The sequence below is a fragment of the Enterococcus sp. AZ048 genome (assembly GCF_051715125.1).
Lineage (GTDB): Bacteria > Bacillota > Bacilli > Lactobacillales > Enterococcaceae > Enterococcus_A > Enterococcus_A gilvus.
The window spans coordinates 517,167-632,509 of record NZ_JBIOTD010000002.1; the positions used below are offsets into that span (position 1 = coordinate 517,167).

At 44.0% G+C, this 115,343-nt stretch carries 114 protein-coding genes and 2 riboswitches (2 of these 116 cut by a window edge); of the genes, 49 read left to right on the forward strand and 65 right to left on the reverse strand.

Going from position 1 to position 115,343, the window contains the following annotated elements; translation table 11 throughout:
• Nucleotides 1-118, reverse strand: partial view of a pentapeptide repeat-containing protein gene (locus tag IGI66_RS16310; RefSeq protein WP_438849606.1) — the start only. The gene continues 518 nt to the left of window position 1, outside the view; only the first 118 of its 636 coding nucleotides appear in the window; it begins with the start codon at nucleotides 116-118; its stop codon lies beyond the left edge, outside the window.
• Between the two features lie 147 nt (nucleotides 119-265).
• Here IGI66_RS16310 and lepB point away from each other — a divergent pair, with 147 nt between their 5' ends.
• On the forward strand, nucleotides 266-835 hold the full coding sequence (lepB, locus tag IGI66_RS16315; protein WP_086304648.1) for a signal peptidase I: 570 nt from the start codon (nucleotides 266-268) through the stop codon (nucleotides 833-835).
• 67 nt (nucleotides 836-902) lie between these two features.
• On the opposite strand, the gene IGI66_RS16320 is transcribed toward lepB, so the two are convergent.
• From IGI66_RS16320 to IGI66_RS16370, 11 genes are all read right to left on the reverse strand, one after another.
• Nucleotides 903-2,357 carry a helix-turn-helix domain-containing protein gene (locus tag IGI66_RS16320; protein WP_438849607.1) on the reverse strand — a complete coding sequence of 485 codons (1,455 nt, stop codon included), beginning with the start codon at nucleotides 2,355-2,357 and terminating at the stop codon, nucleotides 903-905.
• A 195-nt stretch (nucleotides 2,358-2,552) separates the two neighbouring features.
• Entirely contained in the window at nucleotides 2,553-3,260 is a 708-nt protein-coding gene (locus IGI66_RS16325; protein WP_438849608.1) for a putative ABC transporter permease, read from the reverse strand.
• A 215-nt stretch (nucleotides 3,261-3,475) separates the two neighbouring features.
• Entirely contained in the window at nucleotides 3,476-4,915 is a 1,440-nt protein-coding gene (locus IGI66_RS16330) for a helix-turn-helix domain-containing protein (RefSeq protein ID WP_438849609.1), read from the reverse strand.
• Entirely contained in the window at nucleotides 4,909-5,472 is a 564-nt protein-coding gene (locus IGI66_RS16335; protein ID WP_438849610.1) for a bacterial Ig-like domain-containing protein, read from the reverse strand. Before IGI66_RS16335 ends, IGI66_RS16330 begins: the two co-directional genes overlap by 7 nt.
• Nucleotides 5,473-5,550: 78 nt before the next feature.
• Nucleotides 5,551-12,087, reverse strand: coding sequence for a bacterial Ig-like domain-containing protein (locus IGI66_RS16340; protein WP_438849611.1), 6,537 nt, complete (start codon nucleotides 12,085-12,087; stop codon nucleotides 5,551-5,553).
• A gap of 45 nt (nucleotides 12,088-12,132) precedes the next feature.
• Nucleotides 12,133-12,483 (reverse strand): hypothetical protein, encoded by a 351-nt coding sequence (locus IGI66_RS16345; RefSeq protein ID WP_438849612.1) that lies wholly within the window; start codon nucleotides 12,481-12,483, stop codon nucleotides 12,133-12,135.
• 28 nt (nucleotides 12,484-12,511) lie between these two features.
• Complete coding sequence (locus tag IGI66_RS16350; RefSeq protein ID WP_114525410.1) at nucleotides 12,512-13,135, reverse strand: winged helix-turn-helix domain-containing protein; 624 nt, start codon at nucleotides 13,133-13,135, stop codon at nucleotides 12,512-12,514.
• A gap of 239 nt (nucleotides 13,136-13,374) precedes the next feature.
• The gene (locus IGI66_RS16355) at nucleotides 13,375-13,788 is read right to left on the reverse strand and encodes a hypothetical protein (RefSeq protein WP_314574669.1); all 414 of its coding nucleotides are present in this window, start codon (nucleotides 13,786-13,788) and stop codon (nucleotides 13,375-13,377) included.
• 2 nt (nucleotides 13,789-13,790) lie between these two features.
• Nucleotides 13,791-15,101: a Y-family DNA polymerase gene (locus IGI66_RS16360; protein ID WP_438849613.1), complete on the reverse strand. Its 1,311-nt coding sequence runs from the start codon at nucleotides 15,099-15,101 to the stop codon at nucleotides 13,791-13,793.
• A 163-nt stretch (nucleotides 15,102-15,264) separates the two neighbouring features.
• Entirely contained in the window at nucleotides 15,265-16,209 is a 945-nt protein-coding gene (locus IGI66_RS16365) for a permease prefix domain 1-containing protein (RefSeq protein WP_438849614.1), read from the reverse strand.
• A 3-nt stretch (nucleotides 16,210-16,212) separates the two neighbouring features.
• The gene (locus IGI66_RS16370) at nucleotides 16,213-16,539 is read right to left on the reverse strand and encodes a PadR family transcriptional regulator (RefSeq protein ID WP_010778556.1); all 327 of its coding nucleotides are present in this window, start codon (nucleotides 16,537-16,539) and stop codon (nucleotides 16,213-16,215) included.
• Nucleotides 16,540-16,679: 140 nt separating this feature from the next.
• On the opposite strand from IGI66_RS16370, the gene IGI66_RS16375 reads away from it, so the two are divergent.
• Nucleotides 16,680-17,777, forward strand: a complete 1,098-nt coding sequence (locus IGI66_RS16375) for an NAD(P)/FAD-dependent oxidoreductase (protein WP_438849615.1) — start codon at nucleotides 16,680-16,682, stop codon at nucleotides 17,775-17,777.
• A 27-nt stretch (nucleotides 17,778-17,804) separates the two neighbouring features.
• Here the strand turns inward: IGI66_RS16375 and IGI66_RS16380 are convergent, their stop codons facing one another.
• The 3 genes from IGI66_RS16380 to IGI66_RS16390 form a co-directional block, all read right to left on the reverse strand.
• Nucleotides 17,805-18,374 (reverse strand): YdeI/OmpD-associated family protein, encoded by a 570-nt coding sequence (locus tag IGI66_RS16380; RefSeq protein ID WP_288225845.1) that lies wholly within the window; start codon nucleotides 18,372-18,374, stop codon nucleotides 17,805-17,807.
• A 1-nt stretch (nucleotide 18,375) separates the two neighbouring features.
• A complete protein-coding gene (gene deoC / locus IGI66_RS16385; protein WP_438849893.1) occupies nucleotides 18,376-19,077 on the reverse strand; it encodes a deoxyribose-phosphate aldolase in 702 nt (233 codons plus the stop codon).
• A 127-nt stretch (nucleotides 19,078-19,204) separates the two neighbouring features.
• Nucleotides 19,205-20,110, reverse strand: a complete 906-nt coding sequence (locus IGI66_RS16390; protein ID WP_438849616.1) for an AraC family ligand binding domain-containing protein — start codon at nucleotides 20,108-20,110, stop codon at nucleotides 19,205-19,207.
• A gap of 157 nt (nucleotides 20,111-20,267) precedes the next feature.
• Between IGI66_RS16390 and IGI66_RS16395 the strand changes: the two genes are divergently transcribed.
• Entirely contained in the window at nucleotides 20,268-20,471 is a 204-nt protein-coding gene (locus IGI66_RS16395) for a hypothetical protein (RefSeq protein ID WP_288225847.1), read from the forward strand.
• Nucleotides 20,472-20,556: 85 nt separating this feature from the next.
• Here IGI66_RS16395 and IGI66_RS16400 read toward each other — a convergent pair whose 3' ends face one another.
• Both IGI66_RS16400 and IGI66_RS16405 read right to left on the reverse strand, forming a co-directional pair.
• Nucleotides 20,557-22,134, reverse strand: a complete 1,578-nt coding sequence (locus IGI66_RS16400) for a glucosyltransferase domain-containing protein (protein WP_438849617.1) — start codon at nucleotides 22,132-22,134, stop codon at nucleotides 20,557-20,559.
• Nucleotides 22,131-24,176: a glycosyltransferase family 2 protein gene (locus IGI66_RS16405; protein ID WP_438849618.1), complete on the reverse strand. Its 2,046-nt coding sequence runs from the start codon at nucleotides 24,174-24,176 to the stop codon at nucleotides 22,131-22,133. The genes IGI66_RS16400 and IGI66_RS16405 overlap by 4 nt, the downstream gene beginning before the upstream one ends.
• 579 nt (nucleotides 24,177-24,755) lie before the next feature.
• Between IGI66_RS16405 and IGI66_RS16410 the strand changes: the two genes are divergently transcribed.
• From IGI66_RS16410 to rarD, 8 genes are all read left to right on the forward strand, one after another.
• Nucleotides 24,756-25,787, forward strand: coding sequence for a galactose-1-epimerase (locus IGI66_RS16410; protein ID WP_438849619.1), 1,032 nt, complete (start codon nucleotides 24,756-24,758; stop codon nucleotides 25,785-25,787).
• Between the two features lies 1 nt (nucleotide 25,788).
• Entirely contained in the window at nucleotides 25,789-26,958 is a 1,170-nt protein-coding gene (locus tag IGI66_RS16415) for a galactokinase (RefSeq protein ID WP_438849620.1), read from the forward strand.
• 379 nt (nucleotides 26,959-27,337) lie between these two features.
• Complete coding sequence (locus IGI66_RS16420) at nucleotides 27,338-27,796, forward strand: GNAT family N-acetyltransferase (RefSeq protein ID WP_438849621.1); 459 nt, start codon at nucleotides 27,338-27,340, stop codon at nucleotides 27,794-27,796.
• Nucleotides 27,797-27,968: 172 nt separating this feature from the next.
• Nucleotides 27,969-28,142, forward strand: coding sequence for a hypothetical protein (locus IGI66_RS16425; protein WP_155857523.1), 174 nt, complete (start codon nucleotides 27,969-27,971; stop codon nucleotides 28,140-28,142).
• 105 nt (nucleotides 28,143-28,247) lie between these two features.
• Nucleotides 28,248-28,766, forward strand: coding sequence for an HdeD family acid-resistance protein (locus IGI66_RS16430; RefSeq protein ID WP_010778568.1), 519 nt, complete (start codon nucleotides 28,248-28,250; stop codon nucleotides 28,764-28,766).
• A gap of 128 nt (nucleotides 28,767-28,894) precedes the next feature.
• Complete coding sequence (locus IGI66_RS16435; RefSeq protein ID WP_438849622.1) at nucleotides 28,895-29,152, forward strand: hypothetical protein; 258 nt, start codon at nucleotides 28,895-28,897, stop codon at nucleotides 29,150-29,152.
• 57 nt (nucleotides 29,153-29,209) lie between these two features.
• Entirely contained in the window at nucleotides 29,210-29,857 is a 648-nt protein-coding gene (locus IGI66_RS16440; protein ID WP_438849623.1) for a hypothetical protein, read from the forward strand.
• Nucleotides 29,858-29,957: 100 nt separating this feature from the next.
• The gene (rarD, locus tag IGI66_RS16445) at nucleotides 29,958-30,848 is read left to right on the forward strand and encodes an EamA family transporter RarD (RefSeq protein WP_438849624.1); all 891 of its coding nucleotides are present in this window, start codon (nucleotides 29,958-29,960) and stop codon (nucleotides 30,846-30,848) included.
• Nucleotides 30,849-30,882: 34 nt separating this feature from the next.
• On the opposite strand, the gene IGI66_RS16450 is transcribed toward rarD, so the two are convergent.
• The 11 genes from IGI66_RS16450 to IGI66_RS16500 form a co-directional block, all read right to left on the reverse strand.
• Nucleotides 30,883-31,047 carry a hypothetical protein gene (locus IGI66_RS16450; protein WP_288225857.1) on the reverse strand — a complete coding sequence of 55 codons (165 nt, stop codon included), beginning with the start codon at nucleotides 31,045-31,047 and terminating at the stop codon, nucleotides 30,883-30,885.
• A gap of 230 nt (nucleotides 31,048-31,277) precedes the next feature.
• Nucleotides 31,278-32,177, reverse strand: coding sequence for an NAD(P)-dependent oxidoreductase (locus IGI66_RS16455; protein WP_438849625.1), 900 nt, complete (start codon nucleotides 32,175-32,177; stop codon nucleotides 31,278-31,280).
• Nucleotides 32,178-32,421: 244 nt separating this feature from the next.
• The gene (locus IGI66_RS16460) at nucleotides 32,422-33,447 is read right to left on the reverse strand and encodes a hypothetical protein (protein ID WP_438849626.1); all 1,026 of its coding nucleotides are present in this window, start codon (nucleotides 33,445-33,447) and stop codon (nucleotides 32,422-32,424) included.
• A 213-nt stretch (nucleotides 33,448-33,660) separates the two neighbouring features.
• Nucleotides 33,661-34,488 carry a diaminopimelate epimerase gene (gene dapF, locus IGI66_RS16465; protein WP_438849627.1) on the reverse strand — a complete coding sequence of 276 codons (828 nt, stop codon included), beginning with the start codon at nucleotides 34,486-34,488 and terminating at the stop codon, nucleotides 33,661-33,663.
• Nucleotides 34,489-34,497: 9 nt separating this feature from the next.
• The gene (gene lysA / locus IGI66_RS16470; RefSeq protein ID WP_438849628.1) at nucleotides 34,498-35,796 is read right to left on the reverse strand and encodes a diaminopimelate decarboxylase; all 1,299 of its coding nucleotides are present in this window, start codon (nucleotides 35,794-35,796) and stop codon (nucleotides 34,498-34,500) included.
• Nucleotides 35,797-35,811: 15 nt separating this feature from the next.
• Nucleotides 35,812-36,966: a M20 metallopeptidase family protein gene (locus IGI66_RS16475; protein WP_205242224.1), complete on the reverse strand. Its 1,155-nt coding sequence runs from the start codon at nucleotides 36,964-36,966 to the stop codon at nucleotides 35,812-35,814.
• Nucleotides 36,967-37,173: 207 nt separating this feature from the next.
• The gene (locus IGI66_RS16480) at nucleotides 37,174-38,541 is read right to left on the reverse strand and encodes a sensor histidine kinase (protein ID WP_010778578.1); all 1,368 of its coding nucleotides are present in this window, start codon (nucleotides 38,539-38,541) and stop codon (nucleotides 37,174-37,176) included.
• Nucleotides 38,529-39,194 (reverse strand): response regulator transcription factor, encoded by a 666-nt coding sequence (locus IGI66_RS16485; RefSeq protein WP_044926688.1) that lies wholly within the window; start codon nucleotides 39,192-39,194, stop codon nucleotides 38,529-38,531. The genes IGI66_RS16480 and IGI66_RS16485 overlap by 13 nt, the downstream gene beginning before the upstream one ends.
• A gap of 54 nt (nucleotides 39,195-39,248) precedes the next feature.
• Nucleotides 39,249-39,998, reverse strand: coding sequence for a lantibiotic immunity ABC transporter MutG family permease subunit (locus tag IGI66_RS16490; RefSeq protein WP_114525389.1), 750 nt, complete (start codon nucleotides 39,996-39,998; stop codon nucleotides 39,249-39,251).
• On the reverse strand, nucleotides 39,985-40,725 hold the full coding sequence (locus IGI66_RS16495; RefSeq protein ID WP_438849629.1) for a lantibiotic immunity ABC transporter MutE/EpiE family permease subunit: 741 nt from the start codon (nucleotides 40,723-40,725) through the stop codon (nucleotides 39,985-39,987). Before IGI66_RS16495 ends, IGI66_RS16490 begins: the two co-directional genes overlap by 14 nt.
• Entirely contained in the window at nucleotides 40,718-41,440 is a 723-nt protein-coding gene (locus tag IGI66_RS16500; protein ID WP_438849630.1) for a lantibiotic protection ABC transporter ATP-binding protein, read from the reverse strand. Before IGI66_RS16500 ends, IGI66_RS16495 begins: the two co-directional genes overlap by 8 nt.
• Nucleotides 41,441-41,692: 252 nt before the next feature.
• Here IGI66_RS16500 and dapA point away from each other — a divergent pair, with 252 nt between their 5' ends.
• The 4 genes from dapA to IGI66_RS16520 all read left to right on the forward strand — a co-directional run bounded on the left by dapA (nucleotide 41,693) and on the right by IGI66_RS16520 (nucleotide 44,837).
• Nucleotides 41,693-42,583, forward strand: a complete 891-nt coding sequence (gene dapA / locus IGI66_RS16505; protein ID WP_438849631.1) for a 4-hydroxy-tetrahydrodipicolinate synthase — start codon at nucleotides 41,693-41,695, stop codon at nucleotides 42,581-42,583.
• Complete coding sequence (gene dapB / locus IGI66_RS16510) at nucleotides 42,580-43,335, forward strand: 4-hydroxy-tetrahydrodipicolinate reductase (RefSeq protein ID WP_438849632.1); 756 nt, start codon at nucleotides 42,580-42,582, stop codon at nucleotides 43,333-43,335. The genes dapA and dapB overlap by 4 nt, the downstream gene beginning before the upstream one ends.
• A 39-nt stretch (nucleotides 43,336-43,374) precedes the next feature.
• A complete protein-coding gene (dapD, locus tag IGI66_RS16515; protein WP_010778585.1) occupies nucleotides 43,375-44,076 on the forward strand; it encodes a 2,3,4,5-tetrahydropyridine-2,6-dicarboxylate N-acetyltransferase in 702 nt (233 codons plus the stop codon).
• 122 nt (nucleotides 44,077-44,198) lie between these two features.
• Nucleotides 44,199-44,837: a hypothetical protein gene (locus IGI66_RS16520; protein WP_431378635.1), complete on the forward strand. Its 639-nt coding sequence runs from the start codon at nucleotides 44,199-44,201 to the stop codon at nucleotides 44,835-44,837.
• Between the two features lie 40 nt (nucleotides 44,838-44,877).
• On the opposite strand, the gene IGI66_RS16525 is transcribed toward IGI66_RS16520, so the two are convergent.
• The 4 genes from IGI66_RS16525 to IGI66_RS16540 all read right to left on the reverse strand — a co-directional run bounded on the left by IGI66_RS16525 (nucleotide 44,878) and on the right by IGI66_RS16540 (nucleotide 48,268).
• Entirely contained in the window at nucleotides 44,878-45,417 is a 540-nt protein-coding gene (locus IGI66_RS16525) for a TetR/AcrR family transcriptional regulator (protein WP_010778587.1), read from the reverse strand.
• A 31-nt stretch (nucleotides 45,418-45,448) separates the two neighbouring features.
• Complete coding sequence (locus IGI66_RS16530) at nucleotides 45,449-46,150, reverse strand: ABC transporter ATP-binding protein (protein WP_010778588.1); 702 nt, start codon at nucleotides 46,148-46,150, stop codon at nucleotides 45,449-45,451.
• 12 nt (nucleotides 46,151-46,162) lie between these two features.
• Nucleotides 46,163-47,224 (reverse strand): ABC transporter permease, encoded by a 1,062-nt coding sequence (locus IGI66_RS16535; protein WP_438849634.1) that lies wholly within the window; start codon nucleotides 47,222-47,224, stop codon nucleotides 46,163-46,165.
• Between the two features lie 240 nt (nucleotides 47,225-47,464).
• Nucleotides 47,465-48,268, reverse strand: a complete 804-nt coding sequence (locus IGI66_RS16540; protein ID WP_438849635.1) for a helix-turn-helix domain-containing protein — start codon at nucleotides 48,266-48,268, stop codon at nucleotides 47,465-47,467.
• A 90-nt stretch (nucleotides 48,269-48,358) separates the two neighbouring features.
• Here IGI66_RS16540 and IGI66_RS16545 point away from each other — a divergent pair, with 90 nt between their 5' ends.
• Nucleotides 48,359-50,530: an alpha-galactosidase gene (locus IGI66_RS16545; protein ID WP_438849636.1), complete on the forward strand. Its 2,172-nt coding sequence runs from the start codon at nucleotides 48,359-48,361 to the stop codon at nucleotides 50,528-50,530.
• A gap of 41 nt (nucleotides 50,531-50,571) precedes the next feature.
• Here the strand turns inward: IGI66_RS16545 and IGI66_RS16550 are convergent, their stop codons facing one another.
• Both IGI66_RS16550 and IGI66_RS16555 read right to left on the reverse strand, forming a co-directional pair.
• Nucleotides 50,572-52,200, reverse strand: a complete 1,629-nt coding sequence (locus IGI66_RS16550) for a glycoside hydrolase family 13 protein (RefSeq protein WP_438849637.1) — start codon at nucleotides 52,198-52,200, stop codon at nucleotides 50,572-50,574.
• Nucleotides 52,193-54,145, reverse strand: a complete 1,953-nt coding sequence (locus IGI66_RS16555; protein ID WP_438849638.1) for a sucrose-specific PTS transporter subunit IIBC — start codon at nucleotides 54,143-54,145, stop codon at nucleotides 52,193-52,195. Before IGI66_RS16555 ends, IGI66_RS16550 begins: the two co-directional genes overlap by 8 nt.
• 301 nt (nucleotides 54,146-54,446) lie before the next feature.
• Here IGI66_RS16555 and IGI66_RS16560 point away from each other — a divergent pair, with 301 nt between their 5' ends.
• Together IGI66_RS16560 and IGI66_RS16565 are read left to right on the forward strand one after the other, a co-directional pair.
• A complete protein-coding gene (locus IGI66_RS16560) occupies nucleotides 54,447-55,946 on the forward strand; it encodes a sucrose-6-phosphate hydrolase (protein ID WP_438849640.1) in 1,500 nt (499 codons plus the stop codon).
• A gap of 16 nt (nucleotides 55,947-55,962) precedes the next feature.
• Entirely contained in the window at nucleotides 55,963-56,946 is a 984-nt protein-coding gene (locus tag IGI66_RS16565; RefSeq protein WP_438849641.1) for a LacI family DNA-binding transcriptional regulator, read from the forward strand.
• 56 nt (nucleotides 56,947-57,002) lie between these two features.
• On the opposite strand, the gene IGI66_RS16570 is transcribed toward IGI66_RS16565, so the two are convergent.
• A complete protein-coding gene (locus tag IGI66_RS16570; protein ID WP_438849642.1) occupies nucleotides 57,003-58,178 on the reverse strand; it encodes an NAD(P)-dependent malic enzyme in 1,176 nt (391 codons plus the stop codon).
• 206 nt (nucleotides 58,179-58,384) lie between these two features.
• A complete protein-coding gene (locus IGI66_RS16575; RefSeq protein WP_086305400.1) occupies nucleotides 58,385-59,653 on the reverse strand; it encodes a 2-hydroxycarboxylate transporter family protein in 1,269 nt (422 codons plus the stop codon).
• A 233-nt stretch (nucleotides 59,654-59,886) separates the two neighbouring features.
• Between IGI66_RS16575 and IGI66_RS16580 the strand changes: the two genes are divergently transcribed.
• Both IGI66_RS16580 and IGI66_RS16585 read left to right on the forward strand, forming a co-directional pair.
• Nucleotides 59,887-61,407, forward strand: coding sequence for a Spo0B domain-containing protein (locus tag IGI66_RS16580; protein ID WP_438849644.1), 1,521 nt, complete (start codon nucleotides 59,887-59,889; stop codon nucleotides 61,405-61,407).
• An 11-nt stretch (nucleotides 61,408-61,418) separates the two neighbouring features.
• The gene (locus IGI66_RS16585) at nucleotides 61,419-62,081 is read left to right on the forward strand and encodes a response regulator (protein ID WP_010778593.1); all 663 of its coding nucleotides are present in this window, start codon (nucleotides 61,419-61,421) and stop codon (nucleotides 62,079-62,081) included.
• A gap of 369 nt (nucleotides 62,082-62,450) precedes the next feature.
• On the opposite strand, the gene IGI66_RS16590 is transcribed toward IGI66_RS16585, so the two are convergent.
• Nucleotides 62,451-63,248, reverse strand: coding sequence for a Cof-type HAD-IIB family hydrolase (locus IGI66_RS16590; RefSeq protein WP_438849645.1), 798 nt, complete (start codon nucleotides 63,246-63,248; stop codon nucleotides 62,451-62,453).
• A gap of 334 nt (nucleotides 63,249-63,582) precedes the next feature.
• On the reverse strand, nucleotides 63,583-65,301 hold the full coding sequence (locus tag IGI66_RS16595) for a metallophosphoesterase family protein (protein ID WP_438849646.1): 1,719 nt from the start codon (nucleotides 65,299-65,301) through the stop codon (nucleotides 63,583-63,585).
• Between the two features lie 225 nt (nucleotides 65,302-65,526).
• On the opposite strand from IGI66_RS16595, the gene IGI66_RS16600 reads away from it, so the two are divergent.
• Nucleotides 65,527-65,664 (forward strand): hypothetical protein, encoded by a 138-nt coding sequence (locus IGI66_RS16600; RefSeq protein ID WP_010778596.1) that lies wholly within the window; start codon nucleotides 65,527-65,529, stop codon nucleotides 65,662-65,664.
• Nucleotides 65,665-65,813: 149 nt separating this feature from the next.
• A complete protein-coding gene (locus IGI66_RS16605) occupies nucleotides 65,814-66,101 on the forward strand; it encodes a porin (RefSeq protein WP_086304565.1) in 288 nt (95 codons plus the stop codon).
• A 37-nt stretch (nucleotides 66,102-66,138) separates the two neighbouring features.
• On the opposite strand, the gene IGI66_RS16610 is transcribed toward IGI66_RS16605, so the two are convergent.
• The 3 genes from IGI66_RS16610 to IGI66_RS16620 form a co-directional block, all read right to left on the reverse strand.
• Nucleotides 66,139-66,432, reverse strand: coding sequence for a hypothetical protein (locus tag IGI66_RS16610; protein WP_086304563.1), 294 nt, complete (start codon nucleotides 66,430-66,432; stop codon nucleotides 66,139-66,141).
• A gap of 173 nt (nucleotides 66,433-66,605) precedes the next feature.
• Entirely contained in the window at nucleotides 66,606-67,121 is a 516-nt protein-coding gene (locus IGI66_RS16615) for a GNAT family N-acetyltransferase (RefSeq protein WP_086304561.1), read from the reverse strand.
• Nucleotides 67,122-67,248: 127 nt separating this feature from the next.
• Nucleotides 67,249-68,976, reverse strand: a complete 1,728-nt coding sequence (locus IGI66_RS16620; RefSeq protein ID WP_438849647.1) for an NlpC/P60 family protein — start codon at nucleotides 68,974-68,976, stop codon at nucleotides 67,249-67,251.
• Between the two features lie 296 nt (nucleotides 68,977-69,272).
• Here IGI66_RS16620 and IGI66_RS16625 point away from each other — a divergent pair, with 296 nt between their 5' ends.
• Both IGI66_RS16625 and IGI66_RS16630 read left to right on the forward strand, forming a co-directional pair.
• The gene (locus tag IGI66_RS16625; RefSeq protein WP_438849648.1) at nucleotides 69,273-70,181 is read left to right on the forward strand and encodes a GIY-YIG nuclease family protein; all 909 of its coding nucleotides are present in this window, start codon (nucleotides 69,273-69,275) and stop codon (nucleotides 70,179-70,181) included.
• Nucleotides 70,182-70,255: 74 nt separating this feature from the next.
• Nucleotides 70,256-70,750 (forward strand): GyrI-like domain-containing protein, encoded by a 495-nt coding sequence (locus IGI66_RS16630; protein ID WP_438849649.1) that lies wholly within the window; start codon nucleotides 70,256-70,258, stop codon nucleotides 70,748-70,750.
• 518 nt (nucleotides 70,751-71,268) lie between these two features.
• Here the strand turns inward: IGI66_RS16630 and IGI66_RS16635 are convergent.
• A complete protein-coding gene (locus IGI66_RS16635) occupies nucleotides 71,269-71,883 on the reverse strand; it encodes a histidine phosphatase family protein (RefSeq protein ID WP_438849650.1) in 615 nt (204 codons plus the stop codon).
• A 303-nt stretch (nucleotides 71,884-72,186) separates the two neighbouring features.
• On the opposite strand from IGI66_RS16635, the gene IGI66_RS16640 reads away from it, so the two are divergent.
• The gene (locus IGI66_RS16640; protein WP_438849651.1) at nucleotides 72,187-72,447 is read left to right on the forward strand and encodes a DUF6442 family protein; all 261 of its coding nucleotides are present in this window, start codon (nucleotides 72,187-72,189) and stop codon (nucleotides 72,445-72,447) included.
• Nucleotides 72,448-72,545: 98 nt separating this feature from the next.
• Nucleotides 72,546-73,280, forward strand: a complete 735-nt coding sequence (locus IGI66_RS16645; protein WP_438849652.1) for a YdcF family protein — start codon at nucleotides 72,546-72,548, stop codon at nucleotides 73,278-73,280.
• Nucleotides 73,281-73,445: 165 nt separating this feature from the next.
• Here IGI66_RS16645 and IGI66_RS16650 read toward each other — a convergent pair whose 3' ends face one another.
• On the reverse strand, nucleotides 73,446-73,700 hold the full coding sequence (locus IGI66_RS16650; protein ID WP_010778606.1) for a hypothetical protein: 255 nt from the start codon (nucleotides 73,698-73,700) through the stop codon (nucleotides 73,446-73,448).
• A 341-nt stretch (nucleotides 73,701-74,041) separates the two neighbouring features.
• On the opposite strand from IGI66_RS16650, the gene aspD reads away from it, so the two are divergent.
• From aspD to IGI66_RS16665, 3 genes are all read left to right on the forward strand, one after another.
• Nucleotides 74,042-75,637: an aspartate 4-decarboxylase gene (gene aspD, locus IGI66_RS16655; RefSeq protein WP_438849654.1), complete on the forward strand. Its 1,596-nt coding sequence runs from the start codon at nucleotides 74,042-74,044 to the stop codon at nucleotides 75,635-75,637.
• A gap of 188 nt (nucleotides 75,638-75,825) precedes the next feature.
• A complete protein-coding gene (thiD, locus tag IGI66_RS16660) occupies nucleotides 75,826-76,644 on the forward strand; it encodes a bifunctional hydroxymethylpyrimidine kinase/phosphomethylpyrimidine kinase (protein WP_438849655.1) in 819 nt (272 codons plus the stop codon).
• Nucleotides 76,634-77,182, forward strand: a complete 549-nt coding sequence (locus tag IGI66_RS16665; RefSeq protein ID WP_438849656.1) for an ECF transporter S component — start codon at nucleotides 76,634-76,636, stop codon at nucleotides 77,180-77,182. The genes thiD and IGI66_RS16665 overlap by 11 nt, the downstream gene beginning before the upstream one ends.
• Before the next feature lie 75 nt (nucleotides 77,183-77,257).
• Here the strand turns inward: IGI66_RS16665 and IGI66_RS16670 are convergent, their stop codons facing one another.
• Nucleotides 77,258-77,728, reverse strand: a complete 471-nt coding sequence (locus IGI66_RS16670) for a helix-turn-helix domain-containing protein (RefSeq protein WP_438849657.1) — start codon at nucleotides 77,726-77,728, stop codon at nucleotides 77,258-77,260.
• A 62-nt stretch (nucleotides 77,729-77,790) separates the two neighbouring features.
• Nucleotides 77,791-77,925: a hypothetical protein gene (locus tag IGI66_RS16675; RefSeq protein ID WP_438849658.1), complete on the reverse strand. Its 135-nt coding sequence runs from the start codon at nucleotides 77,923-77,925 to the stop codon at nucleotides 77,791-77,793.
• 164 nt (nucleotides 77,926-78,089) lie between these two features.
• Between IGI66_RS16675 and IGI66_RS16680 the strand changes: the two genes are divergently transcribed.
• Nucleotides 78,090-78,236 (forward strand): hypothetical protein, encoded by a 147-nt coding sequence (locus IGI66_RS16680; RefSeq protein WP_438849659.1) that lies wholly within the window; start codon nucleotides 78,090-78,092, stop codon nucleotides 78,234-78,236.
• A gap of 516 nt (nucleotides 78,237-78,752) precedes the next feature.
• Complete coding sequence (locus tag IGI66_RS16685) at nucleotides 78,753-80,282, forward strand: ABC-F family ATP-binding cassette domain-containing protein (protein WP_010778614.1); 1,530 nt, start codon at nucleotides 78,753-78,755, stop codon at nucleotides 80,280-80,282.
• A gap of 104 nt (nucleotides 80,283-80,386) precedes the next feature.
• On the opposite strand, the gene IGI66_RS16690 is transcribed toward IGI66_RS16685, so the two are convergent.
• Nucleotides 80,387-80,830, reverse strand: coding sequence for a hypothetical protein (locus IGI66_RS16690; RefSeq protein WP_288227268.1), 444 nt, complete (start codon nucleotides 80,828-80,830; stop codon nucleotides 80,387-80,389).
• A 160-nt stretch (nucleotides 80,831-80,990) separates the two neighbouring features.
• On the opposite strand from IGI66_RS16690, the gene IGI66_RS16695 reads away from it, so the two are divergent.
• The gene (locus tag IGI66_RS16695; protein WP_438849660.1) at nucleotides 80,991-82,562 is read left to right on the forward strand and encodes an Nramp family divalent metal transporter; all 1,572 of its coding nucleotides are present in this window, start codon (nucleotides 80,991-80,993) and stop codon (nucleotides 82,560-82,562) included.
• Nucleotides 82,563-82,723: 161 nt separating this feature from the next.
• Nucleotides 82,724-82,924 (forward strand): DUF4177 domain-containing protein, encoded by a 201-nt coding sequence (locus IGI66_RS16700; protein ID WP_438849661.1) that lies wholly within the window; start codon nucleotides 82,724-82,726, stop codon nucleotides 82,922-82,924.
• A 52-nt stretch (nucleotides 82,925-82,976) separates the two neighbouring features.
• Here IGI66_RS16700 and IGI66_RS16705 read toward each other — a convergent pair whose 3' ends face one another.
• The 5 genes from IGI66_RS16705 to IGI66_RS16725 all read right to left on the reverse strand — a co-directional run bounded on the left by IGI66_RS16705 (nucleotide 82,977) and on the right by IGI66_RS16725 (nucleotide 88,133).
• Nucleotides 82,977-83,711 carry a DUF5131 family protein gene (locus tag IGI66_RS16705; protein WP_438849662.1) on the reverse strand — a complete coding sequence of 245 codons (735 nt, stop codon included), beginning with the start codon at nucleotides 83,709-83,711 and terminating at the stop codon, nucleotides 82,977-82,979.
• A 132-nt stretch (nucleotides 83,712-83,843) separates the two neighbouring features.
• Nucleotides 83,844-84,536 (reverse strand): tryptophan synthase subunit alpha, encoded by a 693-nt coding sequence (trpA, locus tag IGI66_RS16710; protein ID WP_438849663.1) that lies wholly within the window; start codon nucleotides 84,534-84,536, stop codon nucleotides 83,844-83,846.
• On the reverse strand, nucleotides 84,536-85,816 hold the full coding sequence (locus tag IGI66_RS16715; RefSeq protein WP_086304535.1) for a PTS ascorbate transporter subunit IIC: 1,281 nt from the start codon (nucleotides 85,814-85,816) through the stop codon (nucleotides 84,536-84,538). Before IGI66_RS16715 ends, trpA begins: the two co-directional genes overlap by 1 nt.
• Before the next feature lie 11 nt (nucleotides 85,817-85,827).
• Nucleotides 85,828-86,100 carry a PTS sugar transporter subunit IIB gene (locus IGI66_RS16720; protein ID WP_086304534.1) on the reverse strand — a complete coding sequence of 91 codons (273 nt, stop codon included), beginning with the start codon at nucleotides 86,098-86,100 and terminating at the stop codon, nucleotides 85,828-85,830.
• Nucleotides 86,097-88,133, reverse strand: coding sequence for a BglG family transcription antiterminator (locus IGI66_RS16725; protein WP_438849664.1), 2,037 nt, complete (start codon nucleotides 88,131-88,133; stop codon nucleotides 86,097-86,099). The genes IGI66_RS16720 and IGI66_RS16725 overlap by 4 nt, the downstream gene beginning before the upstream one ends.
• A 202-nt stretch (nucleotides 88,134-88,335) precedes the next feature.
• Between IGI66_RS16725 and IGI66_RS16730 the strand changes: the two genes are divergently transcribed.
• The 4 genes from IGI66_RS16730 to IGI66_RS16745 all read left to right on the forward strand — a co-directional run bounded on the left by IGI66_RS16730 (nucleotide 88,336) and on the right by IGI66_RS16745 (nucleotide 91,263).
• Nucleotides 88,336-88,605, forward strand: coding sequence for a hypothetical protein (locus IGI66_RS16730; protein WP_010778619.1), 270 nt, complete (start codon nucleotides 88,336-88,338; stop codon nucleotides 88,603-88,605).
• A gap of 38 nt (nucleotides 88,606-88,643) precedes the next feature.
• Nucleotides 88,644-89,573 carry a DNA/RNA non-specific endonuclease gene (locus IGI66_RS16735; RefSeq protein WP_438849665.1) on the forward strand — a complete coding sequence of 310 codons (930 nt, stop codon included), beginning with the start codon at nucleotides 88,644-88,646 and terminating at the stop codon, nucleotides 89,571-89,573.
• A 121-nt stretch (nucleotides 89,574-89,694) separates the two neighbouring features.
• On the forward strand, nucleotides 89,695-90,717 hold the full coding sequence (locus IGI66_RS16740) for an LPXTG cell wall anchor domain-containing protein (RefSeq protein WP_438849666.1): 1,023 nt from the start codon (nucleotides 89,695-89,697) through the stop codon (nucleotides 90,715-90,717).
• A 174-nt stretch (nucleotides 90,718-90,891) separates the two neighbouring features.
• Complete coding sequence (locus IGI66_RS16745) at nucleotides 90,892-91,263, forward strand: YxeA family protein (protein WP_314575619.1); 372 nt, start codon at nucleotides 90,892-90,894, stop codon at nucleotides 91,261-91,263.
• A gap of 60 nt (nucleotides 91,264-91,323) precedes the next feature.
• Here IGI66_RS16745 and IGI66_RS16750 read toward each other — a convergent pair whose 3' ends face one another.
• Together IGI66_RS16750 and IGI66_RS16755 are read right to left on the reverse strand one after the other, a co-directional pair.
• Nucleotides 91,324-91,749: a universal stress protein gene (locus IGI66_RS16750; protein ID WP_367378944.1), complete on the reverse strand. Its 426-nt coding sequence runs from the start codon at nucleotides 91,747-91,749 to the stop codon at nucleotides 91,324-91,326.
• Nucleotides 91,742-93,352 (reverse strand): Nramp family divalent metal transporter, encoded by a 1,611-nt coding sequence (locus IGI66_RS16755; protein ID WP_367378945.1) that lies wholly within the window; start codon nucleotides 93,350-93,352, stop codon nucleotides 91,742-91,744. Before IGI66_RS16755 ends, IGI66_RS16750 begins: the two co-directional genes overlap by 8 nt.
• Nucleotides 93,353-93,776: 424 nt before the next feature.
• Nucleotides 93,777-93,945, forward strand: a riboswitch (M-box (ykoK) riboswitch).
• An 81-nt stretch (nucleotides 93,946-94,026) separates the two neighbouring features.
• Here IGI66_RS16755 and IGI66_RS16760 point away from each other — a divergent pair.
• Nucleotides 94,027-95,151 carry an LCP family protein gene (locus IGI66_RS16760; RefSeq protein WP_367378946.1) on the forward strand — a complete coding sequence of 375 codons (1,125 nt, stop codon included), beginning with the start codon at nucleotides 94,027-94,029 and terminating at the stop codon, nucleotides 95,149-95,151.
• A gap of 47 nt (nucleotides 95,152-95,198) precedes the next feature.
• On the opposite strand, the gene IGI66_RS16765 is transcribed toward IGI66_RS16760, so the two are convergent.
• The 5 genes from IGI66_RS16765 to IGI66_RS16785 all read right to left on the reverse strand — a co-directional run bounded on the left by IGI66_RS16765 (nucleotide 95,199) and on the right by IGI66_RS16785 (nucleotide 101,285).
• Nucleotides 95,199-96,104: a LysR family transcriptional regulator gene (locus IGI66_RS16765; protein WP_367378947.1), complete on the reverse strand. Its 906-nt coding sequence runs from the start codon at nucleotides 96,102-96,104 to the stop codon at nucleotides 95,199-95,201.
• A 182-nt stretch (nucleotides 96,105-96,286) separates the two neighbouring features.
• Complete coding sequence (locus IGI66_RS16770) at nucleotides 96,287-98,857, reverse strand: ABC transporter permease (protein WP_367379015.1); 2,571 nt, start codon at nucleotides 98,855-98,857, stop codon at nucleotides 96,287-96,289.
• Nucleotides 98,858-98,859: 2 nt separating this feature from the next.
• On the reverse strand, nucleotides 98,860-99,540 hold the full coding sequence (locus IGI66_RS16775) for an ABC transporter ATP-binding protein (protein ID WP_010778628.1): 681 nt from the start codon (nucleotides 99,538-99,540) through the stop codon (nucleotides 98,860-98,862).
• Nucleotides 99,541-99,622: 82 nt separating this feature from the next.
• Nucleotides 99,623-100,612 carry a sensor histidine kinase gene (locus IGI66_RS16780; protein ID WP_438849667.1) on the reverse strand — a complete coding sequence of 330 codons (990 nt, stop codon included), beginning with the start codon at nucleotides 100,610-100,612 and terminating at the stop codon, nucleotides 99,623-99,625.
• Complete coding sequence (locus tag IGI66_RS16785) at nucleotides 100,605-101,285, reverse strand: response regulator transcription factor (protein ID WP_438849668.1); 681 nt, start codon at nucleotides 101,283-101,285, stop codon at nucleotides 100,605-100,607. The genes IGI66_RS16780 and IGI66_RS16785 overlap by 8 nt, the downstream gene beginning before the upstream one ends.
• 348 nt (nucleotides 101,286-101,633) lie before the next feature.
• Nucleotides 101,634-101,802, forward strand: a riboswitch (M-box (ykoK) riboswitch).
• Nucleotides 101,803-101,858: 56 nt separating this feature from the next.
• On the opposite strand from IGI66_RS16785, the gene IGI66_RS16790 reads away from it, so the two are divergent.
• From IGI66_RS16790 to IGI66_RS16815, 6 genes are all read left to right on the forward strand, one after another.
• A complete protein-coding gene (locus IGI66_RS16790) occupies nucleotides 101,859-103,616 on the forward strand; it encodes an ABC transporter permease subunit (RefSeq protein WP_438849669.1) in 1,758 nt (585 codons plus the stop codon).
• A gap of 63 nt (nucleotides 103,617-103,679) precedes the next feature.
• Nucleotides 103,680-104,459 carry an ABC transporter ATP-binding protein gene (locus IGI66_RS16795; protein WP_010778632.1) on the forward strand — a complete coding sequence of 260 codons (780 nt, stop codon included), beginning with the start codon at nucleotides 103,680-103,682 and terminating at the stop codon, nucleotides 104,457-104,459.
• Nucleotides 104,460-104,593: 134 nt separating this feature from the next.
• Nucleotides 104,594-104,908, forward strand: coding sequence for a PadR family transcriptional regulator (locus IGI66_RS16800; RefSeq protein WP_010778633.1), 315 nt, complete (start codon nucleotides 104,594-104,596; stop codon nucleotides 104,906-104,908).
• Nucleotides 104,905-105,489: a DUF1700 domain-containing protein gene (locus IGI66_RS16805; RefSeq protein WP_086304523.1), complete on the forward strand. Its 585-nt coding sequence runs from the start codon at nucleotides 104,905-104,907 to the stop codon at nucleotides 105,487-105,489. Before IGI66_RS16800 ends, IGI66_RS16805 begins: the two co-directional genes overlap by 4 nt.
• Nucleotides 105,486-105,650, forward strand: coding sequence for a hypothetical protein (locus IGI66_RS16810; RefSeq protein WP_288226806.1), 165 nt, complete (start codon nucleotides 105,486-105,488; stop codon nucleotides 105,648-105,650). The genes IGI66_RS16805 and IGI66_RS16810 overlap by 4 nt, the downstream gene beginning before the upstream one ends.
• 265 nt (nucleotides 105,651-105,915) lie before the next feature.
• Nucleotides 105,916-106,455: a GNAT family N-acetyltransferase gene (locus IGI66_RS16815; protein WP_438849670.1), complete on the forward strand. Its 540-nt coding sequence runs from the start codon at nucleotides 105,916-105,918 to the stop codon at nucleotides 106,453-106,455.
• A 34-nt stretch (nucleotides 106,456-106,489) separates the two neighbouring features.
• Here the strand turns inward: IGI66_RS16815 and IGI66_RS16820 are convergent, their stop codons facing one another.
• The 7 genes from IGI66_RS16820 to IGI66_RS16850 all read right to left on the reverse strand — a co-directional run bounded on the left by IGI66_RS16820 (nucleotide 106,490) and on the right by IGI66_RS16850 (nucleotide 110,486).
• On the reverse strand, nucleotides 106,490-107,122 hold the full coding sequence (locus IGI66_RS16820) for an alpha/beta hydrolase (RefSeq protein WP_438849671.1): 633 nt from the start codon (nucleotides 107,120-107,122) through the stop codon (nucleotides 106,490-106,492).
• A gap of 211 nt (nucleotides 107,123-107,333) precedes the next feature.
• Nucleotides 107,334-107,882 carry a GNAT family N-acetyltransferase gene (locus IGI66_RS16825; RefSeq protein WP_438849672.1) on the reverse strand — a complete coding sequence of 183 codons (549 nt, stop codon included), beginning with the start codon at nucleotides 107,880-107,882 and terminating at the stop codon, nucleotides 107,334-107,336.
• Between the two features lie 136 nt (nucleotides 107,883-108,018).
• Nucleotides 108,019-108,228 carry a helix-turn-helix transcriptional regulator gene (locus IGI66_RS16830; RefSeq protein ID WP_010778640.1) on the reverse strand — a complete coding sequence of 70 codons (210 nt, stop codon included), beginning with the start codon at nucleotides 108,226-108,228 and terminating at the stop codon, nucleotides 108,019-108,021.
• Between the two features lie 10 nt (nucleotides 108,229-108,238).
• Nucleotides 108,239-108,574 (reverse strand): DUF6442 family protein, encoded by a 336-nt coding sequence (locus IGI66_RS16835; RefSeq protein WP_010778641.1) that lies wholly within the window; start codon nucleotides 108,572-108,574, stop codon nucleotides 108,239-108,241.
• A 67-nt stretch (nucleotides 108,575-108,641) separates the two neighbouring features.
• Nucleotides 108,642-109,385, reverse strand: coding sequence for an ABC transporter permease (locus tag IGI66_RS16840; RefSeq protein WP_438849673.1), 744 nt, complete (start codon nucleotides 109,383-109,385; stop codon nucleotides 108,642-108,644).
• Entirely contained in the window at nucleotides 109,382-110,239 is an 858-nt protein-coding gene (locus tag IGI66_RS16845) for an ABC transporter ATP-binding protein (protein WP_438849674.1), read from the reverse strand. The genes IGI66_RS16840 and IGI66_RS16845 overlap by 4 nt, the downstream gene beginning before the upstream one ends.
• Before the next feature lie 61 nt (nucleotides 110,240-110,300).
• Nucleotides 110,301-110,486, reverse strand: coding sequence for a DUF6440 family protein (locus IGI66_RS16850; protein WP_010778644.1), 186 nt, complete (start codon nucleotides 110,484-110,486; stop codon nucleotides 110,301-110,303).
• A gap of 342 nt (nucleotides 110,487-110,828) precedes the next feature.
• On the opposite strand from IGI66_RS16850, the gene IGI66_RS16855 reads away from it, so the two are divergent.
• The 5 genes from IGI66_RS16855 to adhE all read left to right on the forward strand — a co-directional run.
• Entirely contained in the window at nucleotides 110,829-111,773 is a 945-nt protein-coding gene (locus IGI66_RS16855; protein ID WP_086304516.1) for an ABC transporter permease, read from the forward strand.
• Nucleotides 111,770-112,738 (forward strand): iron chelate uptake ABC transporter family permease subunit, encoded by a 969-nt coding sequence (locus IGI66_RS16860; RefSeq protein WP_438849675.1) that lies wholly within the window; start codon nucleotides 111,770-111,772, stop codon nucleotides 112,736-112,738. The genes IGI66_RS16855 and IGI66_RS16860 overlap by 4 nt, the downstream gene beginning before the upstream one ends.
• Nucleotides 112,735-113,493, forward strand: a complete 759-nt coding sequence (locus IGI66_RS16865; RefSeq protein WP_438849676.1) for an iron ABC transporter ATP-binding protein — start codon at nucleotides 112,735-112,737, stop codon at nucleotides 113,491-113,493. The genes IGI66_RS16860 and IGI66_RS16865 overlap by 4 nt, the downstream gene beginning before the upstream one ends.
• 71 nt (nucleotides 113,494-113,564) lie before the next feature.
• Nucleotides 113,565-114,530 (forward strand): siderophore ABC transporter substrate-binding protein, encoded by a 966-nt coding sequence (locus IGI66_RS16870; protein WP_438849677.1) that lies wholly within the window; start codon nucleotides 113,565-113,567, stop codon nucleotides 114,528-114,530.
• A 488-nt stretch (nucleotides 114,531-115,018) separates the two neighbouring features.
• Nucleotides 115,019-115,343 carry the start of a bifunctional acetaldehyde-CoA/alcohol dehydrogenase gene (gene adhE / locus IGI66_RS16875; protein ID WP_438849678.1) on the forward strand. The gene runs 2,369 nt beyond the window's last position, so the window shows 325 of its 2,694 coding nt (coding positions 1-325); it begins with the start codon at nucleotides 115,019-115,021; its stop codon lies beyond the right edge, outside the window.

Below are 115,343 nucleotides of genomic sequence, written 5' to 3' on the forward strand. Positions count from 1 at the left end.
AATAACTATAATCCACCTCGCTGCCATGGACCGCTTCGATGATGGCCTCATCTTCTAAATAAAAATCCGTTGAAAATGTCGCAGGTAAAATCGGGGCTGCCGGATCATGTTTACGCATACGCTCCACCCTCCGTTCCTTCATAATGCTTTTAGTTTCCCACATTCCTCCGCTTTTCTCTAGTCCCATTTGTATATTCTTTAAGAATGAGTGTTAAAAGAGCTTTTTATTTAGAAGAATGATAAAATTTAGCAATGAGGTGACCGTATGAACAATAAAATAAAAGAATGGCTCCCTGTAGTCATTATCATTGTGCTGATTTTTCTAGCCAGAATGTTTGTCTTTTCTCCAGTAAAAGTGGAAGGACATTCGATGGACCCAACGCTTCACGACAGTCAGCGCTTGATCACATCTAAAATATCCACGCTGAAACGCCAAGATATTATTACCACAAAAGAACCGGACAATCAGAATATCTATGTGGTCAAACGAATCATCGGTGTGCCTGGTGACCGTGTTGCGATGAAAAATAACGTCCTGACGATCAACGGCGAAGAAGTGCCTGAGCCTTATCTGGATGACTTTAAAGAAAAATTCAAAAAGGACAAGCTCGCTGAAGAATACTCCTACAGCACAGCCTTCCAAGAACAAGCCGCAAATGCCACCAGCTTTACCAACGATTTTGATGTGACGGTCCCCAACAATCAATATTTTGTTTTAGGGGATAATCGCTTGATTTCTAAAGACAGCCGGATCTTCGGCTTCGTGGACAAATCCTTGATTCAAGGAAAAGTCGTCTTACGCTTTTGGCCGTTAGACGAATTCAAACTATTTTAATCACATAAAAAAACAAGATCGTCGTACGCTCATACGATGATCTTGTTTTTTTATGTGCGCACGCCTGCTAACGGTACAAAATCAACTCGTTGAACAGATGACTCAGTTTTTTTAAATCCTTTTCAGACAGTTGAGAGTGGATGATGAGATGCTTTTGCTTTTCCGATAACACCTGCTTACTTAACGGTGTCGTCGTAAGGATCATATCAGCGGCTTGAAGTTCTTCGATAAATTGAATTTGATACGTCTGATTGAATCGGGAACGAATCAACTGCTTCAGCATCCCTTCATAAAGCACATCAAAATCAGAGGAAAGATGAACCTTGATGAGTGGTCTGCAGCTATCGATCGGGAATGCTTCGAGACAAATCATCAAACAGCTATACCTCAAATACGAAGACTGTTCAGAAATAGGCAGCGTTTCTTTAAGCTCTTTCCAAAAGGCGACAAAGTTTTTCCAATATAACGGATTAACCTTTTTGATCATCGTAAAACTCAAAATATGTTTGGTGATCGACCGCAATTCGCTTTTCGTATTCGGTTCGATAAATACCTTTAGCAACTGATAACGATGGACCAACCGTGTAATGGTCGCAACAGATGACGCTCCCGCAGGACCAAAATAGGTTTCTGAACATTCAAGGAATGTCTCTGGACTCAAATCTTCCGCTTTAATAAAATAACCTAATTTCTCTTCATCAAATATCAAATCAAAGGGATAGATCCCTGTTACGTTCATGATCCCCACTAACGCATACCAATCGTTCTCATTCCAAAAAGGTAAAAAATCAGGCTTCTCTGGAATAGAAAAACTTTGCATCAACGCTTCTTTTTCAGGAGACATACGGAGCTGCTGCTTCTTCGCTATCCCAATAGAAAATAATTTCATCCATAAGGCAATCGAGCGAACATTGAGAGGATCATAGGGCTTTTCTAAATAAGCGACGACCTTTTCAGCTTCTTTTATGTAATGATCATAGTCTAAAAAGAACAAATTATTGCTTATTTCTCGATGCAGGCTCCAGAAAAAAAGATGAGAAAAAGAACGAATCAACAGCTCATCAGAATTAAATTTTATTCTATAGGAACATGTAATATGTACTTGGAAAGTATTGATTTCTTTATTGATAGCTTTTACTTTTCTCTGCACTGTAGAAAAGCTGACATGATGCTTCCCACAAAAATCGTGGGTGGAAAACTCCCGATTCTGAATAACAGTCATTAAAATCAGATACGACAGATCCGTCTCAAAAATCGCCTTGTACAAGCTCTGTAAATTCGTGCTTTGTCGTTCCAATCGGTACGAGCCTCTTTCAGGCGTCTCGATTCTAACAAAATAATCGTCATTTCCATATTCATTGCTGGCAATGTACATTAAATGCTTACACACATCGTTGATCGTAATCACATTACTTCTGCCAAGCTTTTTTTGGATTTTTTCCGCAGAGAGTGCTTCATCTGAATTATCCAAAATATTGATGATATCTCTCGCCAGCATGGTTCTATTGTCTAAACCGAACAACTAAAGGACCTTCTTTCATTCACTCGGATCACTGATTGCTTCTATTCGATCAGTATCCACCCACTTTAATTAATTTTTTCCAATTCGTCTATATTATTTAATTTATTTTATAAAAAAAAGACAAGAAAAACGCTTCCTGTCTTTATTTTTTATACCTCTTTTGTTTTGTTCAGAAATGGCCGGGTCAACGATCGACTATTTTTTAAAGTGCATATTTGGATAGTTTTTAGCCAATCGATTCAAGTTGCGGCGTGTTAAATTCTTCGGACGCTCCTTGATCATTTTCAATACCTGTTCCCTGCTGGTAGAGGAGTGATGGTTGCTTATCAGATGCTTCAGGCGGAATTCCTTCACCGCGGCATTTTCTGGATCAGAGGCATCAATAACAGACGATACTTCCTTTTTTGTCGTTAAGGTGAAGATCAGTGTTGAAGCAACATCTGCCGCAAAGAGACCCGCTAAAATGATAGGACCTAAATGGTTGGTCGCATCAATAAATTCCTGAATCCCATCCTGAATAACGGGATTGATTACCTTCATCAGAATCAGACAGCCGACACCCCAAAATAAAGAAACCGGTACAGCGACCCGCCCTTCAATATTCAGGGGCACTTTTGTGTAATCCCAAAGCTTCATTCCAAAGAATTTCTCTAACATCCAGCTCGTGATGAACTCAATAATCGTGACGATCACAACAATATTAAAGTATAAGTTCAACAGGGTCCCCGCGTTTTCAGGAACTAAAATCAGTACGGAAGCGACGCCGAAGCCATAGACTGGACAATAGGGGCCCAGTAAAAAGCCTCGATACACATAGTGCCTCGCTTTCATTGAACAATAGAAACTTTCCCAGAGCCAGCCAATCACTGAGTAAACTAAGAAAGTCATAAATAAGTGATCCATTCGATTCTTTCCCCCTCTTCTTCTATCTTAAAATAACTATAGCAAAAAAGTTGGAACTATAAAAAGATTTGCCTCTGTCCGTTCAGAGACACTCTAAGAATGACTTCTCGTCAATCCGATTTTTTGAAAGGCTCTTTTTGTCGTTTAGCCATATTTTACATTTGATTGTATAAGATCGATTAGCTGGTCGCCGAATACGTGAACCACTCATTGTCTTAGTCTTTTTCTGACTGACGTGCATACTTTTCGGCAGCGATCGTGATAACCTTTTCGCCAAAGGCTTCCCAGTCTTTCGCTCGAGGAGGAGACAACCAAATAATCGTCTTCGCTATGTCATCTGGAGCGATGACATAATCTGACAGTATTAAATCGGTGTCTGGTCTCAACGACTCCTGAAAGTGGAAGTTATAATAGGAAAACATATCTACATTCGACTTTATGAATGTGTTATAGCTAGTCCCTTGAAGAAAATGAACATAGACATTGATCTGTTCACGGATTTTTTTGTAAGGAATCATTCGAATGACTGAAAGCAATAAGTCAAAAAAGAGCCCTACTTTATTAAATGATGAATCCAGCTCTTGTCCGAATTGTTTTTTTATAAAATCCAAACACCCATAAAAGAATTCTGGAAAATTTTCTTTAAAATACGTTAAATCAATATCTCTTATTAAAATATCTTTGAACAGATCGATATAGTAATAGTCAAAGAAAACTTCATTGATTGCCTCCATCTCTGACTGATACTCCTCCAAAGAAAAATCGATCCTCTTGTGAAGCTCTGAAAATAGGCGCGCGGAAAATTCTTTGCAGAGTGAATAGTCACGATGGATGCCGTTTTTTTTAAAGTTTATATGTTGGATATTCGCTAAAATACCAAACGCCTCGTGCGTCGCTTTTGACGGACTCACACCCAATGCTTTGATCCAGGATACACACGACTCTCGTAGTTTCTCATTCTTAATGATGAGCGGGATTTGTTCAGAACTATCTAAATACCTGTGACTCGTTTGAAGACGAACACTCGATACCAATACATAATGTTGAAATTGGATGCTCGTCGTATAATCAGAAATTTCTTTTCTTAAATGAGCCTCTAATAAAATAAAATTGGACTGTGCCGCTGTAGAATAAAAGGAGCAATCATTTTTGTACACCTTATAAAACAATGTCGAAAAAAAATCGCGTATCTCTAATTCATTCCCAGAAATTTTCCCTTTACTATCTATAAACAAACCAAATTCCGCTAGTTGCTCCGCTACACGATCGAACAGCCGGTACACACTTGTACGACTCAAATAATTTTCATCTGCATAGGACTTCTTTGATTTGAAGGTCTCAAAAAAAATACTTTTTAGCAATTTCATCTCCTGAGACTCTTCTAAGTATAGCTCCTCGAGAATATTCGAACTGACATAGGTGGCTTGCTCAAAAATCAGCTCCTCCTTCACTATGGAAAGTTCGAAACTGTCATCTACTGTTAATTTTTTCGCATCTTCGGATAATTCCTTTGTCAGCTGTTTCGTTAGATAATGGGTGTACCCTAACGCGGCTTCTATTTCGGCTAACTTGATCGATGTTCCGAATCGACTTTCCAAATAGCGAAACAAGTCAAGTTTATTTTTTTCTCTTTCGCTGATAAGCCTTTCTAACATCTGTCATTTCTCCTTTGTCCAAACAATAGAGTGCCTGATAAATAATACGCCGTTACATCATAGCCGGATGGGGTATTATTCCCGCTCGTTAATTTTTCTGGCTCACTGACGGATTCAAATAATTCTTTATTTAAGACAACAGGGATTCCCCGATGCTTTTCTTGAGTCAAGATCGTTTTCGCTCGCTTTTTTTGGCTCGGAGAATCCTCCACTGTTACGAGCGCAAAAGCAGTCCGATTCTGATAGTCATAACGCACTTCATAGATTCCTGGAATACGTGTGTCCACATTTGAGGTGACTTTTAGATCCGCGGCCTCCAATCGGCGCCCTTCTCTGTCATAAGCATCGATGAAATTGGCTTTTTTTGTCCACTTTCCATTCGTATATACTCGAACGTCACGAAGATCAATTTTAGAAAAGTCTTTTCTTACTGTCACTTTGGCGTTTCCAGACAATGCTTCATCTCCCGAAGCAACCGAAACAGTCGCGTAGCTTTCTAGTGAAAGAAGCAGAAATGACAGTGTAACCAGCGTTTTTATAAATTCATTTCCTTTCATTCTTCGCTCCTATCTTTTTTGGCGGAAAAAGCAGTGTCAAGAATCGACACTGCTAAACGCTTGTAGTTTTTTTAAACGTTAACTACGCTTCCGCTTATTTCTAAACCAAGCAATAAGTGACGCAAAACTAATCAATGATCCTCCTGCGATGATCGGTGCCATCGAATGATTTTCGCCAGTTTTTGGATAGGTTTTATATGCTGAGGTAACGGTACGATAAGAATTTGGCAACGAGCGTTCTCCTGTGAATGTTGATGAAGACGACTCGTTCTTCTTGTTTGGCGGTGTTTTCTTCTCCAATACTTTGACTTTCGCAAGCGTGCTTAATGAACTTTCTATTTGCCTTCCACCTGCTCGACTCGCTTTTTCTTCAGTATCGAAGGAATATTTCACCTCGTAGGTTCCTGCCTTCTGCGTATCGACTTCACCGTTTACCGCTAAATCACTCAGATCAACCTTGGTTCCGTGACGATCTGTCGCGGATACAAAATTGTCTTTGGCTTCCCATTTATCTCCAACATACAAAATGGAATCTTTTACTGAGATACTTGATTTGTCTTTTAACACGATGACCTTTGCCTTCTGACTGATGCCACCTTGCGTAAAGGTCAATTCATATGTTCCAGCCTTTTTGTTATTCACATTTTCAGCGCCAGTTACTTTCACCTTCTCAAATGACACCGCTTTGCCATCTTTCGTTGTGGCGCCAACAAAGTTGTCCTCTGCTTTCCAAACATCGCCTTCATAGATCGTGATATCTTTTAGCGTCAACGTCTCCTGATCTTTGACCACATGAACGACAGCCTTCGCTTCTTTCTTATTGTTCCGATAGGTTACCGTATAGTCTCCGATTTTCGTTGTATCTACACCCTCTGCTTTTGGCGCATTGATTTTGTCGAAGCTTAATGCCGCGCCAGTTTTGTCTGTCGCACCAACAAAATTATCGACCGGCTTCCAAGTGCTTCCTTGGTAGATTGTGGAATCTTTCGCGGTGATACTCGCCTGGTTTTCTAGTACATAAACCTTTCCGATGGCTTCCTGATTTCCGTACAGGTAAGTAACTTCATATATGCCCGCTTTCTCTGTATCAACTGTCTCTGCACCCTTGACCTGTATTTTTGAAAACGGAACCGCATCCCCAGATTTCTGGGTTGCCTGGATGAAATTGTCTTGCGCAGTCCAGTCGTCTCCCTCATAGAGCGTGACATCTTTGACCGTCAGCGTTTCCTGATTTTTCACCACGTGAACAGTCACAGTTGTTTCTTTCCCGTTGTAACTGTAGGTAATCTTGTACTCACCGATCTTCGTTGGATCAACGGCGTCTACAGCTGGAGCCGTTACTTGATCAAAATCGACTGCCGCCCCTGTTTTATCGGTCGCACGAACAAAGTTGTCGGCTGGTTCCCATGGACTACCTTGATAAATCGTCGAATCTTTCGCCTCAATACTGGTTTGATTCTTCAAAACGATCACTTTTCCGATCACCTGTTGCTCTCCATATTTATACGTTACTTCGTAAGTCCCTGCTTTGGTCGTAGTAACCGTATCTGCATTGCTAACGCCAACCTTGTCGAAGGTGACTGACTCACCGTCTTTAGTAGTAGCACCAACAAAGTTGTCGGCTGCTGTCCACGTTTCTCCCTCGTAGATCGTCACGTCTTTCACAGTCAATGTCTCTTGATTAGCGACAACACGAACGGTTGCTTTCGCTTCTTTTCCATTATAGTGATACACGATTTCATAGTCTCCTGCTTGGGTCACATCTACAGCATCCGCAGCCGGAGGGATGATTTGACTGAAATCGACGTTCGCCCCTGTCTTGTCTGTTGCACGAACAAAATTGTCCGCTGGTGTCCATGAGCTGTTTGTATAGATCGTTGAATCCTTTGCTTCGATGCTAGTCTGGTTTTTCAAGACCGTCACTTTTCCGGTCGTTTTTTGACTTCCGTATGTGTAGGAAACCTCGTAATCACCCACTTGATTAACATTTACAGCGTCTGCACCAGATACCGCTACGTCTTTGAAAGCGACGTCCCCACCGTCTTTTGTCGTGGCACTGACGAAATTATCGGCTGCTGTCCATGCCTCCCCTTCGTAAATCGTCACGTCTCGAACGGTCAATGTTTCTTGATCCGCAACCACATGAACAGTCGCCTTCGCTTCTTTTCCGTTCAGCGTATAGGTAAGGGTATACTCCCCGATGGTCGAAACATCTACCGCGTTGTTTGCAGGTCCAGTCACTTGACTGAAATCAACGGCCGATCCGTCTTTATCGATTGCACTGACAAAGTTGTCCGCTGGATTCCAGCTTCCACCAACATAAATCGTTGAATCTTTTGTGGTGATGCTGGTTTGATTCTTCAAGACGATGACTTTTCCGACCTGTGTTTGGTTTCCATACTGATAGGTCACCTCGTAGGTCCCTTCTTTATTGGTGTTAACATCGCTCGCTCCGCTGGTTTTCACTTTGTCGAATGAGATCCCATTGCCGTCTTTATCCGCTGCGTTGACAAAATTATCCGCTGCACTCCAATCATCACCTTCATAGATCGTCACGTCTTTGACCTTCAACGCTTCTTGGTTGGCTACCACATGAATGGTTGCTTTCGCTTCCTTGCCATTATAACTATACGTCACTTCGTAATCACCGATCGTCATCGTATCAACCGCATCCGCTTTCGGTGCCGTCACTTTGTCGAAAGCGACCGCTTTTCCATCTTCGTCTTTTGCCGAAACAAAAGTATCCTCAGGAGTCCACGCATCGCCAACATGAATCGTTGAATCTTTTACTTTGATCTCGGTCTGATCCACTTTCCATATCGCATACAACGAAATCGTATCGTTCGCCTTGGACGAGAGATTCTTCACAGCTGCCTGATCCTTGTATTCCACGGTGCCTGTTTTTTTCGTTGACCATCCTTGGAATAAGTAGCCGTTGCGTTCAAATGTATTTTTCGGTAAATTCTTTTCAACATCGTAGGACATCTCCAGGTCTGTCATCGCTCCAGTTCCTGCATTTCCATCAAAAGAAACCTTATAACGGTTGACTTTCCAAACTGCGTAGACTGTCTTTTCTGAAGTGAAACTGATCCGCGTGCCATCATTGAAATCTTTGTCAGTCGCCGCACTAGCACTGCTCCAGCCAATGAATTCATACCCAGTCCGTGTAGGTTTCGGTACTTCAGTAAGGTCCACTGTATCTCCAAAACTGTAGTCCTTTTTCACTTCTTTCGGTGTGTTTCCAAAGTTTTCATTGTAATTGATTCGGACTTTTTTCGCTTTCCATACAGCATTCAAATCAATCGTTGTTTTCGAACTGCTCTTAGTAAAATCAATCACATCGCCCGGTTGGTATTTCGCAGTCTTGTCTTCCTTGTCGACCCATTCGACAAAATCGTAGCCAGCAAGCGTTGGTGCATCTTCTGGAATCGTTACAGAGCCGTTTCCATCAACATCCAATAGTTCCCCTTGATTTTCTGGCATATTTGATGCATGTTCCACACCCTCCGCCAAGTAATTTGGCAGATTTTCCTCAAAATTGAGTTGTGCGACTTCCGTACTGAAGACGATCGAATCGCTCTTCGCGTTAAGTGTCGTTCCCGAGCCTTCTTCCTTAGCAGAATATTGGAACTGATTGATCGCTTTTTGATTGTCCGCGTTCGGGATCAAGAAATCCATCACCGTATCCAAGTTGCTGTTAGGCGCGACCACTTTATTTCCGAAGTCAATAAAAATCGCTGTTGTATCAGAAGCATTCGCTGGTTTATTCGTTGTAAAACCATAGCTGACTAATTGCGCAGCTGTCCAATCCTGTAAGTTGGTCTCATAATTCGGCAAATCAGAAACCGGCTTTGTCGTATAGTAAACAGTTGCACCATCAACACTTTGCAGGCCATCGAAAGAAACATTCCCCGTTGAGCCTCGTCCGTCTGTCGAAGATGGCAAAATATCATACAAACGCACACTGCTGAAATTCGTATTGCCCGTATTTTGAACGGTTGCTTTCATTTGCGGTGAACCGCCTTTTTCAACCGCGAAGTTTGTCACATTCGACCAATCTTCCGTTGCCTTTTTCCGTCCAGCAGTCGCACCATTTAACTTCGTGGCATAGACAACATTTAAAGCTGAGTTACCCGTCGTGTAGGCTGAGTAAGAACTTGGTTTCGCATTGTCGTAGCCCATTTTTTGTGCGAGATCGTTGGGCAGGTTGTTAATTGATTTATTCATTTGAACAAACGATGGCTCGTTATGTGACACAGCAACTGCTTTTATTGGATAACTTCCTACGGGTGTTCCAGGTTGAACTTTCAATCTTAAGGGGATACTAAATGATAAATTAGCGTTATTCTGATACCCAATGCTATTTGTGGAGAATTTGTAATAATTATATTCATCATCAGTTGAGATCAAAGATACCTTTACTGAACTTTCGTAAGTTTTTTTATGTGTTTCATCAATAAAATCTTTATACTCATTTGGGTTTTGTAGCTCTAAAACTTTTGGAATTGAAACTACAACTTCTGGGTTCGTCCAATCGCCTAGACTTCCACGCTCGTTATAACCTACAATTGTATAATCAACGTTTTCACCAGGTTTTCTATCTTGCGCACTTCCACTTACAAATTGTGCGCGTGCCTGAGTTGTTTGTCCTGGAGCATAATAAACATATCCAGTATTTTGCTCAATAATTTTTGGTGTAGCGGGCTGATCATTTGTTTCATCATCGTAATATTTTGTTGCCCCCATTTGAACAACTGACCTTTCAGCCGTCGGAATACTCGAACCATCGGGCCATTGCCCATTCGGCCAATTTTTTGCCGTATAATTAATACCAATTCCGTTTAGAGATGTTAGATGACCTTCCGAATTACCATCAAGGCCCATTGGAATAATGTGTACTTTATCAAGATACTCATTTTCCTCTAGAGCTGGCAATGTAGCATTGAAAACACCACTTTTCGGTTCATTACTTACTTCTCTAATATTTCCAGTTACAGCATTCTTAATTTCGAATTTGACTTTATATAAAGTTAGCTGAACATCTCCTGAGTCCCTGAATCCCATGACTGTAAAAGAATTGAAATTTAGTTTTTCGGAACCTTTAGATTTTTGATAGAGTACAAAGTCACTGTTTACAATGTCTCTTTTACCAATATTTCTGAATGTCCAATCAAATGAATAACCCGTTGTTCCAATTGTTGCCATAGCTCCGCTAACACTAGAAGATTGTGCTTGGTTTACAATAGCAAGATCTCCATTAGGTCTGGAATGCGCAGTTTTTCCAGAATAAACTGCCCACTCCTTTTGATCGATTTTTTTGTAATTCTGTAATTTAGATATAGTTTTTTCTTCTCCATTTATTTTTGTATAAGTCATCCCAGCAAGTATGTGGAATTTATCTCCAACTGAAATTGAATTAGGAATCGTATACTTAGGTTCCATATAATTATTACTAGCATTAGGATTACCTTTTTCATACATATAATTAAAGGTTGAAGAATCGTCAGTAATAATTCTATAAAACCTTTCATATCCTTCAGGTATACTAGGATTATCTTCATGGGTTTCTTTCCCACCGTTATAGTAACTAGAATAGCTATCAATCGTTCCTTTAGGGGCCTCAACAAAGATTTTATTCATTTTCGAAGTATCTAAAAGTGAGTATTTATTGTAATTGTTTAAATATCTCAAAACTGTAACAATATTACCTGTAACATAATCTTCATTATCAGGATTCGTTTTTCGAAAATCAACGCCCATCCCATCAATCGCACTAGACTTCACACTTTTCGCATCTGACTCGCTGATTTTTTCCTCCTCAGCATCCTTTACTGTCGCTTTCAAATTATTCCAGATAATTTGGTTCGCTGGGATTTTTGCGCTGTAGTCTTGATTGAACTCAAAGCGCAGGTTTAATGTTTCCACAGTCGTTGTCGTTTTCTTCAAATGGATGACCAACTTGTTCTCATCTGGCTTATTCTCATAGGATTCCACGATGGAGTCCGCAGACGGTGCGTCTGGTTCGATCAAACTGAAAATTGGATCAGTCATCGTAAAATTTTTAAAGGTAGGATTATCAGTGCTTGGCGTAAAATCGTAAGGAATCTCAACTTTTACACCTTCTAAATCGGCTTGACTGATGGAGATTGGAACAGAAACAGTCAATTCAGTCGGTCCTACTTTAGTGATTGGATCGATGTACGTCTGGAATTTATCCGTAACATTGATTCCTGCAGTGACACTGTTTAGTTTTGCTTCAGCCTTCTTCGCTTTCTTCTCAACGTCCTCTTTTTCGATGCTTTCACTGGTAGAAGTCGAACTTTCTTCTGTTTTTTGGTCTTCGGATTCAGTGGTAGATTCCTTTTCCTCTTCGCTGGATGAAGCTTCCTCTGATTCTTGCGTTTCTTCAATGGATTCAGAAGAAGTCGTATCTTCTGTTTTTGTCATCGAATTTAAAATCTGATTATCCGTTTCTGACTCTAGATTCTCTTTTGCATTTTCTAAATCCTTTTGTTCAATCGGTGTCGCTTGTTCCGCAGATGTCAATGTCGCAGGCAACACTGTATTAGACGCCAAAATGGCAGTACTAATTACCACGAGTGATTTCTTTTTCATAGATATATCTCCTTTTTTTGATTCTTTTCTCTCATCATTGATTTACTAGGCGCCTTCAGCGAGTGCTTCCCGCAAATCTGTAATGGTTTGTTTCGCTTTTAATTCTTTAAAAGGACTCTTTGAATATTCGATCGTTTCATCAGAAATCCTTTCAACTTCGCGAAAAACGGTACATGACCTATTTGCCAGTTGTGCAGCAAGATGGTTCGCCTCATAATCAGAAATTGTTTTACTAATAATGCATAAATCAAAAAGAGTCGCTGTCATGGTATCTCCCGTACTCAAATAAAGATCTAGCATTTTTGAAGTAGTGAAGACTTCATGGCCTAAAATTTGTAACATCCTTTGTGTTTCGTTTTCTGTTGAGACATTTTTTGTTAAAATCAAAACGCGCATAATCACAACTCCTCTCAATGTGAGCGTCTCAATCTAATTTCGTACAGAAATAACCTTTTCCCCAAAGCGTACTGATCATCAACGTATTCTCATTGTCAGTTGAAAGTTTTTGGTTGATTCGTCTGACGATCGAAGACAACTGAGACAAATTAGACTTGGAGGATTTTTCATTCCAAATGTGGAAGCAAATTTTTTCTCTGGAATAAGGGGTTTCCATATCTGAGGCCAATAATGTAAGAACTTTTCGTTCATTCTTACTTAATTTATTTCTTTCGCTAATTTCTAACGAGGTATCTAGATTGTTTTCTACAAACAAACTAATTTTTTCATTTAAGCGTTCCATAGAGTCATTTTCCAATAAAATGATTGGCTTCGACTTTGAATCTAAATTTTCATCTGTAACTGCCTCATCGGAATCATTCCCTTTGAAGCCAACATGTATCTTTCTTTTCGAAAATTTATTTGCTATTTTTTCAGCCTTTTTTCTCAGTACCGTATTACTGATGATACAAAGCTCAAAATTGAAAGCATCTAGTTCGTCAATTCGGTCTGTCAGACTCTTTGTGACAAAAACTTCATGGCCTAAATGTTGCAGCGAAACTTGTAATTTTTCTTCGACTAAAACATTCTCTGTAAATAATATGATTTTCAAATAGACGTTCCCCTTTCCTTATTTTTATTCATTCACAAAATAACTAATATTATCTTTTGCCTCACTTATAAAAGTGCAAAAATAATCAATCAAAAACGAAATAATATTTTGTTAATTAATAATATATTGTTTTTTAATGTTCTAGTGTCCATTTTTTTATTTTAATTCCATAAATTTTGGACACTCTTATTTTTAAAAATAAAAAACCCTTCATCAGCGATGCGATGAAGGGTTTTAGGTTATTGATTATTTGTCAAAATTTTCTTAGGTTTTAATAGTTCTACATGATGGATCTGTTCAATGGTCATATGTAAGACGCCTCGTTCCTCTTCGTCGAGATAGATTTGCTCGTCTTTTTGACCGACGAGCTTTCCTACGAGATCATCTAAGTAATTTCCTTCGCTGTCGAGCGCCTCTAGCTGGATCGCCAAGCGTTTGTTTTGGAGAAAGCCTTGCTGCAAGGTCGCACCAATTTCCTCTACCGTCATTTGTTCTTTTTCACTGTTGATCCGACTACGTGCCGCGGATTCCTTATTTAATACCGCGGTATGGTCGGAAAGGTAAAACCCGATCCATTTCATCATCCCTCGGTCTTCATAGACCCGCTTGGCTTCCATAAAAAGCTGCTTCGCACTGTCTTCATCATAGATCATGGTTAATCCATTCCTTCCATTCCCCCAGCATGGCCGCCCACCAATCCGGCTCGCCGAATCGCGGTCGCCCCTTCATTCAATGAGTGGGCGCGTACGATCGACGTGAATTTGTAACGGTTGCGGATCTGGGCTATGACATCATCGATTTTCTCCTCTTTGATCGTCTGTAGCGGCTCTTCAAACAGATTCAGCTGCAAACTCCCAGCCGGTCGTAAAGACGAGACCGTAATAGAGATGTTCCGAACCTCTGAACGGTCCCAATATTTTTCAAACAGTGTCCGCGCGACTTGCGTCAGCTCCTTTGACTGGTTGGTAGGAGGGATTTTTACTTGATGATGGAACCCGCCTCGTTTCCCGCTGCCAAAGTAGGCATAAGCAATCCCTAAATGGAGCGTGCCGCCCAATACCTCTTTTTTTCGCAGCCGCTGTGCCACCTGTTCGCAGATTTCTGCCAATACCGTAAGAATGTCCCCTTTGTGGGCATAATTCTTAGGCAGCACCTGGGAATTCCCGATGGATTTTTCCTTCTCAGGGTACAGGTCTTTTTGTGAAAGGACCGAACGATCAATGCCCCATGCATGCATGTAATGCTGCATACCCATCACACCAAAATGATTTTTTAAAATAAACGGATCCGTGTGGGCGAGGTCCCCCATCGTATAAAACCCCATCAGTTGATAGCGCCGTTCCATCCGCCGACCAATACCGCAAAAGTCACTCAGACGAAGCGGCCAAATCTTTTCCGGCACATCTTGGTACCGCCAATGAGCGAAATGATCGTCTCTGTTTTTTGCTTCATTGTCCATCGCGATCTTTGCCAATAAGGGATTGTCTCCCATCCCTAACGAGGTATAGATGCCGATCTTATCAATGATCTCCTGTTGGATCATCTTGCCGACTTCCGCCGAACTTTTGCCGAATAATTTCCAGCTATGGGTCAAATCGCCAAATTGTTCATCAATGCTATATGTATGAATGTCTTCCTCTGCCATGTACTGCCGAAAAATCTCCTGGATACGCATATGGTATTGAATGTACAACGTCATCCGCGGCGGGACGACATGCAGGTCCGGGTGATTCGGTATCTCAAATCCACGACTGACATTGCTGATGCCTAATTTCTTTTTCGCCATCGGGCTCGCCGCTAACACAAGACCCGCATTCTCTCGATCGCCGCTCATCACGACGAGCATATCTTCCAATGGCTTCAATCCATGCTCGATACACTCCACACTGGCATAAAAACTTTTCGAGTCCATGCAAAAAACATCTCTGACCGGCTCTCCTTCGTAAATGTTACTCAATATATCCACCTCCAATGCAAACGTACGTTCGATTTCAGTTTAAGTTTATTCTGGAATTTTGTCAATCATTTGGATAGAACTTTTTTTCGTTGCTTTTCCTCTATTCAACCAAACTACAAAAAAACGTCCGAAGCCTTTCCCCTGCTTCGAACGTTCGTCTTGTTTTTACTACTTACCGCTTCACAAAAACTGTTTCTAATACGCTATAAAAAATACCTGCTACGACAAAGACCACCCAACTGATTCCCCAGCCCCCCAGCATGAAGGACCAAGCAAAATAAATGATCACCACTAGCGGCCAATACACTTTTTGAAAAACATACTTTGCGCGGGCAGATTCCCCGTATTTTTCCTGCATCGCGTTAGGCCCCAGCTCATCTTCGTCTGCGATAAAAAATTTTTCTTTGATGAATTTATCAAAGCTGGCGTAGTTGATGCTTCCGTAAACGATCAAGAATACTCCCAATGCTAAGAAGAAGAACATGAAGGGCAGCCCGTTCTCCGCATAAGTAAAGATTTGGAAAAAGAACAAAGGCGCCACGCTCAATACGCAAAGACAAACACCGAAAACCAAGCTGACTTGGAAACTTTTTTGATAACCTTGTTTTAACTTTTGCGCTTCTTTGTTGCACTCGACAGGAATGTAGCGGTCATTCAATCCTTTGCTGTTTTTAGAAAATTGCATCCCATTGTAGATAATGATACCGACACTGATGGCGAGGAGGATAAAGAACAGCAGCATCCCCACCATCTCCGCACCGGCTATACTGAATCCCAAAAGAGCACCCACCGCGAGCAGGCATCCGCTGATCCCGATGCTTAGACCTTTGGCGTCTCTCTTTCGATGCTCTAAATACTGGTACATTTCCTCTTCTTCGATACCGTTGTCGGGTTCTTTCTCCCGAGTCGCAAACTCCAGCTCCTCCCGCAGCTCATCGACAGAGCCGAATTCACTGATGACTTGACCGATCGCTTCATGTTCACTTTTTCCTTCATCGATCAGCGCTAAATAATGATCTTCCATGATCGTGAGAATCTCTTGCTTTGCCCGTTGGACTTCCTTCGTATTTGGAAATTCGAGAAACAATGTCTCCACATAATTTTTAATCGTATCCATTTTTTACCCTTCTTTCATAAATCGGTTCACAACTTTTTTAGTTTGCTTCCATTCATTTCGCTTTTCTTCTAAAAAAGTCAGGCCTATATCGGTGATGTGGTAGTACGTACGCTTTTTTCCATGGGTAACTTCTCCTGGATACGAATGGATATACCCATTTTTCTCCAATCGGTTGAAGGCGGAGTATAAGGTCGTCTCTTTGATCACATAGACTTCCTCACTCACATCGCGAATTTTTTGGGAAACAGCGTATCCATAAGAATCGCCTTCCTTCAATACGGACAAAATGATGACATCATTGTACCCGCGAATCCCATCGCTCGAAATCATTTTGCCACCTCCTGAAATTACTTCATCTGTCGTTGTAATCATTGTACGACAATTACTACGACAGGTAAAGTAAAATATGGGTCATTGATTGAAAATTTTGTCTGGGTATGTCAAAATCAATAACGGAAAGAAGTGAAGACATGAAAGAAATCGCAATTATCGGCGGCGGCATCATCGGCATGACGCTGGCGAATTATATAGATCCAAAAAAATACCACGTGACCTTGTTTGATGAGCCGACAGGACAAGCAACCAGTGCCAGTGCGGGGATCATCTCGCCTTGGTTGTCGAAACGACGCAACAAGCAATGGTACCGATTGGCAAAAGACGGCGCGGCCTTTTTCCCAAAATTGGTCCAAGATTTTCACTTGGATCAGACGATCTATCAGCGTTCAGGAACACTGCTGCTGCGGCCTGAAAAACAATTAGACACGCTTGTTACCTTAGCTGAAGAACGAAAAAAAGACGCACCGGAGATCGGCACGATCGAGCGACTTTCAAAGGAACAGACTCACGACGCACTGCCTTTGCTGAAGCCGACACCTGCGTTAAAGATCAGCGGCGGCGGCCGCTTAGATGGCAAAGCGTATTTGATTCATATGCGAAAAAAGGCCGAGCATTCGGGCGTCGCCTTCGTTTCTCAGCGTGTGAAGCTGTTGGATGAAAAAACGATCACCTACGCAGAGAAAAAGGACACTTTCGACCAAATTATTTTGACAGTCGGTCCCCATCTCAAAGAGCTGCTGGCACCTCTCGGCTATCAAGCAGACCTGCGTCCGCAAAAGGGGCAACTGCTTGTGTTCCAGACAACGCTAAAAAACAGCGGCGACTTCCCTGTCGCGATGCTGGATGGCGAAGCTGATTTGATCCCCTTTTTAGATGGAAAAATCTTGTTAGGGGCGACCCATGAAAACGACGCGGGATGGGATCTGAAGGCGACGGATCAGGCATTCAAGCAGCTCACAGAAGGCGCAATGCCCTTTTTGGCGGAACCGGAAAAAATCCTCGCCGCCCCTGCTCATTTTCGTGTAGGGACTCGCGCTTATACTTCTGATTTCGCCCCCTTCTTCGGTTCCTTGACGGACGGGCTGCTGGTCGCCAGCGGGCTAGGTTCTTCGGGATTGACGACGGGGCCGTATATCGGGTATTTGTTGGCACAGTATATGAATACGGGCGAAGCCAAATGGGACGACTACCAAAAAACCATAACGAACTATATCCACACAGAAAAGCGCTGAGATCGAAAAAAAATCCCAGCGCTTTTTTTACATCGGTTTTAAGTTTTTCTCTAAACGCTCCGTCATCCAAGCCAATCGTTTCCCTCTGCCTGCGTCTGTTTTGGCATCAAAATACGCACGGGTATAGGTTTTTTTAACGGAAGGGGACATGTTATGGAAATTTTCCAGCGCTAGTGGTGCGACTTTCAATAAGGCAGCAACTTCGGCGATTTGTTCATCTGTGATCGCTGAAGGCTTCGTCGCATTTTCCCATTGCCCGTTTGCTTTCGCCTCTGCCACCTTCTCCTGACCGAGGGGCGTCATTCGCCCCTGTGCTTCCAGCTTTGCGACGATTTTTTTGTTTTTCTCCGACCATTTACTGTTTTTACGCCGTGGCGCAAAGTATTTTAAGTACGCGTGCTCATCGACTTTTTTCATGACACCGTCGATCCAGCCGAAGCTCAACGCTTCTTCCAACGCTTCGCCCGCCTTCAGCGTTTTGACGTTTTTTGTTTTGCCGAATGTCAGCCAAACGCCGCCGCTGATCTCGGCATTTTCGGCGAGCCATTCCCGAAAATCGGCTGCCGTCTCAAAGAACACCTTCTTTTTTTCTTCCATATTACTTCTCTATTCCTAGAACGACTGGCGTTGATTTAAAGCCGATGCCCATCCGATCGATCCCCATGTCGATCAATTCTAAGAAATGCTCTCTTGTTCGGATACCGCCGCTGCCTTTGATCTTGATTCGCCCGTCGCATTGATCCATCATCAGCCGGATCACCTCATTTGTGGCTCCTTTGTCATCATAGCCAGTGATAAAGCCCGTACTGGTTTTGACAAAGTCTGCTTCTGCAGCGATCGCACACTCACACCCCTGCCGTATCTGTTCCTCATTCAAGGTGTCTGTCTCAAGAATGACTTTCACTGCGGTGCCGTGGGCATGGCACACCTCCGTGATCACCCGCAGCTCTCTGGTGACTTCTTCGTATTTCCCGCTGCGAAGCCAACCGAAATTCGCCACGATGTCCAGCTCATAAATGTCTTCACGCTGGCAATACGTCTCTGCCTGCAGCACTTTGGAGGCCGTCGTGCTGGTTCCAAAGGGAAAATCGCAGACCACACAGATCTTGGTGTCCGTTCCAGCCGTCATCTCGGCGGCGATGTCCAGCGAAGATGGATTCACACACACCGTAGCGCAATGATAGTCGATCCCTTCTTGAATGTATTGACGAATCTCTGCTTCAGTAAAATCCGGCTTCAACACGGATTGATCAATGTAGGCGCCTAATTCTTTCACGGACAGCTCACTCGCTTTTTTCATCATTGGTACCCTCCTGTTTTTTAGATTATTTTCTAACAGAACAAGTCGATTTAGGGCAAAGAAAATAACCCTATTCCTTATTATTCAAGTATAGGGTAACTGCCGTTCGTTGTAAACGCTATCTTAGTTATGTCGCGCGGCGAACGACGGCTTGTTTTTCCAACTGCTGCTTCCACCCATCCAAAGAAATCGTCTGGCTTTCTTCTCTTTTCATGCGCTTGCGATAGGCGGTCGCCGTCTCTCCGGTCATCTTTTTGAACATTCGGCTGAACACCACAAGACTGTTGAACCCAACCTGCCCCGCGATCGTTTCCACGGTCTCTTCGGTCATTGAAAGTAAAAAGGCGGCGCGATTGATTCGGACACCTAGAATGTAGTCTTTGATACTGCTGTCCATGTGGTTGCGAAAGACCCGCGACAAATGACTGCGGTTCACGGATAGCTGGCGCGCGATCGCCTCTACGGTCAACTGCTCTGAATAATGCGCTTCGATGTAGGCGACCGTCTCAACAGCCAAAGGAGAATATTTTTTGGTCTCGCCTAAATGGCTCTTCCCTCCATCCGCGATCAGATCCGCTAAAAACTGATGGGTCAACGCGTTCAAACGCAGCTCATTTTCCATCGTCTCCTCTGAAAAAGAAAGACAGGCCAAGATCGTATCGATGTAATTCTGGATGTTGGAGGAGACCATCGTATAGTGGGCGTCTCGAAAATGGGTGTGCTGCAAGATCGTCTCCGCCGCCTCACCGCTAAAGGAAAGCCAGCCATACATCCACGGCTCCTCTCCGTCAGCCAAATAAAACGTAGAATCCCCCGGACGAATCAAAAACAGATCGCCCTTTTTTAAGTGATACTGCTGATTCTTGACCTGATAGGTCCCCCTGCCCTCCATCACGACATGCAAAATATAATTTTGGCGGATCGCTGGACCAAACGAATGGAAAGGCAGCGTTTTGGAGATCCCGCAAAAGTCAAAGTGAAGATCATTGGTTACTTGATGCTGCTCTTTTTTCAAAAAAATGGTTTGCTCCATCTTTTTCCTCCCAACGAATCGTTTCTTTAAATTATACACGAACAAGTGCCCTTTTTTTTACCGAAAACCGAAACTATTGGGGATTCCCCCAACACTCCTGCCCTTCATGCTACCCTAAAAATAAAGCATTCTCTTGCGTATGGAAAGGAATGGTCTTGTGAAAAAGAGTTTGAAACAGCTCATCCAAACATTGCTGATTTGTCTGATCGTCCCTAGCACGCTGCTGTTGCAAAAAATCAATCCATACATCGACTATGCATTCTCCTATCGCAGTATTTTCACCCTGCTGCTCACAGTGGTCGTCCCGGTCTTCATCTTTTGGGCCTTAAAAGAATTATGGGGGATTCTCCGAAAAAAATGACCCGTCTCGTTTTGAATTCTCTAAATTTAATAATACTATATCCCACAAAAAAACCGCCAACAGTGAGAACTGCTGGCGGTTTCTGCTACTGATCCTCTTCTGAGATATTCGATAATTTCACGACGCATACGCCCTCGATCTCCTGGATCGACTCTTTTTCTGGATACAAGGGCATCTCCTGATAGGCTTTTGTCTTCGCGATTTTTTCAAACTTTTCGACAGAACAGCGTTTATAGGATACCCCTAAATGCAGTTGAAAGAAATTGTACCACGCCTCGATATTGCCCTCGTAGGTTTCCCAGACAGTGCCGAATCTCGCCCCCTCGTTCGCTTTTTTCATGAGCTCAGGGTACGGCGTCGGGTAATTCCCCTTATGTGGCGTCCCCGCGATCAAAAGAGTGGTCTCGTCCTTTCGATAATCAGCGCGTTGCTCCAATTGGGCCCAAATGCGATTGGCCAATTGTGTGCTTTGCCGCTGATCGCTCAACATCACCAATGCATCGTTTTGATTCGTCAAACTGTACGTCCACACCAATCCCACGAGTATACTGACAAATAGAGCGGTCAGCCCTCGCTTCTTCTTACCTGAAAAAACAACTGAGCGGTGCCATAAACAGAACAGCCCGATCAGAAATGGAACGATCACTGTCATCCCGGAAGCCATCAATAAATAAACAAAAGTCCCCGGAATCGCCAGCTGGATCACATTTGCGAAAATTGGAAAAACAGCTAACAGACCCGTCGCCAGAAAGAAGATCGCCGGCGAGCGTTTTATTTTGATGGCGAGAAAGGCAAAAATCAGGAGAGAAAGCAGCCCTAAGCCGAAATAGAAATAGCGCTCTCCAAAGGCATTTCTCACAATTTCATCGCCAAAAAAGAATTGATAGCACGTGCGATAGGTCGCCAAGATCGTGCTGTTCATGGCTCTCAGACTGGTGATTGGTGAGAGCTGATCCGCGTTCTTATACGCCGCCATCGTCAACTCAGCGCTGAGTAAAGAAAGCTTCAAGATGATCGCGTATACCGCTACCCCCGCGACACTGATCCCCACGAATTTTTTGACACCCGCTAGTACGTCTGTAAAAGTATGGGTCGGATCAAGCAGATACAGCACCACATAGCCGCCGCCTGCGATTAAAAATGCCCCGAGATTGCTTTGATAGAAACTGATCGACACTGTCAGCAGCAGCCCTGCACCAATCGCCCACAGATTTTTTGGCGCAGACAAAAAGGCGAGGACCGCTGCTAAAATAGCGAAGAGAATCGACAGGCTATAAGGAACGGCACAATACGGGTACATCAAAATCATCGCCGTCATGGGAGAACACGTCAGCGTCAAGCAAAGCAAGACACCTAACAAAGGCTGATTTATGGCGAATAGCTTCATCAAAAGAACACCACTCAAGCTGATAAACAGCAGACTCAGCATCGCAGAAAATGCGGCGTTATTCAGCCCGCCTTGCAGCGCATCCGCAACTACCAAGCCCCAGCGGCCTAGACGAAGCTCCCATTCCCCGCTCATCCGATAAAAACCCGCCATCGTCCCATCAGGGGTCATCAACTGATGAGTATAAACGGTGTAATGGACGATAAGTCCCGCAAGATAGCTGATCCCCAGTACCAGAAAATCCTTGCGTTTAAAAGCCAACAATCCCTTCGTCATTTCGATTCAGCCCCTTTCTTTTCCGTGTCTCGTTGCAACGGAAACCCAGACAGCTCTTTTTTCTTCTCTTTCCAGCCACGCCATTCGCCGACTTTAAAGGCGTTGATGAAATTCTTATCAAAATTATCGATCCAAAAGTTTTGATTGACGATCGTCGTCGTGTAGGTGGTCGGTCGATCATGCAGAAGGTGCAAATACTGATTGTAGGCGGGATTCACCTCATCGATCGGTTCTTCAATGAAAAGCTCGATCCCGTCCTCCCCACACGACCGAACCTGAACCGTCAACTCGGTCGTATACCGTTCGTCTGAGAGTTGGAATTTTCCATGCTGATCGAGAAACGAGTCAACACCCTCAGCCGCCTTCAAGTGGATGCGTTCTTCATTTAAATACACCGTCTCAACCTCGATCGCCTCCTCCCCTTCAGGCCCAAAGGTGAGTATGCCCTGCAACGCCAGCTTCCAACGGATAAATTCATTGTCGATCCCTTTTCGCGGCCGGTTGAAGCTGATCCCATAGAAAAAACTCACGGCGTTTTGGCATAGCCAGAACAAAATAAATACTTGTGACGCCGTCGGGATCGCATAGATATTGAGGATACTTGCTACGATCGAGACGACGGTCAATAGCAAGCCCACCACGTTGAACACCACGTAGCGCTTGGGCGGCGCTTCATTGATCCGCCAAAAATCTTTCGGGGTCACGACAAAATGCTCTTCCCTGATGCCTACTAATTCTTTAAATAAAGGCCACGCGATATAGGGTGTCAAAATCGTATCGACAAGGTTGCTGTAGGTTCGGTTCAAGGATTTTTCCGAAACACAAGACAGGGCCCAATTGTAGATCATGTAGGCCGGCAGCCAAACCAGCAGCAAGAGCAGAATATCTGTGTCCACGATCCTAAAGTTGAACAGCACACTGATGATGGGAATAAACAAAAACGCCAGCTTACGATAAGGCAGCAGCCAATAATTGTATAGAATCAGGTAGCTAAACTTTGAGAGAAGCGACAATTTACTGAAAAGCAGGCGATTGCTTCGGATTCCCTGCACGAAGCCTCTGCTCCAGCGAACCCGTTGGTCCTTCAAGTCCTCGATCGTAAAGGGACACAAGCCGTACACATAACTTTCTGACAGCACACGTCCCAGATAGCCGGCTTTTTGCATTTTGATACTGGAAGAAAAGTCCTCTGTGATACTGTCTGTCGACAAGCCGCCTGTGGATTCCAGCGCGTCTCTTGAGATGATCGCATTTGAGCCGCAATAAATCGCCGAGTTAAACGGGACGCGGGCACCGTTGACATGCTTGAAAAAATAATCCTGCTCATTCGGTAAAATGTTGTCCGCGAACAAATTGTATTGAAAAAGATCCAACGTATAGAAATCCTGCGGCGTTTGAACATAGCCGATCTTAAACTGATACCCGTTTTCCGCTAATTCCTCGGAATATGCCGCGATCTCTTCGTCTGTATTGTTTTCAGTTTCATAAAAATACGGAACGACCTTCAGCAAAAAATCGCTTTTAGGGATCATATCGCAATCCAAACAAGCCACCAAAGGCGATGACGAATGCTGCAATGCATTGTTCACATTCCCCGCCTTTTTATCGGGGTTGTCTTCTTTTCGCATCCCGATATAGTGAATGTCAAACAGCGCCGCGATATTCTTCATCTCCTCGCGGCAGCTATCGTCACACAAATACACGTGGACCTTTTTCGTATCAGGATAACTCAAATTTTTGCAGGCATTGATCGTTTTATACAGCAGCTTGTGGCTTTCGTTGTGCGTGGTGATCAAAATATCCACATGGGGATACTGCTCCGGTTCAAGAGGAACCTCTTTCAACGCCTTCTTTCCAGCGATCGTGATGAATTCATAGATCCCTTGTAAATTCGATGAAAACTCAGACAGCAACAGCAGCAACGCTAAAAATAGGGTGAGAAAGCCCCAACGAAACGGCAGCGTGTACCTAAATCGGAAAAATAAATAAATTATTTGACTAATGATCGCTAAAAATACAATAATTCTCTTTTTCTTGTCCATCCCAACATTCCCCTTATTTGTTTCATAATCTTTCTTTTATTTTCTTTCACTAACATATAATAATATTATTATATATAAAATAACTATAAATATCGGTAAAAATAGTTTAAAATAATAAGAAATACACAATAAACACTTTATCAATCCCAATAAAAACAGTCAATAAAAACTTTATAGATTATTTATCGAAGTGACTACCAATTACAATCAAATATAATGCTCAATTGACCCGATTATTATAATTTCCATCCGAAGATAGTCAAAAAAAGAAACAGATGTGCCATTCGAGATTCCGCCACGCTTCAACGATCGTCATTTTCTCTTCTATATAATGAGATAAATGCCTGATCAAAAAAATGAACATTCCGTTAAGGCTGGCGCTATAGATTCTCTTTTTCCCTTTAGTCACATGCAACAAAAAGTTAAATAGTCGTCACAGAAAGACGTTATGGAGAAAACGATTTCTTGTTAAACTAAAGATACGTAAAAAAACAGCTATTCCTTGTCACTTTCTTGAGAAATCGCTACACTTATTGGGACACGAAACATTTCTACTACAGAAAAAGTGAGGTTTTTTAAATGCAAATTACAGAAACGCCTTTTGGCAAAGGCTATCAACCGATCACCCTTGAAAATGAAGACGGTTTCCATTTATCTGTCTCTGACTTAGGGGCGCGGATCGTTCGTTTAGGCTGGGATAAAGAATTGGTCTTAGGTTTTGATTCAGCCGAAGAATATTTAGAAAAGGATGCGTTTATCGGGGCTTCTATCGGTCGTACTGCTGGACGGATCGAAAACGGCCGCTTTACGCTTGAAGGCAGGGACTATCAGGTCGCGATCGATCCAAAGACGGGGCATTCTCTTCACGGCGGACAGCCGGGCTTTGAGACGAAAAAATGGGCCTATCGAGTGGAAAATGGAGATGACGAAGCGTCAGTGGTCTTCACCAGCAGCAGTCCTGACGGCGAGCACGGTTTTCCCGGCAACTTGGACATAGAGGTTCGCCACACGTTGACGAAAGAGAACGTTTGGCGGGTGACCACTAAAGGAACAAGCGATCAGGCGACCCTGTTTAATCCAACCAACCATGTTTATTTTAATCTGACCGGCGACGTCACTCAATCGATCGCCGAACACACGCTTTGGCTGAACAGCGACCACTTTGCTTCTTTGCGTCCGGATGTACTACCAACAGGCGAAAAAGCTCCTGTCACGGGAACACCGCTGGACTTCCAGCACCCACGGCCGCTAGCGGATGTGTTCACCAGCAGCTTTGACCAGACGAAGCAATACAACGGGCTTGATCATCCCTTCTTCTTAAAGGACAGCCTTTTGGAGAAACCGGCCGCGCGATTGACCAGTCCTGACGGCACGACCGAGCTGATCGTCTCAACGGATGCCTCCAGCGTGGTGATCTTCACTGCGAACTTCGGCAATGACGGGCCAGAGCTGCAAGGAAAAAAACTCGCAGATCATGGCGGGATCACTTTTGAAACTCAAATTGCTCCCGGTGCCGAACAATTTCCAGCATTCGGTTCGATCACCCTGCCCGCCCAGCAAACATTTGAAACGACGACTGAATACAAACTACTCATGAAAGAAGGAAATTAATATGGCCAGCACTCGCGAGCTAACGACAACATTTGCTGAAATTTTTGGACCAAAGAAAACCACACACTATTTCTCACCCGGTCGAATCAACTTGATCGGGGAACATACCGACTACAACGGCGGTCATGTCTTCCCCGCTTCGATCACCTACGGAACGTATGGTGCCGCCGCGCCTCGTGACGATAAAAAGGTGCTGGTCTACTCCACCAACTTTGAAGATGTCGGAGTGATCTCCTTTGCCATCGATCAGTTGGCCTACGATAAAAAGGACAATTGGGCAAACTATGTAAAAGGCATGATCCTGAAAATGCAGGAAGCCGGACACACCATCGATCACGGTTTTGAATTACTCGTTGAAGGCACGATCCCCAACGGTGCTGGCCTCTCCAGCAGCGCCTCTTTAGAATTATTGGTAGGTGTTGTTTTAGAGGATCTGTTTGAACTGGATACGGACCGTCTTGAGCTGGTCCAAACCGGTAAAAAAGTAGAAAATGAGTTTATCGGCGTCAATTCTGGGATCATGGATCAATTTGCCATCGGCTTTGGTGATGTGGACCAAGCGATCCTGCTGGATACCAATACTTTGGCTTATGAAATGGTCCCCGTAAAGCTCGACGGCTATGCCATCGTGATCATGAATACCAATAAACGCCGTGAATTAGCGGATTCCAAGTACAACGAGCGCCGCAGTGAATGCGAAGAGGCCCTTGCCCGCCTGCAAACGAAGCTAGACATTCATGCCTTGGGTGATTTGGATGAAGAAACCTTTGAAGCAAACACGGAGCTGATCGGTGATGACACCTTGATCCACCGTGCCCGTCATGCGGTGACCGAGAACCAACGTACCTTGAAGGCCAAAGCAGAATTAGAGAATGGCAATCTGGAAGCTTTCGGTCAGCTTTTGAATGCGTCTCACGATTCGCTGCGTCATGAGTATGAAGTGACGGGGATCGAATTGGACACCCTTGTTGACGCGGCCCAGGCACAGGCCGGTGTTTTGGGGGCACGGATGACAGGCGCTGGTTTCGGCGGCTGCGCCATCGCGCTAGTCAAAGAAGACACGATTCCTGCATTTAAAAATAATGTCTATGACACGTATATGAACACGGTTGGCTATGCGCCTGATTTTTACGTTGCCCACATCGGCAGCGGAACCACGAAACTCGGTTAACCGTCTTCTATGAACGCCTTTCCTCTTTTGCGGGGAAGGCATTTTTTCTTCCATCGAGAAAACACTCCCCCGCTTCTTTTTTTACCTGCTGGATTCTGATAAACTTAAAGACAGAACTTAGGTATCGAATGGAGGCTTGACGATGAAAAAAAGACCCCACTGTTTGAACAGAAACGCTTCTACATCCCCGTCGCTCTCTTACTGGGACTCTTGGGCTTTAGCCCGATGCTGTTTTCAGTGCTGGGAAAGAAAAAAGAAGAAACGCTGAATAGCGACTACTACACGTCGCCTCAAGAGCCGCTTTTCAAATCAAAAGAGTGACCGGCTTTTTGAACAGAACATGCAGTCGGATTCCCTAAAAATCCATGACGAAGAATAAATGACATTTTTAGAAAAGGAAAAAAGAATGATCAAACAATTGAACAACCTCACAGAAAATGAATTAACGACACTCTCCGACATTTGGCTAAAAAGCAACATCGATGCCCATGCTTTCATCAGTGAAGACTATTGGCTGAGCAATCAGGTCGCCGTGAAAGAGGCCTTCTCCCAAGCATCGATCTATGCCTATTTTCACGAAGGAACCATCGTCGGCTTCCTCGGAATGATGGACGACTACATCGCCGGCATCTTTGTTTTAAGCGCCTATCGTTCACTGGGCATCGGCACCCAACTATTGAATACAGCGAAGTCCGATCACCAGCAGTTGACCTTAGCCGTTTACAAAAAGAATGCCGCGGCATTGCGCTTTTATCAGAAAAATCATTTTGATAGCCAAGAGGAACGACTTGATCCAGAAACCAACGAATCCGAAGTGTTGATGTCTTGGCAGGCCTAATTCAGCTCAAACACACTGCATCTTTTCAATGCAGTGTGTTTTTTTTGCGGAGTTCTTCTTCTGGCAAATAGCCCCTTCTCGTTCCCAGCTCATCGGCACTTGTTGTCGGAAAGTCCTACATTTTGACGGCGCCTCTTCAAACCTTTATACTGCCTTAAAAGAGGTGAGTATCATGAAATTCAAAGGGCTGCACAACCCCTACTTCTACATTGCGCTTTCTTATTTTTTCGTCTCGCTGTTTTTTGCGTTTCAAGAAGGCCCGATCTTCAAGTGGGCGAGCTTCTTCTTTCTGATCTCTTTTGGGATCAATGCCTTTAAAGCCATCAAGCATGGACAAAACCAATAAAAATTCCCTTTTCTTCTATGAGAACGGTTTATTTTCTGACGAGTGATCGTTTTCTTTTCATATTTTTTCAGTAAGTGGTACTATTTTTTCAAGGAGGTGAAAAATATGGAAAGAAAAACAACCTTTAGCTGGCCTTATTTTTTGATGGGGATTCTTTTTATTCTCGTTTCTCTTGCTGCATTTAGAGATCCAGGAAGCAGTCTCGTTGCCATTGTTTATGTCTTTGCTTTTTCAGCAATTTTAAAAGGACTCTTTGAATTATTCTTTAGACGTAAACTTCACGAATTTACGAATCAAAAATCTACGTTGATGATGGTTTTAGGTGTCGTTGATATCTTGATCGGTATTTTCTTCTTATTCAACATCACTGCTGGATTGGTCGCTTTGCCATTTGTTTTTGCGATTTGGTTTCTCTTCGATTCGATCGTCGGTCTCCTTACAGCAAGCATCTACAAACTGGGAAGCACCGGCTATTACTGGTTCCACATCGTGATCGACGTGATCGGCGTTATCTTAGGATTCATGCTTTTATTCAATCCTTTGACTTCCGCTCTTACCCTTGCCTTCCTAGTAGGCTTCTACTTTATGATGGCAGGTATTTCACTTATCGCGTATGCATTTTAATCAAGCGAGAAATAGAGACCGGGTGTCTCTATTTTTTTACCCTGAGCGCGCCTCTGCATGCTATACTATTTGTGAGCCGATTACCGGCATTTTTCCAAACGAATACGTGAAAAAAGGAGGATGTTACGATGCTGACAAGAGATGTTGTTGCTTTTCTGCTTTGCCTGCTGGGTGCTGTCCTAGGTCCTTACACCCTCGCATTAGTCAAGAAAAATCCCTCTTTACTGCAACTGCTCGCTACTCTTGTTTTCTCTGGTGGCTCACTCGTTTTCTATTATTATTCCTTTGACAATGTGGAGACGCCGCTTTTGCCCATTTTATATTATGGTATCGTCGTTGGCGCCGCTTTGTTTTTTTCCTACAAAAAAAATCGTTCCAATCCCTAGCCATTCACTCGTCTGAATGGCTTTTTTGACTATCCTTATCTGAAACGAGGTATCCACATGATCAAACTCTATTATTTATTGGAAAATTCGATCAAAAATTTGACCCGCAGCTCTGGTATTCTAGCGTCACTCGCCTTGAGCTGCTTGTCCTCCTTCATCGCCTTTTCCTTTCTCACCATCAGTCTGTTCTTCTCCCACTGGCACGATCACGCATTCAGAGAAGCCGCGAGTCACGGCGGCATGGCCATCATGGATCTGATCTCCCCCAGCGGAATGCTGACGACTATTTTTAAACATTGCTCTACCTTTTTAGCGGGGCTTTGTCTGATAGTGACGCTGAGTGCGATTCGGCGATTGTTTTTTCATATGGCGAACGACCAGCGTGCGTCTTTTAAAACCATGAGTCTCCTTGGCGAAACGACCCCCTTCATCAGCTTGGAATTTTCGCTTCAATCCATTTACGTCGCGCTTTCTTCCTTAGTGATCGGTGCATTGTCGGCGGAGCTCGTTTTGGAAAAGCTTTTTCACTATTCCCTTTCGTTCGGATCGCTGAAGGTGATTGTCGCGACGTTTCACATTGATCACAAGATCCACGTGCTCATTCTTTTTGCGGGAAGTCTGTACATTGGATGCCGCGTGTTTCTTTTTGTCCAAAAATACCTTCATTCGTTTTTCGATAATTTGAAAACAGAACTTGACGGCTAAAAAAATCTTCCCTTTGATTCATCAAAGCTGCTTTTTTCTATAAATTCTCTTGAGCGTTTATGTTAAACTAAGTGAACATGACGGAACTAAGGAGGTTTCAATGAAAAAAGATTCAGGGTTGGTTTATGGGTTCAGCGCGTACATTCTTTGGGGCATCCTTCCCCTCTATTGGAAATTATTGGGAAATGTCGGTCCCGTCGACATTCTTTTTTATCGGATCATCTGGTCTCTGGTCTTTATGACTCTTTACTTGATCGTTTTCCGAAAAGTCCCCGGGTTTCTCCAAGAGGTCAAAGCGCTGCTAAAAAGTAAAAAAAAGACACTTGCTATTATTGTTGCAGCGATTTTTATTTCCCTCAATTGGGGAATCTATATCTATACTGTTTCGATCGGACAAGTCCAGCAGGCTAGTCTGGGCTATTATATCAATCCCCTGCTAAACGTCCTCGCTGGCGCGATCTACTTAAAGGAGCCTTTGACAAAACAGGCGAAATTAGCCAGTCTCTCCGCTTTTGCGGGCGTCGTGCTGCTGACGATTCAAACGGGGGTCTTTCCCTTTAATTCAATTTTCCTTGCAGCAAGCTTTTGTTTGTATGGCGTGACTAAGAAACAATTGGATTTGAGTGCAGCGACAAGTATTACTCTTGAAACACTGATCATCGCCCCGATCGCGTTGATTTATTTATTCGTTGTTTCACCGGTAGGCTTTATGCAGTATCCCGCCACTACGAATTGGCTGCTGATCGGAGCCGGCATCGTTACGGCGATCCCGTTGCTGCTTTTTGCGACGGCGGTGAAAAAACTTTCGTATATCACGCTGGGCTTTTTGCAATACGTCAACCCAACGATCATGCTGGCGATGGCGATCTTTCTATTCCATGAGCCCTACCAGCTGCCGCAATTTATTGCCTTCGCATTTATCTGGTTAGGCATAATGATTTTCGTAGCAGGAAATCTTATCGAAACACGCAAAAGAGGGATTCGTCCGTAGACGTCTCCCTCTTTTTTTGCTTTTAGAAGCTTTCTTAATAGGTAAAATGATGAACGACTTCCCCTGATCTGAATACTTTGCTTTTCTTTACTCTTTGGTAATTGGTCGCATAACACAGCGCTTCACGATGTGTTCGAAAGGTCTCTTCAGTCATTTCCCCGACGATCGTTTCTACTTGAACTAAGTATTGGCGTTCCATATCGCTTCCCCTTTTCTTCCTATCATTCCAACGAGTGTCTCTTCATTTATCCATCATAGCGGGATTTTATGCCGTTTTCAATAACTTATGTTATATTTTCTTACATCAACTGCAAATAATTTCAAAAAAGAAACATTTGATGTGACGTCTTTTGACAGGAGGCTGTTCGCTGTGGCGTTAGACAGAAAAAAGACCCCAGCGCTCACGCTGGAGTCCTATCATTCCATCAATCAATTTTTCGCTTGAAACGTCTCGATATTCCCAATGACTTTTTGCGCCAGGCGAACCTTCGCCATCGACGTTAATCCCGCATTGGTTTTTCCAGCAAAGACATTTGGCAAACCAATGACTTCTGCTCCTAAACCAGCCTCCGTATCGCTGAAGGCGTAATTATCCCCGTGCTCTAACCATTCTTTTAACGCTGGCACTTCATGAGAAGGTGCGATGGATACGTTCATCAAGATCTTTCCGTTGCCAAATGTTTGAAAAGCAGCTTTGTCTAATAAGACCACGTTCTTATTTAAGCAGGTGATCACGATATCTACTTTTCCAAGTAATTCATCGAGCGGCAAATAAGTCATCGCCAGCTCTTTTTCGACGTCTGGCTTCCGCGTACGGCTGTAGTAATTGACGTCCATCCCGAAAAAGTCCATCGTGCGTGCCAGCAGACTCCCGACTGTTCCCATTCCAACGATCCCAACCTTCACATCGGTCAATTCCATTGGTTCTTCTTTCCACATTGCAAGCCCGCGACCTTGCAGCAGGCGAACCAATTCACTGATGGCGTATTCCTTTACGCCTTCATCGCCGTAATCCCGCACGCCAGTCACAACGATGCCTTTTTCCTCTGCATAGCGAATATCGACGTTAGCATTCTCCGGCGCATACAGACTCGCACAAATACCGATATAACGAATGTTCGGGCACGCCTCCAACGCTTCCTTATCAATAGAACTGGTGAAGCTCAGCATCACGCAATCAGCATCGCCGATTCGCTCGATGACTGCGGCTGTATCTGCGGGGATGTCCTCGTAAAAGACCGTTTCCTCTGCCAGCGCTTTTAGTTTCTCGTCCCATTCAGGCAATAATTTGGTTGGCTCGATCGCCACCATTTTCTTAAATTTTTTCATGTCGGCCTCCTCGTAGCTTGTACTCCCTTCATGATACGTCCTACGAAATTTCGCGTCAATGAAGAAGAACAAAACCGCCGTGTTCTCCTCACAAAGGAAGAACGACAAAAGAATTCCGACCGTTAACTCTTTAGCGCCCTGCGGAGGATGATAGGATAGCAGCTATTTTTTCTAAAGCCCGCACAAAAATAAACACGATTTTACGCTAGCGTCTGGAACCGTCATCATGCGTGACGGACAGCGATCATTTTCGTTTCCTATTCCGCTTGGTTCGGCTGTCCTTTTTCTTCCCCTGCTGCTTATCCAGTCTTCGTTTGAGGTTTTTCTGCCGCTGCTCTTCTTCTACTTGCTCAGGCGTCTTATCAAAGCGCACGTAGGAAGACTTCGGTTTGGGCGGGAGATCGGCGGCGTTATTGGATGGACGTTCCGTTGTAAAAGTTTCTTCCCCCGGCAAGGGATACTCCGCCTCGACGATCGCCGCGGCTTCTTCGTAAGACAGCTTGTTGGAGTTTTTTGGCGATGGAGTTGTTGTAGTAATTGGCTCTGCGGCGGCGATTGGTTCTGTTGCGGCAACCAGGACGGGCTGTTTTTCAGTCTTCGTGTTTGTAGGCGCTTCTTCAACGACAGTATCCTCTTCTGTTTGTTTGGCTTTGCCAACCTTGTAAGAAGTCGTCTCCACGTGACCACCGCCTTTATAATCGACCAATGCCACGAATTTTCGGACGCCGTCCACTTCAAAGATGCTTAACAAGGTCAACACTTCCAGAATCTCCGCCACCAGCATTTCCTCTTTGTTAGGATCGACGTCGCGAATCGTCAACAGATGGCGCTTGCCCGCGGCATCCTCAAAACGGGAACGAATGTCATAAACGAGGCCCTCTCTGTAAAGGTCCAAACTGCCCTGTCTCTCAAAGGCATTCTTGAAGGAGCGGATCATTTCAGTCTGGGAAAAATACTCGGAAGGGCTTCCAAAATACTGCTTGATCAAGCCTTCCCATTCTTTGGATTCAAAGTATTCCTTGAAAAAGGGCAAAAAGAGGCGCAGGGTGCTTGTCGGCTCGACTGTTAAAAAGAGGTACCGAAGCAGGTCTTTGCAGAGAAAAGAAAAAGCCCCCGTCAAATTTAGCGCATTCCGCACCATGACCGCGACCAAATACTCGATCACAGAATCCGCATCGCCGGATTGTTCGTAGTAAGTCACGATCTTCTTCTCCAAAGACTCTCGTTTCATTAAGAATAACTGCCGCGTGCCTAATTTTTTAACATCCATGTTCCCATCCTCCATTTTCAAGAAATCGCTTCCTGTGTTTTTTATACATCTAGGATAATACTAAAATAACGCTCTTGTAAATACCCAATGAAATACTTTTATTTTTTAAATTTACAAACATTATTGAATAAATATTTTCCAACTCATCGATAGAGACAAAGCGAAAATTAAATAACAAAAAAACAACGACCAGAATTATTGGTCGTTGTTTTTTTATACGAAATCTTCGTCTACTATTGTCCCCTCAGCAACGAGGTTCGTGTCGCCAATCAAGTATAAGTCCTCTCCTGTCACATCTACTTGAAGCTGCCCGCCAAGGACTTCGATCACCGCGGGTTCGACCGCGACGATCTTCTTTTTATTCAATGCATAGGCTGTTGACCCTGTGCCTGTTCCGCAAGCTAAGGTAAACTCTTCTACTCCTCGTTCGTAGGTTCGTTCCACCACTGTTTGGTCTGGCAAAACATCGTAGAAATTCACATTGGCACCCTTTGGAAAGACTGGATGGTTGCGCAGTTTTCTAGCAAAATCAAGCATCGTCTCCAGCTCTGTCATCGCCAGATCAGGGAAGTGAACGACTAAGTGAGGAATGCCCGGATCACCTAATTCAACATAATCGACAGTCACTTCTTTGCCATCGACTTGAATCGTTTTGTCTGCTTCAAAGATCGTCGGAGAATTCAACTGGACGCGATATGTCCGTTTGTCCAGCCGTTCAGCCGGAACATTCCCTGCGATGGTTTCGATGGTCATTTTTTCTTGCGCCGCCTTTGTTTCGTAGGCCCATCGTGCGACACAGCGGGCACCGTTCCCGCACATTTCCGCTTCTGACCCGTCGGCATTGAAGAAGCGCGCGTAGAAATCACCTGTTCCGCGAGGGGCTTCAACGGCGATCAACGTGTCCGCTCCTACCGATACACGCCGGGTACACACACGGGCTGCGACCTTCGTTAGTTCCTCCGTCGAAAAACTCAGCCCACGATTATCGATCAAAATAAAATCATTTCCAGCACCTTGCATTTTATAAAAGGGAATAGCCATTCTTTCGCCTCATTTCAAAAAACTTGGAATCTCTTCATTTTGGATGATCTGATCCAATGTTTGTCTTTTTACGATACATTCTGCTTGTCCGTCTTTGGTCAATACAACGGCCGGAATCGCCAATTTGTTATAGTTGCTGGCCATGGAATAACCATATGCACCCGTCGAAAAAGTCGCGAAAATATCGCCGGCTTCGACTGTCGGCAATTCGATGTCTTTGACAAGGATATCTGTGCTTTCGCAAGCCTTCCCAGAGACCGTGACTGTTTCAGCAGCCGGCAGATCGGCTTTATTCGCTAAAATCCCTGTGTATTCCGCTTCGTATAGTCCTGGACGAATGTTGTCCGTCATCCCGCCATCAATACTCACATATTTCCGCAGACCCGGAAGCTCTTTGATCGCGCCGATCTTATGCAGGCTGATACCGGCTTCGGCCACGATGCTGCGTCCTGGTTCGATCACGATGGCTGGCTGTGGGAATTGCTCTTCCTCGCAAAACGCCAAAACCTGCACCATCATCGGGTCCGTAAAATAACTGAAGGGCTTCGGCTGATCGGCATCCGTGTATCGAACCCCAAAACCGCCGCCGAAATTCAGCTCCTTGATCGTATAATCAAAGCGCTCTTTCACTAGTTTCACTAAGTCCAAAGCGATCCCTACTGCCGCTAGATGGGCTTGGTTATCGAACAATTGACTTCCGACATGGAAATGAAACCCTAGAAAATTGACTTCAGGCGTCTCGATTGCCTGTTTGATTTGCGGGAAAAGAATCGCTTCATCGATCGGTATCCCAAATTTCGAGTCCTTTTGCCCCGTCGAGATAAAGGAATGGGTCTGGACATTGACCTCCGGCGTGATGCGGAAAAGAATATCCACGACGCGCTGCTTTTCTTTTGCGATCGCTGCGATCAGAGCCACTTCCTGCAGGCTGTCGATAATGATTCGTCCAACCCCGTAATCGATCGCCATCTCTAATTCTTCGATGGATTTGTTGTTGCCGTTCATTTCAATGTGCGCTGCGGGAAACTCAGCTTTGACAGCGGTATAAAGCTCGCCATCAGAAACGACATCCAACGAAAAGCCTTGCTTCTCAATGATTTTCAGCATCGCCAACGTCGAAAAGGCTTTGCTGGCAAAGGCTACCCGCACGTTGTCGTATTTTTCAACAAAATCTCGCTGCAACTCCTGGCATTTCTCTTCGATCATCGTTTGTGAAAAAACATAAAGTGGTGTGCCAAATTCTTGTGCCAGAGCGACCGTGTCACAGCCATCCCACATCAAATGTCCGTTTTTTGTTTCAAAGTCCATTGTAAGCCCCCTTAATTAATGTTCATTTAATCCAGCGATCAAGTTGACATAGGTCTGAATCCCTAATAAGAGATTCACTTCATCAAATTTCATCTGTCCGCTATGCAGCGGATGCGTGTAGCCCTTTGCTTCATCACGAATGCCTAAAAAGAAAAACATTCCGGGAATTTCCTGCTGATACATCGAAAAATCCTCCGCGATCAGATAAGGCGGTGTCTCGACATAATAGTCCGCTGCGACTTTCTCCAGCGTCTCCACCATCTTCGGGTCATTGTCGACGACGCGATACATGTGGTTAAAGTCCACTACGGCTTCACATCCGTAGCCCTTCGCGATTTCACTAGCTAATAATGTTGTCCGTCGAACGACTTCATCGTAGACCTTGTCATCAAACGCCCGCATCGTCCCGTGTAAAACAACTTCCTTCGCCACGATATTCATCGCTTCGCCGCCATGGATCGTCCCAAAAGTCAAAACCACGTTATCCAACGGACCGATATTTCGCGCCAAAATACTGTTCAATCCAGAGATCACGCCGCCGGCTGCGACGATAGCATCTTCGCCTAGCTGCGGCTGTGCGCCATGGGTGCTGACCCCCTTGATCGTGATGGTGACTTCTGCATTCCGCGCCATCATCGGTCCAGGTCGGCAGGAAATTTTTCCAGCTGGTAGATCCGGAAACACGTGCAAGCCGACGATTTCCTCCACGCCAAGTTTTTGAAGAATCCCCGCTTTCATGATCAATTCTGCCCCGCCAGGTCCTTCTTCGGCTGGCTGGAACACAAAGACCAATGTACCTTGGATCGTTTCAGGATGCTTATGCAAATAGGCAATGAACCCTAGTAAAGTCGACATATGGCCGTCATGACCACAGGCGTGCATTTTTCCCGGAGTCTTGGATGCAAACGCATAGCCGGTCTGCTCCTCCACTGGCAACGCGTCGATATCCGAACGAAAGGCGATCGTTTTTCCCGGTTTGCTTCCTCTTAAGACGGCGATCGTTCCTGTTTCGATCACTTCATAAGTCTCTGTCACACCAAAAGCCGCCAGCTTCTCGCGAATATAAGCAGCGGTGCGCGTCTCCTCTAGTCCCAATTCAGGGATTTGGTGCAGCTCACGGCGCATCGTCGTGACTAATTCTTCTAATTCTTTGACTTCCGTTTCGATCATCGTCTCACTCATTTCCATAAAAATTCTTAGAATAATGCTTATTTGATTAGAGATCCATTGATAGTTTCTCATATTATAGTACAGATTGTCTGATAGGTCATTCATTTGTTTTTAAAATTATGAAACTAAATGAAAAAATTTTGTTTTCTTTCATTTACTCACAAAAAAAGCCAAAGGAACACGCAGCCTGTGTGCCTTTGACTTCTTTCAAGGTCTAAGTGTTTCTTCATTAGATAGGATGAGCGTAACCTTCCCTCCAACAGTGGTGTTTTCTACGATTACTTGCCCCTCGTGATAGTTGGCAATACGTTCAACGATGGCTAGTCCAATGCCGTAATTGCTGCCTGTTGTCCGGCTTTGATCCTCCTGCCAAAACATTTCCTTCCCATGTAAAAGGGCCTCTGGCGAGAATCCTGGACCATGATCTTCAATCACAAATCTTATGCTTTTTTCGTCGTGCACCGTTTCTACCGTCACTTTTCCCGAATCAGTATATCGAATCGCATTTTCCAAAAGGTTTCCCAATGCGCGCATCAGCATGACAGGGGCCGCATTGATAGCAGTCCCTTGTGGCGAAGGCCCAATCGCCAATTCGATCCCTTTTTTCTTAGCCAGAGGTGTAAATGTCTGCCTCACTTCCTCTAAAATGGTCGTGACGGAAAGAGGACTCTTTTCCTCTTGAACCACATCAAAAGTTGAAACCTGTTGCAGCAAATCGAGGTATTGCTTGGTTTTTTTTCCTGAATCATAGATATGCTGGACAAGCTGCTGCTGTTCTTCGGCAAGTTCTTCTTCCATCAACAGCTCGGCGTTGCCATTGATGATGGTCAGTGGTGTTTTAATATCATGAGTCAGCGCCGCGATCTCTTTTTTTCGCTGCTGCTCTGTCTGCCATTGTTGGACGAGGGAGTCTTTCAAGGCACCGCGCATTTCTTCCATTGAATGCAGCACTTCATTGAATTCCCGGATGCCCGAAGTGGTGCCGATCACAGAATCAAGGTCCTTTTGGGTGATTTGTTGGCTCGCCTGTTCCACCAGCAGCAATTTTTCCTTTAATTGCTTACTGACTTTTTTGGTAAACAGAAGAAAGAAAAGCAGCAGCGCGAGCACGATCGCAATCAGAAAGAAACTTTCAAAATTCGGGAACAGCTTTCTCAATGTCGGATTGGTAAACTGTGCTTTATAATTCCATGAAAATAACGCATAACTGCCATCAGCCAACGTCACATACGCTCCTGTAGAATAGCTGTCGGTCTTATCCTTGTACTGAGCAAGTGTTTTCTCTAAAGGCTCGCCTGCTAAAGAAGCCGCGTGCACCTTCCCTTCTTTGGTAAAATAAACATACTGATAAAATGACGGTGACAATTTAGCCGGAAAGACCTGATTCTCTTCAATCCGCTTCATCTCCTCTCGCGCATGGATCTCTCCTGCATTTGCCGGCGCGATCTTTTCCGTAGAAATCAAGACTTGAAAAAGAAGCAATGCCAACATCAAAACGACGACGACGCCTGAAAAAGCAGCTGCCAAGAGGCGTGTCACATACCCAGTCAGACTGATTGTTTTTATTTTCGCCATCGATACCCAATCCCCCAAACCGTTTCGATCGGGTCATTTGCTGAGTATTTCTTTAGCTTTCCCCGAATATTCTTGATGTGTTCAACGATCACGCTTTCCTCAGAACGTCCATCAAAGCCAAATACAGCTTCGTACAATTGCCCCTTTGAAAATACTTGACCCGCAGACGTGATCAACTGGGCGGATATCAAATATTCTGATTTTGTCAGCAACATCTCCTCGCTGCCATAATAAATTTTCTTGCTGGAAATATCTAAAGAAATTTCCCCAACGCGTATGCGATGCGTGTGTCCGCGAGATTCTCGGCGCAGGTGGGCAGATACGCGCCCACGCAACTCCGCTAGTGAGAAGGGCTTGCGGATGTAGTCATCTCCTCCGACTCCAAGTCCTTGCAACAAAGCCTTCTCTTCTGTTTTTGCTGTAACAAATAGAATCGGGCAATCTACAAGGTCGCGAATGCTTCGGCAGTAATCAAAGCCGTCCTGATCCGGCATCATGACATCTAACAGGATCAAATCCGCAAATGCGGCTTTTTCCGCCGTCACTTCTCGGGTGGTGGTGAATGTTTCTACCTGATGACCTTCTCGTGTCAATGCTGTTTTAATAAATGCCAAGATGCCCTCATCGTCATCAATAGCGAAAATCATTGCCATAACCTCACCCCTTTTCTTCAATCATACGTTGAAATCGCTCATCCAGCAAGGGTCTTACTCCTCACTTGATCGCCCTTCCCATTTTTGAAACCAAAGGAATAACCCACCCAGCATGAATACTGTCAGCAGAACCAGACAGACCAATACCACGTGTACCGTACCAAAGCTCGTGGCTGTCGCTCCTCTCAAATACGCGGCTGCTAAAGGGATCGAACGAACGCCCCACGCACACGGAAAGAAAAACCAGATCGTTTCTCCCAAACCGGTAAGCAACAGTGCGGACAACAGCAACTCGACGGCTGCAACCGCGAAATTGACGTTTCGACCAAAGGAAAGGCCCAGAAATAAATGGAAAAAGTAAAGAAACAAGGCACTGCACCAGACGATGCCCACTAGAAAAAGAATGAACAGACTGGATAACGCGTAGTCTTCGCGAAATTGAACGACCAGATGGTACCCGAAGCCTGCCAGCAGGCAAGCAAACAGACCGCTAACTAAAAGTATCCCAACCTTTGAAGTCAGTGCTCGCCAGCGGGATACTGCACTTAATAAGAAGAAACTGTCTCCTGCTTCGCTTTCTTGATCAACAATAAGAGTGGTCATCCATGCCGCAAGAATCGGGTACACGAGACTTAGTACTTGAAAATAATTGATCAGTAGCAGCTGGGAGTGCGTGTTCGTCATCCATTGATACGCGGCGAAAACACCGATGCCCACTAACGGCAAGGCGACATGCAAAAGAAAAAAAGGCGTTTTCCTTATTTTTAGAATATCCCCCAGCAACACACGTCTAAATCGTTTCATGATAACGACCTCCCTTACTGAACCAGCGCGTCGAGAGAAAGCTGCTGGCGAACAAGAACAGCAACGTGAGTATCAGGCCTGGTAAGACCACTCCTGCGTCATACAACGGACTTCCAGCTTCTAATGGCACGCCATTCGGATTGATATGAATGATTGGCGCCATCAATCTTGGCGCGATCGCAAAGGGCACGTACCAAAAGGCGCCTCCCGCAATCGATTGACTGGAACAGAATATATTCAAAAAGAGAATGCTTAGAAATGTAACGACCGAATGAAACCGCGTAGCCAAATAAAGCCCTAAAGGAATTTGCCACGCCCACGTGACGGTTAAAACGATGCCCGCAGCGAGACCGCGCCAAAGTGGGTATTGCGATGGAAACAACAGACCCGAAAGCGTCGTCAAACCAAAAACGACCGCATTTGAAAAAGCCAAGTAAAGTAGCCCTGTCCAGATTTTTCCGTGCCACATTTTTGCTGGAGAAATAGGAAGTACGTTGCAATTATAAAAACCCAAGCGCTTATCCGCATCTACCAGATTTGTACAAACAAGTCCTACTACCATCGGCAGCAGCAACATGTACCACCAGTTATAGGCACCGATCTGCGCCAATTCTCCTCCCATTAAAAAAATAGCCATCCCGCTTACTAATAATGGGAACAAAATCAAGCTCTTTCTGCCAAAGCTGCGTTTGCCCTTTAGCATTTCCCCTCGAATGATCTTACTCATCCCAGCTCGCCCCTTCCGTCTGATTTTCCTTCGCCACCTTCATGAAGAGTGCTTCTAACGCCACACTATTTTCCGGCAGATTCCCTTGATACCCTAATTGACCGTTGGCGATGATCCCGATCGTATCCACAGTATGCTCGACCTCTGATAAAATGTGACTGGAAAGAATCACGGAGATTCCTTGGGCGGGAAACGATCGGATCAGTTCGCGAAAAGAGTGAATCCCTAAAGGATCTAAGCCATTCGTCGGCTCATCTAAGATCAATAATTTCGGTTCATTCAATAATGCTAGCGCCAATCCTAGCCGCTGCTTCATCCCCATAGAAAACTGACGGGCTATTTTCTTACCAGTATTCTGTAGATCAACGATAGCCAAGACCTCGTCGATTCGCCTTTCAGACAACCCTAAAGTTGTGGTGCGTACCAACAGATTTTCGCGAGCTGTCAAATTTCCATACAACGGCGGCCGCTCGATCAAGGCGCCGATCTCTGACAAGTCTTTTCGCTGCCAAGGCTTATTCTGATAAAGAATTTCTCCTTCAGACGGTTGGATCAGTCCGGCGAGCATCTTTAATGTCGTTGATTTTCCGGCACCATTCGCACCAAGCAATCCGTAGACTTTATTTTTAGGTATCTTTAATGATAAGTTGTTTACGGCCTTTTGACCGTGATAGGTTTTCGTTAACTGGTTCGTAGTAACAATCCATTCGTTCATGTGGGTTTCCTCCTCGTTCTACTTCCAGTATGAAAGACAACTATAAGGAAATGATAAGGTTTTTAGATTTTTTAAAAACAAAAAACCTTCTATAGAAAGAAGACTGCGCTTCCTACACTAAATTTCTCTGACTATTCCTGATTAAAAATTCCATGAGATTTCCGTTGGCTTTCACTCATAATTGAGATATAATCCTACTATTAAAGATTTTTTACAAGATCTTTGAAAAAAACAATGAAGGAGTTGTTTCTCTTGAGAATATTTGAAGGATCTGGTGTCGCTTTAGTTACACCCATGAAAGCCGATGGTGCTGTTGATTACAAGAAGTTAGAGGAACTTGTTGAGTGGCAGATCAGCGAAGGTACCGATGCGATCATCGCTTGCGGAACGACTGGTGAAGCCTCCACATTAGCCAATGACGAACATATCGCTGTGATCGAGGCCGTCGTCAATAAGGTGAATGGACGCGTCCCGGTGATTGCAGGCACAGGTGTAAATGACACACAGCATGCCATCGAATTGTCAACAGGCGCTGAAAAAGTAGGTGCCGATGCCCTATTGATCGTGACTCCTTACTATAATAAAGCTTCAGATGAAGGTCTGTTTCTTCACTACCAAAAAATCGCAGAAAACGTGGAATTGCCGATTATTTTATATTCTGTGGCTTCACGTACCAATATGAATATTGCCCCGCAAATGGTCAAACGCTTGAGCGAGATCCCGAATGTGGTGGCGATCAAAGAAGCCAGCGGCAACATTTCGCAAATAGCAGAGATTGCTCAGATCATGCCGGAGGAGTTCGCGATCTATTCTGGAAACGACGATCAAGTCTTGCCGATCATGGCCTTAGGCGGCAGCGGCTCGATTTCAACGATCGCAAACATCGCGCCAAAACAGACCCACGAGCTGACAAAAGCAGCGTTGGAGGGAGATTTCTCTTTAGCAAAAGAATTACAGCTTGCTCAAATCTCGTTGATCCACGCGATCTTCTGCGAAGTGAACCCTATCCCGGTTAAAACAGCGGTTGGTCTTTTAGGGAAAATCGACGTACACTTCCGTCTTCCCTTGTCTCCAGCAAAAGCAGAGACCGTTGAAGGATTGAAAAAAGAAATGACTGCCTACGGGTTGGAGGTAGCAGAATGATCGACATCCTTTTAAGCGGTGCAAATGGGCGCATGGGACAAGTCCTGCAAACGATAATCGCGGAACAACCTGAGATGCGCGTCGTAGCCGGTGTTGATCGCGAAGCCTTTGTAGCAGACTTCCCTACCTATCGCTCCATCGAAGACTGCCAGACAAACGCTGACGTCGTCATTGATTTCTCTCATTACTCTGCTGTTCCTGCTGTTCTGGAGTATTGCGGAGACAAAAAGATCCCAGTAGTCGTAGCAACGACCGGCTTGACTGACGAGATCCACGAACATATCCAACGAACTGCCGAAGAAACGGCGGTCTTCTTCTCAGCAAATATGTCCCTGGGTATCAATCTTCTAGCAAAAGCGATCCGCGAGATCACGCCTGTTTTAGAAGAAGATTTTAATATCGAGATCGTGGAAAAGCACCACAATCAGAAAAAAGATTCACCTAGCGGGACCGCCCTTTTACTTGCGGATGCCGTTAATGATGCCGTTGAAGAAAAGAAGACGTATATTTATGGGCGCCACGGAAATGATCTGGAGAACCCCTTATCTGAGTTGGGTATCCACGCGGTACGCGGCGGGACTATCCCCGGCGAGCACACTGTGATCTACGCAGGTCCAGACGAAGTCATCGAACTGAATCATTTGGCTTTGTCCCGCAATGTTTTCGCCAGCGGTGCCGTAAAAGCAGCTAAATACATCAGCAACAAAACGACCGGTTTATACGATATGGAAAAACTGATCGATGAAAAATAGAACGGAATTTTAATTAGATAAGTAGACAGGAGTAAATTTATGACTTTGACTGATCCTTATGAAATTGCAAAATACATTAAAAATGCCGAAAAAATGACCCCTGTCAAAGCCTACGTACAAGGCGATTTGACGGGCATCACCAAAGAAAAGGTACAGTTTTTCGGACAAGAAAAAACATGGATCTTGATTGGTGAAAGTCAGGCAGTACAAGAAGTATTGACAGAACAAAAACAACACATTACCGAGGTCCACCTTGAAAATGACCGCCGCAACTCAGCGATCCCGATGCTGGATATCTCCTCCGTCAATGCACGGATCGAACCCGGCGCCTTGATTCGCGACCGTGTAGCCATAGGTGACAAGGCGGTTATCATGATGGGCGCCATCATCAACATCGGTGCATCGATCGGTGATAGCACGATGATCGACATGGGTGCGATCTTAGGTGCTCGTGCGACGGTCGGAAACCACGCTCATATCGGCGCCGGCGCCGTCTTGGCTGGTGTTCTTGAGCCGCCTAGTGCCTCTCCTGTGGTTGTGGAAGACAATGTATTAGTAGGCGCCAATGCCGTCATCTTAGAAGGCGTCCACATTGGAAAAGACGCGGTCGTTGCCGCAGGTGCGATCGTAACAAAAGATGTCCCTGCTGGCGCAGTCGTTGCAGGAACGCCTGCACGAATCATTAAAATGAAGGACGAGATCGACCCGGGAAAAACAGAATTTCTCAAAGATTTACGTTAAAATGAGACCCGACGGAGAGAAATCTCCGTCTTTTTTTGCATTATTACTGCACTTCTTACGAAATATGCTATAATACTATCGGATTAGAACAACTCTTAAAAGAAAGCGACTGAATTATACTCGTGAATTTAAAAAGTATCAAAAAATCAATCAAGCTACGCAACAAACAAATCAGCAAAACCTTCGCTCAAGTAGAAGAAACACTTGCGGATCATATCCACAGCGACGTGAAGATTTATTTTGACAAAGTCAACACGCATCAAATCCATTTTGACGAAAAGACACCGGATGGCGAAACTCGCCACATCCAAAGTGGAGAGCAGGATCATTCCTTCAGAGAATTGGTGGAAGCTCACATTAAAAATCCGCAAACCAATACCTTGAATCAATTGACAAACAGCCTGTACAACCTGTGGTCAGAAAGCTTCAAAAAAGCGGTCCCTGCCAGCGTTGAGACAGACAAAGCGGCAGAACTTGCCCAAGACATCATGGCAGATGTTGCCAAAGCTCCAGAAAGCAACGGCGTAACAGCAGAACAAGCAGAGGCATTGAACCAAGCCTTGAAAACAAAAACGAATTACTCTGCTGAATGGTCAGAAGCTGACAAAGCGATCGAAGTTTTCTACAACCCGCCAAAAAAAGACCGTCAATTATTAGCAACGGTCGCAGCGGATCAATCGGTCACTTATACAGATGCACTCTCAACAAAACGTGTCATGAAAAAAGAATTGCCTGACATGATCGCAGCCGTATTGGCCTAAGCAAAAATCCCACTATCCTTTCAAGATAGTGGGATTTTTTTTAGTTATCCAAGACTCCGTAGAAGAAAAGCTGGATGGATTTTTCCATATTTTCCTTTTGTACGGCCTCCGGGGATTCTAAATTTGCCGAGATCAATATGAATAGCTGACGCACCGCAACCTCGGGTTCGACAGACGTACGAATTTTCGGTTCCTGATTGAACAGGTCGAGAAACGGGCGTTTATACGACTCCTGCCAAAAAGAAAAGAGCTGCTTCGCGATTTCAGGATTTAGCGTATGCTGGATGTCATGCATCATCATGAATAAGCTGAACGGGTGTCGCTCCTGCAAGTAAAAGACCATTGCCGTGACCCGCGCTTCAAAGCTCCCCGCTTTTTTCGATAGGTCAGAAAGGTTCTTCCCTACTTCTGTTGATAGGCGTTTCATTACTTGAAAGTAGATCTCTTCTTTATTTTTAAAATGATAGTATATGTTTGGTTGGGTGATGTTTAGGATTTTTGCAATTTGCCGTGTGGAGGTGTCGTTGTACCCTTGTCTCATGAACAAATCTTCTGCAATATCCAAAATCTCTTCGTACATTGAATCGCCTCGCTCTTCTTTTGTACAGTTATTATACGCTATCCGGGTGGGCGTCGTCTTCAGAAAGTTCCTTTTCCTTCAGCATGCCGTCCTTCATTTCTAACACGCGGTCGCAAAATTTTACTAAGCGAGTGTCGTGAGTCACCATGATCGTTGCCTTCTTCTTTTCTTTCGTTTCCTTCGCTAAAATCTTAACGACTTCATAGGCTTTTTCAGAATCCAGACTGGCGGTAGGTTCATCCGCAAGAATGATCGTCGGATCGTGATACAAGGCGCGAGCGATCGCGACCCGCTGACGTTCCCCACCAGAAAGTTCTTCCGGGTATTTGTTCTCTAGACTCGCGATTCCCAGTTGGTCAAATAATTTCTCCGCAACTTGCGTGTTGTCGTTTTTGCTGACCTTATCCACCAGCTTCAATTGCTTTTTGACGGTCAGAAATGGCACTAGATTGGATGCCTGCAAAATAAAGCCGATTTCTTTGAACCGCAATTTTGCCCGATCCTTTTCCTTCTTTTTACTGAAGTCTTCGTCATTGATCAAGACTTCCCCCTCCGAAGGCGATTGCAGACCGCCGGCGATGGTCAAAAAGGTACTCTTCCCCGAACCGGAGGGACCAATGATCGCGACAAATTCTCCCTTTTCCACGGAAAAATTCGTTTCCTTCAAGGCTTCGATCGTCGAATCGCCATCTTTAAATGTTTTCTCTACTTGTTTAAATTCAATTGCACTCATGGTTTCTCCCCCTTATCCGATTGCTTTCAATGGATCAATCTTCACGATCGTTCGAACGGAGAAGAACGCTCCGATCAACGCCACCAGAATCATCAATAGACTGATTCCGCCGAAAAACAGCATGTTCACTTGAAACGGCACCGCGTCTGGTAATACCAGGGCTGTTCCTAGCGTCGCCGCCAAACCGACCACGACACCGACAGTCGCCAGCAAGAAGGTTTGAGCGATCACGGAATTTGAAATGTAGCGGCTTGAGATTCCTTGTGCCTTCATGACGCCGAAAATCTCCGCTTTTTGCATCGTCAATACATAAATGAAGATCCCGATCACGATCGCCGCGATGACGATCAAGAACCCGATCATAAATCCAAAGGTCAATACTTGTGCACTGTAGCCCGGCAGATCATTGATAAAACTGCTGATGCTGGTCTTGTCCAGATCATCAGGAACCGAATCGACCTTTCCACGCGTAATGATTGCGTTGATCCGAGTATTTTCATTCGTTCCCTGTGTCTCAAAACGAATTTCCTGATACGCGCCGATCGTCGTGTACAATACAGGTGCGACGTTGAATTTTGCGTTATCTGTAAAACCAACGATCGTCAATGTTTTGTCATTACCGGCCATTTTGACCGTTTCACCGAGCTTCAGATTGTATTCATCCTTCAAGGAAATGTCCGCCACCGCTTCATCGTCAGTCGAGAACATCTTCCCGCTGCTCAGCTTCGGCGCGATAAATTGGTCCTTATCGATCCCAAAAAAGCTGACATCAATTTTTTCTCCGTTGTCGCCCTTTATGACACCCGCTGTCTGGGCAAGGTACGCTTTCTCATCCGCCTTCACGTCGTCAAAGGTTTTTAACGGGATCATAGACATGTTTAAATTGTTATTTGCTTCCTCTGTCAGCAGAATAGAATCTGCATCCCACTTGTCTACTGCCGTCCGATTGTCCTGCGCCAGCCCGTAAGCCAGTCCCGTCAAAAAGAACACCAAATAGGCAATCAGAAACATGACGCCCATCACTAAGGTGTAGCGCAGCTTCGAATGTTTGATTTCATTGATTGCTAAAAACATAAAAAAGACCTCCACTTATCACTTGATAAAATTACCCTACCACGAGTTATTTTTTTAGGGAATTAATCTGCTTAGTAGAATTATTCCAGGAACGACAAAAAAGCAATCTAGTTGGTGATTTGATTGCTTCAACTGCATTCTCTTTTTTTACTAGTAAAATGGATTGGTCTATTTTTTATTGGGTAAATGATCCTATTCGTCTAACTCCCAATTCATTTATAGATTACCGACTTCGTTCATTTAAGTCGTCTGTTTGCTTTTTTGGTAGTCGCTGGGAGCCATGCCTACTTCTGCCTTAAAAACCTTAGCAAAATAATTGCCATTCGCCATCCCAACAAGTTGAGCAATTTCATGGATCGTTCGTTGCCCGTCGATTAGAAACGGCAACGAGCGCTTGACTCGATACTTTTTCAAATAAGCCATCGGTGAGAGCGCATAGGCATTTTCGAACACACGAATCGCTTTGTATTTAGAGATACCAAACTGTTTTTCAATGTCCGCTAAACCAAGCTCCTGTTGATACTGTTGTTCCAGGTAGCCTTTTATTTCCTGAGCCAATGGATATTTTTCCATTCGCTTCGATAGCAATTCCTTTTTTATTGCTAAAACGAGTGCGTATGTTAGCTGGGTATTCTCAAAAAAAGCGACTTCAGATTTCTCCTGTAATTGTGTAACAACCTCTGTGATTGTGTCTTGAAATGCCGCAAAACTATCATGGTGTGCCTGATTTGTTGGATAAAACCACTGGAGGATTTCTTTAGAAAATTCTAGGTATATAAACTGCCAGTCTTCCCTGCCATAATAGCGGCAATCACTAGGGATCTCTGCAAGAAAGAAACTGCCGATTTTTTGGAGACTTCGCTGAGTGTCTATCTCAAAATAGCCGGTTCCTTTCAAGGTATATTGCAGCACGATCATATTGTCTTTGCGGTTTTGATTGTCCCAAAAATACTGATCACCGCCATGACCTACTCCGATCCCCTTCAGATACGGCAAGCTAAAGGTATCCAAATAGTAATAACTTTGAGCGAAATTATGATGCAATTTTTTACCCCCTCATTTAAATTATTTCTTCTTGTTGTCAATACTCCAATTACGTATGCTTACATTATATAGGAGAAAGGAGTTTACTTCATGCCAATTTTATTTGATTCTGAAAAACAAACAGTTCATCTCTCCAACAAATTCATCAGTTATGTCATAGAGATCGTAAAAGACAAATATATTACCCATCGCTATTTAGGAAAATCACTTCCTTTTTACGCGGGTAGCAATGCACTCCAAAAGATTGATCGCGGATTTGCGACAAATCCCGATAAAACGGATCGCACATTTTCACTGAACGCCTTACCGATGGAGACTAGCACACAAGGCACGGGGGATCATCGTGTCAGCAATTATCAGATTCGCAGAGAGAATGGCTCCAATGTGACAAACTTTTTTTATCATGGACACACGATCTCCAAGGGAAAACCTCGTTTAGAAGGCTTGCCTAGTTTACGCGGAGATAATACCGAAACGTTGGAAATCGCACTGATCGATGACGTTCAGGATCTGGAAATGGTTCTTTCTTATACTCTTTATGAAGACTATCCTGTCATCACTCGCAATGTCCGCTTCACTAATCACGGTGAAGAGACCGTATATATTGAAAACGCAGGCTCGCTGATGCTCGACCTTCCACGAACTAACTTCGATCTGGTTACACTGAATGGGTCGCATACAAACGAAGCCAATATCACTCGTCAGCCGCTCCATTCTGGTATTCAAAAAATCGAGAGTTCTCGTGGGACAAGCAGTCCTCAGCATCAACCCTTTCTAGCGCTAGCAGACCCCACGACCGATGAGTTTCAAGGGGAGGTATTGGCCTTTCATTTGGTTTATAGCGGCAACTTTGCTGCACAAGTTGAGGTGGAACAATATGGATCGAGCCGCATACAGTTAGGCATTCAGCCGGAAACATTTGAATGGTGCTTACCGCCTGACAAAATGTTTCAGACTCCCGAGGCAGTGCTCAACTACTCAACCAATGGCTTCAACGGAATGTCTCAGACCTTCCACGAAATTTATCAAGACCAGCTAATCCCCGTTTCTTGGCGAAAGAAAGAACGCCCTATCTTATTAAATACGTGGGAAGCAAATTATTTTGATATTCAAGAAGATGCCCTGCTCAAACAAGCTGATTTGGCGAAAGAGGCTGGCATTGAACTCTTTGTTTTGGATGACGGCTGGTTTGGACACCGAAACGATGATACTTCCTCTCTAGGAGATTGGTTTGACAATCGAGAAAAGCTCCCTGACGGCGTGGCAGGTTTAGCAGAAAAAATCCAGGAAAAAGGATTGAAATTTGGTTTGTGGTTCGAGCCTGAGATGGTCTCTCAGAATAGCCGTCTATTTGAAGCGCATCCTGATTGGGTGTTGCAAGTCCCTGATTACCCTTTAACAGAAGGACGCAGACAGTTTGTCTTGGACTTGAGTCAAACGGTCGTTCAACAGTATTTGATCGACGTTTTGACGACTTACTTAGCGACAGGCAAGATCGACTACATCAAATGGGATATGAACCGTCATTTGACCGAAGTCGGCAGTTCGGCCTATCCTGCGGAACAGCAAAAGGAAATCTCCCATCGTTACGTACTCGGACTCTATCACGTCCTTGAAACGATCACCAAACGCTTTCCTGAGTGTCTATTTGAGAATTGTTCCAGTGGCGGCGGCCGTTTCGATCCAGGAATGATGGCTTACATGCCCCAGACTTGGACCAGTGACAATACGGACGCCCTCTGTCGCAGTGGCATTCAGTATGGCTACAGCTTTTTATACCCGCCGATCATGATGGGCGCGCACGTTTCGCCTGTCCCAAATCATCAGGTGGGTCGCACCACCTCCATGCATACGCGAGGATTGATTGCGATGAGCGGGAATTTCGGGTATGAGTTAGATATTACAAATTTGACTACTGACGAAAAAACGGAAATGATTGTGCAAATCGACTTTTACAAGGCCCATCGCTCCTTGCTTCAATTCGGCAAGTTTTATCGTTTACGACCAGCGGATGCCTTCTTTGCTTCGGCTTGGTTGATCATAAATGAGACGGATATATGGATTATTTATTTCAACGGATTGGCTCGTCCCGCCGTTCCTGCGACGTATCTAAAAACGCACTACTTAGACGATCAGGCAATCTACAAAAACGAGGAGACCGGAGAAATCGTCTCTGGTGCCGAGCTGAATCATGCAGGTATTTTGATCCCGCGTATCAAAGAAGATTTTTCTACGCGAGCGTTTCATTGGAAAAAAGTGTAATTTAAAAGCATTTCCCGCGGTCACGATTGCGGGAAATGCTTTTATTTGATTTGCCGAACAGCGTAAGCCTCGTAAGGAGATAATTGCTCCCACTGCTTAGGGTTTTCGGGATAATTGTGAATCAACATTTCGTGATTCATGAGCTGCGTTGGCAATTGATACTGTTGAATGACATCAGAAAAGTTCACAACGATCGTCAGGACTTCTTTTTCATCCATACGTTGATAGGCTAGGACAAGCGGATTCTTCGTTTCCACCGCTTGATACCCTCCGTTTACGATCACATTGACTTGTTTTCTCAATTGAATCAATTGTTTGTAGGTATAAAAAAGTGAATGCTTATCAGTAAGAGCGGCCTCTGCATTTACTTTTAAGTAATTTGGATGAACCGGCAGCCAAGGGGTTTCAGTAGAAAAGCCCGCATTTCGCTGCGTATCCCACTGCATAGGATGCCGGGCATTGTCACGCCCCTTCGCATTGATGGACTGAATCAATTCCTCGACTGGATAGCCCTGTTCGAGCCGTTCATTGTACATCCGAAGACTTTCAACATCGTCTACTTCTTGAATTTGTTGGATCGGATAATTGATCATTCCGATCTCTTCACCTTGATAAATATAAGGCGTGCCCTTCATGAAATGAAGATAGATAGCCAACATCTTCCCGCTGATCACTCGATAGTCGTCCGAATCATTTCCCCAGCGAGAAATGATTCTAGGCAAATCGTGGTTGTTCCAAAACAACGAATTCCAGCCTTTTTTATCAAGTTGTATTTGCCATTTTGAGAAGACAGCGTGCAGTTCTTGCGGATCTAATGCTTTCAGATCCCATTTTCTTTTTCCTGTTTGCTTATCTAGATTGATGTGCTCAAATTGGAAGACCATAGACAATTCATCTCGCTCAGGACTTGAATACAATTCCGCGACCTCGGGGGTAGCTCCCCAGGTCTCCCCTACGGTCACCACATCATAATTTCCGAAAGTTTTACGATTCATCTCCTGCAGCAGTTCATGCAGCTTGGGGCCGTTTTGTGTAATTTCTCGATCCGGTTCTTTCCCAATCAAATCGATCACATCTAAACGAAATCCGCCGATGCCTTTCGCCAGCCAAAAGTTCATCATGTCCCAGATGGCTTGCTTCATTTGCGGATTTTCCCAATTTAGATCCGGCTGCTTTTTTGAATGCAAATGTAAATAGTATTCATCTAAGTGCGGGACATACGTCCATGCGGGACCGCCAAAATTAGATGTCAATCCATTCGGCACGCCACCCGCAACTGGTTTTCGCCAGACATAAAAATCATGGTAAGGATTCTCTTTTCCTTTTAGTGCTTCTTGGAACCAATAATGTTCATCAGAGGTGTGGTTGACGACCAGATCCATAATAATTTTAATGCTTCGTTTATCGGCCTCTTCGATTAACCGATCCATATCCGCCATTGTCCCATACTCCGATCCAATCGCTTCATAATCGCTGATGTCATAGCCGTTATCATCGTTCGGCGAGGCATAAACGGGACTCAGCCAAAGCGCGTCGATCCCTAAATAAGACAAATAATCTAAGCGCTTGATGATTCCAGTCAAATCCCCGATGCCATCGCCATTGCTGTCTTGAAAACTGCGAGGATAGATTTGATAAATAACTGCCTGTTTCCACCATTGGCTATTCATACGCTTTGCTCACCGCGAGAATGTCCTCTCCTTGAATAACATTCGCCTTATCCAAGGGACTTATTTCGCCATAAGCCGCTGAGTTTGTGACCAAAATCATGACGGTATCATCGTATCCGGCATTTTCAATGGCTTCTCTATCAAAGGTTCCCAGCAGTTCGCCTTTTTTCACACGCTCGCCCTTCTTCTTATTGGTCGAGAAGAATTTCCCTGCAAGATTCACGGTATCGATCCCGATATGAATAAGGATCTCCGCACCGCTATCTGCCTGAATCCCATATGCGTGCTTTGAGTCGTACATAACAGTCAGTACGCCATCTGCTGGCGCAAAGAGCTGATTGCTTTCAGGAGCGATGGCGATTCCTTTACCCATCATCTCTGTTGAGAAAACCGGATCATTGACTTCTTTTAACGGAACGATCGTCCCAGAGACAACAGCCGCCAACACATCATCTTGAACCTCAGAAGAGCCATCTGGATTTTCATTTATGATGACCGCCTCTTGTGCATCCTCTGCTGCTGTTGCAGGAACAGCCATTTTCTTTTTCCCATAGACAAAGGTCAGCGCAAATCCTAGAACAAAGCTGATGACTACGCCGATCATAAAGAACGGAATCGATTTAGGTGCGATTGAAATAAATCCGATGACACTTGCCGGACCCATCGCTACAGACAATACATGGAAAATCCCCAACGAGACACTAGCAACTCCTGAAGCGATCATGGCACAAACAAATGGGAATTTTAATTTTAAGTTGATCCCAAAGATTGCTGGTTCTGTGATCCCAAGCAATGCAGAGATACTCGCAGAAGAGGCTAAACTTTTTTGCTTTTCATTTTTAGAAAGTACGAAGATCGCTAACGCTGCTGCACCTTGCGCAATATTTGCCATGGATGCCACTGGGAAGATGAAGGACCCTCCCGTTCGCGCGACATCTGCTAACAACGTCGTTTCTATCGCCGGGAAGCTTTGGTGAAGCCCTGTGATCACGATCGGTGAGTAGAACAACCCGAAGACCCCTAAGCCAACGGCTCCCGTTGTTTGATACAACCACACTAAGCCATCTGTCAAACCATCAGAAACTGTACGCATCACAGGACCAACGAAAATGAAGGTTAAAAAACCGGTAATAATAATGGCTAACATCGGTGTGAAGGTATAGTCAAATGCGGCGGAAATTTTTTTATGAAAGAATTTTTCCAATGTTGCTAAAATCCAAGAAACAGCTAGTACAGGCAACACCGAGCCTTGATAGCCCGCTTGCGCCACTTCCAAACCGAAAATATTCCAGTAAGGCATCGTTCCCTCAGAAATCGCATTGGCAACACCATACCCATTGATCAAATCCGGCATAACCATCGCCATTCCCATTGCCGCCCCTAGATAACCGTTTCCGCCAAAGCGTTTCGTCGCTGAGAATCCGACTAAAATAGGCAGAAAAGCAAAAGGTGCAGAAGAAAGCAGATTGATGATACTGGCAACGTCCTTGATATTAGGAAACATTTCAACAACGGACTGCGGACCGAACAAATTTGGCGAAGTCAAGACATTGTTGATTGCCATTAGTAAACCGCCGGCTACTAAAGCTGGGACGATCGGAACAAAGATATCTGACAAGACTTTGATAAAGGCCATTACCGGATTGACTTTTTTGCCCTCAGCCGCGACCGCTTTCAAATCTTCTGTCGACGCTTCCTTCACATTCGTCAATTTGACCAGTTCAGCATAGACCTTATTTACATCCCCCGGTCCGATGATGATTTGAAATTGCCCGTTGGCTTCAAAGGTTCCCTTTACGTCTTCATTATTGTCCAATGCAGCATGATCGACCTTACTCGGATCCTTTAGTACGAGGCGTAACCTTGTGGCACAGTGAGCGGCGGCTTGAATATTCCCTTCCCCTACTGCTTTATTTACCTCTGCTGCTACTTTTTGATGATTCATGATCTATCCCCTTCCTATGTAATCGCTTTTTTCATTTTTATCATACCGCATATTTTTAAAATGTCAAACGTTTATCAAAAATATTTTTGTTCAGCAGGCAATATGATACTTAATCCTTTGATTATATGATATTTAACATTGACAAACGTTTGACAATAATAGGATTTTGCCGTATCTTTGTAATGAAAGAAGGCGTTTTCTGTATTCTTCAGTATCACACTTGGATTCATTGCTCCATACATAACTCCTCAACTTAAAATAGGATACTCACTTTTATCCTAATAGAAAGGAACAATAAAAAATGAATTTAATAGACAAATGGACCTCTGACCTGCGCTATTTACCCTATACTCAATGGAGTGACACCTATCAACATTTTTTACTCGATACGGTTCAAAACTCTCATTGGCGGCTGAACTATCATATCCAACCAGAAAGCGGACTGCTAAATGATCCAAACGGCTTTTCTTACTTCGATGGGAAATGGCAGCTCTTCTATCAATTTTATCCCATGGGACCTGTTCATGGAGTAAAATCTTGGGCCCATGTGTCATCAAAAAATTTGGTGGATTGGAAAACGGAGGGCATCGCACTCCTTCCTGATTCTGATTATGATCAGCACGGTGTCTATTCAGGGTCAGGTATCGTGGTCGATGACGAACTCGTATTGGCCTACACAGGAAATGTTCGGGATTCAAAATGGGAACGGGCTTCCTATCAAATGTTGGCGCGTATGGACAAAGATGGAAAAATGATGAAAGAGAAAAAACCGATTATTCCTTCTCCACCTGAGGGCTATACCCATGAATTTCGCGATCCTCAGGTCTTTCATCACAAAGAGACCTATTGGCTTTTGATCGGTGCACAAACCGACGAACTGGAAGGCAAAGTACTGGTATATTCCGGCGAATCCTTAGAAACATTGACGTTTGACGGGCCTTTAGATTTTTCAGATCAGTCAATGGGATTTATGGTGGAATGTCCGAACTTGGTCTTTATTGATGACCACCCTGTTTTCTTATTCTGCCCTCAAGGCTTGGATAAAACAATTATGGCTTATCAAAACATTTATCCGAATGCGTATATCGTGGCGGACGCATTGAGTCATGATGGGCTTTCACTGATCAATCCAAGCCCATTGGCTAATTTGGATGCTGGGTTTGATGTCTACGCGACACAGGCCTTCAATGCGCCAGACGGTCGAGCCTTGTCCGTAAGTTGGATTGGTCTCCCTGAAGTAGCTTATCCAAGTGATTCAGAGGGCTGGGCACATTGCTTAAGTATCATCAAAGAATTACACCTGCAAGACGGGCACTTATACCAAAAACCTATCAAAGAAGTCGTTGAATTGAGGCAGGATCAGACTTCATTTGATGGTACACTGGCTCAAACACCTACTACGATTGCAGCGCAAACAGACAACTGTTATGAATTGATGCTTGATCTTCCTGCGAATAGTAAGGGCAAATTACATCTTTATTCAGATCCGCAAAGAGATCACTCGTTAACGATCGACTTCGATACAAAAAATGGTATGATTACTTTAGACCGTTCACGCGTAAGCCATGTGTTCGCTCAAGAATACGGGACAACGAGAACCCTCGCGATCGAGAAGAATCGGTCGCTGTCCTTACAGATTTTCGTTGACCGCTCGGTTTGCGAGATTTTCGTAAATGATGGTCAGGCTGTTCTGACTGCACGAGTGTTTCCAACTGAAAATGAAAATGGCCTCTTTCTTGAAGGGAATTCCGGCCATTTTTCTGGAAATATCTGGTGTCTGCGTAAGATGATGAACGATTAAGGAGTAAGAAGATACGATGGCAATCAAATTGACAGATGTCGCAAAAAAAGCAGGCGTCTCTCCCACTACGGTTTCTCGAGTGATCAATAATTATGGCTCGCTCAGTCAAAAAACCATCGACAAAGTGCATGCCGCGATGAAAGAATTGAACTATCAACCCAACTCGCTCGCCCGCTCTTTGCAAGGAAAAAACACACAGTTGATCGGACTTATTTTCCCGACGGTGTCCAATCCTTTTTTTGGCGAACTCGTCGATAAATTGGAGGCCACACTTTTTGAACAAGGCTATAAAACGATCCTCTGCAATAGTGCCAATAACAAAGAAAAAGAACGCGCCTATATCAATATGCTCTCAGCAAATCGAGTGGATGGGATTATCGCTGGCGCACATAACCTAGGAATCAAAGAATACGATGACATCGGACTGCCCATTGTTTCTTTTGACCGCTTTTTATCGGAAAACATCCCGATTATTGGAAGTGACAATTTTCATGGTGGTTACTTAGCGACGGAAAATTTGTATCTACGAGGCTGTAGAAAAATTGGGATTCTGACAGGGAGCTTGAAATCAGATTCTCCAACGAATGACCGCTTAAAGGGCTATGAGCAATTTTTGTCCAGCAAGCAGTTAGCGTCTCACATTTTTACTATTGATTCCCGAGCCAATTCTATGGCTCTTAAAACGTTAGAAATCAAGCGGATTTTAGAAAATGGAGAGTTGGACAGCCTGTTTTGTACGGATGATCTGACCGCGATTTTAGTTTACAATATCTGCCAAGAGATGAAGATTTCAATTCCAGAAGATTTAAAGCTGATTGGTTATGATGGAACGAAATTTGTTCAAAATTATTTCCCTCAATTATCAACGATCGCTCAACCAATTTCTGATTTTGCGGATTTATTAGTGGATCTTTTGATCCAACGCGTCACCCTCCCAGAAAAAAAATTAGAACAATACTATGCACTGCCGATAAAACTTATCCAAGGAAAAACAACGTAATCTTCGCGGCAAGTAAAAAAACGTACTTCCCTCAATCGGAAGTACGTTTTTATTCGTTAAACGGTTGCTGTTTCATACACCGCATCGCTGACTGATTTCGCTACTACTTTTGCGACGCCTTCTTGGAATGGATCAGGAATGATGTTGGTCGTCGTCAATTCATCTTCATGGATCAAGCTGGCGATCCCCTTCGCCGCTGCAATCTGCATCTCAACAGTGATTTTTCGTGCTCTAGCATCCAGCGCGCCGCGGAAGATACCTGGAAAGGCCAGTACATTATTGATTTGATTTGGAAAATCACTGCGTCCTGTTCCTACGATATAAGCCCCTGCTTCCAATGCTTCATCAGGGAAGATTTCCGGTGTCGGATTTGCCATCGCGAAGATCACGGGTTTTTCTGCCATCGCCTTGATCCATTCTGGTTTTAACACGCCAGGGGCTGACACGCCGACAAAAACATCTGCGTCCACTAAGGCATCCTGCAATGTTCCAGAGGCATGGGCTGGGTTCGTGACTTTGGCGATTTCCGCATGATGCTCTGGCAATTCTGCCGCATCATCTGCGTTTAGTATGCCGTGCTTGTCTACCACAGTTACATTTTTTGCGCCTGCTGCTAAGAATTTTCTCGTCACAGAGAGTCCCGCAGAACCACCGCCATTGACAACGATTTTTACTTCCTCGATCGTTTTTCCAATCAATTTTAAACTATTGAATAACGCAGATAAGACAACGATCGCTGTCCCATGCTGGTCGTCATGAAAAATCGGAATGTCACATTCTTCAATCAAACGCTGTTCGATCTCAAAACAGCGCGGCGCACTGATATCTTCTAAATTCACCCCGCCAAACGTCGGTGCCAGCGCTTTGACGATCTGGATGATCTCCTCGGTATCTTGAGTGTCCAAGACCAAGGGGATCGAATCTACTCCAGCAAATCGTTTAAATAACGCTGCCTTTCCCTCCATGACTGGCATTGCTGCCTCAGGCCCGATATTGCCTAATCCCAAAACTGCTGAACCATCGCTGATCACAGCAACCGTGTTTTTTTTCGTTGTCAATTCGTACGCCAATTTTTTGTCTTCCGCAATAGCCGAAGAAACTGCCGCCACACCTGGTGTATACGCAATACTCAAATCCTCACGATCATTGATCGTGACCTTCGATACAACTTCTAATTTGCCGCCGTTTTGTTTTGCTTGTTCTAATGCCAACTCTTTTACATCTTTCGTCATGTTGATTGCTCCTTTTTCATTTTAATAGATCTATTTTTTCTATCCAGAAAAATAACTTTGTTTTTCAGGCCGTATGTCATTCCTCTATACTTTGCTGCCCTTGTTCGGATTGATGTCTTTATTCCCATACCACTAATAATCCTGCGGAAAGAGGAACTGAAATCCTTCTTCAGTTTAATATTACTGTGTTTATTTTTCGAGCTTTCTTAAAAGATCATCCGTAAGACACCGGTCATCACGATCACGGTGATGGCTCCGCCTAGGCGTGTCGCTACTTGCGCAAATGGCATCAGGTTCATACGATCCGCAGTACTTAAAATCGCCACGTCACCGGTTCCCCCCATGCCACTTTGGCAGGCAGAGATAATCGCTGCTTCGACAGGATTCATGTTCATAAAGCGTGAAATGAAGAAGCCGGTCACGATGATCGTGAAGACAACACTGATCACCACGATGAAATATTGCCAGCTAAGTGTGCCAATCACATCTTTCAATGGGATATACAGCAGGCCCAATCCAGCCATTAATGGGAACGTGAAATTTCCAGAAATAAATTTGTACAATTGTTTTGAGCCGCGTTGAGTTTCTTTTGGCACAACGTTCAAATATTTCAACAAAGAGGCCAATACGATCATCAATACAGGTCCCGGGAATCCGGTAAAATGCTGCAGCAAGCCGCCGGCGATAAACAAGGTACACGCCGTCAATACGCCAGCCCCCATTAATTTGACATCGATCGGTGAATTGTCTTCTTTTAATGCATCCGCCATGTCATCAGTGTCGCCAACTTTGACTAGCTGTCCTTGACCAGAAAATTCTGGACGTTTTTCGCCAAAGCGCGAAAGCAGCGCGGAACACATGATCGCGAAGAAATTACCAATGATCGTTGCCGGAATCAATTGCGCCACTAATTGCTCACTTCCGACTCCAGTGATTGCGCTGTATCCGATCGATAGCGGCAAGATGCCTTCTCCGATTCCTCCAGCAAGAACGGGTGTAACGATGTAGAACAAAGCGTGCTGCCAATCAAACCCAACCAGCACTCCCACAAGTGTCCCGACACCCATCGCAAAGATCATCCCTACCATCATAGGTACGATCATTCGCATCAAGCCCTGTACCAGCATCTTGCGGTTCATTCCCAAAATACTGCCGCAAACAAGACAAGCAATGTAGAAATACAAAAAGTTGGCTTCCTTCATTAAGATGTTCGCAGAAGCTAATACGTTTTGGTTGACCAAATTGAAAAATACCAAGATCGACGGAACTAAAAGAGATAAAATTGCCGGTCCACCAAAGTTTTTGACAAAGGGCAGATTTCCACCGATCGTCCCTAATAACCATCCCATTGTTAAAATGACTGCGAAGCCCCCCAGCATATTTACCGGCAGCTGCTGCGCCATCCCCGTCACGAAGATCACTGCTGAAAGCACGACGTATACCGGCAGCGGGACAGACCCTACTTTAACGTCCATCCACTTTTCGAGAAAAGAGTGCGCCTTCTCGCTCGACTTCGGATGGGTCAGATTCACACTGGGCTTTTGAACATTTTTTTCCATGATTGTTTCTCCTCCTCATTTGTTTCCGCTTTCAGCATAATCGGTTTTCAACGCCTTCGATAGATTATTCAACTTATTTAAGTAACTCAATTAATTTAAGCGAACGACGAAAGAACTCCCATGCTATACTTATTTCGGAGGAACAAACAATGAAAAAAGGACTACGCCTGTGGGCTTTGCTATCTATTATTTTTATCGCCACGCTCCTAGTGACCAACACCGTACTTTATAGTGTGATTTTATACCAGGACGCGAAGATCGTTCAAAAAAGAGAAGAAGAACTACTGCTGTCTGTCGGCAAGCAATTGGCTTTAGAACCTTCTGTTCGGCAAACATTACAGAAGAATGCCTTTTCCGAAAAAACGGAGGCCTACACTTTAGAGGTCGCCAAGATCCATCAGATGGACTTTATCGTACTGATGGATATGAAGGGGATTCGATTGACCCACCCAGATGAAACGAAGATCGGCAAACATTTTGAAGGCGGGGATGAAGCAAAGGCGCTTCACGGAAAATCCCACGTCTCGATAAGTGAAGGCACCTTAGGCAGATCGTTGCGAGGCTTTGTGCCTGTTTTTGAGAAGGATCAACAGATCGGCGTGATTGCTCTGGGGATCAAACTCGATTCCTTGACTCAATTAGTCGAAAATTCACGCCAGCAATACACGATCGCACTGCTGGTCAGCATCGGCGTCGGATTGATCGTTGCATCGATCGTTGCGTATTACTTGAAGAAGCAACTACTGAATTTGGAGCCAAAAGAGATCTCCCGTCTGCTAACGGAACGAAATGCGATGCTCGACGAGACCAAAGACGTGGTGGTCGTCATCGATACCGACGATACCATCAATTTAGCAAATATCGCTGCTAACGAGATGTATCATAAATTGAGCGGGTCGGCGGATTCCTTGACGGGCAAAACGATTGATCAGCTTCTATTGGATAAAGAACAAATCGACTTCACCCGCTCCGTACAGCAGCTCTATCGCCAAAACGGGCAGGATTATCTGTTTTCAGTCGCTCCGATCTCTGTTCATAAAAAGCGGGTCGGTTCGATCCTCTTCTTACGAAACGCGACAGAATCGTTATTTGTAACGGACCAATTGGCGAATACGACGGCTTACGCTTCCGCCCTGCAAAGCCAGTCTCATGAGTTTATGAATAAGCTCCATGTCATTTACGGCTTAGTGGATTTGGAAAGCTATGACGAACTGAAGATTTATTTGAACGATATTTTGAAGCCTGAGAAGGAATTTTCTCATCGTCTTTCCCTTCTGGTAAGAAATCCAGTAATTGCCGGTTTCTTCATTGGAGAACGGGAAAAATTTGCGGAACGAAAGACCCAGCTTTTAATTGAAATCTCGCCGGAAATCCCGAATACCGCAAACCAGGAGCAAACGACACATTTGATCAACGTCTATCGCTACATCCATCACGCGCTCCTGCTGCGTCATTTACCTGACGAGATCATCATGGCGATCGATTATCGTGAACAACGTCTGAAAACCTGTTATCATATTCAATTGAAAGAAGCCGATGTACGGACCCTCGAGTCTGTCTTCACCGAGAATTATTTCTCGCAGCTCATTGAAGATGCGCAAGGAACATTTCAACTGGTGACAAACGAACAAACCCTTTCCATTTGCTTAGAAACGACGTATCAAGAATAAGGAGAATCGACATGAACGTGCTGATTATCGAAGACGATCCGATGGTGGAATTCATCCATCGCAGCTATTTAGAAAAAATGGGGCTCTTTCAAGCCCTCTACTCCGCCGCAACAGTCGAAGATGCGGAAAATTTGTTAGCAGAAAAAACAATCGCGCTGATCTTACTAGATATTCATTTAAAGGATGGCAACGGGTTGGACATCTTGAGAAAACTGCGGATGAACCAAACGAACCATGAAGTCATTTTGATCACCGCAGCCAACGAAGCGCCCAGCGTCAAGGAAGGACTGCACCTTGGCGTTATCGACTATTTGATCAAACCCTTCACGTTTGAACGATTTAAAAAAAGTATCGCCTTGTTCCAAGAAAAAAAGCAGCGCCTCGAAGGCATCGAGGTCGATCAAGCGACCCTTGACTCACTCTTCAAACAAGCAGCACCCGCCCCTTCCGATGACTTGGAAAAAGGCTTGTCTGTAGATACGCTAACTCATATTTTGACGGTCATTCATGACATCCATCAGCCCTTTACGATCCAAGAGTTAGCGGATCAATGCGGCCTGTCCCACGTGTCAGTACGAAAATACATCAGTCATTTGGAACAAACGAAACAATTAAAAGCAGAGACTGTTTATACCAAGGTTGGCCGTCCCTATAAGGCTTTTCGACGTTTGTAAATGGAAACGACTACCCCCTTAATTGACTTAGCCAGCCACCTGCTTTAGCATGAGTTTCGTTTAATTTTCTCATAGCAGCCTTCTTTTTGGGAAAAAGCCGGTTCTCACAAAATACGTATGCGATAAGATTAAGAAACAGTCTACAGATGATTAACCAAAAACACCTTGCCGCTCCATACGTAAGCGGCAAGGTCTTTCAACTATTACTAAATCTTCCCCGGAATGACAGAGTGAACTGTCATCACCGAGGCTCACCACTTTATCCATGCTTTTTATAGGTTCGTAGCGAAGTAGAATGATCAAACTGCAATAGCACGCTCTCCTCACAAAGCATATCCCCCATAAAAAAGTCATTTTGCTTTCGCCAATCTATCCGAACTGATCGTCCCCAATCAAGCCCTTTTCTAAGCAAAAATGGTAGATGCCCTCTTCGGCCACATGACCGATGACTTCATCCGCGATTTCTTTCAAATCCTCAGACGCATTGTCCATGGCCAATCCCCAGCCAACGGCTTCAAGCATCTCAATGTCATTATTCCCATCGCCGAATGCAATCGCTTGATCTCTATCAAAGCCATAATAATCCAGCATTTCCTTGATCCCAGTACCCTTACCGCTGCTAGTTGGGATGATGTCTACCGCACGATCCCACCAAGCCGTAATCTTCGAATCCGTCGTATGCTTCATTACTTCCGCATACTCTTCTTTGCGAGCGCCTAGCATTAATTGAAAAATTTCTTCCTTCTGTATCGTCGCATCAAAGTCCTCTGATACAATTACCGGTTGATGAGCGAATGCAAAATAATCAATTAAATCCACATCTTCGCCATTCGTAATGGTTTTATCACTCGTAGCGATCGCTACCGGACGATTCAGCGCCTTCGCATTTTCAACAACCTGCCCCACATCCTTTTGCGGAATCGGATTTTTATAAATACTCTCTTTTTGGTTAAAACAATAAGACCCGTTAAAGGTCAAAAAAGCATCAAAAGTCAGATTTTCAAACTGAGGCAGCGCGATCGGGCTTCTCCCCGTCGCAATGCAAAGAACAATATTCTGTTCTTTAAGCGCTCTCAAAGTCGCCAGCATCTTTTCTGAAATTTGTTTTTTCTCCATATCAATCAATGTACCATCCACATCAAAAAAAATAATCTTTACGTCCTTCATCCTATACCACCTTCTCTTATTTCCTATTTTCCAAGCTCAAAACTTCTACTAGATTCTGTTTACTCCACGTTTGATCCTCACTTTTAACCATTTTCCCATAGATAATCGGTCTTTTCTGCTAAAAAAGCACATTTATTACCAATCCTTAATTTCTGTGATTTCGATACAACTTTCGGAATTCCGAGTTCTAAAAAAGCGACGAAAAAAAGTACGAATTCCCGTTCCAAATGTCTTTTTACCGGTTTTTACTCAAATTATATTTATCGCTTAACTTTTTCACTAAACAAACTTCCTTGATAGAAGCTGGCTCTCTTCAATCAAGGAAGTTTGTTTTCTATTTATTCATTTCTGTTTCGTGAAGCAAACTCATTAATTCAAACCCCGTATTCACCTTCGAATAGATCGAACACACGACAAACAATCGTTTGCCCGCAAACGCCGTCTTCTTAAATCGGCGTGAGGACGCGGGAATATGGTGGTGCCCGTGGATCGCGCCGATAATGTTGTATTGGGCGAATAGCCTCTCTATCTCTGGTTCCCCGCAGGTATTTTCCATGTTGTAGGCGTCACTCGTTTCTGGCAGCAGACTCAATTCATTGAATAATGGTGCATGACTCACGATCACTGTGGGCGTCTCTTTGTCTGCGCCCAACAAGTTTTTTAGTGTACGCAGAATGAAGCGCTGCTGCTCCTTTTTTCGTTGGACTAAAGCGACAGGAAGGGTTAATCCAATATATCGAACCCCTTCATAAACAAGGCTCTCGTTATTCAACACAGTCATTTTCGGAAAACGCGGAGCGATCTCTGACTTCACCGCTTCGTAAAAATCGTGATCCCCTGTAGGCAGCAAATACCATGCTTCATCCGGCTCCCGATGCAGCTCCTTGAACCACTCATAGTTGAAAAAGGGTTCCCACTTTTGCCACTTCGCATCGGTAAAATCGGTCGTCTCCGGCAATGCATCGGTTAGATCGTGATTTCCCAGAAGATAGATTCCTTTGATTTCTTCCTCCGTGAGATGAGAATCCGACATATCTCCCGCCATAATGTTGAAGTGTCGATTGGTAAAAGGCAGCGGCCCCTCCTTCACGTGGGCGTCAGACACTACATTGATCAAATTTCGATTCTCCGTGGAATGAACATTGGTGAAATATTTTTCCGCCTCGTCGGGTGGAACACTGTGCGCGATGTAATTCTCCCGCGTCCTTGCCAATTCCTCGCCATATTCTGAGCGTAACAGCGGCTGGGTATTGACCACTGGAGCAGAATCTGCCACCACCAGCGCGTTCTCCAATCCCTGCTTCACCTCCTGCGGCAGCAAGGACAACGCCGAGTCAATATCTGAATGGATCGTCAATCCCTGATCGATCAACTGCTGATTTTCTTCCCCCGTCTCTAAGAACTGTACTTCTTTGCCATCAATCATTAAAGGCAACGAATTGGCTGCTTGGACAACAAACTTCAAATATTCCGAAAGATACCCGGCGATCCCAGTTTTGGCATTTTCACTAAAGAGGAATTTCCCCGCCAGGTTTGCCGACAACGGCCCTGTCTCATCATGCTGCATCAATCGCCCCGCGACTTGGATCTCCAGTAACGGATTTTGCAGGATCGCCTTGTAGGCTTGCTTTACCTCAAAGGAAGTCTCCGATACTTGGTTCCCCGTCACTTGAAAAATACTCAACGTCAAATACTTTTCGATCGTCGATTGGTGCAGCTCGATATAGCGTCGAATTTCCTCTGGATGGAGCAAATACTGGATCGATGCCCGCTGAATATAATTTCGCGCAGTGTCGTAAGGGATCGCTGAATAGACAAGATCGCCCCTTGACGAAATCGCCATGGACCGTTTTCTTGTATCATAGGTCAATTGAAAATACTCATTTCTAAAGACGGTTTTATTTACTGGACGGCGGCGATTTTCAGGATAGCCGGCGATCCGTTCAGCCAGCATCGGTGATAGTGCCCCGTTTAAAGGTAAGGGAATGGTCTGCTTTTTGATGACTAATTCTTTCTTTTCGTCCTTTGGTTTCACAAAAACACCTCGATTCAAGGAGGGACTCTCCTGTATACTATGTTCATTATAACGATTTCGCCGATCATTGGCGGAATAAGTCGTGAATCCAATGAAATTTTTAGGAATTTCTCGTCTGCCGAATCAAGCTTGAGAAAATAACAAGTAAAACGGGTTATACATTATTTCGTTTTCCTAAACATATTTGAAGAGAATGATTTCCCTTTCAATGGTAGCATGGCTTCAGAGAGGGAATGATTATAGATGGAATTAGTTATTGGCAACACGATCACGACAATCGATTGCTACGGTGAGGAAGTCACAGGAATCATCGAAAAAATCTATGCGAACACGATCATCGTCGGCACCACGACAGAAAAATCTGTCTGCCCCATCGCATAAATAGTAGAAGAACAAACGGCAACGCATCGAGAGAGTGCGCTGCCGTTTTTGTTTGACCCTAGTTTTTTCCAAACTGTAAAAAATCAGAATGCCTTTGCTGTTCGTTTATCTCGTATACTATATGTAGAAAAGAACTATAAAAGAATTAGGTGATTATTTTGGAAAAATATGTCTATGCTGCTTTGCTTTCTTCTTGTATTTTTCTGGAACGTACGTCAGTCATAAGCCTTTCCGTTTTTCTACTTGTATTTGGAATCATCGCTGGAATCGCTGCGGGCCGTGTTTTTCTTTTTCACAAGTACGAAGTCTTCTACCTATTTCGTAAAGATGGACTCCTTAGTGAAAATGGGAAAATCGTGATTCTCTGCTCCAGTGTCCTCATTTATCTTCTCGCGCTGTCCTTTATAGCCATCGGTTCTTGGATGTTCTTCCAATGAGCCTTCTTCAATTAAAAAAGACCCTCAGAGGTCTTTTTTAGTTGGCGTTGGCTTCCACCACATACACCTGATCATCCTTGAGACACAATTCATCGACTAAAAGACGCTTCATCTCTTCTTTTTTCAACGTCGTCTTCCCTCTGAAAACATCGCTGCCATACACTTCCCATTGGGCTGCTTCTTTTATTTTGACATGCTGAAGAATGTTCGGCGCAGGGACCGCTTTGAATGAGACCACCAGCTCATGTAGGACGACATCAGCGGCAGCTTTCTTCGATCGCATGCCGAAATTCGCAAGAAAGGACCGCCATTGCGGTGCTCGATTCGCCATATTCTCCACCCCAAATCATTATTTTTCTTTTTGTATCCGCTTCATTCGCTTAATTATACCAAAATATGCGCAAAATTAATAAACTCCTCCTGTTTATTTTCAGAAATGTACGTGTTAATCAGAAAAATGATTCGAGGCTTTTTGAATCGATAAGCTGCTTTTCCCTTGTTCCCTTAGAATTTCAACAAATATGAAGGATGATCTAGTCCAGTGGGTTCATAATACTGGTTGCCTTGAAATTGGAAGCCGAGTTTGCTCAGCACCTTGGCGGACCCTTGATTTTCTGGATGGTGGCCGGCGAATAGTGCGGTCAAGTCGGTGCTTGATCTTGCATAATCAATGACCGCTGCTGCCGCTTCCTTCGCAAGGCCTTTTCCCCATGCATCAGGGACTAAGTGAAAGCCGAGTTCCGCGACATGATTCTCTAAATCGTAGGCATGGAGCCCGCAGCAGCCGACGAATTTTTCGCCATCCTTTAGAAAAATCGGCCAATATTGAAACCCGGCAGTCGCCTGACTATCGATCTCCAGCTGCAAGCGCTGAGCGACTTGCTCTTTCGACAGGTTCCCCTTCTGCGCTATAAATTTCGTCACATTGGGATTCCCCCAAAGTTTTTCCGCCCATTGACTATCCTCTTCTGACCAAAAGGAAAAATAAAGCCGCTCTGTTTCTAATTGTTTTCTTCTCATAGCTATCACTCATTTCTATCGCTATTTCTTTTTACTATAAACACTGTTGTTTCTATTAAACGACAAAAAAATATCCAAGTAAACACCGTCTGCAGGAGTTTTCTTGGATATCCTTAGTTCTTTTAGTTTAGTATACGCGGACACCAAAGTCTGGTGAATAGTATTGAGTCGAACCGTATTTCACGTTTTCACCTGGTTGTGGTGCGTGAATGTATTGGTCGCCTCCGGCTGAGATCGCTACATGGTAGCTTGATCCTTTGTCGCCCCAGAATAATAGATCCCCTTGTTGCGCTTGGTCAACTGAAATTTGTGTACCTGATGATTCTTGGGCCACAGTCCAAACACCAATGTCTTTTCCAGTTACTTGTTTGTATACATATTGAGTAAGACCTGAGCAGTCAAAGCCGCTGGTGTCTTTTCCACCCCATACGTAAGGTGTGCCGATATATTTCTCCGCTTCGTTCACAACTTGCTGACCACGTGTAGCATCAGTTGATTGTTGTTGTGCGGCTTGATCTTGCTGTTGTTGCGCCGCTTGCTGTTGTGCCGCTTGCTGTTGTGCCGCTTGCTGTTGTGCCGCTTGTTGCTGTGCAGCTTGTTCTTGTTGTTGTTGCGCCGCTTGCTGTTGTGCTGCCTGCTCTTGTTGTTGTTGAGCGGCTTGTTGCGCAGCTTGTTCTTGCTGTTGTTTTTGTGCTGCCGCTTGTTGTTGTGCGGCTTGATCATTCTGAACCGCTTGTTTTTCAGGTGCTGGCGCTGGCTGATCTTGCTTCACTGCCGGTGCTTGCTCTGCTGGAGCAGGTGCATCTGAAGTTGGTTGCGGTTGAGCGATATCTGATGTTGATGCCAATGTTGAAACATCTGTTGAAGCAGTGGTGTTGACTGCTGGTTGTTCCGCTGCTGGTGCTTGCGGTGTTGCATTTTCAACCGGTGCAGTTTCCACAGGTGCTGCTTGCGGTGCAGGTGCAGCGTCTTGTGTGACTGCGCCATTTCCAACGATCACAGATTGTCCAGCATAAATCGTGCTGTTATCGATCTTGTTCCAATCCGTAAACTCTTTTACACCGATTCCGAATTGATCCGTGATAGAATTAACTGTATCGCCAGATTGAACCGTATATTCATTTGGTTGTTCTGGTGCCGCTGTTGCCGCTTGTTCTGCTGGTGCCGGTTGTGCAACTGGCGGTGTCACAGGTTGTGTAGCATCATAGCTAGTCAAGTCGTGTTCTTGAATCGTTGAAACCAATTTTTGAACATAGCCTTGATCTTCGTTTAAGCGTCCGGCTAACGCTGCTGCTGCAGCTTGGTAATCTTTCGCATTGCTGCGCCAAGTTCCGCTGAAGTAGTTTTCGTTGCCGTCGCGAGAAGTTGTTTTGATGATCTCGATGTAATCTTGGATCGCTTCTTTATATGAACCGTATTTTTTTAATTCTTTCTTTTCGGTTTGACCGTTTCCAGAATCCTTTTTGTCTAGCATTGCTGACTGGCCTTGATACTGACCTTCTAAACCAAATAGATTGTAATAAGGTGCCTGTGCGTATTCGTTGTTTCCCCAGTCACTTTCTACAATGGCTTGCGCGATCATGATCGAAGCATAAAGGTCATGCTTTTCTGCTAACGGTTTGATTTGACTAGAAATTTCATTTATAAACGCTTTTTGGTCAACATTTGACGTAGTGGCTGTCGTTTTTCCTTCAACGGCTTCAACTTTATGCGTATTTAGTAATGGTGCCGCTACCGAAACCGTCACTAATGCTGTACCTACGACAGCAGACCCCTTTTTAAGATAGCGATAGTTAGTGGTCTTCTGTCGTTTTTGCTGACGTCGTTCACGTCTGGTTAAAACTTTATTTGACATTTAACATCTCTCCGTTTCTCTCTCTCATTGCTTTCTTAACGTAATTAATTATAACACAATAGAAATGGGCGGTCATTGTTAACGATTCCTATTTTTTGATATTTTAGATTATTTTTTACGGATTTAGACCAAAATGCCCTATTTTTCAATTATTTTCCGAATAGTTAAAAAAAAGATTCCACAACCACCTTTTTAAAAGTCGTTTAGAAATCTTTTTTGTCCATTCGAACAAACGAGGTGATCAATTGCTAAAAGAAAAAATCAGAAGCCTACCGAAAACACCTGGAATTTACAAGATGAAAAACACGCAGGGGAAAATTATCTACGTCGGAAAGGCAAAAAATTTAAAACAACGTGTGAGTTCTTACTTTATTAAAAACAGTCAGCATTCTAGAAAAGTGCAAGAAATGGTCCGCTGGATCGACGATGTGGAGGTTGAATTGACCGATACAGAATTCGACGCTCTCTTATTAGAATGCCATTTGATTCATCAGATACGTCCTCGATACAATCGTGTGATGAATCATTACGAAAGCTATGGCTATTTTCAATTTACTGACCAGGCACCCTACTTGAAGGTCTTGAATGAATGGTCCGATAAAGGTTTAGTGATCGGTCCATTTTTCAAAGAAAGCAAAATTCAAGAATTAAAGCAGATCATCAGCAGTGTTTACCGCCTTGACGGACCCTTGAAGTACGTGGCAGGAATCGTCAAGGATTATCGTGAGATCAGTCCTGAAGCAGAATTTGACTTGCGCATCCAAGAGATCAAGGAAACCCTTTTAGGGCAATCCACGGCGTTATTGACACGAATCGATGAGCGGGTCCAGGCAGCGAGTGCGCGACACGATTACGAATCCTCGCATCAATGGTGGAACAATTACTTGACCGTCCAGCGCTTCTTACGCCGCAACAAACAATTGATCCAGATCATGCAAAACAAGACCTTCGTAGGGATCTTGCCTGAGGATGGATACTACTATTGTTACTTATACGCAAAAGGCGAGCTGTTGACTCGTGTCGTTTATCGGCGAGAGCCTACCTTCGAGCAAGCCAAAAAGCGGATGGAAAAAGCCGTTTCTGCGAATACATGGCAGCGGCTTGAAGCCAAGGATCGACTAGATAAATCAGATGTCGATCTCTTCCCTCTCTTCTTCAATTACTTGAATAAACACGGGCAGGTACAGGCTTTTGAGGGGGATTAGAAGGGGTTCCCATTTGTATTCGATTTCATTCCTTGTTACAATCAGCGTAGGCGTTTATGAAACGGGGGAGAACCATGCAAATTGAGAAGATCACCAAACCTGCGCAAATAATCGTTTCGATGTCCACTCACCTCTCACGTGAGCACATTCCAAATTTCATCGGAACCTCTTTTGTCGAACTATTAGAATACATTCAAAAAAACGACGCTGAGCTCGTAGGAACACCGTTTGTTTCCTATTTGAACTTAGACGATAAAGGGCAGCCGCGAGATGAACTCTTGAGTATCGAGATCGGCTTTCCCATTGACAAAGAAATCCCTTCAACGGAAAAATTTCAAAGTTACGAGCTGCCAAGCTATCAAGCCGTACGCACCTTGTACGTTGGCGATTATGAAGATTTGGCGGACTCTTATGAAGGCCTGATCGACGCGATCAAGCAAGAGAACGGCATCTTTACCTTCCGAAGCTACGAATACTTTTTGACAGACGCTTCGGTGCCACTAGAGGATCAGGAAACAATGATCGAGATGACCTACCGCCCAAAACGAAAAGATCTGATAGCAAATTAGCCGACAGATCCATTCATTAGAATAAAATGAGAGCCCTTCCTGCTATTCGGCGAAGGGCTTTTTTGTGGCTTCTAAGCCTCAAAAGGAGGCCCTCTTAAAACATAAAAACGTTCTTTTATCTCTTAAAAGACCCTTTGCTCGCAAAATAAAAAAACACTTTGAATGAACACATCAAAGAGTTTTTTAAAAGTTATTTATAAGTTGTCGGCGGTTGATTCTTAGAAAAAGAGAAGTATCGAATATTAATTTTCTCTTAATTGATCATTTATAAGCAAAAATTAATCGATTCGACCGCTATTTACCGAAAACAAAAATAGCATTTTTTGTCATACAAATGAAATATATCGTTCCAAAAATAACTATAAAAATCACATGATTTTTCTGGATTACACTTTCAAAATATTCCTTAGTTCTTTTTGAAGGATATAAAAAAGTTTATTATCTTTCGTAAAACATCCCTTTTTATTTACATGATCAAAAATGGGCGGACATTTCTTCATTATTACTCATTTTACTTTTTAGAAGGTTTGTCCCCACACATCGAAATGCACGTCTGCCTCCGAATACGTCATACGCGTCAAGCTTGAATTATCAACGATGCCGCTTTCCCGAATTTTAGCAAGTGGCGCACCCTTTAACGTATTTAGCAGTGCCATCAATAAGATTCCATGACTGACGACCAATAATTTTTCCTCTGGATGGGCCTTCGCCGCTTCGTGAATGACGGCCGTACTGCGAGCGATCAATTGCTCATAGGTTTCCCCATGAAATTTTTGTGCATCAAACAAATCTGGGCGTGTCCGATAATTTTTCAAATCCTCTGGATAGGTCGCCGTGATTCGATCGATCTTCTCACCATCCCAATCTCCTAACCGCATTTCCCGCAGACCCTCTACGACTGTCAGCTCTACCGGGGAATCATTCGCCGCTAAAATAATCTTCGCCGTCGTTTGTGCCCGCATTTGCGGAGAAGACAGCGCACGGTCAAAGCGCACGTTTTTCAAATGCTGCGCCATTCGTTTTGTCGCTTCTACACCAGAAGCAATCAGCGGGGAGTCGACTGTCCCACCATTGAAACGCCCTTCCGCATTGATCTCTGTTTTCCCATGTCGGACAAAATAAAATTCTGTCACACCTCTTCACTCCTATTCAATCGTCCTTCTTCAAATGTTCCCATCTAGTATACACTACTATTCAGTGAATGAGACCAAAAAGAGGAACGATCCCAAAAAATAACTATTTTATTAAATAGTAAGTTCTTTACAGCGTGACATTGTAATCGGATTCATTTATAATGAAAACAACTACCAAAACTTATATTGAACGGTTTTCCCTTTATTTAAGGAGATTGAAAACTTAAATTATAGAAGGAATTAACTCGTAATTAAGTAAAAAATTAGTTCAACCAACAAATCTATTTGAATGGAGGGCATCACATGGAAAAAGATCGCAAACAAACCAGTACTGATCTAGCACTAGCTACTTCAGGAATTTTTAGTTTGATACTTTTCAGTATCCTGATGCTTGCTCGCGTGGTCGAGCATGGCGAATACATGGATCTGATCAGTCTCTTTACGGGTGCTGCCGCTGCATTTTGTTACGGGAAATTTCTTTGGATCAAACAAAAGTCTTGGTTAACACTATCTGTCTTCCTCTTTCTCTTATGTATTTTCTTTTTTATCCGGTACTTATTTTGATTCTTCTCTGCTGGTTTCGTACCAGCAGTTTTTTTCTGCCTGAAAGTTTGCTACTATTATATAGAAGGAATTTTTGATACCTGTTTAAGGAGGACACGATGCTTGATTTAGCTGTGTTGGTGGATTGTCTTACTACGAGTCCGAAGAACCCAACCTTTCACTCGGATACATTAATACTCGCGGGGAACAGCCTGCCTGATTTGATCGTTTCTACAGCCCGCTTTTGCGAAGAAGAAACGGAGATTCAGCGTGTCCTTTTCGTCGGTGGTGTCGGTCACGGCACGGGGCCGCTGATCGCGAATTGTAAAAAGCAATACCCTGCCCTTGTTCGTGAGGAATGGGACACGCTCTCAGAGGCGGAGATCACGCAGGAAATTTTTTCCTTTTACTGCAAACGTCCCCTCACGATGTTGTTGGAAAAACAATCAACAAACACTGGTGAAAACGCCCGTTTTTCTCAAGAGATCTTCCCAGAGGACCCGCCGAAAAATTTTTGGCTCGTTCAAGACCCGTTACTCCAAAAGCGGACCCACGTGACCTTTGCAAAAGAATGGCGACTGCCCTTGTCCGCGATTCAGCCTCTCATTTTTGAGCAGCCTGTACTGATCGCGATGGATACATCGCCTCACTTTTTAAATTCGGCGATGGACACTTGGTGGGACAAGGAATACTTTTTATCCCTTGTCCTAGGAGAGATTCGGCGGCTGAACGACGATGAACGGGGCTACGGACCAAAAGGAACAGGTTTTATTCCCCACGTGGATATCCCAAGAGACGTCTTGGCAAGTTATCGGCGGACCGAGAAGTATCTGGCGAATAACACACGACAATAAAAATCGGCAACAGACAGGAGAAATGACTGTCTGTTGCCGATTTTTTATCTCTGTGTCCTGATCGTACTTTAAAAATGGTCGTTGCTGTCCTGATTCCGTTCATTACACCCATTTTCTCAACCATATGTAAAAAAAGAAGCTCTCAAAAAGGAAAACTTCTAGCTGCTACTCGATCACGGTTCCGACAAAGCCTGCGACCTTATCGAATAAGTCTCCGAAGAAACCTGACACGCTTTGCCATAACCCGCCGAAATTCGGATTCGCGACAAAATTTTGCGCTTGCGCAATCATTTGATCTTTATACACATAAATAATAAATAGCAAAAACAGCACGCCGGCGATACGCCATAAAACTGATCCAACCTTGACCACAAAGAAAACCAGCAACGCGATAAACGCAATAGCTATCAATTGATCCATCTAAAATTCCTCCTTTACTACAACTATCTATCGTTTTAGTCCATTCATTTATAGGATGGGTAACTTATGGATATAGTATGCCTCATTTTTATATTATTTTCATGGGTCGAAAGTCTGATATCTTCTATTATAAGAATTCCTTAAACACCTCATTCTAAGAGTTCTGTAAGCGATCCCCTTCTTACAGCCACATACTTCTCAGCAGTTTATGAAAGAAAACACCTTTTATTTCTTTGTGTTTTAACAGAAATTTTCTCATGAACTCTAAGCGTATTTACGCTGTATTAAAAATTATTCTCGTTACTATGGAGTCAAACTATAGCGTAGAAGGAGTCGTATTTGTGACCACACTTACTGAACAAGCCTTAGAAGAACTAAGCCCCTTTGAATTAAGTCTCTTTTTGGAACAAAAGATTCATGAAAATAAACATGTAACCAATCTTCTGAATGCCGGACGCGGGAATCCCAACTGGACAGCCCCTACTCCTCGAGAAGCGTTCTTTTTACTTGGACAATTTGCGACACAAGAAACGTTGTACGGCACGGGTGAATTAACTGCTGGAATGATCCAAACAGATGCGGGCCGCAGCCAGCGTTTCGCTGATTTTCTGGAAGCTCATCCTGGAAAAGGCGCCGACTTCTTGAAAAAGATTTGGTTCTCTGACAACAACTACCTTGGCATGCCAAAGGAAGAATGGTTGACGGAGATGCTGGATCATATCATCGGCGATAATTATCCGAACCCCGTACGGTGTTTGACCGCCTGCGAAGGACCCATCAAAGCCTATTTGAATCAGGAGCTGTTTTCTGACAGCGCGATCCCCTTCGATATTTTTGCAGTCGAAGGCGGAACCGCAGGTATCTGCTACATCTTTGACACCCTATTCAATAATTTCCTGTTGAATCATGGAGACAAAATCGCGTTGATGCTGCCGACTTTCGCGCCTTACTTGGAAATTCCAGAATTACCGAAGTATGCCTTTGAGATCGTCAAGGTCCAAGCAAAACAAACAATGGTCGACGGCAAAATGACCTACCAATACCCGGACGAAGAAATCAACAAGCTGCGGGATTCAGACATCAAAGCCGTCTTCGTCGTGAACCCAAGCAACCCGACTGCGAATGCGTTGGCGCAACCAACGATTGATCTATTGAAGGACATCGTTGCAACAGACAATCCAGAATTGATGATCTTGACGGATGATGTGTATGGGACATTTGTTCCTGTCTTCACGTCGCTCTTTTCTGAGATTCCTTACAACACCGCCTGCATCTATTCGTATTCAAAATATTTTGGTGCGACCGGCTGGCGCGTCGGAACCATCGCTGTCGCCAAACACAATTTGTTTGATGAATTGATCGCGAACTTGCCGCAAAAACAGATCGACCAATTGAATGCACGTTATGCTTCCCTTACCGCTGATCCAACGACGATCACTTTTATTGATCGGATCGTTGCCGATAGTCGGGACGTCGCATTGAACCACGCTTCGGGACTATCCGCACCACAGCAAGTCATGATGGTGATGTTCAGTCTATACAGCTTGCTAGATGAAGGAAAAGCCTACAAAGCGGAAGTTATGGATATTTGCCGCCAACGAGAAAAACTACTCTTCAGCACTCTTGGGTTGCAAGAACCCCTAGAAGATCTAGACACGGCCTATTACTGTGAGATCAACTACGAAGACTGGTCTCGTAAACGTTACGGCAATGACTTCGCGGATTACTTGAAAAACAAATGGACCGTGACCAAAGTTCTGACTTCCTTAGCGGAAAAAGAACAATTGATGCTGCTGAAAGCTAACGCCTTCGGAAGCAGCGAATGGGCGGTACGGGTGTCCTTAGCGAATTTAGCCACCAATCAATACCCTGAAGTCGGCAAACGAATCATTCGATTGACAGATACGATCCGCGACCAATGGATGAAAACAAAATAACCTACACAAACCTTGAGCCCTGTGCTCGAGGTTTTTTTTTGAAGGAGATGTTTTTCTATTTTTTCTGACTAGTGGTACACTCTACTAAGTACAGTCGCCAATTGGCTGAGTCAAAACAAATCCAATTGGCTGTTTTCAGTGAATCCGTAAAAAGATATGCTATAAAAAAACAAATGGAGCGTTTCTCTATGAAAAAAGTTGCAACAATTGCAGGGTCCGACGCCACAGGCGGAGGCGGACTCGAAGCAGATTTAAAAATCTTTGAAGAATTCGGCACCTTTGGATTAGCAGCGATCACTTCGATCGTCACCCTTGATCCAGCAAACGGGGCCCATCATTTGCATGCCCTCCCGCTCGTGCTGATTCAGGAGCAGATCGCCTCGGTCTTCGCAGGTCCGATCGATGCGATCAAAACGGGACTATTGCCTTCTAAAGAAATCATCGCCCTCGTCAGTGAGGTGATCCCGAAAGATCGGCCGCTTCTCGTTGATCCGGTCATCGGCGGCAAAGGGACGCAGGATTTTATAAAAAACGATCAAGTCCAAGCTTTAAAGGAAACATTACTGCCTCATGCCCTCATTACTACTCCGAACTTGAGAGAAGCAGGCATCTTATCCGAAATGGGAGAACTAACCTCTGAAGCTCAGATGGTGCAGGCTGCCAAAAAAATTGCCCTGCTTGGTGTGCCCAACGTGGTGATCAAGGGCGGAGCTCGATTAGATACAAAAGAAACTGTCGATCTTCATTTCGATGGAAAAACGATCCACCGCTATCCTCATCCCGTCATCGATACACCTTACAATCATGGCGCCGGATGTACCTTCGCGGCAGCGATCACAGCTGCGATCGCGAAAAACTATCCCATCGAACAAGCCATCAAGCTGGCGATTGATTTCGTTCAGGCGGCGATTGCTATGGGAGAAAAAATCAATCCGTATGTCGGTCATGTATGGCATGGCGCGTACACCCACGGAGAAAAACGATTGGAGCTTACTGATGAAGACTGACAAACGCATTCAAAACCTCGTATTGATCGCATTATTTGCGGCATTGACCTTTATAGGGACCATGATCAAGATTCCTTTGCCCACAGGCGCCTTTATCCATTTCGGAAATGCGGTCGTACTGTTGGGGGTACTCTTGATTGGGTACTGGCAAGGCTCGCTGGCAGGCGGGATCGGCTTTTTTATTTTTGATATTTTAAACGGCTTTGCCACCGAAGCACCCTATTTTCTGATCGAGAGCTTTGTCGTAGGTGCTGCCGCTTATGTCGTGTTTCTTCTATTTAAAAAGAAACCGACCCATGTCTATCAAATTATTCTTATCGGTATCTCAGCAGGGATCGCAAAATTTATCATGTCTGTGATCAAAGTGACCGTCATGGGGCTGATCGCTGGTGCCCAGTTAAAACCCGCTTTCTTCGCGGCGATCGCCACGATGCCTGCGACCGTGATCAATATCTTTTCTACTATTCTGATCGTCAGCCTTGTGTTCTTTGCTCTACGCCGGGCGATGCAGATGATTTTTCACAATCAGCCGATTTAATGCTATACTAAATGTCCTTGGCAGGGGCGAAAGCTTATAAAAGAGCGGCTAACACTTTGATTGTTAGCCGCTCTTTTACTCTTTCATTGATGGAACTTCATAGTATTCTTCACTCATGATGTCGCGATACACTCCTGGGATGGATTTCCAAGAAATAAACGAGATTCTCTTCACATAGGTCCCCTTATGCTGGACCAATGCATAATTTTTTCCCTCTGGCGCTTGCCCTCCTTGAAAATCTAGAAGAATTCCTTCACCAAAAGGGTCATCAGCAACCCAAATGTTCTTGTAAGGATTGGGAAATTGTGGCACTTTTCCATCTTCTCGATATTTTTTTCCTCCATTATAAGTTACGGAAGTTGTAAGTGTCGCATACCCGATGTTCATCTTCATAAACGGATTCAACCGATCCACCCACTGATTTTGATTTTGATACTGTGTCAAAAAGATCATTCCTCCGAATAAGGCAAGAATCATCCCAATGAGAATGGTCCTATATACTTTTTTTAGCCGAACATCCTTATCAATCTTTTTTACGACTTTCACATCTCCCCTCAATAAACTATCCAATGACACGTTGAAAAGTTCACTCAGCTCTACCAGTAAGGTCAGTTCGGGATACGTTCGCCCCGTTTCCCATACGTGTCAATGAATTGAAAATCCTCCGCCATCAGAGCAATAATGTCCAGCACCTGTTGGTGATTGATCGCCTCCACAAACTGTTCTATAATTTTCTTTCTCATCGTTTCCTCCAAAAAAAGTTCTTTCTTTTATTATACCAAGCATTCCACACGTCAAATTTTAAATAATTAAAATTTTTTATGAATACAAAATCGTTTTATTATTATCTTCTAATGTGTTATACTTTTATTTGTAACTTTGTTATTAAAAGAAAGGAGGAAAAAACATGACTTTTTTTGACCAAGAAAAACCGTACCGTGTGACATTTGATTTAAAAGAGAACATCCTTATCGTTTACTCTACCCTCACTGGACAACAAGGAACTGGAATCACCATTGAACAAGCGATCTATGACTTAAAAAAATCTGCTTAAGGAGCGCATCTTTCAATGAATGAAGCCTATAGTTAAACGCCTCTGCTTGTAAATCGAAAGCAGAGGCGTTTTTGTGTCGTCATCTTACATAATTGTTCGTTTACCATAAGGGGAATCCATGTCTCTTTGCCCCTCTTCCAAGCTATACTAAGGCAACCAAAAAATTACGGAGGTTGAAAATTATGAAAAAATTGTTATTTCCATTCTTCGCTGTGAGTTATTTGTTGGCCCATGTGACCTTGCATCTGTCCCTTTATCCAATTGGCTGGATTTCTAGTTTGTTTCAGTAAGAGGGAGATTGAATGATAAATCTATTGATGGAATGCTTTAACAGTATGATCAGTTGGGCAGTGGGAACTTTTGGACAAATGATCGATGTTCTTTCGGACATCATTGTTTACCTCTTCTCCGCACAGCTTTAAAAAGTGGTAGAGTCCTGAAAATGGGCTCTTTTTTTCTTGACTATCTGCTCCTTTTATTAGATGATGGGAATTTGAGTAAGAAAGTAGGAGAAACATGAGTATCTTAGATTTAACAGGGATCGCCCAACAATTTGGCGACAAGATCCTGTATGAGGATTTAGAATTACATTTGAATAAAGGGGAACATCTTGGTCTGATCGGACAAAACGGTGCGGGAAAAAGTACCTTGATCAAAATAATTACCGGAGAACAGTTACCGGATGAAGGCACCATTGCTTGGCAAAAAAATATCCATGTCGGTTATTTGGATCAGTATGTGGAAGTCGATCCGACGCTGTCGATCAAGGATTTTCTTAAAACGGCGTATGCGGCAGACTTTGCCAAAGAAGCCAGAATCGGTGAGCTTTACATGGAGTATGGAGAGTCCATGGAGGACAAGCTGCTGGAAAAAGCCGGCAAGCTTCAAACCGAATTGGACCAAGGCGATTTCTATCAGATCGACACCTTGATCGCTGAAATGAGCAGCGGCTTGGGCTTGGATGTTTTAGGCATGGACACGCCGCTGGAAGATTTGAGTGGTGGGCAACGGTCGAAGCTGATCTTGGCAAAATTATTGCTGGAAAAACCAGACGTTCTTATTTTGGATGAACCGACAAACCATTTAGATGATGAACACGTGGCGTGGTTGAGTCAGTTTTTACAGGAATTTGAAGGCACATTTGTGGTTATTTCCCATGACCGCGACTTTTTAAATCAAATCACGACCCACATCGCGGACATAGAATTTGGCAAGCTGACCAAGTACACAGGGAACTTGACGAAGGCATTAAAGCAAAAGGAACAATTCCAAGAAACTTATATGAAGCAATATGCGTCACAAAAGAAACAAATCGAGAAAACTGAAGCCTACATCCGCAAATACAAGGCGGGTTCTCGTTCAACGATGGCGAAAAGTCGGCAAAAGCAATTAGACAAGGTCGAACGGTTAACGCCGCCTTCTTCAAATGCCATTGCACACTTCGAGTTTCCTTATGCGCCGATCGTAACGACATTGGCACTTGAAACGACCGATTTAGAGATCGGTTATCAACGACCGCTGCTGCCACCGATCAACGTTACCCTGCGTTACGGCGAAAAAGTCGCGATTCGCGGCTTTAACGGCATCGGGAAATCGACGCTATTAAAAACTCTGATTGGCGCGATCCCGAAACTCGACGGAGAATTCCATTTTCCAGCGAATACAAAGGTCAATTATTTTGAACAAGATCTTCAATGGGAAAACCCATACCAAACACCGCTGCAATACCTAAGCGATCATTTCCCGAAAGAAACGGTCAAAGAATTGCGGAAGCATTTAGCAAAAGCAGGTCTGCCAAACCAATTGGCACAGGAACCTCTCAGCACACTTAGTGGTGGCGAGCAAACGAAAGTCAAGTTGTGTCAAATGACCATGCAAAAAGGCAACCTCTTGATTCTCGATGAACCGACAAACCACATCGACCAAGCGACAAAAGACAGCTTGCGTGAAAGCTTGGCGAATTTCGCTGGTACAGTCATCGTGGTTTCCCACGAAGAAGGCTTCTATCAAGACTGGACCGATCGTGTGATCGAGATCAGTCAATAACTAAAAAGAAAGCCAAACGGCGAATTTCTTTCCTAATGAAAAGAAATTCGCCGTTTTACTTTGCGTTTGTAAAGTATTTTCTGTTTTTACTTTCTACGCACATTTTAGAGCCACTGAAGTGTTTCCTTTTCTTCGTCACTTAAGCCGAAGCTTTCAGGGTAGTTTTCCACTCGTTCACGTAATTTTGGAACCTCTGCCCCGCTTTTCACTAAAATATCAATACCGGCGGGAGTAACCAAAGACTTCTCAAAACGAATCACTAAAACATCCCCCTTCATCGTCACGACCTGCCATTGACTCGTCAACACCTTCAACAGTCCTAATCCGCGCCAGACAAATCGCCCATCTTTCAAGCGGTCGATCCCTTTGATCTGCTTCGTTTTGTCCTTTGCCTCATATTCCACCAAATCCAGTAATTCTACTGTGTTTTTTTCTGTCCGCTTATAGGTAATCCGCGGACGTTTTCGCTTTTCAGACAGCCACATGGGAAATGTCGTTCCTTTGATCTCCCAAGTCCCATCGAGCTGTGTATGCCACGCTGTCATCATTCCACCTCTTTTTCTTCCTTTTAGTGTAAAATAAAAGGAATTCATGACAAAGAAATATGCTCTCGAAAAATTTTAGGTATACCGAATTTTTTTCTTTTCATTTCCTGATTTTGGGTGTATGATTGCAACGTAGAAAAGTTTATAGAAAGGTGGGAGCTTCTTGAGTAAGAATAAACATCCCATTTTAGAACATACAAACGGACTTTCCCTAGAGGAAGTCAACGGTACGATCAAAGTACCAAAAGGAAAAAGCTTTTGGCGAACCCTCCTCGCCTATTCCGGACCGGGAGCACTCGTCGCTGTCGGCTATATGGACCCAGGAAACTGGTCGACCTCTATTACTGGGGGACAAAATTTCCAATACCTATTGATGTCTGTCATCTTGCTATCTAGCTTGGTTGCCATGCTGCTGCAATACATGGCCGCAAAATTAGGGATCGTCACTCAAATGGACTTGGCACAAGCCATCCGCGCGAGGACAAGCAAAGCCTTGGGGATCGTCCTTTGGATCTTGACGGAATTAGCCATCATGGCAACAGACATCGCGGAAGTCATCGGGGCAGCCATCGCGTTGTATTTGCTGTTTGATATTCCACTGGTCATCGCGGTCTTCATTACCGTATTCGATGTCTTTTTATTGCTGCTGCTGACAAAAGTCGGTTTCCGAAAAATCGAAGCCATCGTCGTCTGCTTGATCTTCGTGATTCTCTTCGTCTTTATTTATCAAGTAGCACTCTCCGATCCAAACTGGGGAGAAGTCTTCAAAGGATTCATTCCGACTAGCGGTACCTTCGCCAATGAACCGGCGATCGGCGGACAAACCCCGTTGACTGGTGCTCTCGGAATCATCGGCGCGACAGTGATGCCTCACAATCTATACCTGCACTCGGCCGTTTCGCAAACGCGCCAGGTCAACCATGACGATGAAGAAGAAGTGGCGAGTGCCGTGCGCTTCACTACTTGGGATTCAAATATTCAACTGTCGATGGCCTTTTTAGTCAATGCGCTGCTCTTGATCATGGGTGTGGCTGTCTTCAAAACAGGAACGGTGAAAGACCCTTCTTTCTTCGGATTGTATGAAGCCTTGTCAAATCCAGCGACGATGAGTAACGGGATCTTGATGAGCGTCGCGAAAACAGGTGCATTGTCCACGTTGTTCGCTGTGGCACTTCTGGCTTCAGGCCAAAATTCGACGATCACAGGAACATTGACCGGACAAGTTATTATGGAAGGCTTCGTTCACATGCGGATGCCGATTTGGCTCCGCCGTTTAGTAACGCGGCTGATCTCGGTGATCCCTGTATTGATTTGTGTAATGCTCACGCGAGGTGACACGATCGTGCAAGAACACGAAGCGCTGAATGACCTCATGAACAATTCACAAGTTTTCTTGGCCTTTGCCCTGCCATTCTCCATGCTGCCGCTGCTAATGATGACCAATAGCACGGCGGAAATGGGCGAACGCTTCAAAAACAAACGAATCATTCAATTGCTTGGCTGGGTTTCCGTAATCGGATTGACCTATTTGAATTTGATTGGTCTGCCAAGCCAAGTCGAAGGCTTCTTCGGCGACAGCCCATCAACCATGGAGATCGCCACAGCGGATACGATTGCGTATGTTTTGATCGCCGCTGTTCTGGCCTTGCTTCTCTGGACGATCGTGGAACTCCACAAAGGCAACAAACGCGTCGCTCTTGCAGCAAAGGAATTAGAGGAAGAGTTTGACGATTAAATACCTGCAAAAAAAGTTCTTGGGACGCCGCGAAGGGTTCCAAGAACTTTTTCTGACTTCAAAGTGAACAACCGTAATAAAAATCACTGCTTGTTTCATTGCAAATGAGCATTTGATTATAGTAAAATGAGGAAAAACAAATAAATCTAAAGGAGCGCATCATGTACGAATACAAATCAGAAGTTTTATACACTAAAACCAAATGGACAACAGACAAAGCTGAAGACAACGACCTCTTCGAATTGGATAACTTGATCAATCAACGAGCACAAGAAGGCTGGGAGCTTGTCACCTACTCCTACATGTCTACCTCGTTACAGCTCAAAGGCGCTACGTTGATCACCTTCAAAAAGGCACGGTAATCCGCTTTTATAGTCAAAGCTGCCAATAATGGCGGCTTTTTTTGAGTTTCTTTTAACGATTCGTGGGCGTCTTCTCCTCTGGATACCAGTTGATTTCTGCTTTTTTCGCTTGAGAAAATAATTGCCGATAATTCAGTTGATACGATCGCCCGTCCTTTATAAAATGCGTGCCGCATTGGCGAAACTCGAAGGGAACCCCCCGCATTACCGCTTCTTCCCGCAGCTTCAATACCCATTCATACGCTAACGGACGCGCCTCGCGATGGTATTCGCCGCCTGCCATCACTAATTCTATATCGTCTAGATACTTCTGAATCGTCACCTCTTCAATCAACGGCTGACAAATAATATTCTTGTGTTTGATAGGAAGCTTTTGTAAAAGCGCCAATCGCTGATCTGCACGGGCTTGATTCTCCACAGAAACCCCGATCGTGACATTCTCATACCCGTCACCCCAATCCTCCGGCACAACAGATAAAAAGCGCTCGATGCGTTTTGTCAAAAAAATAAACTGCAAATCTGGTCGTTCTTTGATCATCTGCCAACATTCTCCCCGCCACGCGTCCGCTTCTTCTATTAGGAAGTCGCTGGAAAAACATACGTAGACCTTTTGACCGCCCTTCATTTTGTACCCATTTTTCGTTTTTTTGATCGGTGCATCAAATTGCGCGGACTTCTCGATTTTACTGGTATCAACCGCTCTTTTTTGGTCGCCTTCATGAATAAAGCAGTAGCGACACCCTTCACTGACTCGACGACAGCCTCGCCAAGGATTCCAAAATGCCATATACCCACCTGCCCTTTTCTTTTTATCTTAACAAATTTAAATAGATAAATATGCTTTTTAATAGAAGAATTATACTAGAAAATTTGAGGAGAAAGAAAAAACTTACTTCACTAATAGTGAAGTAAGTCCCTGCTAATAAGCTGTTTGAATCTCACTTAGATAGCTTTCTATCCCTGTGATGCCCTCTTTATTGTAACGATTGATGAATTCAGAGCCAATGATTGCTCCATCTGCACCATTTTTCAAAATGCTAAGAATGTCCTCTGGACTTTTTACTCCAAAGCCGACGAACACAGGCAATGCAGTATTCTTTTTCACGTAAGGCAGTAGTTCAGTATACTCACTTGGCAAATGAGCAAATTCACCTGTTTTTCCTTCTCCAGAAACTAAATAAATGAATTGAGCACTTTGAGATAATTTTGGATCTATTTCTGCCTTTGACATTGTGTGATTAAAGATATGGACAAATCCTGAAAAATCTCTTCTATCTAGCACTTTATCCACACATAAAAGTGCGTCATACAAATTTTTAGAAAGCCGCCGCAAGTTAAACTGTTCAACACCTTCAGAGTAAGTCATTAAAATAATTTTGAAGGAATAGCGTTCCCGTATCTCACTCAGCATCGAAGTGATTTTTTCAGTGCTCAAGTCGGAGAGGACTTTTGCTTGCGATTCTTTGACCGTCGTTCCGTCTAAATAAGGATCGAAAACAGGAATCCCTAGTTCAACATACCCTACGTTAAATTTTTCAACTGTATCTAGAATCTCAAAAAATTTCTGTTTTGTTGGATAACCGAACGTCACATACAACACTAGATTTTTCATTAAGCACCTCCAAGCAGTTGAAGTACCCAACCCAATATTGGACCATATACAGTATAATCGGTCTCACTGAGAATGCGCATGATCGGGGCATAACTGCCCACCATCGGAAGTAAGAACGCCTGACCAAAAATCAAGAGAAAGCCATTTGCCAATGAGCCGATGATCGCACCTCTTCGTCCGCCGTGGGCATTTCCAAAAATAGCTGTTGCTGCCCCTGTAAAAAAGGTAGGGATCAACGCTGGAAATACAACGACTGGATAATTTAAAGCCCCTAGAAGCAGCATGCCTACTAAGCCAGACACCAAACTACACAAGAAACCAACAATCACTGAGGTTGGATAGTTAGGAAACAGCAAGGGAATATCGAGACCTGGCTTTGAATTTGGAATGATTTTATTCGCAATTCCGTGGAATGCTGGAATGATCTCTGAGAGCATCATCCTTACACCTGTGATGATAACCGTGATCCACATACCAAATTCAACACCGCGTAATAAAGAAAAGACAAAAATATCTTGACCACCGGTAACATTTTCCATTGTCCAGCTAGGTGTTGCAAAAAGACTAACGGCTAAAAACAACACGGTCATAACCAATGTTAAGGCAATCGTCATCTCTCTTAAAAAGTTTAATTTTTTAGGAATTTCCATTTGTTCTAAATCATGCTCTTTGTTTCCAAAAACTTTAGCCAGTAAAGTCGCAACCAGCAACCCAAAAGAACTCGAGTGGGCTAAAGTAAATCCTTCTCCACCTTTGACCCCTTTTATACAAACGGCTACGTAAGCACAACTCAAAGTCATATATAATCCCAAGAGGACTGCACCTACAGCAACGATGCTAGTAAACGACAAATTCGTATTGAATTTCAGCAAAGCTGCAATCAAGCCTGCAAAGAAAAAGGACACATGAGCAGATAAATGAACATATTTAAAACGAGTAAAACGTGCCAGCAACAGGTTGATCAAAAAACCAAACGCAAAGATCAGCGCCATTTCTGTGCCGATATCCGCAAAGCTTTCTGCTTGAGCAGCACCGATATTGGATGAAAAGGACTGCATATCGAATACTTTAGAAATCATTTGCTGTAGTGGCAGCAGAGCCACCCCTAATGTTTGCCCGCCGACATTGATCATGGTGAACCCGATCATTGTTTTTAGCGTACTAGGTAGAATTTGATCCCACGATTTCTTCTGAGCGACCATTCCGACAATAACGACCATCCCAATAATAAAAACGGCTTGGCTTAATACATTATTTACCAAATATAAAAAGACCGACATGTTTAGACCTCCTATTCATTAATCGCTTTTAATAATTGCTCTTTTAAATATTCTTTATCCATCATATTGTCAATACGTACGATAGTCGCTGTTGATTCTCTCAGTGTGTCCGCAAAATCTGATGTGGTAATCAAAATATCATAACTATTTGGATCAACAGAGCCGATATCCGCTGCATCAACAGTCGCCTCAATTTTTTCTGCATCCAAAATTTGTTGTGTAAACAATCGCATCATCATGCTGCTTCCAACACCTGCTCCACATACTGTTACAATCTTTATCATGAGTTTTTTCCTCCTTTAATCATAGCTAAAATCTCTTCTGGTTTTTCTGCGTTTAGAAAACGCTGTACATTTTCTTCGTGTGACAAAATCTCTACCAATTCCGCTAACGCTTTTAAATGCGTTTGATGATCCACCGCACATAGACCAATCACGATTCTTACCGGATCGTTTTTAGGATGCCCAAATACGACCGGCTCTTTCAAAGTAACAATACTGAAGCCTACATCTAAAGCCCCTTCTTCGGGACGAGCGTGAGGCATCGCGATTCCTGGGGCGATGACGATGTACGTGCCATTTATTTCAACATTTTTTAACATCCCATCAATGTAACTTTCAGTTGCCAAACCACTTTTTACTAACAATTCGCCGCTTCTTCTGACTGCTGTATCACGATTTTCCGCAAGATAGTGAAGATCAATCAGATCCTCTGTCAATATTTCTTTAAGCATAGGTTGATACTCCTTTTTCAATTTCTTCTCCGATTTAAGGTTCAAATAGGTTTCAAACTCTTCTGATAACTGTTCTACTTGTTGAGGCGTCAATTCCACATAATTTTTCACCATGCTGATTAATTTTTCTAGACTGACTTCATGGTAGATGGGCTTGATGAATCCGCTGATGATCCCGATATCTTCCTCTGATAAGTAAGGATTTACATGAACAAAGGGCACGCTTTTTAGCTTCAAAGGAATCGTAGTAATGACTAGGTCAACCTTATTATTTGCAAGCCATTTGATCCCTTCTTTTTCGCCAAAGGTTTCAATTACATCAACATTAAAAATATTCTTTATTTTGCTTTTGAGAATCTCTGAGGTACTTATCCCGGCGTGGCAGATAATCACTATTTTTGTTTTATGGGGTACATAAAATTTTTGACGCTCTAGCGAAGCCGCAAAAAATAACGTAAAGAAACTAAGTTCGTGCTCTGTGAACTTAACCTTCAGCATTTTTTCAATCAGGAAAATATGTGTACGAATGATTCCGTGCAATGTTTTGTAATGTTCTAACACATACTCATACATAGGGTTTTCCAATGCTTCGTTTGCTAAGGTTCGCTGATAGGCAGGACGTAAATGATTGATCAGCCCTTCATACAATTTTTGATCACTTTTGAAATCTACGTCAGGAAGTTCATCACTCACTGCTGTAATGAATGTTTCAACAACTAAATTGAATGTCACCCATTTGTCAGATAATAATTCTTGGTACTTAGTAATTGAGGCTTCAGAAAGCTTATTTGCCAAGAACTTAAGCTCCATAGAACTGATTTGATGATCGAACAGCTCATCTAATTCCCTATGGTGTTCCCGAAGCGCGTGTTCCTCCCTCGTTAATAATTCCTTTTCAGCAACGGACAAAAGCGTTTTTCCTAGAGCCATTCTTTTCTTGGCGATCCAAAAGTGAATAATCACTTTTTGAATGGCCTCATCACTCAATTGAATCCCTAGTTTATGACAAATTTTTTCTATAAATACTTCTATGTCTAGTAATACCTGCTGTTCAAACTTATAGTGTTCTGTTTCAAACAGCAACGGATCTCTTTCAACCGTAGCAGCCAATAAATTACGAATATTCCGCTCTTCACCATTGATTCTGTACCCTCGAAAAGGAATCGTCTCTAAATCAATGTTGTTTTCACTAAGCTTTTTTCGAATCGCTTGTAAATCACTTAATAATGTATTTTTAGAAATGAGTGTCTTTTTCAATAAATCTTCCGTGCAGAAAATTTCTGTTGAAAGTAAAATAGATTCTAGTATACGTACTCTTCTAATAGATTTATCGCTACTAACAAACTCACTGTTCAAGAGCAATAATTTTTCAATCGCCACAGGACTTTCTACAGTGGCATACACGCGCCCTTTGTCTATAACAATTAATTCTTGAGAATCCGCAGCGAGTGTTTCATTAAGCTTATTGATGTCGTTGTAGATCGTTCGCGTACTTACTTGAAATCGTTCGGCCAATTGAGTGATTTCAACTTCAGTTCCTTTTTTTGCTAGCAAAGTATATAAATTTGATAATCGATTATCCATAAGCGTTCCTCCTAAATTTAGTATAAGGTATTATGCACGAACAGAAAAAGAACAGTTCGCTTCAAACTTTTTGAAAGGAACTGTTCTAGGGCCTTTCAGAGGCCCCTTTACGAGATCGGCCTTTGACATTTCGTTATCAGAGCATTTATTAAGTAAAAATGCTAAAATTAACCCATAAAGAATAAAAAAATGAGGTGATTAGTTGGAAGAGTATCGCGGTTTGCTAGAAAAAACGATTTTACTGCAAGAAAAGCCTATTATGATGTCCTTGCTCATCATGACCGATGGGGAGAATAAGACTGAAGTCTTGATCAAGGACCGCTATTTATCTAGTTATGTGTTCCGCCTGCCGGACAATAAATATATGATCCATATCGAAGGGCGGCGCAACAAGCGCAATCAGCTCGTTGCAAAGCATTTTGAGATCATGAATCCTGATGAATACATCAAGATCATCGGCGCACCGGAATAACGAGGCTATGAAGTAAAAAAAGAATAGGAGCAATTCTCTTGTCAAAGAAAACTAAACTAGTTGTTGCGATCGTGATCGCGGCAGCTAGTTTCGCTGTTTACAGCACAATGAATCTTGGATCAGAACCAAAAAAATCCGATCCGGCAACCACGCAGGCACCCTCTCAAGCGCAGGTAAATCCCACACAACAGGAATTGTCCGCACTGGATTATGAAGGAACGCAAACGATCGAGATCAACCAAAACAACCCGACTTTTTCTGAAGAAGACCTTGCCGCTGCACAGGGACCATGGGAAAAGTATGGGGATCTGGATCGGCTGAATCGGGCAACCGGCGCGGAAGCTCTGCTGAATAAAAAGCTGATGCCGACGGAAAAACGCGGCGAGATCGCCAGTGTCACCCCCACCGGCTGGCACAACAAAAAAATCAACGGGCAATACCTTTTTAATCGTTCACATTTGATCGGCTATCAGCTGACCGGACAAAATGCGAATTGGAAAAATTTGATTACCGGCACGCGTCAATTGAACAGCCCGGAAATGCTGCGCTTTGAAATGGATATCAAGTATTATTTAGAGAAAAGCAGCAAGAATTACGTCCGCTATTCTGTCGTGCCGATTTTTCGTGGAGACGAGCTTCTGGCTCGAGGGGTCCACATGATGGCACAATCCGTCGACAGCAACGAAGTGCACTTCAATGTTTACATTTTTAACGTCCAAAAAGGGGTCACTCTAAACTACGCTGATGGAACGAGCATCGTCAGTGACACTTCGCAGCCCTCTAGCGCCTCTTCAGAATCTGAGACGGCACGCTATGTTGACGGCAACGGCAAAGGGTTGATTAAAGGATCGAAAAGCGGTGTTTATCATCTTCCCGGCAGTAAGTATTATGACAACACGACGAATCCGAAAGCCTGGTTCAAAACCGTTGATGAAGCTAAAAAAGCGGGTTATCGCCCCGCAAAATAATTTTGAAAATTTTTTCACATTTCTTCTTTACAGATATATTTCTTATGTTACAATAATATTACGAAATAAACGTATTACTTTGTTTACATTTATAGAACCAGTTGGAAAAGGAGAGATCATTTTGAAAAGAACATTTTTTGCGTTAGCCTTATTGCTTTTATTCCCTTTAGGCGTGAAGGCCGAAACGGAAACTTCTACAACAGCGGAGCAATCCCCTGCAACGACTGAACAAGCAGCTCCTGCAAACGTTCAAAGCAGCGACAGCGCAACAGTTGAGTCGAACGCTTACGGTGAATCAAGCACAGCGCCAAGCAATAACAGCGATGTAAAGGACATTGAGAAAGCAAAGGATGATACCGTCGATCAAATCGAAAAAGAAACCGGCGTGAAAAAAAGCAGCGATCCTGTGGGCAATGAACAAGACCCCGCTAAAATCCGTGAGATGCTGAAGGACGATTCAATGAAAAGCATCCTGTCTCCTAGCGAAGTCGACGGCTATACTGATCAGCAGCTATTGAATGCCATGACCCTTTGCCAACGAATCGGTACAGATACCTACGGCTTAGACGTTGGCGGCTATGCTCGGATTCTTCAAGCGCTCTACAAAGACAAAACCTTGTCTTGGAGCAAGATCGAGAATATCTTAAATTACAATCCAAGTGACTACAAGAATGCTATCGAGATGGTGGACCAAATCGACAGCCTGCAAGCCTATTTAGCAGCCGTTTACCCTAGCAACAGCTCGTTTATGGCGATTCGCCAAATGAGTAATCAAGAATTGACCAACGTCTTGACCTACATCTCTCCGATCCAAGAAAAAATGATCGCGGCAGATGGCGACTTCTTCCCTGGCATCATCGCATGGATCAGCCGCTATTCAGCTAAAGACGATGTGCGAAATGGCGCTGCTGGCACCAACAGTACGACGGAAACGACAACGACGTCTGAAAGCACCACAGCCACCTCAACTACTCAAAGTGCTGAAAACAAAACGCCGGCTTCCTCAGACAATGACAAAAAAGAAGACAAAGGCGGCTTCTTACCAAAAACTGGAGAAGAAAGACGAACATGGCTGACTGTCGCTGGTGTCCTTATTCTAGTGATCATCGCATTTGTCATGATTCGACGCAACCGTAAAAAATAACTAATACCTGCCCTGCGATCAACAGAATCGCGGGGCTTTTTTTGTGATTTTGATGCTGAAAAAATAGACGTGTGACAGTTTTGTTAGGCGCAGATAGGACTCCCGCCCGATTTTCGCTCCTGTCTTTCTTGATAAGCTAAGAGTATCAAATTTGAGAGGACGATCATGAGAACTATGATAAAAAAACTACTCGGCATTCTTGCCAGCATCGCCATTTTACTATTTGGAGCAATGCTTTATTCAAAAAATTCATCTAGCGAGGTAGCCGGTATCTTGGATCAGCTTAACCCGTTAGTTCCTAAAAGTGAACTCTATGTAAAAACAACCAAACCACAATCCGTCAATGGATACGGCACAGCTACTTACCAGCAAATCGCCGCCAATGAAAACGGCAAAACAAGGACGGTCCAATTCAATGGACTCTCTGAATTAAAAACCGATCGCTATTTGAAGCTGACCAATAAAGGCAGCCACATCGAGACCTACGAGGAAGTCCGCCGCGACCAAGTCCCCGAAAAAGCTTTAAAGGAAATTGATCCGCGGTAATGAAAAAAGTTCGTCTGTCACTACTGACAAACGAACTTTTTTTGCGGACGATTCTTCGTTTCAACGAATGATCGTTGTTGATATCTTGGCATATCTTGCCATATACGCAGCTTGGCTGCCGAAGAAATTTCGAATCCGACTCGTTGACTTCGCGCCGATAATCAGGAGATCCGGTTCGTAGTCTGGAATGTATTTATTCACGATCAGCTCCCCCGGATTGCCTTTATCAACGAGCGCGGTGACACGAACCACGCCATATTCAAGTGCCTCCTTTTTGTAGGCAGCACAACGTTCTTTCAACGCCTCCATTTCCTTCTCCCAGTAATTTTTGTCCATAGACTGATAAACATTTATCTTTTGTTCTTCTAAAATTGAAACGATCAGCAGTTCAGCCATCTCGTGTCGCGCTTCTTGAATCGCGTAGCGAAAGGCTTTTAGCGCATCAGGACTCTCATCTACGCCTACCATGATTTTCTTACTATTCATCTTCATTCTTCCCTTCATGTTTGACGGCATTAAGCTGTTGCGCGTACCGTTTATTTCCTTTGTACAATTCGATCGTCGTCCAAACCAGCATCAAGAGAACAACAACGACGATGGCGTAGGCGATGGTATCCGCAAGCTGTACCTGCCCCGCAGACGGTGTTTCGCCGAAAAATCCTTCGATTTGATTAGGCAATCCCTTCATATTCAAGAAAATCAGCCCAATTACAGAGATCCAGCCCAGCAATTTTACTACCCACGAATTTTTGAAACGCTCCCCCATCTCCACGCGGCTATCGGTAAACATCAGCAAAGGCAGCATCGAGAACGGCAATGCGAAGGCGAGGAAAACTTGCGAGTTGTTCATCAAATTGTTGATGGCGATGTGCTCCTCCACCTCACTTTTCCCGCTGGTCATGAATACACAGATCAGTACAGGAATGACAGACAAAAGTCGCGTGATCAAACGACGAAGCCAGATTGGGACTCTCATATGAACGAATCCCTCCATGATGATTTGCCCAGTAAGTGTGCCGGTGATCGTTGAATTTTGTCCAGAAGCCAACAAGGCGACGGCGAAGAGGATCGACAGAATTCCTGAGCTGGCAACCTGCGCCAAGAGGCTATTTGTCATGACTGATGGATCAGACAAGGCTTTGTACAAGCCGAAAAAAGACGGATCGGCTACGCTGCCAGTTTTAAACACAGCCACACCCATGATCAGCAACAAAGAATTGATGAAAAAGGCCATCGTTAGTTGGATGTTGGAATCCCATTTTGAAAAACGCAACGTACGTGCGATGTCCTCTTGATCGTCATGATTGATTTTTCGACTTTGAACGATCGACGAATGCAAATAAAGGTTGTGGGGCATGACCGTTGCGCCGATAATTCCCAAGGCACCAGTCAATGGTGTTTGTCCAGCGACGGAACGAGACGTAGAGAACGCCTCTGAACGCGGGAGCAATCCTTGAAAAACGGCTCGCCATTCGGGCTTCGACAATGCGACCTGGTACGCAAAAATGATGAAAATAACGACGATCAGTGCCACAACGATCGCCTCGATCTTGCGAAAGCCGATCTTTGTCAATAATAGCAGCAGTAAAACGTCAAAGACGGTGATAAACACGGCGATCACTAAAGGGATGTTGAACAATAAGTACAGTGCAATCGCCCCTCCGATGACCTCCGCAATGTCCGTTGCCATGATCGCCAGCTCCGTTAATACCCACAAAACGATCCCCAGCGTCTTGCTTGTTCGAGCGCGGATCGCTTGCGCCAGATCCATCTGGGAAACGATCCCCAGCTTCGCGGACATATATTGCAGAAGCATCGCGATCAGACTTGAGAGGAGAATAACGAACATCAATAAGTACTGAAAATTTTGCCCTCCCGTGATAGAAGTCGACCAATTCCCTGGGTCCATATACCCTACAGCCACTAGCGCACCCGGCCCAGAATAGGCAAAGAGCGTTCGCCAAAAACCAAGATCCTTTGGAACCGTGATCGTGCCGTTGATTTCTTCAAGCGACGGTCCATTGGCGTATTCTATTAAATGATGCTTACGGGTAGCGGTGTCCGAGTTCTTTTCATGTGTAGCCTTCAACTAAATTCCTTCTTTCAAGCCTTGTGTATATTTTTAGGCATACCTAAAATATCGCACTTCATTTTTTTAAGCAAGGGGCTGTTTTCCCCTCACATCAATTAAGCGCCCGCGCATAACTAAATGGTTGTTATAAATACAGCTTCCTATTTCAAAAAATACGTTGCCTAGCGATTTTTTTCTCCCTTTCTCTTCTAGTCAAATAAACACACACGTAAAAACGAAAATCGTTATTTTAAAATCGATAAAAACCCCTAATTCGTTTTTTTATTTATGCATTTATTGTCTTTTCGGTTTTTCCGTAAAGCCTTTCCCCTTATATAACAATGCATTCATCTCAGTTTCCTTTTTAAATATATTATTAAGAAAAATAAATCGGCTATTTTTATTTCACACATATCGTTATTATATACTCAGTAAACAGCCCCTATAACCTTGTTAGGTGAGGCGTCTATACAAACACAGGCTATTGCGCAGAAACGTCGAAAGACGCCAATGTGTAAAACAGGAATTGTCGAATTAAGGCTTTTCTAAACATAGCTAAGAATTCTCTTTACGTTGTATAGTGCCAAAACTCAGACGATGAGAGGACAGTAAAGGATCGCCTTCTTGTTGCAGCACAGAAGACGATCCTTTTTGTTGCTATATTTATTTGTTACACGAAAGGACGACTTATTATGAAACGCTCGCAAAAAATTGTTTTACTATGCCTCACGGCTCTATTGATGTGCGCCATTTCAGTCTCTGCCTATTCCTTATTTGTCAATCAGCATTTGAGAAATACCTTAGACAACGGGTATCATCCCATCAAAAATGAGTACCAGACAACCACGAAAAAAGACACCGAATCCTTTCTAGTCATGGGATTGGATAACACGATCGAAAGAAAGCTGGGTACTACTCGAACGGACGCGATGATGGTCATTACCGTCAATCACAAAACCAAAAAAATCACCTTTTGCAGCCTGCCGCGTGACAGCTTCGTGCCCATCAGCTCAAAAAACTATCAGGGCAATCAACGCATAGAAGCCGCCTATACCATCAACGGTCCGACGGCTTCGGTCAACACGGTAGAAAACCTATTGAAAATCCCGATCGATCACTATTGTGTGTTTAATTTTCTATCCTTTATTCAGTTCATTGATGCCATCGACGGGATCGATATCAATGTGCAGCACGCATTTGACGGCGTGACAAAAGACGGCCCCGGTGCCATTCATTTTGATGCAGGCAAACAGCACGTCGATGGTACAAAGGCGCTCTCCTATGCTAGAGAACGGCATAGCGACAACGACATCATGCGGGGCTTTCGTCAACAGGAGATCATTCAAGCCGTGGGGAAAAAGCTGACCTCTAAAACAGCCGTCAAAAATCTGACTAAGATCATAGACTCTTTCGATAACAATATACAAACGGATATCACCTCGGATCAGCTAATGGACCTGATGAAAAGCGGTCTGCTCTATAACAGCTATGAAAAACAACGAGTTGACTTTGATTGGCGCACCTTCAGCAATCAAGGACGCAGTATGGTGGAACTTTATCCAGATAGTATCGAGTATGTGAGTCATGAATTACGCGTCAGTCTCGGGATCGATACAAAGGACGCACGGGATAAAAAAACAAATCCCTTCCATACCAATGGTGAATACCTCTATCAAAGTGACTACTCTGTACAAGACGCGGACGCCGAAGACAAAGAATCTACTTCTTTGAACGGCAATACGTATATAGGCACAGCGGGCAACACCGAGACCGGCCCTCTCCCTACCGTCAAAACTAAAAACGGCTTTGTTCAATAACTAAAAAACAGTGTAAAAGCAGGCATCAGGCGCTTTTACACTGTTTTCTATTTATAAGACGAAACGTTCTCTGAACAGTCATTTTCCTTGCGGGCAATCTCCTTGAATAGCTGCTTCACGTGCGCCTCGACTTCTTCGATGCCAAAAAGCTCGCTATTGCTTCTATTTTTATATAAATAATACTCCAGACTCAAGGCAGGAGGCAATGAAAAAAAGTGGACCCATTCGTTCGCCAGCCATTCCTTTTCGATCGCATGAATAACACACACGCCTTTTTGCAGGTGCAGCCACTTATGAATCCCTAAACTGTCCTGACAATACAGATACTCAGGAGCGATTTGAAAATAATCGGTCATTCGCTGCGTTAGCTGCTGATGACCTAGATGATCGCTTAACACAATAAAGGGCAGTTTCGCCAAGGACTCTGGCGTTGCTTGGCTTAATGCAGGAATCATTGAAGAATTTGCCGCAAGGACTATTTTTGAGCGGATCAAGGGCGTACGCTCCAGTTGAGGGTCATCCACTAAACTATTGGTGATCACTAGATCCACCTCTTTTTGCTTCAACTGATTCAACAATGCTAAAGGCGCTGCATGGGTGTAGGTGACGGTGTACGCTTCGTTTGTACAAGGATACTCCCCCGCTTCAAATAGGAAGACCGATTCACTGACACCCACTTTGAAAGTCGGACGTTCCACCCGTTGATACAGCGGAAAATGGATTTTTCTCGCTTCTTCAATGATTCGTTTGACAAAAGGCAGAATCTCCTTTCCCTCTTCACTTAGCATCAGCTTCTTGCCATAGCGGGTAAACAACTCATAGCCCAGTTCATTCTCGAGACTTTTGAGCGCCGAGCTCAAAGATGAGATCCCAACAAATAATTCCTGCGAGGCTTTAGAAAGGCTGTTGTATTTTGCAATAACATAGAAGTACTCCAATTTTTCAATCGACATTTTTTTCACATCCCATTGCGTTAAATTTTAGGTTAACCTAATTTTGCTCCTGCACCTAACATTACGCAAGGGTTAATTTTAAATAACACACATTCTTTAACAGAGATTAAAGATTGCTTTTGAAATTCCCTAAAAAAAGTGCTGATACACTTGATTCGTGTTTCAGCACCTTTAATGATTGCCTAAGCGAGATCGTCCCGCAACGCTTCGATTATCGTTTCTTTTTTGATTTTCTTCACTGCATAAAGCATCGTGATCACCACGATCAGGAAGACTCCTAGAATACTGACCATTAAGGCACTCCACGGAAATTGAAAGCTGATCTCAGCGCCCCCCTTCGACATGCCCTTATAGATCACCCAAGAAAGAAGACTTGCGACAGGAACGCCCAATAACAATGCGCGCCAGCCATAAAAGGCGCACTCATAAAGCATCATTTTAGTGAAATCACGATCTCCCATTCCAATAGAGCGCAGCATCGCCAGCTCCCGCCGACGCAGCTTGATATTCGTAGAGATCGTATTGAACACATTGGCGATCGCAATCAAGGCGATCATCACGACAAAGACTGAACTAAAAAGATTCACCACGAAAATCATGTTTCGATTTTGCTCAAAGATTTCTCTCACGTTGTACAGATCATAGTTTGCGGTGATTCCCTCTTGATCGATGATTGTTTTCATCTCCGTAGCAGAACGTCCCGGGTTATCAGATAAGAAGGTCAATCCCATCGTTTGATCCGCCCCTGCTGGCGAAAATTGAGCTCTCCTCTGATATGGAGCGATCACCATAAACACGTAAGGCTTCTTGTCCACGGACTGCTTCGGCAAAGGGTCGGCTTGGTACGTATCCGTAAAAGTCACAGGAACTGTTTGCGACTGATCCCAAGCAGGTTTTCCTTGGATCTGGGGTGCGATCGCCAGCAGCAGCTCTTTCTTAGAAAAGAGGTCGGTAAGGGTATCTTCTCCTTCAGCTCCCTCGATGCGTTGTTTAGCAACAGCGATCAGCTTGCCATTGCTTCCAGTATAATCCGCGATTGGCAAATGCAGACTTTTAACGAAACGCGCATACGTATGATCCTCTAAAAATTGCATGTCCAGTGGCACTTCTTTAGAATCCTCAGATGTCGCATCCTTTCCTTTAAGATAGGCTTTAGAAAGATCCTGCGCCTTCACGCGACTATTGTATTGCCCGATTGCCTGATACGAACTAGTAGTAACGCCTTCAACTTTCTGCAGCTTTTTATACAGGTGAAGCAGCTCTTGTTCAGGCAGCTCCGAACTGGTCAGAACAATATCATAATCAGATTGTGCCACCATATGCTTCGAGGACTCCTGCATATTACTGGCAAAAGAGCGCGCGGACACGAACAAAATGACACTCAGCGCAAGAGACAAAACGATCGTCCGATAACGTTTCTTATTCCGTTTGAAATTTTTTAACGCCAACATCCCTTCCAATCCGTATAGTCGTTCAGAAAAGGCGTTCATCTTCATATCCTTCGGCGAGATCTTGACTTCATTGGATTGACGGATGCTTTCCATTACTGGCGTACTTGCCGCCTTTTTCGCAGGGATATATGCGGAGATCAGAATGGTTATCAGACTGACTGCCGCTGCCGCCAATAAGATTGGAACAGACAGCGTGACTGTTAATGGTATATTCGCATAGAGAATGTTGCGAAAGTTTTTAGCCACGATCGTGATGACGATCTGGATACTTAAAAGACCCACTAATGTCCCTAAAGGAATCCCTACCGCGCCAATACAAAGTCCTTCGAACAAAACTGAATTTCTCAACTGCTTCGGTGTTGCCCCGATCGAAGCCAAGATTCCGAATTGATGCATTCGCTCATTCAACGAAATCGTAAAGGAATTATAGATCAAGAAGATAGAACCGACCATGATCAGCGCAATCAAGATCACACCAATCGAATACAGCAGCATATTGAAGACCTTGTCGTCGGAAGCACCGATAAAACGCAATACTTCATCGTTCAACGTGTACGGGGTGTTCCCCGCTACATTTCTAGCAAAAGAGCGGGCTTTTCGAGGGTGCTTCAGTGTGACAAAGAGACTGATTGGATCAGACTTCTCCGCATTATTTCCGAGAGTAATCACCGTATACCCAGGAGCTCCCTTTTCTTCAAATCCTGGTCGCTCACAAATACCCACGACTTTAAAGTTTCTTAGTGTGGTATCCGTCAAAGATTCGTTGTCTTTCTTTTCCTGATCATAAGTATCATGCTGGGTGAGTCTCCTTGTCCCTTTTTTCCGTTCACCCAAACGGATCGACAAAGTATCACCAATCGAATAGCGGACGCCGCCATTCGCGGCGATATGCGCTGGGATCACGACCTCCTCACTCGATTTCGGCAATCTTCCGGACAACAGCTTAATGGGTAAGCTCCCATAGGTCTGTTGATTGAAACCTGCCACAAAAAGATACGGCTTGTTTGGATTTTTTCCTCCCTCAAGCTTGCCGTAACCAATGTCCTCGAAGGTGGCTGTTTTCTCAACGGCCGTGTCCGTTTCCTGCTTTTTGGCAAAATCAGGTGTAGTATCCTGAAACGCTACCTGCCAGCCGCCATATTTTTGCTCCGCCCCCTTCACCATATAATGTTGCAGCGAAAGCGCAAAGGTAGCTACCGCAGCGATCATTGCTGAGGATAGCAGAACCCCCAAGATCGTCACCAATGTTCTTGTACGGTTCTTTTTCATGCTTTGCAGGGTGATTTTATTGAAGATATTCATGGTCACACCAGCCTCTCGTCTCGTACCACGTGTCCATCAGAGATACCGATAATGCGATCTGCCTGCAGCGCGATCTCCTCGTCATGGGTCACCACGATCAAGGTTTGACCATACTTTCGATTACTCATCTTCAGGAGAGTAAGAATTTCATGCCCGTTTTTACTATCCAAGCTTCCTGTCGGCTCATCCGCCAATAAAACCGCTGGCGCGTTGACCAATCCGCGTCCAACAGAGACACGCTGCTGTTGTCCACCTGACAATTGATTGGGCAAATGATTTTTGCGTTGACTCAATCCCAGCAACTCTAACAATTCGTTGAGCCGTTCTTGGTTCACTCGCCGTTTGTCCATTAAAACAGGTAACGTGATGTTCTCTACGACATTCAGCGTCGGGATCAAATTGTGAAATTGATAAATCAGCCCTACCTGTCTCCGCCGAAAAATAGCCAGTTTTTCATTATTTTGCGCGTACACATCTTGCCCATCCAAATAAATTTTCCCGCTTGTAGGGACATCCACGCCTCCGATCATATGCAATAGCGTCGATTTACCTGACCCAGATGTTCCAATGATCGCAACAAATTCTCCTTTTTCGATCGTCAAGGACACATCGTCTAGGGCAACCACTCGATTGTCCCCTTTTCCATACACTTTACTAAGATGTTCGATTCGCAACAGCTCCATTATATGAGCCCCCTTTCACATGGTTCACCTATATAATAGAAGCAACACCTTTCAGCTCGGTGACTTCTAAGTGAGAGATTCGTCACTTGGGAAAACGCAGGACGAACAGTGCACCGCCATCAGGGTGATTTTTCGCCACGATCGTCCCTCCCTGACGTTTGATAATCGAGTGGCTGAGGGACATGCCGATGCCAAACCCAGATTTTTCACCATTTTGTCCTTGGTAAAAACGCTCGAACACCTGTCGCAGGTCCGATGCTTCAAAACCCTCGCCTGAATCATGGATCGTGAGTTCCGTATACAAGGGGTTCTCCGTTCCTGAGACCGTGATTTCTCCTTGATCACCGATACTTTCGATACAATTTTTGACGATATTCTGAATTGCTTCTGAAAGCCAGATTGGATCGCCATAAATCGACAACGTGGATGGAACAGCTCGTTCCACTTGAATTTCATGAAGATCCAGTGTAACTAAAAAGGGGCGCAAAGATCGATCAATCAATTCCTGAAGATTCACTTTTTCCTGATGGAATTCTACGACATCCGCATCCAATCGTGACAATTTCAGCAACGCTGTAATCAGTCCATCCATGCGAAATAGCAACACTTCGATTTCTCTCAGTGTCCCTTTCTGCTCCTTATCCCCCGTTTTATCCTTCGCCAAAGTTAATAAGAGATTGGCGGCGGTCAGAGGGGTACGCAATTGATGAGCGATATCCGCGAGAGAATCTGCTAAATTTTCTTTTTCCTTTTGAAGTGCCGCGTTCTGCTCCCGAATGCGCAGTGTCATTTTAGCAATCTCACTTTGCAAAACCGACAGCTCTCCCTCCTCCAGAGCATCGATGAACAAATGGTCCTCATTGTGTAAAACGCGATCGATTTGTTCAGATATTTGTGCGATCTGCTGGTATCGAGCACGTGTGGCTAGGAAAAAAAGGCACCCGAAAAGAAATGCTGTTATCAAAACCAGCATCCCAGAGACTGTTCCAAAATAAAAACCGATCCCCGTTAAAATCGCAGCAACAAGTAACGACAGCCGTGCGAATACTCGAAATTCTCGATTTCTACCCATTGATGCCACCTAGCCGATAGCCGATGCCACGGACGGTCAAAATGATTTTTGGATTGGAAGGAACCTCTTCTATCTTCTCCCGCAACCGCTTGATGTATACGGTCAACGTATTGTCATTCACAAATTCACCAGTCGTATCCCATAGCTCGTCCAGCAATTGTTCACGCGTAAGAATATTTTGAGGATTGTTGACGAATACCAGCAGCAAACGATATTCTAATGCAGAAAGAAATACCTCACGACCATCCTTTTGAACGATCCCGCTCGCAGGATCGACACGCAGCCCCAACACCTCAAATCGGACTTTGCTATGGTCGTATTTTCGCAGCGCATTCCTTATTCGTGCCAACAACTCCCGTGGGCGAAACGGCTTAGTAATATAATCATCCGCTCCCATGGTCAATCCCGTCACAACGCTCGCCTCATCGCCAGAAGCCGTCAAAAAAATAACTGGAATATCCTGTTCCCCTTTGATTGCTGTGCAAACCGTAAACCCATTTCCATCTGGAAGTGAAATATCAACCAACGCGAGATCAAACTGCTGTTGTTCTAGGTGCTCGAGGGCTTCCCTTTTTGTTGCCGCATGTGTCGCCGAAAACCCGTCTGTTTGTAATAACGTGATTAAATTTTTGGCGATAGATCGATCGTCTTCTACTAAGAATATATGTGTCATCAGTCAGACTCCTCCGTTGTTTTTATCCTCTTTATTCTACCACCAAAAATTTTTAAAGCGAATTCAACTCCGTGTTCTCCCCCTCAACGAATTCGTTTGCATGCCTTTAAATAAATGATGGACAGTGGTAACCACAAATAAAATAACAACGTTTATCGATTGTTTTTTCAGAAGAAACTTCCATCGTTTAAGTATCCATGTCTGAAATTTTTGGAAAGCATTTGGCAAAAAAACGAAATAGCTCATGAAGAGGGACCTCAAAAGGATCTTGGACGCTCCACTTTCTTCCTCCTCCAATTCCCAATTGCTTTCTCTCCTTCCACGCGTAAGATAAATATGCACAACAAAATAGAATCATATTAGGTGAGGTTACTCTGAAGAACACAGGTTATCGCTCGGAAATGTCGAGAGACAGTAACGAGTAAAGCAGGAATTGTCGAATTAAGGCTTTTCCAAGATAACTAGAAATTTCATTCTTACGTCTCAGAAAGCCAAAGCTCAATTATCGTGATTATTCTCTGTCCCTTTATTCAGCGCGGCCTCCTTAATATGACTATTTAGGAGGTTTTTGTATTGAAATTTTTACGCGCAACACCCCAGAAAAAGGCGGTACTTTCGAAAAGCATCGGGAATCTCACCCTCCTGCTGATCGTTGCACTTTTTTCCTTTATTCTCATTTTTTCTTTAGTTAAGATGAATCGCCCGATCCAGATCCTGCCATCCGAAGACTCCTTAGCCACCGCAAGGTCTTCCCATGATTTTTTATCGGTCTCGAATCTTTGGTATTTCTCTGTTCGGACGATGTTCCGTATGATCGTTGGAATGATCTGGTCCTTTCTTTTCTCCTTCATTTTCGGAATACTCGCGGTTAAATACAAAACGGCTAGACGAATTATTTTGCCTATGGTCAATTTTCTTGAATCCGTACCGTTGCTAGGGTTTCTGACCTTTACGACGGCTTGGTTGCTTGGCCTCTTTCCAGGAAATGTTTTGGGGGCAGAATGCGTCGCGGTCTTCGCGATTTTCACCGGTCAAGCTTGGAATATCATGTTGACCTTGTATCAGATCATGGAGGTCATCCCTGCCGATCTATCGAACGTGGCCGATCAATTCAAGCTCAATCCATGGGAAAAATTTTGGCGTCTGGAGTTTGTTTACGCGATACCGGGCTTATTGTGGAATGTGATCATCTCTCAGACCGCCGCATGGTTTGCCCTAGTTGCCAGTGAACAGGCTTCAGTCGCGCTGCCAAAAGATACCACACTGTTTCTGCCGGGGATCGGTTCTTACATTCAAGTCGCTTTGGACCGCGCCGACTTCAGAGCCTGCTTGTGGGCTGTCCTAGCGCTATTGTTGAATATCGTTATTCTCAATTTCTTCATCTTCCAGCCTTTGGTGCGGGCGACTTACTACTTCAAATATGAAGCAGATGTTGAAAGCTCCGTCCCACCAAAATCTGTCGTTTATCGTTTACTGAAACATGCGACGCTATCCAAGGTAATCGCAAAAGGCTTTCGCAAATTTGCTCATTTTTGGCTCTACAGGCTCCCCGCCTTTTGGTACACCTGCCATTTGGACCGAGTATATAAAGGGGTCGCAAAGTTCCGAAATTTCTTTAAAACACTTTGGTATGTCGGCCTCGCTATTGTTGTTATCTATAGTTCGATCAAGCTCTATCATTTCTTGCCTCATCAAGATTTCAGCATGATTCCAAGATTGACTCTTTACACCACCCTTCGCGTAACTTTGGCGATGCTCTTCGCCGGACTTATTTTTACGCCATTAGCCATTTGGGTCGCAAGTGACAATCGGCGGCTCAATATTGTTCAGCCGATCGGGCAGATTTTAGGGTCGATTCCTTCAAATGTCTATACGCCCTTCATCGTTATCGTGATCAGTATGGGCGCAAATAAGCTTCAATGGTGGATTCTCCCCCTCATCATGGTCGGCTGCCAATGGTATTACTTCTTTAATGTGATCGCCGGTTATTTAGCGATACCTGATGAGATCCGCGACGTGACTAAGCTGTTTAAATTGTCAAAATGGCAGTGGTGGGTCAAGTACCTGATCCCTTCGATCTTGCCCTACATCATCACCGCCATCATCAATGCTGCGGGGGCCGCTTGGAATGCCGATATCGCTGCAGAAAGTATCCAATGGGGAAAAAAGACCATCAGCGTAAACGGCTTGGGGCAATACATCTCAGTGAATGACGGTATAAAGAACAAGTCCGCGTTAGGAACCTTAGCCATGTGCTTTATGGTCGGGCTTTGCATTGCTTTTATCTGGCAGCCCCTGTACCGAGCAGCAAAGGAAAAATTTCATTATTAAAAGAATAATTAGAAAAAGGAGACGTATAAATGAGTCGACTCTCAATTTATACAAAAGAAGACAATGGAAAATACAGAATTATTAAATGTAAGAGCGGTAAGCAAAGAATTTGAAATCGAAGGACGCAAGGAACAACTAAAAGTCCTAGAAAATATTGATTTGACAGTACAAACCAATGAATTTTTAAGTATCATCGGTCAGTCTGGAACAGGAAAATCAACCCTATTAAGAAGTATCGCAGGACTCCTCCAGCCAACAAGAGGCGTGATCACCTTTGAAAACAAGACCCTCACGGAACCCGATGCAAACATCAGCATGGTCTTTCAACATTTTGCCCTCTTTCCTTGGTTGACTGTTGAGAAAAATATCAGTTTTGGATTGGAAAGCCTAGAAGGCCTATCACGAGAACAAATCAGCTTGCGCGTCAGCAATCTGATCGAAATGATCGGATTGAAGGGCTTTGAAAAAGCCTACCCGCGGGAACTTTCGGGCGGCATGAAGCAGCGTGTCGGATTTGCCCGTGCCTTAGCGATCGAGCCGAGCCTGCTGCTGTTGGACGAACCCTTTTCAGCATTGGATATCGTGACCGCCAGCCAGTTGTCCAATGATTTATTAGAAATCTGGTTAGGCAATCAAATCGCGACCAAATCCATCGTCATGATCACCCATGATGTCCAACAAGCCGTTCAGCTTTCCGATCGTGTTGTTTTGATGGACGCCAACCCCGGTCGCGTGGCTAAAATCTATCCAATCACGATCCCAAGAAATCAACGCTCTCCTAAAACGATCCTCCCTATCGTCGAACAAATCACCAAGGAAATGATTCGGCGAATGCAAGCATAGTACCAGCCAATAGAAAAGGCGCAAGACGATTTATCGAACCTGATAAATCGTCTTTTTTTTGAAAATACGCCTAAAGTCCTATAGTTCCTCTATACTATGTAATGTATAGTATGACGTATAGAGAGGTGTTATGGATGGACAGTCAATTGAAAAAAGGATTAATCGAGTATTGTGTGTTGGCTTCGTTGGTGGAGATCGATTCTTACGGCTATCAAATCGTCAAAGAAATCCATCCACAGCTTGAGATCACCGAATCGACGCTTTACCCAATCTTAAAAAGGTTAGAGGCAACGGACAAAGTCGCCACCTATTCAAAAGTCCATAATGGACGCTTGCGAAAATATTATCATTTAACCGATTTAGGACGTGCCAGTATCAAGAAATTTCTGCAAGAATGGAACGATGTCGAAGCGGTGCACCATTACATTAAAAGGAGTGTTGAAAAATGAATCGAGTCGAATTTATCAAGGAACTCAGCAATTATTTATCCTATGAAGTCAGACCCAGCGAGGTTCATCGCTTGATTGAATATTACGATGAAATGATCTTGGATTTGATGGAAGATGGGTATTCAGAACGGGCAGCGGTCAAAAAATTGGGTGACCCGCAGCAATTGGCCTATGAAGCCGCCGGAATCCCTACAGAGGTGAAGGTGCCGCGTCGATTAAACTGGTTATGGATCAGTCTTTTGATCCTTGGATTTCCATTATGGGGCAGCTTGGCGCTTGCCGTATTTTTAGTCCTCTTTAGTATTGACCTTGTGATCTGGTGTATCCCCTTCACTGGTGCCTGTTTGGCTGCGGGAACGATCATCGGCGGGGTCGCTGCCGCATTGACAAGTCCCTTTGTCCTATTTGATTCCTTCTTTTTAGGTGTCACACAGCTCGGCGTAGGCATGTTTCTATTTGGTTTCGGTCTACTGTGCATGTGGCTGACCTATAAATTCAGTGCCGTCTTTATCGAAATGCATCGCGGATTGATGCGTACGATTCGCCGCAACATTTTCCAACGAAAGGTGGTCCAAGTATGAGATCAAAACATTTACTGCCAAAAGTCGCGACCTATTTAGTCGGTGCAGGAATCGTCTTGATGATGCTCGGCTACGCCCTCTCAGGTTTTTCAGGAGAGCGCTACCGCATGGATTATCGAGACCGTCACTGGTACAACGTGGTGAGCTTTTATAGTGAGTAACAAAAAAAAACGAATCCTCCTCGCTTGAGCGAAAAGGATTCGTTTTTTACTTGTTTTTTTAAGGACTTTCCAACGGCTTTTGGATCACTTGACTCAAGTTGATCCCACACCCGATCGCGTCCTCCGTCGCCTTTGGGTGCTTCAGCATTTTTTCATCCTGCCCTGTATGTTCAAATAAAGGGCACGACTTTTTAACAAAAAACTATTCCCACTCCTGACATCATGCTACACTAGCACTACTACATCCCTTTGAGAGGTGAAACCTATGGAAAAGATAACCTTAGTTCTCCCCCAAGCACACCACCAAAACGCAGTAGCGGAATACATCGAGGAACACTTTAACAGTGGCGAAGAATTTTTACACGGCTCTTCTCGCCTGACAGAAATGGAGAGTTACGGCGAGTGGCTGCGTCATTTATCCAATCAATCCGATCAAGCCACCGTTTCTCCAGATTGGGTGGCTTCCACTACTTTGCTGGCACTAAGAGAGAGCGATCAAAAACTGTTGGGTACGATCAACATTCGCCATGAACTGAACGATTTTCTCCGCGAATTCGGCGGGCACATCGGGTACGGTGTGCGTCCAACCGAACGAGGAAAAGGTTACGCAACAGAGATTCTGCGCCTTGGATTGGCTCACTGCAGGATGCTTGGACTTGAAAAGGTGATGGTCGCCTGCCACAAGGAGAACGTTGCTTCCGCGCGTACTATTCAACGCAATGGCGGTGTCTTGGAAAAAGAGTTTATTTATACCGATGGAAAAATGGTCCAAATCTATTGGATCGACCTGTTGAAAGAAAAATAACACAATAGCAATAATTTTCGTGCGATTCCCCTCGCTATAAATTCTTGATAAATGCATTCACCTCTGCCGCAACTATCGCGGGGGAGGTCACATTTAGCTCATGTTTGCCTTTCGGGAGGATTCGTATTTTTGCCTGCGGCAGCAGCTCCGCCAATTGCCTCGTCGCCGGCAGATTTACGCGATCCTTTGCCCCGCACAACAAAAGCGTCGGTACCTGTATTAGACGCAACGATCCTCGCAAATCCAACTTCGCCATGTCCGCCATGAGTTCAAGCAACTGCTTCTTACTTAAATCCATGCCAGACTTTTTCAATAATGAAGGCGGCAGGATTCTAAACACCGAATTTTGCAGAGCCATGAGCGCTTTATTCGGTGCCTCAAATTGTCCAGCCGCCACGATGATCCCTCTTAATAAAGGGTCCCCATCCATCCCATGACGAAGTGTCATCACGCCCCCAAGCGAGAGTCCGCCCAAAAGATAGGGTTCACTGTTCCCCTTCAAATACCCCTTCAGCTTTTGGTTCAGCCGCTCCAACGTCACTCTTTCATTTGGTACAAGAGTATCAAACAATGAATACACCGTAACCTCGGAAAGACCAATCCCTGCAACCACTTCTCGCCAACTCTCCGTCGTTTGCCCTAGCCCATGCAGTAAAATCAGTTTCATAGGAAACCCCTTTCAGCGCTTGTTTTCTTCATAGTAACAGATTCGGTACGTCTTTATAAAGGATCGTTAAACAAAAAAGGCGGGTTTCTCATCTCCCGCCGTAAACCAGTCGCTCATATACGAACGACTGATAGTTTAATTTATTTTTATTAATTGAACCGTTTTATGATCGAAAAAGAATTTTTATTTATACACCGGATTTGATGCCTCTTCACTTCTCTTTCCATCCATCAAAAAAGGCTTGACGAGTGAAGGTTTTTTCCATAATATAATCGATCTGTTCATCGTTGCCAAAGTGGAACGTGTGTTGACCAACTTTTTTAAAGCCAAGGCTTTCATAAAAGGCTATCGCGGAGGGATTCTTTTCCCAGACACCTAGCCATATGGACTCTTTTGATTGCTCCTTCACAAGTTCATTCGCCAATTCGTACAATTTTTTTCCGAGGCCTTTGCGCTTAAAATCGGAATCAATATAGATGCGTTCAATTTCTAACGCATGATCCGCGATTTTTTCAGTCTGCGCTGACCCTATATTCAATTTGATATAGCCCGCGACCTGCGATCCAAAATAGATGAAGTAAAATTCAGAGTTTGAATTAGAAAGTTCGTTGATTAATTGCTCCTTATTGTAGGCGTTGGCTAAGTAAGTACTCAATTCTTCAGAATCATTGTTTTTTCCGAAAGTTTCAGCAAATGTCTTCTCACTGATTTTTTGAAGCGTCTCCCAATCCTTTACATCTACTTTTTTGATCTCCATCATTTCAACTCTCCTTCCTTTTCACTCTATGTGGTATAACCATAATCATATGAAGACGTTCCCCATCCTTCAATACGTGTTCATTATTGCCGTTGACAAAAACACCTGTGTCCGATGCTCAGGTCCACAGGTGTGCAGATTAAAAATAGAACAGATCTTCAAATTTCACATCCAACGCAATGCATAGAATCAAAGCGAGTTTTGCGGTTGGGCTGAATTGCCCGGTCTCGATCGAGCTGATGGTCGTTCTTGATACGCCTACTAATTTAGCAAGTGCGGCTTGAGACAATTTTTTATTTTTTCGGGCTTCTTTTAAGCGGTTTTTTAGGACTAATTTTTCTTCTGACATGCGGCTTCACCTAGGATTCCTTTGGGTTAGAGAGCAATTGATTGAGGTGCAGAATGATCAAAACAATCATCACCAGTAAATAGATGACACCGAAGATCAACTCTCTGCGTCTCCTAAAATACGCATATCTCACGAGAAAGTCCGTGGCGCCATAGGCAAATGAGACAGCGTACAAGCCAAAATTGAAGCCTTTTCCCATCACTAGTTGGATCACAAAAAGAACCGTCGATAACAAGACAACGACTACGCCCCCAAAAGAGCTGGATTTTTTTTGGATCTCTGCCCAATAGGGATCATTCTTGCGATTTTCTTCCCGACTTTTTGCGAGTATCTCTTCTTTGTTCACGCTTGAACCCCACTTTCTAAGTACCTATTATAGCCAATTTTTACAGCAATGAATAGTGAATCCAACGTTATTCCGCCTCCATGCCTCTTTTTTTGTACGCCATAACGAAAATCACGCTGCATAAGACAAACCAGATCGCCATCGTCAACACATCACGAGTATTCAGTGCATATCCTTGATCGCTAAACAGCCCGTCTACATAACTCGCGATCACTCCTGAATAGGTATAACTCGAGACGTCTCTCAGCGTTGTACTAAAAAAGCGAAGCTGCGGCAGCATCGTCAAAACCAGCAGCAATGGTGTACAGACCACTCCCGACTGCGTCTGATCCTTCGTCAAGATCCCCACGACAAATCCTAAAATAATACTGATCAGCGTCCCGCTCATCGTAATCAAAAGAAACGTCGGAAGATGGATCGCTGAAAAAGAAATACCGCTCGCTGGGATCAGCAGGACATTCACGATCATACTGATGGTAAAAGTAGGAATCAGCGAACCGACTAAGTATTCTTTACTTTTCACCGAAGAAGTCATTAGCACACGCAAGGTATGTTTCTCCTTTTCTTCCGCGATGGAGGTGCTGCTGATCATCAATCCGCAGGACACGATATTCATGATCAATCCCAATCCCAGCAGAAAGGCATCCAGCTGGAAGACACCGTTTGCCTGCGGCAGATTGGCCATGACCTCGCGAAACACTCGCACGATCACTAAAGCAATGAGGGGATTGCTCATCATACTGAGGTTGCTAAAAATAGTCTGAAATTTTAATCCTGTGATCGCATGGATTCGTTTGATCGTCCCACTCATACAAGTTCCCTCCCTGTCGCTTCCAAAAAGACTGTTTCCAAGGTCGGCTCACAGGAATGGATCGTTTCTAATTGATCCGTCGCCAGCCATTTCCCGATCCGTTCCGCAGTCTCTACAGATTGCTTCAACCGGAGTTCCGTGTCCCTCTCCTTTAATTGGACGACAAAACGCTTTTGCTTGTTAAATTTAAGTCGTAATTTCTCCGGTGTATCCAACTCCGCGATCTTTCCTTCATTCAATAACGCCACTCGGTCACACAACTTGTCCGCCTCTTCCATATTATGGGTCGTCAGAAAAATCGATGTGCCCTCTGCCCGCAGCTCTTCCATCATCCGATGAACTGCCAATGCCGCATTTGGGTCTAACCCGCTCGTCGGCTCATCCAGGAAAAGAACCTTTGGCTGATGAAGCATTGCCCGAATCAAGACAAGCCGCTGCTTCATTCCCTTCGAAAGATTCTTTGCCGGCACTTTGCGGTGTTCGTACAAGCCAAACCGCTTTAATTGTTCATCAATGACGGTCGGTTCGACATCTAGCAGCTTCGCAAAAATTTTCAAATTCTGATAAACCGTCAATTTTTCATAAAACCCGCTCATGTCAGAAACGATCCCAATTTCTTTATAAATGTCCTCCCGCACGTTTTCCACTGGAATCCCTAAAATGCTCGCCTGCCCTGACGTTTGTCTTAGTTGACCTGTTAAAATTTTGATCGTCGTCGTTTTTCCAGCTCCTGACGGTCCTAAAAAACCAAAAATCTCGCCTTCATACACTTGAAAATCCAACTTTCTGATCGCAGGGTACCCTTTGAATTCCTTAGATATTCCTTTTGCCTCGATTAAAATTCGTCGCTCCATATCGCTTCTCTCCATTTTTTGATAAGTTTCCTTGTCAACATCGGTTAAAAAAAAATGACCCCTAGTTGTCTTTATCCGCCAACATTGGTTTTCCATCCTGATCCACTAATACCGCCATCCCTGAGCCCATATTTGGTACGATCGCCAATAAATACTGTACGCCTGAGTTCTTGTCAACGACAACCGTTGTAATCCCTGAGCCACTCGTCTCTATTGTCTCAACATCAAATCTTTTTTCTTTTTTCATGTCTGTTCATCTCCTTGTTTTGACAAGTTTTGTTGTCAAAAACAGTATAGATCTGACAAGTAAACTTGTCAAGATATATCTTTCAAAAAAATGCGAATCACACACAGCCTTTCACTTAGTTGATCGATTCGGTGTATCACCTGTCGATCGACACTGCGCATCCAATTATAAAAATCCCCTCCACCTAAATGATCATAATTAATATTTATATGCTATTCCTATTTTATTCTTTCCAAAATGACGACAAAAAAATTAAAAACTGCTTGCATTTGTTTTCATAATCACCTAAAATTTATATTCGTAGAGAATGATAATCATTATCAATTACAAGGAGGCGAGAAATTGAAGAAAGTATTTGTACTTGGTCTGCTGTTACTGAGTATTCTCTCTCTTTTTATTGGCGTAAATGATTTGATGCTGCGGGCGTTGCTTCAAGGAGATTCGGAGCAATGGCTGATACTGGCGACGACTCGTGTGCCTCGTACCCTCAGCTTGATTTTGGCTGGCGGAACAATGAGTATTTGCGGGCTGATCATGCAGCATCTTACACAAAATAAATTTGTTTCACCCACCACTGCCGGCACGATGGACAGTGCCCGCTTGGGAATCTTACTGGTCATGCTGTTTTTACCGAATGCCTCGATAGCATCGCGGACATTAGCGGCTTTTCTTTTCGCTTTTTTGGGCACAATGGTCTTTTTAGGCCTAAGTCGGCTGCTTCCTGGAAAAGACCCGGTCTTTCTGCCTTTATTGGGCGTGATGTTTGGCAATATTGTTGGCGCGATCGCCACCTTCTTTGCCTACCAGTTTCAATTGATCCAAAACATGTCCTCATGGTTGCAGGGAAATTTTTCGTTAGTAACAAAAGGCAATTATGAGCTTCTCTACCTGACGATTCCATTGTTTTTCATCATCTATTTTTTTGCTTATTTTTTCACAATCGTCGGGTTAGGAGAAGATGTCGCGATCAATCTGGGCATCAACTATCGCCTGACGCAATTGGTGGGCATCGGATTGGTAGCAGCAGCCAGCGGTTTGGTCTTGATCATGGTTGGTACTGTCCCCTTTCTTGGTGTGATCGTACCGAATATCGTATCGCTGATCTATGGCGACCACGTCAAACAGAACTTATGGATCACCGCCTTGAGCGGCAGTCTATTTTTAATGGCCTGCGATATCCTTTCCCGAATCGTCATCGCACCTTATGAGGTTCCAGTCAGTCTAACAGTGGGGATTTTAGGCAGTCTGATTTTTATCTACTTATTGGTAAGGAGGAATCGCGCATGACTCACTCTTTGCGAAAAAAAGAACTGCTGCTGATTGGGCTCACGATCCTCGCCCTCACCTTATGCGGGATTTACTTAACTTACAATACTTATGGAAATTTCCAGTTTGCCTGGATACTCCGCAGGAAAAAAATCGCCGCTTTTCTATTAGTTGCATTGGCGACAGGCATGTCAACGGTCAGCTTTCAAACGATGACGCAAAATCAGTTTTTGACGCCTAATATCCTTGGCCTAGATTCTCTCTACGTATTGATTCAAACATTCCTGTTTTTTATTGTGGGCGGGGTAAACATGCTGTCACAGGAGCAGACGTCTACTTTTCTGCTCAGCATCTTTTTGATGGCTATGATGAGTTTGGTACTAGCCAAGGTTCTCTTGCGGCGACAGCAAAACGACCTGTTCATTCTGTTAATGCTGGGGATGATCTTCGGTAGCTTGTTCAGCAGCACGAGCAATTTTTTGCAGGTCATGATGGACCCAAACGAGTACGATCTGCTCCAGGGCCGACTTTTTGCCAGCTTCAGTAATATTAATACTGGACATTTAGGCTTGGCAGCGGTCATCATTCTTGCAGGATCGTTCCTGCTCTTCGCAGCGAACCGCTATTTAGATGTCTTACATCTAGGAAGCGATCATGCGACAAATTTAGGCATTTCTCTCAATACATTCCAACTGATACTGTTGTTTCTCATCAGCCTATTGACCGGAACGGCCACAGCATTGGTAGGACCCATCACCTTTTTGGGCTTTATTGTCGCCAATATCAGCTACCAGCTAATGCCGACGTATCGCCACAGCTACCTGTTCCCAACAGCGATTTTATTGGGTGTCATTTTTCTCGTGGGCAGTCAAGTTTTAGTAGAACACGTTTTTCAGCTAAAGACCACTGTCAGTGTAGTGACGCAGTTCATCGGCGGTCTGTATTTTATCTGGAAAATCATTCATGAAAGGAGGAAGCAACGATGATCGATATCAACGATGTCTCAAAACACTACGGCACGAAAACGGTCATTTCCGAGGTGTGTCTGCCCCTCAAAGACGAACAGTTGACGGCGTTTATCGGACCAAATGGCGCCGGAAAAAGCACGCTGCTCTCGATGATCAGCCGGTTGATCACGATCGATGCCGGACAAATCTACTTAGATCACAATGAAGTGAAGGCTTGGCGCTCCAACGAATTGTCTAAAAAGCTGTCGATCTTGAAACAAAGCAACGGCGTCAATTTGCGAATCACTGTGCGCGAGCTGGTAAGCTTTGGCCGCTTCCCCTATTCAAAAGGACGGCTGACTTCAGAGGATCAGGAAATGATCGAGTATGCCTTGGAAAAACTCGGTTTAGTCGAAATGGCAGATGATCGGATCGACACCTTATCCGGCGGACAGCTGCAACGGGCATACATCGCGATGATCTTAGCGCAAGACACCGACTATATTCTTTTGGATGAGCCGTTGAACAATTTAGATATGAATCACGCGGTACACCTCATGCAAACGTTGCGCCGATTGGTTGAGGAAGAACATAAAACGGTTCTGCTGGTCATTCACGACATCAACTTTGCAGCCAGCTACGCTGATGAGATCGTAGCGATGAAGGACGGAAAGATCTTTGCTCACGGAACGACCGCGGAAATGATTCAGCCGCATATTTTGAATACACTTTATGAAATGGATATAAAAATCTGTGAATTAGACGGCAAACGTTTTTGCATGTATTTCAATTAAAAATAACACAATATTTGGTATCAAGACTCCTTTAACAAGGGGCTTTAATTATAAATTAGGGGGAAACAGAAATGAAAAAATATATTGTTGGCTTATCTATGGTATTACTGGGGATAGGCTTGGTGGGCTGCGGCTCGACAACGAAAGAAAGTACGAGTGATTCCACAGGGAAAGCCGCAACAAGCAGCACTGTCAAGGAAGAATCAATCGAAGTAAAGGACTCAAACGGCACGGTGACTGTACCGAAGAATCCTAAAAAAGTCGTCGTTTTCGATAACGGGTCGCTAGATACTTTGGATGCTCTAGGTGCAGGCGATGCCATCGTAGGTGCGGCGACAGATAATCTACCCGCTTATTTGAAGGCCTATAAAAAAGTGCCATCAGCTGGCGGTATCAAAGAACCTGACTTGGAAAAAATTAATCAAATGAAGCCTGATCTGATCATTATCTCCGGTCGTCAACGCGACTTTTTAGATCAACTGAAGGACATCGCACCAACGATGTATCTGGCTGTAGATCCAGCAAATACATGGCAGTCAATCAAGCAAAATGTTGAAACACTAGCAACAATCTTCGACAAAGAAAAATCTGCCAAAAAACAATTAGCAGAGCTTGAAACCAGCATCAACGAAACAAAAACCAAAGCAGAAGAAAGCAAAGACAAAGCCTTGACTGTCCTAGTCAACGAAGGACAATTATCCGCATACGGCAAAGAATCACGCTTCGGAATCATTTACGACACCTTTGGCTTTGCGACGTCAGATGATGCGATCAAAGCATCTACTCACGGACAAAGTGTTTCTTACGAATATGTTTTAGATAAAAATCCAGATATTCTTTTCGTTGTTGACCGTACCAAAGCAATCGGCGGCGATGACAGCAACAATCATGTTGCCGACAATGAGTTGGTCGCTCAAACGACGGCTGGAAAAAACAAAAAAGTGATCTCCCTGCAACCAGATGTCTGGTACCTTAGCGGCGGTGGACTAGAATCCGTTTCTCTTATGTTGAAGGACGTTAATAAAGCCTTTGAGTAGCAGCCCACACTTTTAGATATAGTTAGCCTCGCCATGAAACGATACATGGCGGGGCTATTTTTATTGAGCAATAAAAATAGCTGCTGCCACACCTCTTGTCTGACTCATCGATCTCTCCTTCTCTCCCCAGATACGTAAAATCTCGATTTCATCATACACACATTCACAAAAAAATTACTTACCTTTAGCCTTTAGTATAGATAAGTTGAATCATCCCCTCACTATTCCATTTGAAATGATTCTTTTATACAGACATTCTATTTCTCACCTAGTTATCCGGGATTTCTAAGTCTTTATCTTTTTTTTACAAATATATTCTTTTCGTCGTCATTTTTACATTTATGCCTTTTTAATACGCATTATCTGCTATTTTATGAATTATTTTTATATTAAAATGCCATTAGTTTGTGAAAAAATATTGTAAAAATAAATGAAGAGGAGTATCCTGTATGTGAAGTAAACGCTTTCTAAAAAATTATGGAGGTCTTATGATGAAAGAAAAGAAACCAGCGTCAACTACTGTCTTGGAGAAAGACACGACACCATCCAAAGAATCTTTAACATCTCACGTCGATACTTTGGTAGAAAGGGCATTGATTGCTGAACAAAAATACGCACATTTCACACAAGAAAAAGTGGACAAAATCGTGAAGGCTGCTGCCCTAGCCGGATCTGAAGCTGCCTTGGTGCTGGCACATGAAGCAGTCTCCGAAACCAAGCGTGGTGTAGTAGAAGATAAAGATACAAAGAACCGCTTTGCTACCGAAAATGTGTTGAATTTGATCAAAGATGAAAAAACCGTTGGTGTTGTTG

What these genes read in the sequence shown, in the direction of transcription:
- IGI66_RS16625 (WP_438849648.1), top strand. Translation starts at nt 69,273, where the DNA reads ATGAAAAACACGCAGGGGAAAATTATCTACGTCGGAAAGGCAAAAAAT.
- IGI66_RS16500 (WP_438849630.1), bottom strand. Translation starts at nt 41,440, where the DNA reads ATGAACGAATGGATTGTTACTACGAACCAGTTAACGAAAACCTATCAC.
- rarD (WP_438849624.1), top strand. Translation starts at nt 29,958, where the DNA reads ATGAAAAAAGATTCAGGGTTGGTTTATGGGTTCAGCGCGTACATTCTT.
- IGI66_RS16860 (WP_438849675.1), top strand. Translation starts at nt 111,770, where the DNA reads ATGACTCACTCTTTGCGAAAAAAAGAACTGCTGCTGATTGGGCTCACG.
- IGI66_RS16330 (WP_438849609.1), bottom strand. Translation starts at nt 4,915, where the DNA reads ATGTTAGAAAGGCTTATCAGCGAAAGAGAAAAAAATAAACTTGACTTG.
- IGI66_RS16580 (WP_438849644.1), top strand. Translation starts at nt 59,887, where the DNA reads ATGAAAAAAGGACTACGCCTGTGGGCTTTGCTATCTATTATTTTTATC.
- IGI66_RS16715 (WP_086304535.1), bottom strand. Translation starts at nt 85,816, where the DNA reads ATGTCGGTCTTTTTATATTTGGTAAATAATGTATTAAGCCAAGCCGTT.
- IGI66_RS16585 (WP_010778593.1), top strand. Translation starts at nt 61,419, where the DNA reads ATGAACGTGCTGATTATCGAAGACGATCCGATGGTGGAATTCATCCAT.
- IGI66_RS16590 (WP_438849645.1), bottom strand. Translation starts at nt 63,248, where the DNA reads ATGAAGGACGTAAAGATTATTTTTTTTGATGTGGATGGTACATTGATT.
- IGI66_RS16805 (WP_086304523.1), top strand. Translation starts at nt 104,905, where the DNA reads ATGAATCGAGTCGAATTTATCAAGGAACTCAGCAATTATTTATCCTAT.
- IGI66_RS16830 (WP_010778640.1), bottom strand. Translation starts at nt 108,228, where the DNA reads ATGTCAGAAGAAAAATTAGTCCTAAAAAACCGCTTAAAAGAAGCCCGA.
- IGI66_RS16615 (WP_086304561.1), bottom strand. Translation starts at nt 67,121, where the DNA reads ATGAGAAGAAAACAATTAGAAACAGAGCGGCTTTATTTTTCCTTTTGG.
- IGI66_RS16680 (WP_438849659.1), top strand. Translation starts at nt 78,090, where the DNA reads ATGACTTTTTTTGACCAAGAAAAACCGTACCGTGTGACATTTGATTTA.
- IGI66_RS16550 (WP_438849637.1), bottom strand. Translation starts at nt 52,200, where the DNA reads ATGAATAGCCAATGGTGGAAACAGGCAGTTATTTATCAAATCTATCCT.
- trpA (WP_438849663.1), bottom strand. Translation starts at nt 84,536, where the DNA reads ATGAAAAATCTAGTGTTGTATGTGACGTTCGGTTATCCAACAAAACAG.
- IGI66_RS16690 (WP_288227268.1), bottom strand. Translation starts at nt 80,830, where the DNA reads ATGATGACAGCGTGGCATACACAGCTCGATGGGACTTGGGAGATCAAA.
- IGI66_RS16775 (WP_010778628.1), bottom strand. Translation starts at nt 99,540, where the DNA reads ATGGAGCTGTTGCGAATCGAACATCTTAGTAAAGTGTATGGAAAAGGG.
- IGI66_RS16675 (WP_438849658.1), bottom strand. Translation starts at nt 77,925, where the DNA reads ATGAGAAAGAAAATTATAGAACAGTTTGTGGAGGCGATCAATCACCAA.
- dapF (WP_438849627.1), bottom strand. Translation starts at nt 34,488, where the DNA reads ATGGCTATTCCCTTTTATAAAATGCAAGGTGCTGGAAATGATTTTATT.
- IGI66_RS16380 (WP_288225845.1), bottom strand. Translation starts at nt 18,374, where the DNA reads ATGGAAGAAAAAAAGAAGGTGTTCTTTGAGACGGCAGCCGATTTTCGG.
- IGI66_RS16845 (WP_438849674.1), bottom strand. Translation starts at nt 110,239, where the DNA reads ATGGAGCGACGAATTTTAATCGAGGCAAAAGGAATATCTAAGGAATTC.
- IGI66_RS16425 (WP_155857523.1), top strand. Translation starts at nt 27,969, where the DNA reads ATGAAATTCAAAGGGCTGCACAACCCCTACTTCTACATTGCGCTTTCT.
- IGI66_RS16630 (WP_438849649.1), top strand. Translation starts at nt 70,256, where the DNA reads ATGCAAATTGAGAAGATCACCAAACCTGCGCAAATAATCGTTTCGATG.
- IGI66_RS16420 (WP_438849621.1), top strand. Translation starts at nt 27,338, where the DNA reads ATGACATTTTTAGAAAAGGAAAAAAGAATGATCAAACAATTGAACAAC.
- IGI66_RS16430 (WP_010778568.1), top strand. Translation starts at nt 28,248, where the DNA reads ATGGAAAGAAAAACAACCTTTAGCTGGCCTTATTTTTTGATGGGGATT.
- IGI66_RS16770 (WP_367379015.1), bottom strand. Translation starts at nt 98,857, where the DNA reads ATGAATATCTTCAATAAAATCACCCTGCAAAGCATGAAAAAGAACCGT.
- IGI66_RS16475 (WP_205242224.1), bottom strand. Translation starts at nt 36,966, where the DNA reads ATGATCGAAACGGAAGTCAAAGAATTAGAAGAATTAGTCACGACGATG.
- IGI66_RS16795 (WP_010778632.1), top strand. Translation starts at nt 103,680, where the DNA reads ATGGAAAATACAGAATTATTAAATGTAAGAGCGGTAAGCAAAGAATTT.
- IGI66_RS16575 (WP_086305400.1), bottom strand. Translation starts at nt 59,653, where the DNA reads ATGGACGTTAAAGTAGGGTCTGTCCCGCTGCCGGTATACGTCGTGCTT.
- IGI66_RS16705 (WP_438849662.1), bottom strand. Translation starts at nt 83,711, where the DNA reads ATGGCATTTTGGAATCCTTGGCGAGGCTGTCGTCGAGTCAGTGAAGGG.
- IGI66_RS16780 (WP_438849667.1), bottom strand. Translation starts at nt 100,612, where the DNA reads ATGGGTAGAAATCGAGAATTTCGAGTATTCGCACGGCTGTCGTTACTT.
- dapB (WP_438849632.1), top strand. Translation starts at nt 42,580, where the DNA reads ATGATCGACATCCTTTTAAGCGGTGCAAATGGGCGCATGGGACAAGTC.
- IGI66_RS16560 (WP_438849640.1), top strand. Translation starts at nt 54,447, where the DNA reads ATGAATTTAATAGACAAATGGACCTCTGACCTGCGCTATTTACCCTAT.
- IGI66_RS16650 (WP_010778606.1), bottom strand. Translation starts at nt 73,700, where the DNA reads ATGGATCAATTGATAGCTATTGCGTTTATCGCGTTGCTGGTTTTCTTT.
- IGI66_RS16745 (WP_314575619.1), top strand. Translation starts at nt 90,892, where the DNA reads ATGATAAAAAAACTACTCGGCATTCTTGCCAGCATCGCCATTTTACTA.
- IGI66_RS16480 (WP_010778578.1), bottom strand. Translation starts at nt 38,541, where the DNA reads ATGGCGAAAATAAAAACAATCAGTCTGACTGGGTATGTGACACGCCTC.
- IGI66_RS16665 (WP_438849656.1), top strand. Translation starts at nt 76,634, where the DNA reads ATGAAGACTGACAAACGCATTCAAAACCTCGTATTGATCGCATTATTT.
- IGI66_RS16785 (WP_438849668.1), bottom strand. Translation starts at nt 101,285, where the DNA reads ATGACACATATATTCTTAGTAGAAGACGATCGATCTATCGCCAAAAAT.
- IGI66_RS16365 (WP_438849614.1), bottom strand. Translation starts at nt 16,209, where the DNA reads ATGGATACGATTAAAAATTATGTGGAGACATTGTTTCTCGAATTTCCA.
- IGI66_RS16565 (WP_438849641.1), top strand. Translation starts at nt 55,963, where the DNA reads ATGGCAATCAAATTGACAGATGTCGCAAAAAAAGCAGGCGTCTCTCCC.
- IGI66_RS16405 (WP_438849618.1), bottom strand. Translation starts at nt 24,176, where the DNA reads ATGGACAAGAAAAAGAGAATTATTGTATTTTTAGCGATCATTAGTCAA.
- IGI66_RS16870 (WP_438849677.1), top strand. Translation starts at nt 113,565, where the DNA reads ATGAAAAAATATATTGTTGGCTTATCTATGGTATTACTGGGGATAGGC.
- IGI66_RS16720 (WP_086304534.1), bottom strand. Translation starts at nt 86,100, where the DNA reads ATGATAAAGATTGTAACAGTATGTGGAGCAGGTGTTGGAAGCAGCATG.
- IGI66_RS16545 (WP_438849636.1), top strand. Translation starts at nt 48,359, where the DNA reads ATGCCAATTTTATTTGATTCTGAAAAACAAACAGTTCATCTCTCCAAC.
- IGI66_RS16535 (WP_438849634.1), bottom strand. Translation starts at nt 47,224, where the DNA reads ATGTTTTTAGCAATCAATGAAATCAAACATTCGAAGCTGCGCTACACC.
- dapD (WP_010778585.1), top strand. Translation starts at nt 43,375, where the DNA reads ATGACTTTGACTGATCCTTATGAAATTGCAAAATACATTAAAAATGCC.
- IGI66_RS16645 (WP_438849652.1), top strand. Translation starts at nt 72,546, where the DNA reads ATGCTTGATTTAGCTGTGTTGGTGGATTGTCTTACTACGAGTCCGAAG.
- IGI66_RS16765 (WP_367378947.1), bottom strand. Translation starts at nt 96,104, where the DNA reads ATGTCGATTGAAAAATTGGAGTACTTCTATGTTATTGCAAAATACAAC.
- IGI66_RS16495 (WP_438849629.1), bottom strand. Translation starts at nt 40,725, where the DNA reads ATGAGTAAGATCATTCGAGGGGAAATGCTAAAGGGCAAACGCAGCTTT.
- IGI66_RS16810 (WP_288226806.1), top strand. Translation starts at nt 105,486, where the DNA reads ATGAGATCAAAACATTTACTGCCAAAAGTCGCGACCTATTTAGTCGGT.
- IGI66_RS16450 (WP_288225857.1), bottom strand. Translation starts at nt 31,047, where the DNA reads ATGGAACGCCAATACTTAGTTCAAGTAGAAACGATCGTCGGGGAAATG.
- IGI66_RS16460 (WP_438849626.1), bottom strand. Translation starts at nt 33,447, where the DNA reads ATGGATGTTAAAAAATTAGGCACGCGGCAGTTATTCTTAATGAAACGA.
- lysA (WP_438849628.1), bottom strand. Translation starts at nt 35,796, where the DNA reads ATGGACTTTGAAACAAAAAACGGACATTTGATGTGGGATGGCTGTGAC.
- IGI66_RS16490 (WP_114525389.1), bottom strand. Translation starts at nt 39,998, where the DNA reads ATGAAACGATTTAGACGTGTGTTGCTGGGGGATATTCTAAAAATAAGG.
- IGI66_RS16410 (WP_438849619.1), top strand. Translation starts at nt 24,756, where the DNA reads ATGCAAATTACAGAAACGCCTTTTGGCAAAGGCTATCAACCGATCACC.
- IGI66_RS16525 (WP_010778587.1), bottom strand. Translation starts at nt 45,417, where the DNA reads ATGTACGAAGAGATTTTGGATATTGCAGAAGATTTGTTCATGAGACAA.
- IGI66_RS16800 (WP_010778633.1), top strand. Translation starts at nt 104,594, where the DNA reads ATGGACAGTCAATTGAAAAAAGGATTAATCGAGTATTGTGTGTTGGCT.
- IGI66_RS16335 (WP_438849610.1), bottom strand. Translation starts at nt 5,472, where the DNA reads ATGAAAGGAAATGAATTTATAAAAACGCTGGTTACACTGTCATTTCTG.
- IGI66_RS16685 (WP_010778614.1), top strand. Translation starts at nt 78,753, where the DNA reads ATGAGTATCTTAGATTTAACAGGGATCGCCCAACAATTTGGCGACAAG.
- IGI66_RS16620 (WP_438849647.1), bottom strand. Translation starts at nt 68,976, where the DNA reads ATGTCAAATAAAGTTTTAACCAGACGTGAACGACGTCAGCAAAAACGA.
- IGI66_RS16345 (WP_438849612.1), bottom strand. Translation starts at nt 12,483, where the DNA reads ATGCGCGTTTTGATTTTAACAAAAAATGTCTCAACAGAAAACGAAACA.
- IGI66_RS16355 (WP_314574669.1), bottom strand. Translation starts at nt 13,788, where the DNA reads ATGATCTATGATGAAGACAGTGCGAAGCAGCTTTTTATGGAAGCCAAG.
- IGI66_RS16370 (WP_010778556.1), bottom strand. Translation starts at nt 16,539, where the DNA reads ATGATTTCGAGCGATGGGATTCGCGGGTACAATGATGTCATCATTTTG.
- IGI66_RS16375 (WP_438849615.1), top strand. Translation starts at nt 16,680, where the DNA reads ATGAAAGAAATCGCAATTATCGGCGGCGGCATCATCGGCATGACGCTG.
- thiD (WP_438849655.1), top strand. Translation starts at nt 75,826, where the DNA reads ATGAAAAAAGTTGCAACAATTGCAGGGTCCGACGCCACAGGCGGAGGC.
- IGI66_RS16415 (WP_438849620.1), top strand. Translation starts at nt 25,789, where the DNA reads ATGGCCAGCACTCGCGAGCTAACGACAACATTTGCTGAAATTTTTGGA.
- IGI66_RS16325 (WP_438849608.1), bottom strand. Translation starts at nt 3,260, where the DNA reads ATGGATCACTTATTTATGACTTTCTTAGTTTACTCAGTGATTGGCTGG.
- IGI66_RS16390 (WP_438849616.1), bottom strand. Translation starts at nt 20,110, where the DNA reads ATGGAGCAAACCATTTTTTTGAAAAAAGAGCAGCATCAAGTAACCAAT.
- IGI66_RS16820 (WP_438849671.1), bottom strand. Translation starts at nt 107,122, where the DNA reads ATGAAACTGATTTTACTGCATGGGCTAGGGCAAACGACGGAGAGTTGG.
- IGI66_RS16825 (WP_438849672.1), bottom strand. Translation starts at nt 107,882, where the DNA reads ATGATGGAGATCAAAAAAGTAGATGTAAAGGATTGGGAGACGCTTCAA.
- IGI66_RS16570 (WP_438849642.1), bottom strand. Translation starts at nt 58,178, where the DNA reads ATGACGAAAGATGTAAAAGAGTTGGCATTAGAACAAGCAAAACAAAAC.
- IGI66_RS16610 (WP_086304563.1), bottom strand. Translation starts at nt 66,432, where the DNA reads ATGGCGAATCGAGCACCGCAATGGCGGTCCTTTCTTGCGAATTTCGGC.
- deoC (WP_438849893.1), bottom strand. Translation starts at nt 19,077, where the DNA reads ATGAAAAAAGCGAGTGAGCTGTCCGTGAAAGAATTAGGCGCCTACATT.
- IGI66_RS16435 (WP_438849622.1), top strand. Translation starts at nt 28,895, where the DNA reads ATGCTGACAAGAGATGTTGTTGCTTTTCTGCTTTGCCTGCTGGGTGCT.
- lepB (WP_086304648.1), top strand. Translation starts at nt 266, where the DNA reads ATGAACAATAAAATAAAAGAATGGCTCCCTGTAGTCATTATCATTGTG.
- IGI66_RS16600 (WP_010778596.1), top strand. Translation starts at nt 65,527, where the DNA reads ATGGAATTAGTTATTGGCAACACGATCACGACAATCGATTGCTACGGT.
- IGI66_RS16865 (WP_438849676.1), top strand. Translation starts at nt 112,735, where the DNA reads ATGATCGATATCAACGATGTCTCAAAACACTACGGCACGAAAACGGTC.
- IGI66_RS16750 (WP_367378944.1), bottom strand. Translation starts at nt 91,749, where the DNA reads ATGAATAGTAAGAAAATCATGGTAGGCGTAGATGAGAGTCCTGATGCG.
- IGI66_RS16725 (WP_438849664.1), bottom strand. Translation starts at nt 88,133, where the DNA reads ATGGATAATCGATTATCAAATTTATATACTTTGCTAGCAAAAAAAGGA.
- IGI66_RS16700 (WP_438849661.1), top strand. Translation starts at nt 82,724, where the DNA reads ATGTACGAATACAAATCAGAAGTTTTATACACTAAAACCAAATGGACA.
- IGI66_RS16640 (WP_438849651.1), top strand. Translation starts at nt 72,187, where the DNA reads ATGGAAAAAGATCGCAAACAAACCAGTACTGATCTAGCACTAGCTACT.
- IGI66_RS16555 (WP_438849638.1), bottom strand. Translation starts at nt 54,145, where the DNA reads ATGAATCATCAAAAAGTAGCAGCAGAGGTAAATAAAGCAGTAGGGGAA.
- IGI66_RS16530 (WP_010778588.1), bottom strand. Translation starts at nt 46,150, where the DNA reads ATGAGTGCAATTGAATTTAAACAAGTAGAGAAAACATTTAAAGATGGC.
- IGI66_RS16815 (WP_438849670.1), top strand. Translation starts at nt 105,916, where the DNA reads ATGGAAAAGATAACCTTAGTTCTCCCCCAAGCACACCACCAAAACGCA.
- IGI66_RS16440 (WP_438849623.1), top strand. Translation starts at nt 29,210, where the DNA reads ATGATCAAACTCTATTATTTATTGGAAAATTCGATCAAAAATTTGACC.
- IGI66_RS16455 (WP_438849625.1), bottom strand. Translation starts at nt 32,177, where the DNA reads ATGAAAAAATTTAAGAAAATGGTGGCGATCGAGCCAACCAAATTATTG.
- IGI66_RS16485 (WP_044926688.1), bottom strand. Translation starts at nt 39,194, where the DNA reads ATGGCAATGATTTTCGCTATTGATGACGATGAGGGCATCTTGGCATTT.
- IGI66_RS16400 (WP_438849617.1), bottom strand. Translation starts at nt 22,134, where the DNA reads ATGACGAAGGGATTGTTGGCTTTTAAACGCAAGGATTTTCTGGTACTG.
- IGI66_RS16850 (WP_010778644.1), bottom strand. Translation starts at nt 110,486, where the DNA reads ATGAAAAAAGAAAAAAGATTTGATGTTGAGACAATAGAGACGAGTGGC.
- IGI66_RS16340 (WP_438849611.1), bottom strand. Translation starts at nt 12,087, where the DNA reads ATGAAAAAGAAATCACTCGTGGTAATTAGTACTGCCATTTTGGCGTCT.
- IGI66_RS16760 (WP_367378946.1), top strand. Translation starts at nt 94,027, where the DNA reads ATGAAACGCTCGCAAAAAATTGTTTTACTATGCCTCACGGCTCTATTG.
- IGI66_RS16840 (WP_438849673.1), bottom strand. Translation starts at nt 109,385, where the DNA reads ATGAGTGGGACGATCAAACGAATCCATGCGATCACAGGATTAAAATTT.